Origin of the sequence: Candidatus Liberibacter brunswickensis, from assembly GCF_036858155.1 — a bacterium.
In the GTDB taxonomy this organism is placed as follows: domain Bacteria; phylum Pseudomonadota; class Alphaproteobacteria; order Rhizobiales; family Rhizobiaceae; genus Liberibacter; species Liberibacter brunswickensis.
Genome location: NZ_JAAEJX010000001.1, coordinates 1 through 108,672, shown reverse-complemented (window position 1 = coordinate 108,672; position 108,672 = coordinate 1). Strand labels below are relative to the sequence as shown.

The following is a 108,672-nucleotide window of genomic DNA, read 5'->3' as shown; positions in this document are numbered from 1 at the left end:
ATGCTTCTAAGGTTATTTCTGCTTCAATTAATCCCGAACCCAACAAAACAATGTGCGGAGAATAATTGAAAAAGCCATAATATCAAGGACTTAACGATAAATTAATAATTATTTATTATAATCTCAATTGTTATTTATTAATACAAAATTTTTAAATTTAAACAATTTCTGATTATTACGGAGGCATTGATTTTATCAAATCTTTTCTTTACTATATTATCTAGAATACTATTTTAAAATAAAGTACTTAAAAAAATTATTATAACATGTCAGTCTATTGAAAAGAAGATAGCATTATGACTTTCAAAATAGCAGTTGTTGGTGCAACAGGAAATGTTGGAAGAGAAATGCTCAATATTATATATGAGCGTGGTTTTCCAATTAGTGAAGTTGTAGCATTAGCTTCCGAACGTTCAATTGGTATCAAACTTCCATTTGGGGATAAAAAGATTGAAGTACAGGATGTACAATCCTATGACTTTTCTAGTACAAATATTTGTCTTATGTCAGCAGGACATGCGTTTTCTAAACAAATGTCCCCTAAGATAGCTTCTACAGGTTGTATTGTTATAGATAATTCTTCTGCATGGCGATATGACTCGGATGTTCCACTCATTGTGCCTGAAGTTAATCCTGAGATGATATCCTTGGCGTCTCGTAAAAATATTATAGCAAATCCTAATTGTTCAACAATTCAGCTTGTAGTAGTATTAAAACCTTTGCATGATCTTGCAATAATCAAGCGTGTTGTCGTCTCGACATATCAATCTGTTTCTGGAGCTGGGAGAAAGGGTATAAATGAACTCTTCACTCAAACAGAAGCTGTTCTAGCACAAAAAGAAATCAAAAATCATGTTTTTACCAAAAATATTGCGTTTAATATAATTCCGCACATAGATGTATTTATGGATGATGGTTCTACAAAAGAAGAGTGGAAAGTTTTAGTAGAAACACAAAAAATTTTAGATAAAAACATAAAGGTTAACTGCACAGCTGCCCGTGTTCCTGTATTCATCGGTCATTCCGAATCTGTAAATATAGAATTAGAAAAAAATATTTCTGTAGAGAGTGCAATAAACGCTATTAATAAATCTCCAGGTTGTATAATAATAGACAAGTCAGGCAAAAATGAATATACAACGCCTATTGAGTGCATAGATACAGATATCGTGTTTGTTTCAAGAATTAGAAAAGATCATACTGTTAAAAATGGACTTAATTTATGGATTGTTGCAAATAATCTCCGTAAAGGAGCAGCATTAAATGCTGTGCAAATTGCTGAACTGTTAATACAAAAAGATTGAGACAAACGATAATAATTATCCTTTAGTTTATCTATATATAGGAGAAAGGTTTAGTGATGTATTTTAAAAACACAAAATCAATATTAATACTTTTATTAGCAACAATTTACCCAGTAATTTCCCAAGCAATTTGTTCTTCAGACAATGCTGATAATTTTAACGAATGGATCTCAGTAACACGTGAGCAAGCTTTAAATAAAGGCATTAGTTCAAAAGTCGTCAATGAAGTATTTTCTAGTATACAATATAGAAATGAAACCATTATAGCAGATAGAAAGCAATTTACTGAACCAACTTTAACTTTTGAAGAATACCTTCAAAACATATCTTACTTGGAAATTATTGCAAATGGAAAAATAATGCAAAAAAAGTATGATAAATTTCTCCTAAATATCCAAAGAAAATACGGAGTGCCTGCAGGTGTTTTAATGGCTTTATGGGGATTAGAAAGTAAATTTGGTGAAAAATTAGGTAATGTTCCTATATTTTCAACCCTTGCTACTCTTGCCTATGATTGTCGTCGTTCTAAATTATTTACTAGAGAGTTTTACGCAGCCCTTTCTCTAATGGAGAAGGGTATTATATCCACTAAATCCCTTGGTGCAACTCATGGTGAAATTGGACAATTTCAATTTCTCCCAAGCAATGTCGATAAATTTGCAGTAGACGCAGATAAAGATGGAAGGGCAGATTTAATAAACTCTAAGGTAGATGCAATTGAATCAACTGCAAAATTTTTAAAAGGCAATGGATGGATAAGAGGTAAAGGATATCAACCTAAAGAAGAAAATTTTGAAAAATTAAAAATTTGGAATAATTCTAAAAACTACATAAAAGTTGTTGCATACATTGCATCACAAATTGATGGTCTCAAAATAAAAAATGTTTATGACTAATTATAAATATTTAGAATAATTTTTAAGATCACTAAAGAATCAATTTTTTAGTGATCTAGAAAAAGTTAGGATACTCACTTTTAAAGCCCCTGCTCTTTTTAATGCAATTGCTGCATATTTTGCCGTTGAACCTGTTGTATAAACATCATCTATTAAAATAATTTTTAATCCAGAAACATATTTATAGGCACGTTTAGAGACATTAAAAGCATTACGTAAGTTCTTTTTTCTAGCAGATAAGGATAAATAAATCTACCTGTGGTCTAGTAAATCGATTACGCACTAAAACTCCAGGGATAAATGGTTTTTTTGAATATTTAGAGATAAGTCGTGCAAGCTCTGCTGACTGATTGTAACGTCTATGTATAAGACGAAAATAATGTAATGGAATAGCAACAATTAAGTCAGAATCCATTATTAAATCTTTTCCAGAACGAAAACATCCACTGAGCCATCATAATAGCTAAATCAGTTCTATCATGATACTTTAAAAGACGAACTAAAACACATGACATATCACAATAAACAGTTACAGAACGTATGTTATCTAAAAACACATTATCTTGAAAAAAGTCCAAAAAATCTGTACAAAAATTATTCTTTTTATTTTCTAAGATATTATCGTAAGAAGTGATAAAATAAACTTTTGACCAACAATACGAACATAAACAAAAACGACTATCTATTGTTCTATTACAAATTGGACAAACGACAGAATAAAGGTAATAAAATAATTTTCCAATAATGGATTTTATTATACGTATTGCTATGTACATATGTAAAAACAAAAAAATATTATATAGATACCTGTTTATATATCTAAATAAGATATCTATCAAATAACGAAAAAAATCAGCATAATAATAATTATTTTAAGAATATTAACAAAAACTTTAAAAATCAATCAAAATCCAACAAAAACATCCTTCATAATCACTATAGCAAAAATAAATAAAGTTGACTACGAAACAAAACATCTTATATATTTTATTCAGCAAAGAAACTATTCTTTAGAAGATATAATTAAAAGAATTTAGAATAAAAAAAATTATATATAAAAATCAAGCCCAGGTGGCGGAATCGGTATACGCGCAGGTTTCAGGTACCTGTACCGCAAGGTATAGAGGTTCAAATCCTCTCCTGGGCACCAAAAAAATACTAATTCGTGGTACTATGAATAGTAATTTCATTTTTTAGAAAATTATACTCAGTCATTATCGGTTATCATATTTTTATACTATATCAGCCAGTTAATCTATGAACTACCATACCTATCACCAATACAAAAAAATAAAATACAAACAATAATACTACTGCGCTAATTTTATTGTCATATTTATTATTGTAAATTCATAAAGAAAATTATTTTTTATTTTCTTTAATAAATTTTAAAACATTTTCCGGAGAAGAAATTTCATAAGGATCTGTAGCACAATTATCAGACAATCCTTCTTCTACAAACCAATCTGTTACTACCATATCTTCTACGATAGCGCCATAGCGCCAAGAACGAAAACCAAATCCTACATTGTCTTTGCGTACAAGCATCCCCATTTTACGTGTAAACTCACCAGAACCATCAGGTAATAACTTAACATTCTTAATATCCAAACTCTTACCCCAAGCATTCATAACAAAAGCATCGTTAACAGCAAGGCAGTAAACATCTTCAATTCCGTGAGAAAGCAATTCACTATAAATCTTTTCAAATCCAGGTAGTTGATGGTCAGAACAAGTAGGAGTGAAAGCTCCTGGCAAAGCAAAAATAAATATTTTTTTTCCAGAAAAAAGATCTTTTGTACTTACATCTTGCCATTGGAAAGATTGAGAACCATCTTTTAACGATTTTTTAACACGTGTATTGAAAGTAACTTGAGGTATTTTAAATCTGATCATTATTCACAAACTCCTGTCACTAAGTATACAAACAAAACAACTTTTTTCACTATAAATCAAAAATAAAAATCATACAATGATCATCTTCAAGAATCAAATATTTTTATTTTATTATATGATTTCAACCATATAAATAAACATCTAATAATATTTTCATATAAAAATTTAAAAATTCTAAGATTAATAGAGATGAAAATATTAACTATAAATTGTATTATTTTTGATCTTAATTATAAAGGTATTTGTATTTTAAAAATAATATTTTTTACCATTTAAAAGCAAAACTGTTAAAGATAATAGATTCGTTATACATAATATCTAGAAATAAAATATTCATTCATGTATTAATAGTTTATTACAATTGAAGAACCAATTGTTACGTTGAGAGATTACTATTTAGATTAATAGTAATGTCATTTAAACAATATAAAAATCAAACTAGTATTTTAAAATAGCAGTTCTATACGATGAATCAAAAAATTTTGCTCGCTGAAGACGATAATGATATGCGACGTTTCTTAATAAAATCCTTAGGAAAAGCTGGTTACGAAGTTATCTCCTGTAATAATGGAGCTAGTGCATATGATAAAGTTCGAGAAGAACCTTTCTCCCTCCTTCTAACGGATATTGTCATGCCAGAAATGGATGGTATTGAATTAGCACGTAGAGCAACTGAATTAGATCCAGATTTAAAAGTAATGTTTATTACAGGTTTTGCTGCCGTCGCTTTAAATCCAGATTCTAATGCTCCTAAAAATGCAAAAGTACTTTCCAAGCCATTTCACCTTCGAGATCTTGTTAATGAAGTAAATCGATTGTTAACCACATAAAATTATTTATAAAACTAATAAATAAGTTGACGAAATTTAATTATATGTTTTAGAAAAGATAAATATAGCAATATTGTAAAAAGGGCATGTAGTTCATTGGTAGAACACTACGTTGACATCGTAGGGGTAACAAGTTCGATTCTTGTCATGCCCACCATTATTTTATTATTGAGTAGATTACTTGTTGGTACAATTATCAATATAATTTTTACGTTATACTTCCTGTAAATGAACTTACTTTAGTAAAAAAAATTTAAGGAAATTTTTAAAAAAATATTTTCTAGTTATTAAATTAATTTTATGTTTGGTTGGGGAACTTGGATTCGAACCAAGATTGACGGATTCAGAGTCCGTAGTTCTGCCATTGAACTATTCCCCAATATACAAAAAATTAAACTATTTTAATTTTGAACATATATATAAAATTATAATTTTTTATGATCATAAGTTAGTTAAAAACCTAAATCCTATCTATTGTTTTTGTCAATATATTAATATTAGGGTAATGCCATTATAATATATTTCCTTTGATTATTTTTTTTGTTTTTAAAAAGTTATAATAAAATATAAAAAATATATCTTTAAAAAGATATCTCTTGATAATACAATGACTTTGAAATACAAAGTATAGGAATAAACGAAATTTATGGTCAAATCATCAAGTGATTCTTTTAGACGTCATTTAACTCAAAAAGTAAAGAATAACTCTTGTCAAGAATCTTCACGAAATTGGTTGAATCGTCATATTAATGATCCTTATGTGCAAAAAGCACAATTAGAAGGTTGGCGTGCACGTTCTGCATATAAATTGCTCCAAATTAATGAAAAACATAAAATACTTAAATCAAATAGGCGTGTTGTAGATCTTGGATCTTCTCCAGGAAGTTGGTCTCAAGTAGCTGCAAGTATAACTGGTTCTAATGATAATAATATTCGTGTAGCTGCTATAGATATATTAGAAATGGAAGGAATTATAGGAGTTAAATTTTTTAAATCTGATTTTCTAGATTTAGAATCTTGGGATTTTATACATCAAGCAATAGGTGGAAAGCCTGATCTTGTATTGTCTGACATGGCATATCCGACTATTGGCAATCGTAAAATAGACCATTTACGCACTATGAGTTTATGTGAAGCTGCTGCATTTTTTGCTGTAGAAATGTTGAATCCAGGAGGTGATTTTCTTGTGAAAACATTTCAAGGAGGAACGACCAACGATATACTTTGTCTGCTCAAAAAAAAATTTCAAAAAGTTATCCATATTAAACCAATGGCATCTCGCACAGAATCAGTAGAAATGTTTTTGCTTGCTAAAGGATTGAAAAAATAAAAATTAATTATATTACTAAAATTTATTATACAAATTTAATAGATTATCGAAATTATTGTATATATAAATGCTAATATATTATTTATATGATTATTATTAATCAATACACAATATTTCTTGAAATGTACTTCATAATAAATTGCAATAATAGAAATGACTATTAAAAAATATATTTTAAATGTTTGCAAAAGTACATCATAATATGTGAAAGTTAAATAATAAATTTTATAACTATTTTATAATTACTAGTTATTTAGTTTAAAAATACGTACTTAATAAATTAATGATATAGGTTTTTCCAGAAAGATATTGACCCTGATTTTAAAGAAAGAAATAAATTACTTTTAATGAATGGTTATAATATTTTTTATTAATCTATTACAGCACTATATTAGCTTCTTGATACCATTTACTTGAGAGATAAGAAAAATATTTGGACATATTAATTCTTTATAAAAATATAATAAGCAAGAAACAACATAATTGCTAATTAAAAGAAAATGATAAATCTATTTAAAATTAAATTTCCCGTTATTTTAAATATAGAAAACTCTATTAAAAATCCATAAAAGTCAATATAAAAAAAAGAAATTGACGACCACACTCAATATGGTCGCCAAAATCAAAAAATTAAATACTTTTTACTAAAAAGATTTTTTCAAACCAAGCGATAAATCAAATCCACTTTTTTTATCATTATGTTCATAAGATATGGCTGCTTCTGCTTGAAAATTCCTCTGAATATCATAGGTAGCATTAACACCAGTAGACCAAGAATTCTTGCCTGCATCTCCCGTAAATGAATCAACATCCCAAAAATACTGTGCTCCTGCAGCAACTGTCACATTTCGTATAACATCAACTTTATATCCAGCAAAAACAGAATATTTAGACTTATCATAATAAGAATTAGCACCATTAGCCCAAATAGCACCAAAATCGACAGTACCACGAGGACCAATATGAGAACTAATATTACCGCGTACAGCCACTTTCTTAGTATCTGTATCATAGCCACCGGTAATCGTAGAAGTCATCCTACCAACATTATAAGCAGCCATATAACCAATACCAAAGCCCTGTTTATTATCTTGTTTCTGTAAAAGATCAGCAGACAAACCTGCTTTTAAATGACGAAAAGAATTTATATATGAAAGAGATGTCATTTTATCTAAACCATTATAAGACTTATTATACACAATAGCCTTATAAGCATGATTAATTTCATCTTTCCAAGGTTTATAATGACCTGCCTTTATTCCTCTCATACTTAGATATAATTCATCTAAAGAAAGCTTGACAGATGGAAGATCAAATGCAAGAGAACGAAGATTAGTATTAGCAAATTTCATCACCAAAATATCTGAGGTCTCTACATTCCATTTCATAGAACCAAGAATAGGACCTAACTTAGTAGGATGCATAGAAGATGCTTCAATCTCTCCTCTTAAAGGAAATGTTTGTTTATCATCTGACTTTGCATGTTGCTTGAATACTCTTCCAGAAATAGACCCATTTACTTTCATACAAGGCAACCAAGACTCTAATCTACTATAACCTCCTACACAACGATTATTTACTGACCTAGTGTTACTAACAGACGCAAAAGAATCGCTGTAGGAAACAATCGACAAAACAGCAACCGAACCCAAAAAAAAATTTTTTAATTTCATGATTTATCCTTAACTTATATAATAATCACTAAGATAATATTATCTTCCCAAAATGCTCAATACAGAAAACAAAGAAAAAACCAAAGTAAATCCTGCATCCTACGAAACCTAGTAATGGGCATAAGTAAAAGTTAACTAAAGTACAATAAATAATTTAATTAATTCACATCTTTATTGATTTTTTAAAAATAATATAGTATGCGGAATATTTAATATATAATTATTACTCATTTCTTGCATAATTTAATTTCTAATTTTTATTTGATAATAAATGATAGTAAATAGAACATGATGTTAAAATCCATCATTAAATACGCATGAACAAATAAGAAAATTGCTTGGATCGATAAACCTCAGAATTCAATATAATAAAAAACACGTAGTATTTAATGCAGTAAATGTATAGAATTGCAACAGTCAATTGCGTAATTTTTACACTACTATGCGTTACTAATAATTTAAATAAAAAATACTTAGATTATTAAAACCAATAAATGTATTAAAGAAAAATCACCTAAGAAGAACGCAAAACCGCATTAGTTCTTTTAGAAACATTTTTTATTATACGATCCATCAATGCCTGAACATCATCATCACGAAAAGCTTTTTTCAAAGGCTGAATTAAAACCTCAATCGCAACAGATTTTTTATCTTTTTCTAGTAGTTCTCCTTCAAAAACATCAAAAACCCTAACATCAACTATTACGTTACAATCAACATTTTTAATTACATCAACCAAAATACTAACAGGAGTAGATCGATCTACTATAAAAGAAAAATCACGCTTAACTGGATGCAAAGAAGGAAGATGTAGCATATCCTTAGTATTTGTATGTTTCTTCTGAGAAATTGGTATAGAATCAATATAAACCTCAAAACCACAGATAGGATTAGATAACCCGAAAAAATCCAGAATTTTAGGATGAAATTCTCCAAAATATCCCAATACTGTTTTACCTAATTTAATCATTCCAGAACGACCTGGATGATACCAAGAAGGGGAGACTTTTTCAATATGAACAGAATCGATTGAAACAAAAGGCTCAATTACAGCTAACGCATCCGCTTTAGCATCAAATACATCTACATTTCTAGATCTTTTACCAGATTTTTCAAACCAAAATCTTCCAATCCCTTCAATACAAGCAGTTCCCTTTCTAACACCTACGGCCATACACTTCTGCCCTTCAGGCGTATCATTTTCATAAATATGAGACACCTCAAATATCGCAAGATCTGGAATAGAGCGATCAATATTAGATCTAACTACACTAAATAAACCAGGGAATATAGAGGGACGCATATCAGACATTTCTGTAGAAATAGAATTTAGAATCTCTAAATCAGGATTACCTCCCCCAAAAAGGACTGAACTCTTTTTAGAAATAAAAGACCAAGTAATCATTTCCATCATAGCACGAGAAGCAAGAACTCTCTTAGCATAACTAATTCTAGTATGTTGCAACGGTAAACTTGTTTTTTCCTCCACAGAAGTATAAAGAGGTTCACTTTTTATCCGATCTACACCATAAATTCTCAAAATTTCTTCTACTAAATCAGCTTTTTCTTCTATATCTCTTCGCCAGGAAGGAACAGAAACTATGAACTGGCCATCCTCTTCCTCAATAGAAAAACCTAATTTTTCTAAAATACACAAACTATCTTTGACAGGGACATCTACACCTGAAAGTCGTTTAACTTCGGAATTTACAAACACAATCTTATGCGGTTTATATTCTTCATTCTTTGCGATATAAATACCAGAAGCTACTCCACCACATAAAGAAAGTATTAATGATACAGCATGCTCAATCAGAGGAATCATACCTTGAGGATCAACTCCACGCTCGAAACGATATCTAGAATCAGTATTAATACCTAAAAGCTGCCCAGAACGAGCTATATTAAGTGTATCCCATAAAGCAAATTCAAGTAAAATATCTTTGGTATTATGATCACAAGAAGTGCGCTTTCCACCTATAATCCCAGCGATGGATTCGACATAATCATCTGATGCAATTACCACATTATCAGGAGAAAGATCATACTCTTTATCGTTAATAGTGAGGATCTTTTCTCCTTTACGAGCACGACGAATTGTAATGTCACCAGATAATTTAGAAGCATCAAAAACATGAGACGGATGTCCTCGATCTAAAGAAATGTAATTTGTGATATCAACAACAATATTGATGGAACGCAATCCAGCAGCTTCTAATCTTCGACGCATCCAAATAGGAGAAACAACATCATTGCATATACCCTTAATAAAACACATTGCAAATCCCTGACATAAATTTGGATCATCTAGATCCAATTTAATCTTTAATGGGATAGATCCAAATGTGGAAACGATAGGACTATTAAGATCTTTTAATTTTCCCAAACCAGTAGCAGCCAAATCAAATGCAATACCACGCACACCAGTACAATCAGAACGATTAGGAAGCAACGAAATATCAATAATTGGATCATCAAGGCTCAAATAATCGATTAATTTTCCTCCTATAGGAGCATCGTCAGGCAATTCCATTATACCATCACAATTATTAGAAAGCATCAATTCTTTCTCAGAGCACATCATGCCTATACTTTTTATACCACGAATCTTGCTAACATTAATCTTCATGTTATTTTCTGGAATACAGCTACTAGGAGGAGCCCATACTCCTAATAATCCAACACGAACATTAGGAGCACCACAAACAACTTGAACGGCCTCTTCTCTACCAGCATCTATTTGAAGTATAAAAAGTTTATCTGAATCATCAACACGCTCCACAGATAATATTTTCACTATCGTAAAAGAATATAAAGAAACGCGGTCATCAATTTTTTCAATTTCAAGACCAATAGAAGTTAATTTATTGCATATTGTTTCAAGGTTAGCATCTGTATCAAGATGGTCTTTTAACCAAGACAATGTAAATTTCACAGAAAATTATCCTTATTTTGAGCTAGAAAACAAAGGAGGTATATCAAGAGGATTGAAACCATAATGCTCAATCCATCGTATATCAGATTCAAAAAAATCACGCACATCAGACATACCATATTTGAGCATCGCTATACGCTCAAGACCCATCCCCCAAGCAAATCCTTGATAAATATCCGGATCAATTCCGACACCACGCAAAACTCTAGGATCAACCATACCACATCCTAAAATTTCAAGCCAATTATCCCCTTGACCAAAATTTATTATATTGCCTGAACGACTATACCGAATGTCTACTTCAAAAGAAGGCTCTGTAAAAGGGAAGAAAGAAGGACGAAAAATCATTTCGACCGAATTTACCTCAAAAAAAGCTTTACAAAAAGATTCTAAAACCCAACGGAGATTCGAAATATTAGCAGATTTACTAATCAGCAAACCCTCTAACTGATGAAACATTGGAGAATGAGTAGCATCGGAATCCCTACGATAAGTTTTACCAGGAATAATAACCTTGATCGGCAGCTCTCGAGACTCCATAAGACGTATTTGAACTGGAGAAGTATGCGTACGCAATAATTTATTCTTACCTTCCACAGTTCCTGGCATGAAAAAAGTATCATGCATCTGCCTAGCAGGATGTCCATCTGGAAAGTTCAATGCGGTAAAATTATAGTAGTCAGTCTCAATATCAGACCCCTCTTCTACTGCGAAACCCATATCTCTAAAAATACAAGTTACTTCATCAATAACTTGCGTCAGAGGATGAATCCTTCCTCTATAACACGGAGAAGGGAAAACCGGCAAAGAAACATCAATAGATTGAGACGATATCTGCTCAGAAATTAACCGATTACGTATAATCTCCTTACGAGAAGATATCCTATCAGAAATATCAATTTTCAATTTATTCAGGATAGACCCTTTAGAGCGAATCTGCTCTGAATCTAAATTTTTTAGATTTCTTAAAAGAGAAGATATAGACCCCTTCCTACCCAATGCCGAAACACGAATAGAGTCAAGAGAACCCATATCATTAGCAGATTCGATAGAATCGCAAATACACGACATCAACTTCTTAATATCATTTTCAAAACAATCAGATTTAGTCATCCAACATCACTATAAATTATCAAAGATCAATTACAATAATGGGGAGAATAAACCAAATTATAAAAAATGGAAAGCTAATACGATAAAGCAAAACGTCAACAAAATATTTTCCCCAAAATACTAAGCTGTTTTTAGCAACAAGTCAGGATCGGAGGCAATAACATCTTTCTCAACGCTACTATTTTTATAAAAATAAACGATTTTTTCAAAATATTGTTTTTGATCTATGGCAAGCTCCGAAAGGACCTTACGATTAATTTTAATTCCTGCCTTCTTCAATCCACCAATAAAGTCAGAATATTTTAAATCATACTGGCGAACAGCAGCATTAATACGCTGAATCCATAGAGATCTAAAATCACGTTTTTTAACCCTACGATCACGATAAGCATACTGCCTAGAACGATCTACCGCATCCTTTGCGACACGTATGGTATTCTTGCGACGACCATAGAATCCTTTAGCAAGCTTCAAAACTTTTTTATGTTTAGCGTTAGAAACGACGCCTCTTTTAACACGAGCCATTATCTCATCACCTCAAAAATACTTAACATCTTCCTTGAAAGAACTAAATACCATTAGGAAGATAATTCTTTACAACCTTCTTTGCGTCAGCCGACGCTAAAACCATAACACCACGTGCGTTGCGAATAAACTTATTCGTTTTCTTTATCATCCCATGACGCTTTCCAGCAGCCTGAGCTCTAACTTTTCCGCTAGCAGTAATACTAAAACGCTTCTTAGAAGAAGAATTAGTCTTCATTTTAGGCATTTATCACCTCAACATCAAAACAAAAACATAAAATGCACTAGAACGAACGGCTACAACACCCCCCGAAAATACACAAATTAAGAAAAATAGTCAAGCAAATACAGATAAAATAGACTAAATACACTTCGAAGATAAAATCATAATCATCTGCCGACCTTCTAATTTAGGCTCACAATCAATCCTAGATATATCACCAACATGCTTCTTTATATCTTCTAAAATTTTTATACCTAAATCATGATGCATTATCTCACGGCCACGAAATTTTACAAGAAGCTTAACCTTACAACCATCTCTCAAAAACCCATCTATAGCTTTAATTTTAACTTGCAAATCACGATCATTAATAACAGGACGAATCTTTACTTCCTTTATTCCAGTACTCTTCTGCTTTTTACGCGCATCTGCCGCATTCTTCTGTATAGTATATTTCAACTTCTGCAAGTCAAGTATTTTACATATAGGAGGATTTACCGAAGAATCAACCTCAACTAAATCTAAATCAGCTTCTCTAGCCATCTTCAAAGCCTCAGAAGTGCTAACCTCATTAGCATTCTTACCATCAGACGTTATTAGTTTAATAACCTCAGGATTATGCAATAACACGTCATCGTTAACACGATAATTATCCTTGGAACTTACATCTACTTTGGATGACCTAAATACCTTGCGAATCGCCATATTACCCTTTTAATAAACAAAACTAACCACTAACATGCAGCAACTATATCTTTTAGTCAAGAATATTTTATTACTTTAATACCCAAAACAACGAATAACATACCAATCCAAAAAATGTTTATGATATTATATCAATAATCTTCCCATAAAATATCTTGTAAATTATCAAAACTTGAATTTGGCATAAAATTTGAGAACTATAACTTTTTTCTTTTGCGACAATGATAATCTATTGCTATAAATATAGAATGAAGAAAAAAAGCACTCCCCTATCAAGAATACGTAATTTTTCCATAGTAGCTCATATTGACCATGGAAAATCAACGCTTGCAGATCGATTCATTCAATATTGTAAAGGACTTACCGAACGTGAAATGTCCTCTCAAGTCCTTGATAATATGGATATAGAACGTGAAAGAGGGATAACAATTAAAGCGCAGACAGTTCGCCTCAATTATACGAGCGAAGACAACCAAAATTATCAACTAAATCTAATTGATACTCCAGGTCACGTGGATTTTACATATGAGGTTTCTAGATCTCTTTCGGCATGCGAAGGATCTCTTCTAGTTGTAGATGCAAGTCAAGGAGTAGAAGCGCAGACTCTTGCAAATGTCTACCAAGCTATCGAGAATAATCATGAAATTATAACAGTTCTCAATAAGGCAGATCTTCCATCAGCAGATCCAGATCGTGTAAAAAAACAAATTGAAGAAACAATTGGCATTAGTACAGAAGACGCCCTAATTATCTCAGCAAAAACAGGAGAAGGAATACCATTACTTCTAGAAAAGATTGTGAAAAAATTACCATCTCCTATAAATCCAGAAGGAGTTAATTCTCCACTCAAAGCCTTACTCATCGATAGCTGGTATAATAGCTACCTTGGCGTCATGGTTTTAGTTAGAATTATAAACGGGCAACTAACTAAAGGGCAATCAATAAGATTAATGGGAACCAATGCAAAATACCAAGTAGAACGAATTGGCATTTTAACACCTAAAATGATAGATATCGAAACATTATATCCTGGAGAGATAGGAGTAATGATAGCCTCTATCAAAGAAGTATCACATACACGCGTTGGCGATACCATAACCGACGACAATATGCCGACTTCTTCCGCCTTACCAGGGCTTAAACCAATACAACCTGTTGTTTTTTGTGGAATTTTTCCCGTCGATGCAACACAATTTGAAAATTTAAGAACAGCTATAAATAAGTTAAGACTTAACGATGCATCTTTTTCTTTTGAATTAGAAAATTCCACAGCATTAGGATTTGGCTTTAGATGCGGATTTCTAGGTCTACTCCATCTAGAAATCATTCAAGAAAGATTAGAAAGAGAATTCAACTTAGACCTCATAGGCACTTCTCCATCTGTTATATACCAACTATACATGCGTGATGGCAACATGCTAGAAATAAGCAATCCAACTGATATGCCAGATGCAACTAAAATTGCTGAATTAAGAGAACCTTGGATTAAAGTAACCATCATAACACCAAGCGAATATCTAGGATCTATTCTTAAAATATGCCAAGAAAGACGTGGAATACAAACTGACATGAGTCAAACGGGTAATCGAGCAATCTTAGTATACGAACTTCCCCTCAATGAAGTCATCTTTGATTTTTACGATCGTCTCAAATCAGTTTCAAAAGGATACGCATCTTTCGATTACAATATAATGGACTATAGAGATAGCGATCTAGTAAAACTAACTATCCTGGTAAATAATGAGACAATAGATGCTTTGTCCATATTAGTCCATCGATCTATATCCGAAAAACGTGGGCGCGTAATATGTGAAAAATTAAAAAATCTCATTCCACAACAAATGTTTCAAATAGCAATTCAAGCATCAATAGGAGGCCGTATTATAGCCCGTGAAACAATCAAAGCACGCCGCAAAGATGTAACAGCAAAGTGCTATGGAGGAGATATAACACGTAAACGAAAATTATTAGAGAAACAAAAAGAAGGGAAGAAACGTATGCGTCGTTTTGGAAAAGTAGATATACCCCAAAATGCTTTTATTTCTATTTTAAAAACTAATAACGAATAAATTATACAATTCAAAACATAATAAAATAAAATCATTCGTTGTATTTTATCGAGTAATTAATATCAGATTATACATCAAGGAAGAACAACATACATAGCCTTCTACCAATTAACGATATTTTATCACTCTTTATCAAGTCCGTATAAATTTAATATTCTTAGATCTTCTTGAAATATATAGTTAGTTTTTTCATATCTATCTTTAATCTAATTATTTAAATTTTTAATAGAAAAATTATATCATAAGATAATAGTATAAATGATCCACGAAAAATTTAATATAATGCCAATAAATATATTGAAAGATCTATAATGAATATTATTTTTGACATGAAATTAATTAATAGAAATCGCATAAGGTCTTTTCGACAAAAATGTTTTTCTTCTTATTTTATTTTAGATAGAGTAGCAAAAGAAATATCCTTTAGATTGAATATGATTGATAGAAGATTCGAAAATGCCTTAGAACTACATGGAATAACAGGAATAGTTGGAGATACCTGTACAAAACAAAACAAAATTAATCGTATGATTAGAGCTGAAATATCAACAGAATTCTCTTCTTTAAAAGATGAATTCATAAGTTGTCCTCTTGAAGAAATTTCGTCAATTTCTCAATCCTTTGATTTAATTTTATCTCCTCTGAGTCTACATCTCATAAATGATATTTTAGGAATGATTGTAAAAATAAATCATATATTAAAACCAGGAGGAGTTTTTTTGGCTGCAATTCCCGGAACTGGAACTCTTCTTGAACTTCGAAGAGCATTGTTAAAAGCTGAAACAAAATTAACTGGCGGAGCTAGTCCTCGCATTATTCCATTTATAGATATTAAAAGCACAGGAACACTCATACAGAAAGCAGGATTTATATCCCCTATAATAGATCAAGAAACATATACAGTATACTATAAATCAATGTTTAATCTAATGCATGATCTACGTAAAATGGGGATGTCTAATCCCCTTATACATCGCAACAAAATTCCTCCACATAAATCACTTTTCGAACTTGCTTCCAAAATATACGAAAAAGAAAATTCTGATTCTACGAGAAACGTAACTGCCAGTTTTTCTATTATTTACGTGATTGGATGGAAGCCTATAGGTTCTAAATAAAAAAATATATATTTAAAGAGAAAAGTATTTATAAAATTAAATCAATAAAAATAAGGAAAAAACAATTTAATGTAATAAATAAAAAAGTTATGATTAGCAAAATACCATAACGATTAATACATAATTCATACCTAAAGATCCCCATAAATGGGGATCTTTTATCTTATTACACCTTATTCATTACTAATAATCTTGGTATACTCTTTATTTAAACCAATTACTACATATATCCAAATAAACATCAAACACAAAAATATAACAGTCAAAATAGGTACAATGCTAGAAAACGTTGCTAAAGGACAGATTGTAAATATAGCAAACTGAATCACAGCTCCACCAGATTTAGCAAGCCTACCCCCTATAACATCGACAACAGCCTTACCTTTGGTTCTAAACTCATCATCCAAAGGAATAAAAGCCATTTCCTTAGTAGCATCAAACATTGTATATTTAGTAGCCTTACTCAAAACATTCTGCAACGCACCCAAGAAAACCGCGAATGCAATAGGAGACACATCAATTATGTTTTTCGTTATCGGCAAAAGACTGTTTTCAAATATAAAGAATACAAAAAATCCACCTCCTGTGATCAATATCATTAAAGGAGTTAGTATAGCAGAAGTGAACCATCTAAAATTTTTTAAAATATTACTACCAAGGATCATAAATATAATAGTTACAATACCAGTCCATTGTACAAACTGACCCATAAAATACGCATAATCACTTTGCATTGGATACAATTGCCTAATCTTCGCCTTCCAAGGACCTTCAACTAAATTAATAGTAGTCCCATAACAAATAACTAGTAAAACGATATATCCCAAATACTTAGATTTAAAAGCCATCTTAAGGCTTTCCATTACTGATAAACGTAATTTTTTCTTGATATTACCTCTTTTAGGAGAATAATATTTAGGATCTGTTAAAACATATACATTCATCCATCTGTATATAGCCATAAGTAAACAACTAGAAAATATTAAAGTAAGCATAGAATACAAAATCATACGATCATTTGAAAGACTTGAAAACTTTACTATAACACCACCAGCAAGTATCAATCCTACATTTCCAACCAATCCAAAAGTTGCATAAAAACGAGCTGCTTCTTCAGTTTTGGTAATTCTATTTGCAAATTGCCAAAACATAAGATTAATCATCACAGCACCCCAAAGCTCTGCAAAAACATAAAATAATGCAAAAGACCACTTGCCAGCCAAATAAATAAACCATTTCAAATAAGGAAATGAATTTGCCATCATATAGATTGACTTTGCAGAAGGATGAATAAAATCACGATAAGGATAAAGGATAAAAGCAAAAACTGCAAAAAAAGAAACAAAGAAACAAGTTACTGAATAAAAAATCTTCTCAGAATCTAAAACATTAGATAACTTCATATACAAAACAGTAAAGAGAATAGCAGAAGGAAGTACACACCATAACTTCACAAAACTAATCACTTCTGCTCCCAGATTAGGGATAACTAAAGTATCTTTTAAAGGTCTCAAAGTACTAAAATTAAATAATACAAGAAACATCATAAGGGTCATAGGAATAAATTTCTTGGCTTCGGACATTTTAACAGCACAAAAAATTTTCCATATTTTACACAAAAAAGTTAACATCTTCTGATTACATGCCACAACAAAATCTTTCAAAAAAAGGTTAAAAAAGAATGCTCAAAAAAAGTGAATCACAGTATATTATTAACTAAATAAATTTAATACAAGTACTACTTATTGTATTAAAAACATTTTTTTCATATTTGAACAAATAATTAATAATTACATTCTAACGTTAAAACAATATTGTTTTACAAAAATTGTGGCAAAACTCAAAAAAGACATTAGACAATAAAACTAATTATTGAGATATCAATATAATAAACAAGAATATTATTTTAATTTGCCTAATTAGATGAATAACCTAAATGTACATTCTCAAAAAAAATAATATTAAATTATCATCTTTAAAAGATAATTTTAATAATAATCGATATAAAGAAATCATATATAAACGACGAAATCAAAAAGAAAAACCACCTAATAAAACGAATTTTTATACTCTATATGAGAGAAATGATTTTTTTCTATATAATAATCAACAACACGACTTGAAAAAGAAATTGAAAAATAAACTACTACTATACCAAATAAAAGCCATACGTTACCAGCTGTCCATTTTAAACCTATAGAAACAACCCTATCTTTAAAAGTCATAGGATTAATACTATTTTCGATCACCATCTCTCTCCCTATATGGAATTTTATATTATTTAACCCAATAAAATGTGTATTTCATTAAGGTTAAATACTTCTTAATAAAAAAAGGATAATTATTCGATAATCTAAATTTCATTTATCCCATGTAGAAAATAGTTACGCAAAGCAGGGATAAGGGGTTTGTCCGCTGGCAAAATAGAATAATTTATAATATCTTCAAATGTTACCCATTGTATTTTCTGACCTTCATAAGATTGCGGAATACCTTTAAAATCATGACAAGCAAAAAAGTCATCAAAAGATGAAAACTATCGTATGGATGACTAACAAAAGTAATAGGAACTAAAGAAGACGGGTTGACTACAATAGCTAATTCCTCAAATAACTCCCTCACCAAAGCATCTTCAGGAGTTTCTCCATTTTCAATCTTTCCTCCTGGGAACTCCCAAAAACCTCCATATGATTTATTTTCAGGACGATGAGAAATCAAGAACTTCCCACTTAACTCAAAAACTGTGCATGAAGATACCAACAGTGTTTTTTTTAAATCTACACTCATAAAACTATATTTTCCCTACGGGAATTTAGCAAATTCTAGCATAAAATAAAAAGTATTTTTACTATACAACAGACACACCATCTACATAGCAAAATCTTTCGAACTTTAACTTTGAAAAGTGCTATTAAAATGAACATATTCTTTGCTAAAATCACATGTCCATGCAGTATGAACTCCATTTCCAATCTGAAGATCAACTGTGATCTGAACGTAATCTTTCTGCATTATCAATTCAAGCTCTTCCTGAGGAAAATCAGTGTCTGGCTCACCGTTGTTTGCGATCCTAATATCTCCAAACCAAATAGATAATTTGTCGCGATCTACTAATGCACCAGATTTTCCAACAGCCATAACTATACGACCCCACCATTTAAAAGACCCACTAGCAAAAGCAGTTTTAACTAAAGGAGAATTAGCAATAGATAGAGATACTTTCTTCGCAGATAAAGAATTTTCAGCCCCCTTCACTGTTACTTCAAGAAGCTTTGAAGCCCCTTCTCCATCGCATACTACTTGCAGTGCTAAATCCTTTAAAAGATCAAAAAGAACAGGGCGGAAAAAAGATAAACGACTGTCATTTACATCCGTAATAGGAGAAATATTACCAGAAACAGTACCCGTTGAAAACAACAAAATAGTATCAGAAGTTGAAGTATCACTATCTACTGTAATAGAATTAAAGCTATTCTCTACTCCTTCTGACAAAAGACTTTGCAGCACAAAAGTAGAAATACTAATATCTGTTACAACAAACGCAAGAGTAGTAGCCATATCAGGAGCAATCATCCCTGCCCCTTTAGCAATACCATTAATTGTCACATTGATTCCATCTATATTTAATGTACGCGTAGCAGTTTTAGCATAATTATCTGTTGTAATCATAGATTTAGCAGCATCAAACCAAGCGTCATCAGTAGCATCGTCTAACATTTTACTAAATACGCCATCAAAAACAGAAGAATCTAAAAACTCACCTATTATGCCAGTAGAAGCAATATAAACCTCATTTTCCTTACAAGATATAATATTAGACAAAGATTTAGCAACATAATTAACAGTATATTGACCTCTTTTCCCTGTGAATGCATTAGCAATACCAGAATTAACTACCAATGCCCTCGCAATACCATGTGATAAATTACCTCTACAGAAATCCACTGGTGCTGACGAACAAAGTGAACGAGTAAAAACACCAGCTACAGATGCTGGCATATCAAATACCATCAAAAAAACATCATCACGACCAACATATTTTATACCTAAAGAAGCAGTAGACAACTTCACTCCTTTTATTGGAGGTAGGGTAGGAATAGTACGAGACTGTGACATAAAAGGAAGACAAGTAATAGGCAACACAAAATTTATCCAATCTAATTTATCAAAAACTATATTCTTTTTGATCTATAAAATATCATAAGATGTTAACATAATACTGCAATCTTAGAAATCAAAATAATATATTGGGGAAACCATATACTAACATGTAAAGCTAAAATTATATATATACAAAAAAAAATTACATTATATGGATCCGTTGACATCAAACAATAGATGATTGTATCTAATTGTTTTATTGTCAAAATATTTATACGTAATATATAGAATATTCCTGGGTAACAACAGTACCTTCTTAACTGACGGAGTATTCTTCGAAGAGGAAAACATCTTCATGATCAGTTACATATCAAAGCTGGCAGGCAAGTTATTCACATATTCTAATGAAAAACGCTTGCACCCTTATTATGCAAAAGTTGTTGAAATAAACAACCTTGAAAAAGAAATGTCCCAATTATCAAATGATTCCCTTGCAAACAAAACATTAGAGTTCAAACAACGAATTAGTAATGGGGAAACATTAGAAGATCTATTGGTTCCTGCATTTGCAGTGGTGCGTGAAGTTGCTCGTCGTACTATAAACATGCGTCCCTTTGATGTACAAATTTTAGGAGGAATGATCCTTCACAAAGGTTGTATAGCAGAAATGAAAACCGGGGAAGGAAAAACTTTAGCAGCAGTCCTTCCCACCTATTTGAATGCATTATCTGGACAAGGAGTACATGTAGTAACCGTTAATGATTATCTTGCTCGTAGAGATTCCAATACAATGTCTCCTATCTATGAATTTCTTGGACTTTCAACAGGTGTTGTTATTCACGATCTATCTGAAGATCAGAGACGAAAAGCATATTCATGCGATATAACTTATATCACAAATAACGAACTTGGCTTTGATTACTTACGTGATAACATGCAGTATAAAAGAGAAGATATGGTACAACGTGGACACAATTTTGCTATAATCGACGAAGTAGATTCCATACTAATTGACGAAGCTCGCACTCCTTTAATTATATCGGAACCAGTAGAAGATCAATCTGATTTATATAAAAAAATTGATTCCATTATAACTAACCTGCATCCTTCCGATTATGAAATTGATGAAAAACAACGAACTGTAAACTTCTCTGAAAAAGGATCAGAGAAAATAGAAGAATTATTACACAATGCAGGTCTTATAAAGTCAGGTGGCCTTTATGGTTTTGAGAATGTAGCAATAGTCCATCTCGTCAACAATGCACTTAAAGCGCATACAATATTTTTCAGAGATAGAGATTACATAGTAAAAAACGGTGAAGTTATAATAATTGATGAATTTACAGGGCGTATGATGCTAGGAAGAAGATATTCTGAGGGACAACATCAAGCGTTAGAAGCCAAAGAACGTGTTGATATACAACCTGAAAACCAAACACTTTCTTCCATAACATTTCAAAATTATTTTTTAAAATATAAAAAATTATCAGGAATGACCGGAACAGCGTCAACAGAAGCTGAAGAACTAGCCAATATTTATAATTTAGAAGTTATTGAAGTTCCTACTAATGCTCCAATAATTCGTATTGACGAACATGATGAAATATATAGAACTTCCGAAGAAAAATATGAGGCAATAATTGCGGAAATTATGGATGCTCACAAAAAAGGCCAACCAGTTCTTGTAGGAACTTCTTCAATAGAAAAATCAGAATATCTAGCCAGTCAACTACGAAAACATAAATTTAAAAAATTTCAAATTCTAAATGCGCTCTATCACGAGAAAGAAGCTTATATTATTTCTCAAGCTGGCATTCCTGGCACTATTACTATTGCAACTAATATGGCAGGAAGAGGCACCGATATTCAACTCGGAGGAAATCCTGCTATGCGAATTGAATACGAGCTATCTAATATTACAGACGAAGAGACAAGGAATAAGCGTATCCACATAATTAAACAGGAAGTGAAATCTCTAAAAGAAAAATCTATTAATGCAGGAGGACTTTATGTTATATCCGCAGAGCGCCATGAAAGCAGAAGAATAGACAATCAGTTACGTGGAAGATCGGGACGTCAGGGTGATCCCGGAAGGACAAAATTCTATTTGTCACTTCAAGATGATTTGATGCGTATATTTGGCTCATCTCGCATGGATAGTTTTTTGCAGAAAATAGGATTTAAAAAGGGAGAAGCCATTATTCATCCCTGGATTAATAAAGCAATTGAGCGTGCCCAACAAAAAGTTGAGGCACGTAATTTTGAAACAAGGAAAAATCTACTCAAATATGATGATGTTCTTAATGAGCAGCGTAAAATCATTTTTGAACAACGTCTTGAAATTATAGATGCGAAAAATGTCTTAGAAATTATTGCCGATATGCGTTATGAAACGTTAAATAAAACAATAGAACAATGCATGCCAAAAAACTCATATCCAGAAAAATGGGATATTGAGGAATTAGAAAAAGAAATTTATGAAGTTATTAGAATCCATCTTCCTATATCAGAATGGCGAAATGAAGATGGCATAGATTATAATGAAATGTCTAAAAGGATTATTACAAGAATCGACGAAATCGTAAAATGCCAAGAAAATTCCCTTGGGAAAGAAAAAATGCAAGACATAGGACGTCATATCATTCTATGTACTTTAGATATTTGCTGGCGTGAACATATAACAAGGTTAGAGCATTCGCGATCTATCATAGGATTTCGCGGATATGCACAACGGGATCCGTTGCAAGAATACAGATCAGAAGCATTCGAATTTTTTAATATGCTTCTCAATAATTTACGAAGAGATGTCGTTTCTCAGATAATGCGTATTAATTTGACTAGTATTAACAATGAATCAGAAAATAGCAAAATGCCTTCTTCATATCATATAGCAAATAATACTGAAAATCATATTGCCACGAAAACAAACATGATAAATATCTCTAACATATCAAAAAAAAGAAAGATTAAGCGCAATGATCAATGTCCTTGCGGAAGTGGTAAAAAATATAAACATTGCCATGGATCGTATACTTAATAAAAGTTAATAAGTTATAAGAAATTTATTAAATTATGAAATTCCATTTTAAAATATTTTTTATATAAAACTTAATTGTAAAACTTTGATCATCACTTAATTGCCATAATAATATGATTTGAATAAATAATTATTGCCATGAGAAATAAAACCGTTTTTGTTATCGGAGGAGCTGGGTACATTGGTGCTCATACTTGTCGCCTCCTACATGAAAGAGGATTTTTGCCTATTGTATTAGATAATTTGTCAAGCGGACACGCTGAATTTGTTTTATGGGGGCCATTAGAAAAGGTAGATATCCGCGACCATGAAAATCTTCAAAAAATTTTTGCAAAATACAAACCTAAATCTGTAATACACTTTGCAGGTTTGACTAGCGTCAGTGAATCTATAAAAAACCCAAATTTATTTTATGAGATTAATGTTATGGGTAGTTTTAATCTTATAGCAATCGCATTACAAGCAAATGTAAAAAGGTTTATATTTTCTTCTACTTGTGCAACATATGGCATACCCAAAAACAAAATCATTACAGAAGATACGCCCCAAGAAGCAATAACACCTTACGGCTACACTAAATACGTTGTAGAAAGAGAAATATTAAAGCACAACAAAGTAAATGGATTGCGATCTGTTGTACTGAGATATTTCAATGCATCTGGCGCAACATTCGATAGCGTCATTGGAGAATGGCATAATCCTGAAACTCATATTATTCCATTAGCAATAAAAACAGCAATGGGATATCAAAATGTTTTCAAAATTTTTGGGAAAGATTATTCAACAATTGATGGAACTTGTATACGTGATTACATTCATGTCTTGGATTTAGCTAAAGCACATATAATGGCATTAGAATACTTATTAAATAGAGGAGATAACATAACTCTCAATCTTGGAACTGGAATAGGAAATACAGTTGAAGAAATTATATCTTCTATTAAATCAATTTATAAATGCAATTTTCCTATTTCTTATGGATCAAGACGAATAGGAGATCCCCCTTCTCTCGTAGCAGATAATAAAAAAGCACAAAAAATTTTAGGATGGACTCCACAATACACACTAAATGATATAATAAAATCTTCTTGGAATTGGCATCTAAAACATCCTGAATCACTAAAAAATTAGAATTAATAAAAAAATTAATACTGTTGGCAATTTTATGTTTTTTGCAATATCTTTAAGAATTATCATTTTTAAATTTTAAAATATTTAAAATCATATTATACCAAAACTGAAAAAATGGTTAATAAATATTTTCTTAACTATATATTTAAAACTAATGCCATCAATCATTTTTAGGTTAAAACTTTTTTCATGAATATTAATCACAAGTTATCAAGATAAAAAATAAAAATATTCTCATAGAATATAATCTTCTAATAATGTAGAAGTTATATTAATCTAACTACATCGAACATTATAAAGCTTGACATCCTCTTGATTTTTGAAATAAATGCGTATACCGTTTTGGTTTTAACGGGTATTTTGGTTACGTCCACTAATATTTTTCTTGCAAGAAGACAGAAATTTTTTTAGAAGAGTCCAGATTATTCGTTAATGTATCAAATATATGTGATGAATAAATAAAAATTGGAATAAAAACGCTAAAAAAGGCAATTAAGTATGAATCTCTACGAGCATGTTTTACTCTTGCGACAAGATATCCCGAGTCAACAGATTAAGGATACGATTGAACGTTATCAATCCTTAATTAAAGAAAATGGTGGCGAAGTTCGTCTTGTAAATGAATGGGGAATTAGAACCATTGCTTATCAAATTAAAAAACATCGTAAAGCGTATTATGTCTTAATGAATATTGCCTCTCCTCCTGTCGCCATTCATGAAATGGAAAGAAAAATGCGTATTGACGAAAATGTTTTGCGCTACCTTACTATTTCTGTTGATTCTCACGAAGATTCACCATCTTTAACAATGCATAGACATGACGATAGAAACGATCGATTTTTAAAAGATCGTAGCATTGATCGTAAGCAGAATGTTGCAGAAGAAAAACCTTTATCATAGGAGTTATTAAAATTGGCTGAAGTTGCATCTACCCCCTTGTTACGTAGACATACAAGTCATCGCCGTAAATCTTGTCCTTTTTCTGGGAAAGGATCTCTACGAATTGACTATAAGGATATTAGACTTTTAAATCGCTTTTTATCTCAACGTGGGAAGATAGTTCCCTCTCGTATTTCATCTGTTTCTCATAAAAGACAACGAGAGCTTGCTATAGCAATTAAGAGAGCACGTTATCTTGGATTAATTGCTTACGTAAATATCTAAAAATATGTTGTAAAAATTGATTATTATACTCTCAGATAATAGTATTATATTTTTATAACAAGTGTGTTGTTATTTTAATATGGTTTAAATAGTGTGGTTTATTCTTAATGTATATCATCACATAACAATTAAAGTATAATTATGTATGTTTTAGGAAACGTTTCTTTATATTTCTTATCTGCATTGCAACTTAATTTTTATATATTATTACAAAATGAATTGCATGATTTAATGCTTGATGACACATCGTAATTTATGATAATAAAGTGAAATATTTCTCGCACTAAAACATATGTTATAAGTAAAAAACTTGCGCAAAGGAAAAACTAATGGAAGTAATCCTCCTTCATAATATTACTAATCTTGGATCTATGGGGGAAATAGTCAATGTTAAGAACGGTTATGCACGTAATTATCTATTGCCACAGAAAAAAGCATTGAGAGCTAATGAAAAAAACAAAATACTTTTCGAATCTAAGCGTTCAGATCTAGAAGCGTATAACCTAGAAAAAAAAGTAAAATTCGAAGAAATCGCTAAAATTTTAGAAAAGAAAGATTTTGTTCTAATACGGGCTGCAGGAGAGACAGGTCATCTATATGGATCAGTTTCCAGTCGTGATATAGCTGACTTATTAATTGAAGAAGGTTTCCAGATTAATCGTGGGCAAATTGATTTGAGATCGACAATAAAATCAATCGGAGTACACGATGTGAAGATATTGCTCCATGCTGATGTTTCTACTATAGTAAGAATAAATATAGCTCGTTCTACCGAAGATATAGTAAAACAAGAAAAATCAGTTGAACATGAGGAAGAAATAACAAGCTGATTTTTTACATTTCATATGAATAAACATGGATTTTGTCATTTATGATGAAAATCCACTAGAAATATTGAATTTTTGTTCAAAAGAAAAATATTATATCATACTCTAATGTAAATGTATTTATTAGTAATGGGGATTATTTTTGTTATCTTGAGATTGCTAATAAATAATTTTATTGATGTTCTTTAGTATAAACATTTTAAAAATATTGGAAACTAGGAAATGATTAATAAAGCTAAAGATATCATTTTGTCTGTTCCTAAAGAAGATTACTCTAAGCATCGAGAATCCCCAAATAATATTGAAGCAGAACAAGCTCTTTTAGGAGCTATACTAGTTAATAATGACGCTTTTTATAGAATATCAGACTTCTTAAAACCGTGGCATTTTTTTGAGGTAATTCATCAAAAAATTTTTGAAATAGCAAGTAAATTGATTCATATGGGGAAAACAGCTAATCCCGTTACAATTAAAACTTTTTTATCTACTGAAGATATGTTGGGAGAATTAACAGTACCACAGTATTTAGCCCGTCTAGCTTCTGAAGCAGTTTCAATAATAAATGCCGAGGATTATGGTAAAACAATATACGGGTTAGCGATTCGCCGTACTCTTATTACTATTGGCGAAGAAATGGTAAACTCTGCTTACAAAGCATCTCTTAAAACATCACCTTCAATGCAAATAGAAGAAGCAGAAAGAAAACTATTCGATTTAGCAGAAAATGGTCGATATAATGGAGGATTTCAGACATTTTCTGATGCAATGACATCTGCTATTGATATGGCTGGACAAGCTTTTAATAGAGATGGAAGACTAGCTGGAATTTCTACAGGAATTCAAACACTTGATAAACAAATGGGAGGATTACAACGTTCAGATTTGATAATTATTGCAGGACGTCCAGGTATGGGGAAAACATCACTTGCAACTAATATCGCCTATAATGTTGCAGATGCATATAAAGAAGAACTACAAACAGATGGATCTTATAAAACCATTAATGGTGGAATTGTTGGATTTTATTCTTTGGAAATGTCTTCCGAACAACTAGCAACACGTATAATTTCTGAACAAACAGAAGTTCCATCTTCAAAAATAAGGAGAGGAGAGCTAACACAACCTGACTATGAAAAAATTGTTGCTTGTTCTCAGGTGATGCAAAAATTACCACTATACATAGATCAAACTGGCGGTATTTCTATAAGTCAGTTAGCAACGCGCGCGCGCAGACTGAAACGCCAACGAGGATTAGATCTACTAATTGTAGACTATATACAACTTATGTCTACTTCTAAGAAAATAGAAGAAAATCGTGTTCTAGAAATTACAGGCATTACAATGGCATTAAAAGCTTTAGCAAAAGAGCTAAACATCCCTATTATTGCTCTGTCGCAACTTTCTAGACAAGTAGAAAATCGTGACAACAAGCGTCCTCAATTGTCGGATTTACGTGAATCTGGCTCAATTGAACAGGATGCAGATGTAGTCCTATTCGTCATACGCGATGAATATTATGTAAAGAACAAAGAGCCTACGAATAAAAATGATATCCTTGCTTATACAAAATGGCAAGAAGATCTCAAGAGAGTAAAAGGGATTGCTGATATTATTATAGCAAAACAACGTCATGGACCAACAGGAACAGTTACTCTTGCATTCCAAGCAGAATTTACACGTTTTTCTGCACTTTCAGATTCATCTTATCAAAATAATGAAAATTTTAATCATTCATAAAAAAATTTCACAATCTTCCATAAATACAAAAATTTTCACATGCATTACAATAAATTTTTAAGACTTACAATCGATCTTACAGCCATTAAAAATAATTGGCATAGTATGAATCAACTTTCTCGCAGCGCTAGAACAGCAGCAGTAGTAAAGGACAATGCATATGGGCTTGGTCTTGAAAAAATATCTCTAGCTCTCTACAATGCTGGAGCACAAGATTTTTTTGTAACTGATGCAGAAGAAGGAGCAAAACTACGCTCTTATATTTCAAAAGCAAAAATTTTTATTTTGTATGGAATATATCCAGGAGATGAAAAGACTATACTAGATTCAAATTTAATACCTGTTATTTCTTCTATCAATCAACTGTCTTATTATTTAAAGTTAATGTCTCTTGGATTTAATAATCCTTACGCATTACAAGTAGATACAGGCTTCAATAGATTAGGATTAAATCTACAAGAAGCGTTATATTTTGCACAAAACTATATTAATAAAAGATATAATAATCTATCTCTAATAATGAGTCATCTTGCTTGTGCCGATGATCTTAATTCTAATATGAATTTTTCACAACTAAATAAGTTTAGAACTATTATCGCATACTATAAAGGAATAGAAGCAAGTTTAGCAGCTTCATCTGGAATATTGCTCGGGCAAAATTATCATTTCCAGCTAACTCGTCCTGGTATATCATTATATGGAGGAAATCATATAATAAATACATCACATCCTATGCAAACTGTTGCTACCGCGGAGGCACGTATTATTCTAATACGTAAAGCGCTTGCTGGAGAAGTCATAAGCTATGGAGGACAAAAAAAATTAACACGCAATAGCATAATAGCTGTTGCATCTGTTGGATATGCCGACGGTTATCCCTTAAACCTTTCAAAATTGGATTCAAATAATAAAATATTTGCCTTCCCAGGAGGAGAAGGATTTGTTAAAGGTTATAAAGTTCCTATTTTAGGAAAAATAACAATGGATATGACAATGTTTGATATCACAGATTCTACTGGCATAAAAGTGGGAGATTATATACAGATTTTTGGATCTAATATCAAATTAGATGATGTTGCCATTTCATCTGGAACCACAAATCATGATCTTCTAGTGCGAATCGGAACAAGATATGAGAAATTTTATATATAAAAATTATTCTATATAATATAATTAATATTAATTATTAATATTAAAACTTTGGGGTATTCCAATAAATGGCAAAAATAAGATCTCAATACTTTTGTCAAATCTGTGGTGCAATTCATTCACGTTGGATTGGAAGATGTGATTCATGTAATGAGTGGAATACAATTTCCGAAGATACTTCAAGGAAAGAAAGCTACCCAAAATTTAGTAAAAAGATTGAACAAGGTCAATCCATACCTCTTGTTTTGCTGTCAGAAGAATTAGTAGAAGAAGAATCTCGTATTCATACTCATATTGATGAACTTGATCGTGTCACAGGAGGAGGATTCGTACGCGGTTCAGTAATACTGGTAGGCGGAGATCCAGGAATTGGGAAATCTACCTTACTCATGCAGACAGCAGCAGCTTTAGCATATAAAAAACACCATATTACTTACGTATCCGGTGAAGAAGCAATTGGACAAATTAGATTGCGTGCCCAGAGATTAAATACCATTAACAGTTCCGTCTCTATAGCTATTGAAACCAATGTTGAAGATATCATAGCGACTCTTTTGAAACATAAAAAACCAGATCTTGTTATTATAGACTCTATACAGACTTTGTGGAGTCAAACAGCAGAATCTTCTCCTGGAACAGTTATACAAGTACGTACAAGTGTTCAAGCAATGATTCAATATGCAAAAACGAATAATGTTGCTATGGTATTAGTTGGACATGTTACAAAAGAAGGACAGATCGCAGGACCAAGAGTTATTGAACACATGGTAGATGCAGTATTATATTTTGAAGGTGGTACACGTAGTACACAATATGATTATCGTATATTACGAAGTATAAAAAATCGTTTTGGAGCAACAGATGAAATAGGTGTTTTTGAGATGTCTGATAAAGGACTTCAAGAGGTTTCCGATCCTTCTAAAATATTTTTATCTGATCGAGACTCGAAATATCCAGGAACAGCCGTATTCGCAGGAATAGAAGGAACAAGAGCTATACTAGTAGAAATACAATCTTTGGTTGTTCCTACTTCTCTTGGAATGCCTCGTCGTACTGTAGTTGGCTGGGATTCTTCTCGTTTAGCAATGATTTTAGCCGTATTAGAAGCTCGTTGCAATATTAAATTTGGCAATCATGACGTTCATCTAAACATCGCAGGTGGTTATCGAATATCAGAACCAGCTGCTGATGTTGCAGTTGCAGCCGCATTAATTTCATCTATATTATCCATACCTCTACCTAGTGATTTTATTTATTTTGGAGAAGTAAGTTTATCAGGATCTATAAGATCTGTTGGGCATGTACAACAAAGATTAAAAGAAGCAGAGAAAATAGGATTTTTATCAGGAATTTTACCAGAAAATTCCAAAGAAGATTGCAAAACCACAATTTTTGATTGTCAATACATCAAAAATCTTAGTGATCTTGTCGAAAAAATTACTTCTCTTAAAAAAATAGAAATAAAAACCACGATTAAACCAGGAGTTTAAATTAAAAATGGAGATAACATACTTTGATATTGGTTGCTTTGTATTTATATTAATCTCATCTTTATTGGCAATGGCAAGAGGAATATTTAATGAAATGATCTCTTTGACTAACTGGATTGTTGCCGCTATAACAACCCGTTATCTATATCCAGTACTGTTGGGGAAAATATCAGTATATTTTAGAAGTAAGCAAATAGCAACTATCACAATAATCATGACATTATTCTTAGTAATATTATCTATTGTATCGATTCTATTAAAAATAGTATGCAATCCAATTCATGTTCGATCTGTATTGTTAGATAAGATATTAGGATGTGTTTTTGGAGGAGTGCGTGGAATATTTTTACTTGTAATTACATTTTCATGTTGGAATCTAGTTGTACATGGAAGCAACGAACCTGAATGGATTCAAAAATCTATATCCAAGAAATACTTAAATTATATGGAGAAAAAATTGAAATCAATTATTTAATAAATTAAAAAAATATTAACTTTTAAAAAATTTTTATATATGAATTTTTTCATTTTTAGTATGTATTAAAAATTTTTATTGTACGTTATTACAATGTATACATATCAACAATATACATAATCTAATATATTTTTTTGTATAAAGATATAAATAAAACCTTTAAAATCATTGAATATATAGAAAGAAATAATGAATACTCCTTTGAAATCAATGTGTTCTAATAGAAAAAATTATAATCAGATAAACGATAAATGCGGAGTATTTGGTATACTTGGACATCCAGATGCTGCAACCTTAACTGCTATTGGATTACATGCTCTTCAACATCGCGGACAAGAAGCTGCTGGAATAATATCTTTTAATGGAAGTAAGTTTTACTCTGAAAGACACTTAGGATTAGTTGGAGATCATTTTACAAATCAAGAAACGTTATATTCATTACCAGGTAATATGGCTATTGGACATGTACGATATTCTACAACAGGAGATCAAATAATAAGAAATATACAACCATTGTTTGCTGACCTTCAAGTAGGAGGAATTGCTATAGCACATAATGGTAATTTTACAAATGGTTTATCTTTACGAAAAAAACTAATTTCTAGTGGAGCTATTTTTCAATCCACTTCTGATACAGAAGTTATACTACATCTAATTGCGAAATCTCAAAAAAAAGGATCTTCTAATCGTTTTATTGATTCCTTACAACATGTACATGGCGGATATGCAATGCTCGCTCTAACACGTACAAAATTAATTGCGACACGTGATCCCATAGGAATTAGACCATTAATCATGGGTGAATTACACGGCAAACCTATTTTTTGTTCTGAAACATGCGCTCTTGAAATCACAGGAGCTAAATATATACGAGATGTAGAAAACGGAGAAACCATTGTATGCGAACTTCAAGAAAATAATTCTATCTCCATTAAATCTTATAAAAATCCCTCTAAAAATCCTGAACGCATGTGTATTTTTGAATACGTTTATTTTGCGCGACCTGATTCAATGATCAGTGGTCGTAACATTTATGTATCTCGCCAAAATATGGGAAAAAATCTAGCAACAGAGTCTCCTGTTATTGCTGATATCGTTGTTCCAATTCCAGATGGAGGAGTTCCTGCAGCTATAGGATATGCAAGAGAAAGTGGTATTCCTTTTGAACAAGGAATTATTAGAAATCATTATGTAGGACGTACATTTATTGAACCTGCTCATCATATTCGAGCATTTGGTGTTAAACTAAAACATTCTGCAAATCATACAATTCTCGAAGGGAAACGAGTTGTACTCATTGATGATTCAATAGTTCGGGGAACTACATCCATTAAAATCGTACAAATGATAAGAAATGCAGGTGCTATAGAAGTGCATCTTAGGATAGCCAGTCCAATGGTATTGTACCCTGACTTTTACGGTATAGATATTTCAGATCCTAATACACTCTTAGCTAATAAATATTCTTCTTTACAAGAAATGTGTAACTTTATAGGCGTGGATTCTTTAGGATTTCTATCCGTAGATGGCTTATATAAAGCCATTTGTGGTATACCACGTGATCCACAAAATCCTGCATTTTCTGATCACTGCTTTACAGGCGATTATCCTACTCCCCTAATAGATCAACAATCGCAACATAGTGATAAAGAATTATCTATGATTATTACTACATGATAAGTTTTAAACAAAAAAAAGAATTAGACACTAATATTAATCTCAATAATAGATTAGCACTAGTTACAGGATCATCTAGTGGAATTGGTTATTATACTGCCTTAGAATTAGCAAGATCTAACGCACATGTCATAGCTTGTGGTCGTAATATTAGTCAACTAGAAAAACTAAAAAATAATATAGAAAAAATTAACAAAAAAATAGATATCATGTCATTTGATATAAAAGACAGCAAAGCTATTAAATTAATCAAAACATATATTGCAAAACGTTGGGGAAAATTAGATATTTTGGTAGCTAATGCAGGAATTCTTGGCCCCATTAGTCCTATTTGGCAAATAAAAGAAGAAGAATTCGTAGATATCATGTCAGTTAATGTCATGGCTAATTGGAATCTTATGCGTAATTTTGATCCTTGGCTTAAAAAATCGCATTGTGGTCGAGCTATTATTGTGTCTTCTGGAGCTGCCCACAAGTGTCGTCCATTTTGGGGAGCTTATTCCACTTCTAAAGCATCATTAGAAGCATTAGCACGAACTTGGAGCAAAGAAACATCTAATACTGATTTACGTATAATAAACATAGATCCAGGACCAACACGAACATCAATGAGAGAAAAAGCTATGCCAGAAGAAGATCCAAGAACCATACCACATCCACAAAAGGTTGCAAAAATAATTTCATTATTATGTTCAATGCAAGAAATTGAAACAGGAAAACTATTTTCGATTCCCAAAAACCGTTTCGTAAACTATCCTCTACCAGAATAAAAACAAAAGTAAATTTTTCTATAATACATAGATTTTTGCTTAAAAAATTTATTATATTCCAATATTTAATTATGCTTTCTAAAAAATAAAATTTTAATAGTTTTGTGAAAATTGATCGTATTTTTAATAATTATGATTTTCACAGCTATATTTCTGTAAATTCAGAAGATTTCCTACAACAAGAAAGACCTTTAACAATATCTATAGCGGTAATAACACCAATTAATTTATCATCTGATACAACACCAATCTTTTCCAAATCATTATTAGCTACGATATCAATAATATCTATTAAAGGCATTTTTCGAGTAATTTTATGGATGATATCAGTTTCATCGCATTCCGAATAAACACGCATAATATCACCTGCAACAAGTGCTGTAATAGGATTAAGCTTTTGTATAAATTCCGAAACATAACAATTAACTGGATTTAAAATAATCTCTTGTGGTGTCCCACATTGAATAATACGTCCACTGTCCATAATAGCAATACGATTACCTAAACGAAAAGCCTCATTTATATCATGACTCACAAAAACAATTGTCTTTTTTAACTGTTTTTGTAACGTTAGTAACTCATCTTGAAGACGCATTCTAATCAATGGATCTAAAGATGAGAATGGCTCATCCATAAGTAAAATAGGAGCTCCTGTAGCAAATGCTCTAGCGAAACCTACACGTTGCTTCATCCCTCCCGACAACATGCTAATCTTGCAATTAGCCCATTCAGTCAAATTTACAATTTCAAGATGCTCTGCAACCCTAGATTTTCTTTCTTCATCAGTAATATCAAGAAACTCTAGTCCCAACTCAACATTACGAGCAACGGTTCTCCAAGGTAAAAGAGCAAATTGCTGAAATACCATCGAAACAGTATGCATCCGTAATTTACGCAAAACATTTGCATCTGTATCATATGGATTTACAAATCCATCTTCTGTATCAACTAACACCTCACCTCTGACTACAGGCGCCAATCCATTAATGGAACGCAATAGAGTAGATTTTCCTGCTCCTGAATGACCCATCAATACAAGGATTTCTCCTTTTTTTACTTCAATATTAGCCTTAATAACAGCAGAAACAGAATCATATTCAGAATCTGTAGCATATTTCTTAATGCTATATTTCGATCTCTTCCGATTGTTTTTTGAATGTTCTCCAAAAACAATATCAACATCTCGAATCTTTACTGCACATTCATTCATATCATATCCCTTGGATCTGGAATGCTAAACAAACGGTCTAGTATAATTGCTAGAATAACAATACAAAGACCAGATTCAAAGCCTTTACTTATATCAACCGTATTGAGAGCACGCAATACAGGAACTCCTAATCCATTTGAACCAACTAGTGCAGTAACCACAACCATTGATAAAGAAAGCATAATTGTTTGTGTCAAACCTGCTACAATTTGTGGTATAGCGAATGGGAACTCTACTTTACGAAAAATCTGAAAAGGAGTTGCGCCAAATGCACATGCTGCTTCTTTTAGTATTGGAGGAGTAGAAATAATACCCAATCTAGTTAATCTAACTGGAATTGGAATTGAAAATACAATAGTTGCAACCATTCCAGGAACCATTCCCAAGCCAAAAATAACCAATGCAGGAATAAGATAAACAAACGTTGGAATAGTTTGCATAGAGTCAAGTAGCAATCGTATAACAGAGTAAAATCTTGGATACCAAGCGGCTAAAACCCCAATAGGAACACCTACCATCATAGAAATAGTTGTAGAAACCAATACCAAAGATAGAGTTTCTGTTGTTTCATGCCAATATCCCTGATTAATAATCAACAACAACCCCATAGCAGTACTAATTGAAATAATTATAGAACGCTTTATCAACAATACTAATAAAGATAGAATGACAACGGATACCAAAGGAGGACAGTACTGTAAAATAAATAAAATAAAATTCACAATCTTTAGCAATAAAAATGACAAAATATTGAAAAAACACTCCCAATTATTAGTAAGATATAAAAAAAAGTCTTGTAAATAATCTCCTAAAGGAATGTGCGTTTGGATAATCCGATTCAATTTCTCATCCTATTTATAATATAATAAAATTGTCATGAAATATGATACAATGTAAGACATAATTGAAAAAGTTAATTTTTCATAAATTTTTCTAATTCATAAGAAGGATCTTGTCCATTAAACCTCGTGACGCCTACCAACCAATCCTTAAGAAGATCAGGATTGGCACGAAGAATTTTTCTTCCTACAAATTTAGGATCTTGCCTATCATTTAAAATCAATTTCATCATCTCATTTTCCAAAGCAACAGAAAATTTAATATTTTTGAGCAATCTACCTACATTAGGACAGTTATTCAGATAACCTGAACGCACTACAGTATAAACTGATGCTTTACCAAATCCAGTAATATCTTCACCACCGAGTAAATAATGTATATTAAGATCAAGATTAATAGGATGAGGCTCCCAACTTAAGAAAACTGCAGGAATATTATTCCTTTGATCACGACGAATCTGAGAAAAAGTGGCTTGTTCAGAAGCTTCTATTAGACGAAAATCTTTTAGTGAAAACTTATCATTCTTAATCATATCCAAAATACGCTGATTACCATTGTTCCCAGGATCAATACCATAAATCTTAGCACCAAGTTCTTTTTTATATTTTACTATATCCTGATAGCTTTTTATACCAATTGAAAACCCTGCATCATTTACTGCGAGCATATATTTTGCCCCTTGAAGATTTTCGGATACTATTTGAATAGACTCTTCCTTGAGATATGGATTAATAGAATTCTTATGTGATGGATACCAGTATCCCATAAAGATATCCATGTCTTTATTTTTCAATGATCTAAAAATAACAGGCATTGAAAGCAATTTAATGTTAGCATTATATCCCAATATATCTTCCAAAACAACTGAAGTGATAGCTGTAGTAGCTGCAATATCAGTCCAACCCGTATCTGCAAAACGAACTGACAAACAAGAATCGCTATCTTCAGAATGAACCAATGAAAATGTTGTTAAAAAAAAGCAGATAAATACTAAAAATCTATACATCATCCACTACCTTTCTCCTTGGATTACTTCAATGCTTACAAAAATATAATTTCCTTAACATAAAAAATATTGATAAAATCAATTTTAGGGAAAAAATAGGTGCATTATCAAATCCTATGAATAAAAAGTTAGACAATCTCATAAATCATCACTTAACAGAAATACGACGAATATAATATTCCATATATCTCATACAAGATGAATTATACACTAATACATTTTGATTATGTTTAGTTTATATCTTATGCAAACTATCCACAGAAGACATATATTTTTAAGAATATAACGAATGATACTCTTTCCTTATTACTTGATTTTTAATTATAAATAATACATAAAAAATTATCTTTTTATCGTACATTGAAATTATATGATATCATAGAATTATTTAAACAAACCCGTGTAATACAATAACTATTTTATTATATCACAACATTATATATTATATTATTGAATTCTAAAATACAGAAAAAGATAAAGTCCATTGTAGATGCAAATTACTCAATATACATCAATATATTCCATGTTCATAAATAAAATTTTTCTAGCTATCAACGAAAATAAGTAATAGATATATCTGCGCTAATATGTATATTAGTATATAGTTAATTAATTTTTTTTAATAATTTGTAATATAAATATACAGCATTATTTTTTCCTAATCTTAATAGCAGTAAATCTATAAAGCAGATAATATTCTTCATGAAAGTTGATGACAAAAAAAATGTGATAAAAATGGCGTTATGGGGAATATTAGTATCTATAACCATTACTACATTGAAAATTATCGGATGGTACGTTACTGGATTTGTCTCATTACTGTCCGATGGACTTGAATCAATAATAAATATTATAACAGCAATTATATCATATTTCGCACTCAAGTATGCGTATCGTCCAGCAGATAACAATCATCCTTTTGGACATCAGAAAGCCGAATATATTGCCGCAGTAGTAGAAGGATTACTGATGGCTAATATTGCAATGATGATAATTTATGAAACTTGGAATAATGTATCCAATTTTTCCTATAATGATGTTTCAATCATAGGATTTATTTTGAGCATAATTGCTAACATCATTGGCTTTTTTTGGGGAAAATGGCTTATTTATTATGGAGAAAAAAATTTTTCTACTGCTTTCAAAGCGAATGGACAACATTTTATAGCAGACTTTACAGTATCTGCAGGTGTTATATGTGGATTAATCTTAGTAATTATCACAGAATATACAGTGATAGATTCTATAATAGCTATTTTAATAGCCCTGAACATTTTATATCAAGGATTTAAGGTAATTTCATTTTCTATAAAAAATCTGATGGATGCTGCAGTTAAACCAGAATACTTGGAAAAAATAAAAAAAATTATTTCTCTCAATGCCTCAGGATCAATAGGAATTCATGATTTAAAAATAAGACAAGCTGGAGCAACTTTTTTTATAAATTTTCATCTAGTAGTGGATTCGAATATGACTGTTTTAAAAGCACATAAAATTTGCAATAATATAGAAAAATCATTAGAAGAGAAAATTAGTCAGGCTATTGTAACCATACATATTGAACCTGAAAGTGAAATATCACATGGAATTCATGTAACCATAGGGAAATAAAAACAAATGTCTGAAATAATTGTAGAGGGATTATCTATTCTTGGAGGTAAAAACAAAATTTATAATAATCCACAAGAAGCATTACTAGAAAAAATCCCATCTCATAACAAAAAATTAAGCTACGTTGTAAGATTTACAATACCAGAATTTACTTCACTTTGTCCCGTTACTTCTCAACCAGATTTTGCTCATATGATAATAGATTATATACCAAAAGATTGGTTGATAGAATCAAAATCTCTAAAACTATTTATGGCATCCTTCCGAAATCACCATTCATTTCACGAAGATTGCACTATTTACATTGCACAGAGATTAATGGAAGTTCTTGAACCGAAATGGATGCGCATTGGTGCATATTGGTATCCCCGAGGAGGTATTCCTATTGATATATTTTGGCAAAATTCTGCTCCTCCAGAAGGAATATTCTTGCCCAATCAAGACGTTCCACAATACCGTGGTCGGGGATAAAAAAACACTTTTAAAATATAAAAAGAACATTATCATTCTAAAAACTTCTAATAATTTATTTAGTTAAAGGAGAATAGTCTGTTCTTTTACTAATTTCTTCTTTACGAGATACTCTATCCAAAACAGCATTAATAAACTTTGGCTCATCACCATAAAAAAAATCGTATGCTATACAAACATATTCAGAAATAATAACTTGTACTGGAACAGAATGGCATTCTATTAATTCAAATACACCAGCCCTAAGAATAGAACATAAAATCAAATCTAATCTAGAAAATCTCCATTTATCTGATAGGCAAGAAGAAATCAAAGAATCAATCTGTTCTTTCTTGGCAATCGTACCATAAACGATACTATGGAACCATTCTAAATCAACATTAGAATAAATATTTTCTACACCTGAATCTACATCTGTGCAAAATCTATATGTTTCATATTCTGATATTACTTCCATTGCATCATAACCTACAATATCAATTTGGTACAAAGCTTGTACTGCTGCAAACCTTGCTAGCCCTCTTCGATGAGATAATTTAAATGTTTTTTTATTATCTTGTATCGTCATAAAATCTGTTTAGACAAACTATTTTTTAATTCAATCATTGCAATAACAGAACGAGCTGCTGCTCCTCCTCTATCTATACGAACAGAATGAACACGTTCAATAGCTTGTTCCTTGTTATCTACTGTAACGATTCCATTTCCTATAGGCAAAGAATCTTTTATAGAAAGATCTACGAGACCATTTGTTACTGCATTTGCTATAATATCACAATGAGAAGTCTTTCCCCTAATGACAACACCAAGAACAACAATCCCATGGTATTTCTTACCAAGAGTTACATTACTCATCACCATGCTAATAGCAGACGGTATTTCTAAAACACCTGGAGTTACTATAGAATCCCACTCAATGTTATTATTTTTAAATACATTTACACAACCTTCAAGAAGCATTTCGGAAAGATTTTCATAGAAACGAGCTTCTACAATCAAAACACGAGGCTTTAAAACCACCATCACTGACACTCCAGCCCAAATACTAAAAACAAAAATCCAACTCTTATTTTATAAAATTTAAATCTTAATATCATCTATTAAGAATCAATAGGAGCATATAATCTAGCAAAATGACGTATTATATAATCTACTTCTATATTTATCAAATCACCTACTTTATGCATTTTCCAAGTTGTTTTTTCGATAGTATGGCTAATTAATAAAATATCAAAAAAATTCTCACCTACTAAATTCACCGTCAATGATACTCCATTAAGGCACACAGATCCTTTAACTACTATAAATTTTTTCAAATTACAGGGAATACTAAGACGACAATACATTGAATCACCAATAAAATCTAGAAAAAGAATTTCTGTAATACCATCAATATGACCAGAAACAAGATGTCCATCCAACCTATCATCTAATTTCATAGACTGTTCTAGATTAATAAAAGTACCTATATCCCATGAAGATGTATTTGTAAGACGTTTAGTCTCCTCCCAAATTTCTACTTCATACCAATTATTCACAGAACAATCTTCTGGTATTCGTACAACTGTTAAACAAATACCAGCATGTGCTATAGAACAACCTATCTTCATTTTTGAAGTATCGTAAGATGTCATGATACGCAATCTTATACCTTTTGCGATTGGTATAATTGCTATAATTTTTCCTATGTCGGTTACGATTCCCGTAAACACAAATTGTTCCCTACATACTCAAAACACACATCAAAACCAAAATAATCACGTCGAATACAAAAAAAATTTTTGTTAATATATCCTTCTTCTATAGGAGAAGGAATACCACACTTACCTATAATTTTACGTGATCTATAAAGAATAATAGAATCTACTAATCTAGAATTAATAAAAGAACGAGCTACTATGGCACCACCTTCTACTAATAAAGAAGTAACACCACGATCTGCTAATATAGCTAATAATCTCTCCAAATTACGACAATCACAATAGATAATATCTATATTTTTTTTTTTAAAAGCAAGAGCAAGTACGGGATCATCATTTTCAGTAACAATAATAATAGGAGCTAATAAAGAGGTTTTTATAATTTTAGAATCAAGAGATAGTTTGAAATTTGGATCTAATATAATACGAATAGGAGAACGATCATTCAAACCATTTAGCCTACAAGTTAATTCTGGATCATCAGAAATTACAGTACCTATACCCACGAGAATAGCATCTGACTGAGCTCTCAATAAATGAACCTGATTTATTGAAATAGATCCCGTTATAGGAACAGATCCACACCCCATAATACCAATCATATTATCTTTAGATACAGCAAGTTTAAGTGTTACATGAGAACGATTTTTCACTTGACGAACCAAGTAAGGATTAAGAATCCTTTCCCCTTCTCTTTCCATTACTATGTCAACAACTACACCTTTTTGAATTAACCATTTTATCCCCCTTCCAGATACTCGCACATCAGGATCACAAACACATACAACAACACGTCTCAACCCAGATTCAACAAGCAATTTTGCACAAGGGGGAGTCTGTCCATAATGAGAACAAGGCTCTAAAGTAACATAAGCTGTTGCACCTTTTGACTTTTCTCCCGCCTCTTCAATAGCTTGCACTTCAGCGTGAGGACGTCCTCCAAAAGCAGTTATTCCTCTTCCAACTATAATTTCATCCTTAACAATCAAACAAGCAACGGAAGGATTAGTCGAAGTCAAACCCATATGCCAACGAGAAAACCTTAATGCTGCAGACATAAACCTTGCATCAAGATCAGATATGGACACTACACGTAATCCTATCAATCGAAGATAACAAAATAAAACATGAAAAAAAATTAAAATAATTAACTGCACAAATAATTATTCCTCCAAAAAGATCAAATTATAATTTCAATATAGAGAAATAAAAAAAATTATTACTTTAACGTATAAATAAATTAATCATAAATAGGAAAAAGATTAATAAATTCCCTAACTTTATTAGAAACTGAAAAGTCTAATAAATCATTCTTTTCACTAGATGAAGATCCATCAATAACTTCCGCAATCAATTCAGCTATATATTCAAAATCCTTCTCTTTCAATCCTCTAGTCGTACTAGAAGGGGTACCCAAACGAATACCAGAAGTAACAAATGGACTTTCTGGATCAAATGGAATACTATTTTTATTACAAGTAATAGAAACACGACCAAGAATACTCTCAGCAGTTTTTCCTGTTATGCCTTTCGAACGCAAATCTACCAACATTAAGTGATTATCCGTACCACCAGAAACGATATCAAATCCCAAAGATTGTAGCTTTTTTGCAAAAGCTTGCGAGTTAAGCACAATCTGTTTAGAGTAATTTTTAAATTCAGATCGTAGAGCTTCTCCGAAAGCAACTGCTTTAGCTGCAATAGAATGCATAAACGGCCCTCCTTGCAACCCTGGGAAAATAGCCTTGTTAATTTTTTTAGATAAATCCAAATCATTAGTCATTATTAATCCACCACGCGGACCTCTTAAAGACTTATGAGTTGTTGTAGTTACTACATGACAATGAGGTACAGGAGATGGATGATTCCCTCCCACAACAAGACCAGAAACATGTGATATATCTGCTATAAGATATGCTCCAACAGAATCTGCAATTGAACGAAAATGACCCCAATCCCAAAAACGAGAATAAGCTGTACCACCAGATATAATCAATTTAGGCTTATATTTAACAGCCAATCTCTCAATCTCATTCATATCAAGCAAACCATCTTCTTTTCTCACATTATAAGGAATAGCTTTAAACCACTTTCCAGACATGTTTACCGATGATCCATGAGTTAAATGTCCTCCCGAATCTAAACTCAATCCCATAAAACTATCATAAGGATTCAACAATGCTAAGAAAACTGCTTGATTCATCTGAGAACCAGAATGCGCCTGTACGTTAACGTAATTAACATTAAATAATTTCTTCGCACGTTCAATTGCAATATTTTCAATATCATCAATATACTGACAACCACCGTAATAGCGATTATCAGGATATCCTTCTGCATATTTATTGGTAAGAAGAGATCCTTGAGCCTCTAGAACCGCACGTGAAACTATATTTTCAGATGCAATCAACTGTATCTCGTCACTTTGACGACAAGATTCTTTTCCAATTAAAGTAAAAATCTCGGAATCAGATTCTCTCAAGGATTGATTTACAAAATTATTCTTTTTTATCATAACCATTATATAACTTTCTTATACATAATAAATCTTGCGGATATAGATCAAATACCAGTTCAATAAATACATATTACTTAATCGAAGTTTACCATCTTTAATCTTACTATGCATGATCTTCGTAATGACGTTCTGGAAGAGGAATATATTCTATGTGAACATTATCTAATCCATAAATATCATCCCTAAATTGTATTATTGAATCCTTTGAAGACCATGCAGATATATAAACAAAATGAATTGGAACCTCTTTAGCGAGCTGAATAGGAGTGGTTTTTCGAGTCTTTATAACCTCTTCAATATTATAGCGAGACCAATCAGGATTGTTTTTAAGAAGCCATACATCTAAATCAATGATATTTCTTACACGTACACATCCAGAAGTCTCAAATCTTAAAATATTATTAAACAAAGTAGGCTCGGGAGTATCGTGCATATAAGTATTGTATTGACTATAAAATTCAATCTTAGTTGAGGCCATTGCATTAATCTTACCAGGCTCTTGCCGAAAAATAAAATTAGGAGGATCATCGCTATTCCAATCTACCTCCTCTGAAAAAACCTCTTTTCCCTTATCGTTAATCATATGGATGTTGTTATCCTTCAAATATTGAGGATATTGACGAAGCAACGACATAACATCATTCTTAATAATAGAACGAGGTATAACCCAATAAGGATTAAAAATAATACGATTTATTCTAGAATGCAAAATAGGAGTCTGACGATCTATCCTTCCAACTATAACTTCACTACGAAGTTCTACTTTACCATTTGCCACAGCTTCTAGAGATGCAGCAGGAATATTAACCAATACATAACTAATACCCATATTCTTTTCTAAAAGCTTTTCAATACGCACAAGATTCAGACGCAACTGTCTAATTCTAAAGTCGACAGGAACATTCATAGCACTTATAGTTGAATCATCAACCACTCCACTAGGATGTAATCCATGTCGCATTTGGAAAAGTTTAACTGCAGATTCAACATATGAATCAAATACAGAAGAAAATCCCTTTGAAGAATCTAGATCACCTGAAATTATAAGTCTTTCTCTCAATTTTTGCACTAAAGCAGTAGAAGATCCCAAACGAAGATTATGAACAGCTAATTTTGGCCAACCTCCTCTGCTAAGTATATCTTGATAAAAAGCAATTGCTTTTTCAGTTGTAGCAATGGTTTTTTTGCTGACAATTGCATAATCTGAATCAATCCCCATATCTGAACGAAAAAGAAAATTATCAAAACGATCATCTACAGCGGAATGGTAAGATTCTTTAATCATTTCATCTAATACATTATCATCAGCATTAGCAGGTTGTATTGCAATAAACATTACCATAGGTAGTACTAAATAAACAAAAAGACTACATAAGGCCTTATTTTTTTTAAAACATCCAACCATACTTCTTCCTATACTCAGTTTATATTTAAGAATACTGTGAAAATATCATATATTTTTAATAATCACAAAATAAAATTTCGAATACAATTTTAAATATAAAAAATATTACAATAAGTACTAAGCTAAATTATATTAAACTAAAATAATAGAAATTTAAATAATTATCAGGATAACTTTTAAATTAATTCTTCAAAGACGATATGCAATCTGATCACCCCAAAAACGATTTAAACGCTGTAAGAGTCTATTCATTGCAATAAAATCATCAACTGACAATCCTCCTACTTTATCAATAGACTGTATATGACGTTGATATAGATCAGAAATAGTATTTGCTATTTCTTTTCCTGACTGAGTCAAACTAATACGAATAGACCTCTTATCAATACGGGATCTTTGATGTTTAATGAATCCTATATCTATTAATTTTTTTAAATTATACGATACATTAGAACCTAAATAATATCCTCGTGAACGTAATTCACCCGCAGTTAATTCAAGATCACCAATGTTAAAAAGTAAAAGAGCTTGTACGGCATTAACATCACTACGCCCTTTTCTTTCAAATTCATCTCTTGTAACATCCAAAAGACTTCTGTGTAAGCGCTCAACCAAACGCAAACATTCCACATACAAGAAAGATATATCATTTTTTACAGTATCGTCATTATCTAAGATTATCCTTGATTGTATATTATTTTTCATATATTCCCCCTCTGGTTTTAAAAAAATATAAATCTTGCAACCATACAAAAGGAAAATTTAACACACACTATTCAAGTTCTAATTAAAACTAATCCTTAATTATACGTTAATAATTATATTATTTATAATGTTAACATTAATTATCAATCATAATATCAGAACGATTACATAAATCATATATCAACAATATAGATCATATATCAATAACATAGATTGATCTATGTATCATATCTAGAATGATATAATAAAAAAATTTACCGAAACATCTCTTGAAATAGCAATATCAATAATCAAAATTATTTTATAAACGGACAAATAATAGTAAAAATAGAAAATATATTATTAAAATAAAAATTGAAATTTTATAGGAATAAAATAATCAATAATGCAATAATTATCAAATTTAGCGTTATATTTTTAACTTTTCCCTTTCATGTTTTTGTGATATTGCTTGTCCAAGTAACTTAAGAGGATACGCCTTTGTTTGATATTGATACGACTAGTAATAAAATATTTTGCCATAGAAGAATGAGAAGAAATCGTAAATCTGATTGGATAAGAAAACTTGTTTGCGAAAATCAATTATCTGTCAATGATCTTATATTTCCCATATTTATAACTTCTGGCACAAAAATAATAGAACCAATAAATTCTATGCCAGATGTTTCACGTATGAGCATTGATATTGCAGTAGAAAAAATTAAACAAGTTATTGATCTAGGGATACCAGCTATTACTATATTACCTAACATATCATTAAATTTACGCGATGATATGGGATCAAATATTCTAGACAATAACAATCTTATAAACGAATGTATTCATGCTATCAAAAAAACTATACCTAATATAGGCATAATAACAGATGTTGCATTAGATCCATTTACCACACATGGACATGATGGCATATTACGTAACGGTGAAATTATTAATGATGAAACAGTAGAAATAATCTCAAGCGCAGCAATAATGCAAGCAGATGCAGGAGCTGATATAATATCTCCGTCAGAAATGATGGATGGTCGTGTGGGAGAGATAAGGAAAAAGCTTGATAGCAAAGGACATACTAATGTTGGTATTATGCCCCATGCTATCAAATTTAATTCTTCGTTCTACGGACCATATCGTGATGCAATTTCTACACGAAAACTTTTGAAAGGAGATAAAAAAACTTATTATATTGATCCTGCTAACGCACAGGAGGCAATTCGAGAAGCTTCTATTGATATTCAAGAAAGCGCCGACATGATTTTAGTAAAGCCTGGTTTACCTTATCTAGACATATGTTTTCGTATTAAAGAAAAATTCGGATTGCCTACTTTTGCATATCAAGTATCTGGAGAATATGCTATGATCAAGGCAGCGTCTCTTCAGGGATGGATCAATGAAAAGGATGCCATGATGGAAAGTCTACTTTCATTTAAACGCGCAGGATGCGATGGTATTTTTACTTATTTTGCAATGGAAGCAGCTAATATTCTCAATCATCTTTGAAAATAAGAGTTATTTATTTAAAAAGATTCATTAGTGCATGGCTTAAAAGTGCCTTTTAAAAAATCCATATTATCGAAAAAATTTACAAATCCATCATAACAGCAACTAAATAAAAACTTCAATACGCCACAAAAATATTATTTACTCAAAAATTTTCCTGAACGAGGAAATCCTCTTGGAACAAGAGAACCAGATCCTCCACGTCTACCTATCCATGCTGATAACTCATCTTTAGAACGTTTATAAGAACGTCCCGCACTATCTACCCAAGTAAGACCATCGCACATGTTGAAGAATATAATATCCGAAATAGTACCATCTTTATATGATTGCAAACGTACACCTTTTCCACGAACCATTTCAGGAATATTATTTATTGGAAATATCAATAACTTACGATTTTCTCCTACAACAGCAACATGATCACCTGTAACCTTAACAACTAACTTCATACTATCTTCAGAAGAAACTTTTAAAAATCTTTTGCCTTTACGCGTATTTGAAATGATCTCTGATTCTCTTACTATAAAAGCATTGCCCTTGCTAGAAACGACTAATAATTTACTTGTATAATCATAAACAAATGCCGTAACAATGCCTTGATTGTGATTAAGATCAATCAAAAGTTGTATTGCCTCTCCGTGACCACGTCCACTTAACAAATTACTAGCAGGAATAGTATATGCTTTCCCATCGGTTGATAAAAGCAATATTTTTTCCGTAGTATAGGAATGAAATGCTATTTTTAAACTATCACCTTCTTTGAAATTAAGAGCAGATAAATCGACAGAACGACCTTTTAAAGATCTAATCCAACCTCTTTTAGAAATTACAATTGTTACAGATTCCTTTTCAATCATTGCCTGCTGTAATGTTGCTTTGTCGGTTATTGCAACATCACAAAATGTTGTGCGCCGCCTACCCAAAGCTGTTGATTTAGAAAAAATTTCTTTTACTTCACGAATCTCACAAGATATTTTATCCCATTGCTTTTTCACTGAGTTCAACAACTCATCAATATTTCCCTTCTCAATGAGCAAATTATCTAACTCTGATTTGATTTGATATTCTTCTAATTTACGTAACGAACGCAGTCTCAAATTGAGTATGGCATCTGCCTGATTACCCGTAAGAGAAAAACGAGATATCATTACTGTTTTTGGCTTATCTTCATTTCTAATAATTGCGATAATTTCATCAATATTCAAATATGCAATCAATAAACCTTTTAATATTTCTACCCGACAATCAATTGCTTTCATCCTAAAAGAAGATCTTCGCAAAAGAACCTCTCTACGATGCGATAACCACTCCTTCAAAACACTATCCAGAGACATAACTTGAGGAATGCGACCCATTGAGAGAACATTCATATTCAATGGAAATCGTGTCTCCATATCACTTAACATAAACATTGATTCCATCAACAAATCCGGATCTACCGAACGATTTTTAGGAAATAAAACAATTCGGATATCTTCAGCAGATTCATCACGAATATCATCTAACAAAGGTATTTTTTTGGTTATAATAAGATCAGCAATCTTCTCAATTAATCGAGACTTTTGCACTTGATATGGTATCTCAGTAACAACAATGCACCAAGAACCACGCCCAAGTTCTTCTACACGCCATCTAGCACGTACTCTAAATCCTCCTCGACCTAAACGATAGGATTCTAAAATTCTTTCACGACTTTCAACAACAATACCACCAGTTGGGAAATCAGGTCCTACAATATATTCAAGCAAACCTTCTATCGAAATTTCTGGATCATCAATCAAGGCAAGAGCAGCATCACAAATCTCATGAACATTATGAGAAGGAATAGAAGTAGCCATCCCAACAGCTATACCAGATGAACCATTAGCTAAAAGATTAGGGAATTTTCCTGGAAAAACAATAGGCTCTGAACCTTCTTCATTATATGTATCACGAAAGTCAACAGCATCCTCATCAACTCCTTGCAGAATCAACTCAGCAACTTGAGTCATTCGTGCTTCTGTATAACGATAAGCTGCCGCACTATCGCCATCAATATTACCAAAATTACCTTGACCTCTAATAAGAGGATATCTTTGAACAAAAGATTGAGCGAGACGTACTAACGAATCATATACAGATTGATCTCCATGAGGATGTAACCTACCTATTACTTCACCAACAATACGAGCACTTTTCTTAAAAGCAGCATTGAAATCTAAACCCATTTCACTCATTGCATGAATAATACGCCTATGCACAGGCTTAAAACCATCTCGTAAGTCAGGAATTGCACGCTCTTTAATCGTTGATAAAGCATATGCAAGATACCTTTCTTCTAAAGCAGATTGCAAAGAAATAGATCTAATATTTCCTTCAACTAAAGTATCTGAATCAGATGCGTTATCAGTGCTCATAAAAATCACTCTTCATAGAAAAAGACATCAATTTAATTTCCCAAAATCTTTAAATATCATAAATACTGATTTTGTAATATACAACCGCTTAATCTATATTAAATTATAATATATATGACACTAAATACAAATCCTCATAGTTAAGTATAATAGATAAATGAAAGCCCTCATAATATCAGATAATTTCAAATAATATTCAAAGATAAGAACAATTTTATCAGAAACATAATAAAAAATTAATATTAACCTAAAATTAACAAAGCAGATCAATTACTAAAATTATTATAGCAACTTTCAAATTCCAATCGTATCAATTATTTCTGTTTTCTATATTGATATAATTTCTACTCGATTCACCAATATAAAGCTGCCGAGGACGACCTATCCTTCGAGATGGATCCATTATCATTTCTTTCCACTGTGATATCCAGCCCGCTGTACGAGCAACCGCAAACAATACCGTGAATAAATTTGTTGGAAAACCCAAAGCTCTTAACGTAATTCCAGAGTAAAAATCAACGTTAGGATATAGTTTTCGTTCAATAAAATAATCATCATCAAGAGCAATTTTTTCCAATTCAATAGCAACCTGAGCTATTGGATCATTATAATTACCCGTTGCCTCTAGGACTTCGTACATAGTCTGTCTCATAATTCTACATCTAGGATCATAATTCCTATAAACTCGATGCCCAAAACCCATAATACGAAATGGATCATTTTTATCTTTAGCTCGTCTTATATAATCAGGAATTCGTTCAGGAGAACCTATATCCATCAACATATTAAGTGCCTCTTCGTTAGCTCCACCATGCGCACGCCCTCCAAGACAAGATATCCCAGATGCTATACATGCAAAAGGATCTGCCCCAGAAGAACCCGCTAAACGAACTGTAGAAGTAGAAGCATTCTGTTCATGATCAGCATGCAATATGAATATACGATTCATAGCACGAGATAACAAAGGATTTATATGGTATTCTTCACAAGGGACAGAAAAACACATATGTAAAAAATTTGAAGTATAATCAAAATCATTCTTTGGATAAACGAAAGGTTGACCTATAGAATATTTATAAATCATTGCTGCTATAGTGGATATTTTAGCAATCATACGCAATGATACAGTAGTGCATTGTTCCAAATTTTGAACATCAGATGGGCTATAGTAAAAAGCTGATAATGCACCTACTGCGCTCACCAACATAGCCATAGGATGAGCATTGTTTGGAAAACCTGTAAAAAAGCGAGACATATTTTCATTGAGCAAAGTATGCCTTGAAATTTTATAATTAAAGTCTTTTTGTTGGCTGATATTAGGTAGTTCTCCATACAGCAATAAGTAACATACTTCTAAAAAATCACTCTTTTCTGATAACTGTTCAATTGGATATCCGCGATATAATAATATCCCATTATCACCATCAATAAAAGTTATTTTAGATTCACAAGAAGCTGTAGAAGAAAAAGCAGGATCATAAGTAAAAATACCACTTTTATTAAGAGATGATATATCCAGTACAGAAGGACCGAGACTACCTGCTCTCATAGGAAGATCAATCTCTTTACTTCCTAAATGAAGTTTAGCAATTTTATCCATCATAAATAACTTTCTTTAAATAATCTTTTTCCCAGATAATAAAGATCAATAGGTTAACACGAATCTTATAGTATCCAAATTAACAAGTTATATTTTATCAACAATATCAAATATTCTTCTTTAAAATAGTAAAATATTATTTAAATACTATAAAAATGATATCGTAATAAATCTATATTATATTAAAAACAAATGCTTCAAAAAAATAATATTTTGCACCTTAGTATTAAACATTTAAAATACCTTATACAACTAGAGAAAGAATACGGTCGTCTTTTTCTATTTATTCCTGTTTTCCTCGCATTTGGAGCAATATTCTGGTTCATTTATCCTTCAGCAATACCCGTTCAAGGAATTGTATTTAGTATTCTAATCATGGTGCTAATATCAATCAGAATTAGACATTCGCATCCTAATATAATACTTATAAGTAACTGCTTTCACATACTTTTTAATAGGAATGATGCTAGCAGTTATTGAGACTACACGAAATCCTACTATAATTCTTTCTCAAAAGACTACAACTAAATTACGCGGAACAGTCAAATGGCGTGAACCCTTACAAGATGGAAAATGGTGCTATCTAATTCAAGTTTCTAAAACAGATTATAATCAATCAGAATTATTATTACAAAACGTAATGTTATCCATCACTAAAAAACACAATCCCTTTCCCTCTGGGACAATAATAGAAGGAATTGCAAAGTTATCACCACCATCAGGGCCAGCAATCCCAGGACTTTTTGATTATAGTTTTTTTTATTATTATAAAGGAATTAGTGCAATTGGATACTTTTATTTTACACCTGAAATAGTATTTTTCCCCGAACACAATAATAATTGGAAACAATTTTTATTTAAAATACAATATTTCTTAAATGAGATTAGATCTAATATAGGAACATATATTCGCAGAAAAATTTCAGGAGATGTTGGTGCTCTTGCTGCCGCACTTATAACAGATGAACGTAATGCTATATCTAGAGAAACTCTAGAATATCTTAGAAAGTCTGGTCTATCACATATAATAGCCATTTCTGGAATAAATATGACAATAGCAGCAGGTGTTTTTTTTCTTTGGCATGCGATCAATACTATCTTGTTTTCCAATTATTACAGCAAGTATTTCAATAAAGAAAATTTCAGCTTTGGGCGCCCTTTTAACAGTAACTTTTTATTTTTTGATATCAGGAGCAAGTATCTCTGCTCAAAGAGCTTATATAATGTCAGTTATAACCCTTCTTTCCTACTTATTTGATACATATTTTATGGGGTTGCGCAGTATAGCATTAACAGCTATTTTAATGATTTGTATTTATCCTTCAGAAACAACATCCCCTAGTTTTCAAATGTCTTTTGCAACAACTGCAGCTCTTATGGCAAATGTTATATATGGGGTAAAAGAAATTCTCCTCATCCTTTACTTAAAATTCTTCCAGACAAAGGGATAATTGTAACCGCAATAATACGATTAATAAAGGTTATCTTTCTCACATCACTCGTAGGAAGCGTTTCAGCATCATTTTTTTGATAAAACATTTTAACTGCATACCCTTATATGGATTGATTGCAAATATTCTTGCCATACCAATCTTATCATTTGTAGTTATGCCAGCAGGTATTATAACAATATTATCAATGATTTTTTCATTGGAAGAAAATCCCTTATATGTGATGGCTTAGGGTATTAAAATAATCATTCAAATAGCACATAAAATTTCAATAATCAGCACTGAATTTTGCATAGGAAGAATACCTCAATCTTTATTCGTAACTATAGTAATTGGATTTATATTACTGGTTTTTCTTAAAACAAATATACGCTATATTGGAGTAATAATGATAGGGATTGCAATAACTATACTCCTTATTTATCCTTATAATCATCATCCTGATCTTTTAATATCTGAAGATGGAAAACTAGTTGCATTAGTAAACGGAAGTACTCTTATTTTAAATAATGATAATCCACCAAACTTCATACTTTCCCAATGGAAATCAGCTTTAACAGCTCTACTCCACGAACCTCCCATAAAAACAGAATATATTTCCATAAAGAGTCAATCATCTTTAAAAGAAATCCTTCAACTAATGAATCCTAAAAAATTCCTCTGTCTTAAAAAATTATTTTGTTCCATATACCATAAGAGCGGCCTAGTTATAAGCGTCCTTAAAAGAAAAGATAAAATCCAATTAGCTTGCAAATTATCTGATATTATCATAACTACGATAAAAAATATTAACCCCCAATTATGCAATGTATCATTACTAATTACGCCAGAAATATTACGAAAAAATGGATCATTAGAAATAAAAATAATTCCAACTTTTAATGAAAATGATAAGTTAAAATTTACTATTAAAAAATCAATAGCAAGGAATCTCTTACCATGGACAAAAAACAGGATTTAAAACAATAAAGATATACTCAATCAAATCATTATGTTGCAAACATGACATCAGCAGTTACAAATAAATTTCATCATCCATAAAAATGATTTTATTTTAAAAAATATAAATTTAAGGAATAACTTAAAAATATATTATGCGCTTAGATTCACATAGGGATATTGACGTATTAATCCTACCAATTTTCCCTTAATTTTTATATTATTAAGGTGGAATATACGAGTTTTATATGCAGCATTAGCAGGTTCTAAAGCTATAGAATCACCCTTCTGTCGAAATCTCTTAATAGTGGCAATTTGATCATCGAAAAAAGCCAAAACTACATCTCCTGGATCAGCTGATGTACTACTAAACATAACAACGATATCTCCTCTTAAAATACCAACTCCAACCATAGAATCATCTTTGACTTCAAGAGCATAATGCTCTCCTTTTTGTAACATTGTTGAAGGAACGAGAATATCGTGAAACTTATTTTGTACAGAATCAATTGATACCTCCGCTGCTATACAGCCCATAAAAGGAACACTTACACAACAATAACTCTTTTCCTGTCTATTCGTAATAGGACTTAAATCATGAATAGCAGATCGAGAAGATAATTTCATATTTTCTGGCATTTTAATAATTTGCAGAGCTCGAGCACGTTTTGGAATTCTACGAATAAAACCAGCCTCTTCTAAAGAAATAATAAGACGATATATTCCTGACTTAGATGTAATTCTCAAAGCTTTTTTCATCTCATCAAAAGACGGCGATACACCCTTTGATTCGAAATATTCTCGTATAAAATATAAAAGTTTTTGCTGTTTAAGCGTCAACATTTTTAGGATTTCTCCTCAAACAAAATATCCACAGATGTATTAAAGAAAAAATACAGCAACAATAGTAATAAAAATATAATTAATTTTTTTATTCCCGTCATAATATATAGTCTATAGAAAAAAAGATAGGACCTTTTTAAGGTTATCTTTTAAACAAAGGATTGTATAATATTAATTATAGTCTTTATCCACAGAATACAGAGAAGAATAAACTTGATTGGAATGATATGATACATACTAATTCAGAAATACATCTTAAGTCTGGCAAAACACAAGTCACACTTTCGAATAGAAAACGTCTTGTACTAATTGCTGGGCCATGCCAAATAGAAAGCCATGAACATGCCTTTATGATTGCAGATAAGTTATATGAGATGTGTCAAAATCTAAATCTAGAACTAATTTACAAATCATCATTTGACAAAGCAAACCGTAGTTCAATAAAAGGAAAACGTGGAGTAGGACTTGAAAAAGGAATAGAAATTTTCCTAGATTTGAAAAAAAAATACGGTTTTCCCATAATAACAGACGTTCATAATGAACAACAATGCGAGGCAATAGCAGATAGCGTGGATATCTTACAAATTCCAGCATTTTTATGCCGACAAACTGATTTACTAATAGCAGCAGCTCAAACAGGATTAGTTATCAATGTAAAGAAAGGACAATTTTTATCCCCTTGGGAAATGCAGAATGTTTTACAAAAGCTCAACGCAAATGGAGCAATGAACGTACTTTTTTGCGAACGTGGCACCTCTTTTGGTTACAATAACCTAGTTAATGATATGCGCTCCATACCTATTATGGCATCCATGGGAGTACCTATTATTTTTGATGCCAGTCATTCAGTTCAACAGCCAGGAATAAACGGAAATTGCTCTGGAGGAGAAAGAAAATTCATATCCACTCTTGCAAGATCTGCAGTTGCTGCAGGAATTGCCGGGATTTTTTTAGAAACACATCAAGATCCTGATAATGCACCCTCCGATGGACCAAATATGATTAATATAAATGATCTTCCAGAATTGTTATCTCAATTAATTGCTATCGACAAAATTATAAAATCACTATAAAAACCATAAAAAAAAGATTTATTTAAAAATACAGGTATGAAATTATATAGGGTCAGAAGAAAAAAATATGTTCATTAGCGATATTATTGCTCGAGAGGTTATTGATAGCAGAGGAAACCCAACTATCGAAGTAGATGTTTCCCTTGATGATGGCAGTGCAGGACGTGCTATGGTTCCTTCTGGAGCATCTACGGGCATTCATGAAGCTTTTGAATTACGCGATAAAGAAAAGCGCTATTTTGGGAAAGGAGTACTGAAAGCTGTTGCATCCGTTAACGGCGAGATTCGTACGGCATTGCTAGGATGTGATGCGAGAGATCAAATTCTCGCCGACAAGATAATGATTGATCTTGACGGTACGCCCAATAAATCTCGCCTTGGCGCCAATGCTATCCTCGGAGTATCTCTTGCTATATCAAGGGCTGCAGCACAGACCTCCAACCTCCCTTTATACAAGTATTTAGGAGGATGTGCTGCTCATGTACTGCCCGTCCCTCTAATGAATATTCTAAATGGAGGTATTCATGCTGATAATGATCTTGATTTTCAAGAGTTTATGATTGTTCCTGTAGGCGCAGATAATATACGTGATGCTATACGCATGGGAGCAGAAGTATTTCACACATTTAAAAAAGAATTAAAATCACAAGGACACAGCACTAACGTCGGAGATGAAGGAGGATTATCACCTAATCTTAAAACTAATGTTTCTGCTCTTGATCTAATTACCAATTCTATAGAAAAAGCGGGTTATAGAGCAGGAAAAGATTTGTTTATTGCCCTTGATTGTGCTGCTAGCTCATTTTTTAAAAATGGGAAATACATTTTAAAAGGTGAAAATATAGAATTACAATCAGATGAGATGGTTTCTTATCTTGCCAACCTTGTTGACAGCTATCCCATCTACTCCATAGAAGATGGCATGTCTGAAGATGATTGGCATGGATGGAAAATTCTGACTAAAAAGATGGGATCATACTGTCAGCTGGTAGGAGACGATTTGTTTGTAACTAATCCTGAACGTCTAAGTAAAGGTATAATTGAAGGAGCAGCAAACTCAATACTCATCAAAGCTAATCAAATAGGTTGTGTTTCTGAAACTCTTAATACCATAGAAATAGCACGTATGGCAGGATATCCCAGCATCATATCTCACCGTTCAGGAGAAACAGAGGATAATATAATAGCAGATTTAGCAGTTGCTACTAATTGTAAACAAATCAAGGCTGGGTCTTTGACACGATCGGATAGATTGTCTAAATATAATCAATTAATCCGAATTGAAGAAAACCTTGGTAAACAAGCAAAGTTTGCAGGAAGGTCTATTTTGTTCAGCAATAAAAAAATATAGTCAATATGGATTTGACGTAGATATTTTTTCATGCATCTATAGAAATACTCTCTATAATGAATTTTAATAAAATTACTTTAACATGATAAAAATTTATAAATATGTGGACCAGATATTATAAAAAAAATAAACTTGCTAGAGTAATTTTTCTAGTTACTTCTTTTTGTTTTATAATTTATTTTATTAATCATGCTATAATAGGTGACTATGGTTTGAAGGCTACTAAAGTATTAAAAAAATCTCTCGTTGAACGGAAAGAGTTTCTTACTAATTTACAAGAAGCTCGCTATAAACTAGAATTTAAGGTCAAATTGATGAGAGATGGATCTTTGGAAAAAGATCTCTTGGATGAAAAAGCGCGTTATAATCTTAATTTATCTCGCGGGGATGAAATTATTTTATTCTATTCTAATTTTTAAATGCAAGTTTATTGCTTGTAAAAAAGTGTTTGATTATTGACTGTGTAATAAATAATAGTTTGAACATTATCAATGTTAAGATTGACGTATGTGCAATAAAAAAGACGTGATGTTGGAGATATAAAAATGGCTCTTAATCCATCTTCGTCTGCTAAAGATAAGAAAAATTCTACAGCAGATTGTATAGATATTCCTTTTTTTAAAGGAATTAAAGTCCTTGAATTTGATAAAAAGGAAGAATTATCAGCATATCAATCAATGTTGTTAATTCGTCGATTTGAAGAAAAATCAGGGCAATTATATGGTATGGGACTGATAGGAGGATTTTGCCACCTTTGCATTGGGCAAGAAGCCGTTATCGTCGGGATGAAAATGTCTCTTGCAGAAGGAGATCAAATGATTACCGCATATCGGGATCATGGACATATACTTTCTTGCGGAGTAAACGCATCGACAATAATGGCAGAATTAACTGGTAGACGAGGCGGTATATCAAAAGGAAAAGGTGGTTCCATGCACATGTTTTCTACTGAACATGGATTTTATGGAGGACATGGTATAGTAGGAGCTCAAGTATCTCTTGGAACAGGAATAGCATTCGCAAACAAATATCGTAAATCTGATAAAGTATGTGTTGTTTGTTTTGGAGATGGTGCTGCAAATCAAGGGCAAGTATACGAAAGCTTTAATATAGCTGCTCTTTGGAATTTAAATGTAATTTATGTAATTGAAAACAATCAATATGCCATGGGAACTTCTGTAGCTCGATCATCTGCACAGACTAATTTTTCAAGAAGGGGAATATCATTTAACATTCCAGGGATACAAGTTGACGGAATGGATGTACGAGCTGTTAAAGAAATAATGGACAAATCAGTTGCATATTGTAGAAATAACAAGGGTCCAATTATAGTAGAAATGCTAACATATCGTTATAGAGGACATTCTATGTCTGATCCAGCAAACTACCGTACTCGTGATGAAGTAAATGAAATTCGAGGAAAACATGATCCAATTGAACAAGCACGTGATCGATTACTAAAAAACAAATGGGCTAATGAGGAAGATATAAAATCAATAGAAATTAAGGTACGTAAAATTATAAGTGATAGTGTAGAATTTGCTCAATCTGATAAAGAACCTGATCCCAAAGAACTTTATTCAGATATTACAATTTGATCAGGAGTAAATAGTAAATGCCGATTTTAATAACAATGCCTTCTCTTTCTCCTACGATGACAGAAGGCAATATAGCAAAATGGAAAAAAAATGAAGGAGATGCTGTCAAACAAGGAGATATCCTTTGTGAGGTGGAAACCGACAAAGCAATTATGGAAGTTGAATCTATAGATGAAGGTGTTCTTGGGAAGATATTCTATCCTAATGGTTCACAAAATGTAAAAGTAAATACTCCTATTGCTGCTATTCTTCAAGAAGAAGAAACTTCTTCATACATCGAAAAAATTGTATTAGAAGATAAAAATTATGTCAAATCTACAATATCAGAAAATACAATACATATGTCTAATGAAAAAGAAGATGAAGTTGACAATCAAAAATCACCAAAAAACATTGAAGAATCTTTATTTTCGAATGTTCCAACATCTTCTATGACTGTAAGAGAAGCATTGCGTGATGCTATAGCAGAAGAAATGCGTAGAGATGAAAATGTTTTCATAATGGGAGAAGAAGTAGCAGAATACCAAGGAGCTTATAAGGTAACCCAAGGACTTCTCAAAGAATTTGGATATGAAAGAGTAATAGATACCCCTATTACTGAACACGGTTTTGCAGGTATTGGAATTGGTGCAAGTTTTGCAGGATTAAAACCAATTGTGGAGTTTATGACTTTTAATTTTGCAATGCAAGCAATTGATCAAATTATAAATTCTGCAGCGAAAACTCGATATATGTCTGGTGGTCAAATTAGCACTTCTATCGTATTTCGTGGCCCAAATGGAGCTGCAGCACGAGTTGCAGCACAACATTCTCAGTGTTATGCAGCATGGTATAGCCATATTCCTGGATTAAAAGTTATCATGCCATATACAGCATCTGATGCTAAAGGTCTTCTAAAAGCCGCTATCCGAGACCCTAATCCTGTTATTTTTTTAGAAAATGAGATTCTTTATGGAAGTAGTTTCGAAGTTCCTATGGTAGATGATCTTATAATTCCAATCGGCAAGGCACGTGTTCATCGCCAGGGGAAAGACGCTACTATTGTTTCTTTTGGAATAGGAATGACTTATGCAGTTAAAGCAGTAATTGAATTAGAAAAAATAGGAATAGATGTAGAATTAATTGATCTTCGTACTATCCGCCCAATAGATTGGAAAACAATATTTGAATCAGTAAAAAAAACAGGAAGACTTGTAACTGTTGAAGAAGGATATCCACAATCATCAGTTGGATCTGAAATTGCTAATCAAGTACAAAGAAAAATTTTTGACTATCTTGATGCACCTGTTCTAACAATCGCGGGTAAAGATGTCCCAATGCCATATGCTGCAAATCTTGAAAAACTTGCTCTTCCTAATGTAGAAGAAATCATCGAATCTGTTGAATCTGTTTGTTATAAAAGAAAGGCAAGAGAATAATTATGATACATACAATAACTATGCCTTCACTATCTCCAACTATGAAAACAGGTACATTAAAAAAATGGATGATAAAAAAAGGAGATAAAATATCTCCAGGAGACATACTCTGCGAAATTGAAACAGACAAAGCAATAATGGAATTTGAGTCTATAGAGGAAGGATTAGTGCATGAAATATTAGTTTTAGAAGGCACTGAAAACGTTAAAGTAAATAGCCCTCTATTAAATATTTTAATGGAATCTGAAGAAATTACTCATTCAACTATTGCTAAAGAAAACCTTGTTGAGAAGAAAAAAGAATCTTCTGATACTAATTTGACTATTCCTTTAGAAGAAAACAAGGGAAGAAGTAAAGGTCGTCTCATTTCTTCACCTCTTGCACGTCGACTTGCAAAAGAGCACGGGATCGATTTGTTATCATTATCCGGGTCTGGTCCACATGGACGAATAGTTAAAAATGATATAGAAGCTATCATTTTAAAGAAAGAAAACATTAAATCTTCTCCAATAACACAATCTTTTAAACAAGTTAATGGAAATATTGATGATGAGATTATAAAACTATTTGTTGAAGGTTCCTATGATATTGTCCCGCATGACAACATGCGCAAAACTATTGCTTACCGTCTCCAACAATCAAAACAAACGATCCCTCATTTTTATGTATCTATTGATTGTAATATCGACAATCTTCTCTCATTAAGAGAACAAATTAATACAGTAATACAATCTAACAAAGTTTCTGTAAATGATGTAATTTTAAAGGCTTTTGCACTAGCAATGATAAAAGTGCCAGAAGCCAATGTGTCTTGGACAGAAAATGCATTAATTTATCATAAGAATGTTGATATAAGCATCGCAGTTAGTATTCCAGGAGGAATTGTTACCCCTATTGTTCGTAAGGTAGATCAAAAAAATATAGTCAGTATTTCTATTGAAGTTAAAGAACTCATCCAACGAGCTAAACAACGTAAACTTAAACCAGAAGAATATCAAGGTGGAACAACTTCTGTATCTAATATGGGTATGTTAGGTATAAGTAATTTTTGTGCTGTGATAAATCCACCTCAATCGACAATCCTTGCTATAGGAGCTGGAGAAAAGCAAGTTGTTTTCCAAAATGGAGAAACTAAGGTAGCGACTATGATGAACGCTACTATATCAGCTGATCATCGCTCGATCGATGGAGCTATTGCATCAAAATTATTATCTAAATTTAAAGAATACATAGAAAATCCAGTCTGGATGTTAATGTAGACACTTTTCCTTATTATAATCTTTAAATATGAATATACTGTTCTTGTATCAAATAAAAGGATCCTTCAAATGGAAGAATCGGTATCAAACTTATACGATGTAATTTTAATCGGCTCAGGACCTGGTGGATATGTTGCCGCCATACGCGCAGCACAACTTGGATTTAAAGTCGCAATTGTTGAATATTCAGGATTAGGAGGTATTTGCTTAAACTGGGGCTGTATTCCTACTAAATCCCTTTTACGATCTGCTGAAATTCTTGATAATATTAAAAATGCAAAACATTATGGTTTAAGTATAGAAGGACAAGCAAAACCCAATATCAAAGATATTGTAAAACGTTCTCGTGATGTATCGCATAAATTAAATCGCGGCGTAGAATTTTTAATGCATAAAAATAAAATTGATATTATTTGGGGAAAAGCAGCTTTAAACACTCCATCTGAAATTATTGTTTCTAATCCTTCTCAACCAATAATTCAACCACAACATCCTATACCTAAAAAAGTTTTGGGAGAAGGAACTTATAAAGCAAAACATATTATCATAGCAACAGGAGCTCGTCCACGACATATAGAAGGAATAGATCCTGATGGAAACTCAATCTGGACTTATTTTGATGCATTGAAACCATCTAAAACTCCAAAATCTCTTATTGTCATGGGTTCAGGAGCTATTGGAGTAGAATTTTCTTCTTTTTACAACTCTTTAGGTGTAGAGGTTTCTATTATAGAAGTTAAAAACCGGATTCTCCCTGCAGAAGATTTAGATATTTCTCATTTTGTACAACAATCTCTTCAAAAGAAAGGAATAGATATAATTACTGAATCAAAAATTTCCAGCGTAGAAACAAAAGGAAATACAGTATTTGTACAAATAGAGAAAAAAGATGGATCAATTTCTTCCATGCAAGCAGAACGACTTTTATTGTCAGCTGGCGTACAAGGTAACATAGAAAACATTGGTCTGGAGAAATTAGGAGTTAAAACTAAAAACGGGTGCATTATTGTAGATGACTATGGATGCACTAACATTCACGGTATATATGCAATTGGTGATGTAGCTGGATCCCCAATGTTAGCTCATAAAGCGGAACATGAAGGAATAATATGTGTAGAAAAAATTGCTGGGATAAAAGCAGTTTCTCCACTCAATAAAAGGAAAATACCTGGATGTACCTATTGTAATCCTCAAGTAGCATCCATTGGCCTTACCGAAGAAAAGGCAAGAGAACAAGGTTTAGATATCCGTGTTGGTAAGCATAGTTTTTCTGCTAATGGCAAGGCTATCACACTTGGAGAAGATTCTGGAATAGTAAAGACTATTTTTGACAATAAAACAGGAGAAGTATTAGGAGTTCATATGGTTGGAGCAGAAGTAACCGAACTGATTCAAGGTTTTTCTATTGCAATGAATCTAGAATCTACTGAAGAAGAATTGATGCATACTGTATTTCCTCATCCTACACTCTCAGAAACAATGAAAGAAAGTATTTTAGATGCTTACGAACGTGCCATTCATTCTTAAAAATAAGATCTATAATATTGATTTTTTAGGAAAATATTTTGCAAACATAAAATAACATATTTTGTTTAGGTTTTGTAATTAATGTTTATGTAATTCGTTTTCTATCAAACTCAAGGAAGAAGTTTAATTCTTATCTTATTTTTTAAAAATGGGTTATTATGATGTTTATACTAAAACAAAACAAGTACTTTTATCATAAAGGTAAATCATTTGTTTTTTATACATCTTAAAAACCTTAGTGTTATACTAAATTTATTGGAAAATTCATGGTCACAGTTTTTGATACAATCAATAAAAGGAAACATGCCTTAAATCTTATTCCAAACAAAGAACGATCTCGACATCCTGAAAAAACACACAAACCCGACACAGAAAAAATACAGAAACCTGATTGGATTCGTGTACGTGCGCCAATACCATCACCTGGATATCAAGAAACTTATAAAATACTGAAATCTCGTAACATCACTACAGTTTGCGAAGAAGCAGGATGTCCTAACATCGGAGAATGTTGGAATAAAAATCATGCTACTTTCATGATTATGGGATCAATATGCACGAGATCATGCGCATTTTGCAATGTTGCAACGGGAAAACCACAAGAGTTAGATTCTAAAGAGCCACAAAATATATCTTGGGCTGTAAAATCCATGAAACTATCTCACGTTGTTATTACATCAGTAGATCGTGACGATCTAGAAGATGGCGGAGCACAACACTTTGCAAAAGTTATTCTTGCTATTAGAAAATCCTCCCCTTCTACAACTATTGAAGTTCTTACACCTGATTTTTTACGTAAACCCCATGCTTTAGAAACAGTTGTTGCAGCGAAGCCTGATGTTTTTAATCATAACCTTGAAACAGTATCATCAAATTATCTAACGGTTCGTCCTGGCGCTCGCTACTTTCATTCATTAAGATTATTACAACGCGTCAAAGAATTAAATCCTCTTATTTTTACTAAATCTGGTATCATGTTGGGATTAGGAGAAACAAGGAATGAAGTATTGCAATTAATGGATGATTTGCGTACTGCTGATGTCGATTTTTTAACTATGGGACAATATCTACAACCAACACGAAAACATCATAAAGTAGAGGCTTTTATAACTCCACAAGACTTTAAATCTTATGCGACTATTGCATATAGTAAAGGTTTTTTAATGGTTTCTTCTAGTCCCCTTACTCGCTCTTCTTATCACGCAGGCGATGATTTCTTACGTTTGAAAGAATCTCGTAAAAAATACTTATCATAAACAATAGATCAAAATAAAATGTATAAAAATTTAAGGATTCAATCCTATAAAATAAAATTGTAAAGGATGATTAATTAATATTATGCATTATTTTAAAGATGATCGTATCTTGAATCATAGCTCCAAACAAATGCTTAACTTAGTAAAAGATATAGAGAAATATCCTGAATTTGTACCTCTTTGTAAAGAAATTATTATACATGATCGTTCAAAGGAAGGAAATGATGAGATAATAATTGCAAGCATGCAAGTAAGTTATGCAGGAATACAAAAAAAATTTTTGACACGGGTACGAATTAATCAAATTGAAAATATAATAACAGTTAATCATATTAAAAACATATTTAATTTCTTAGAAAATCATTGGATCTTTGAAGAAATTTGCGAGAATAAGTGCAAAGTACATTTCTCTATAAAATATGAACTCAAAAATAGTCTATTTGATATAATGCTAAAAAAGGTATTTCATAGTTCTTTTTTGTATTTTGCAAAAGCGTTCGAAGATAGAGCTCGTAAAATATACCGCCCCCTTATTCCCAAAGAATAAAATTGCTAGTAATAAAAAATTCGTAAATCAGAAAAGAAAATCAATATTTTTTCGAGGAATAATAATATTGAAATATTCAAAAACACACTAAGAAGATCTACCTATTATATCTAATTATGAAAAAATAAACTGATATATTATATATAAACGCTAAATTATTATATATAGATGAACTTGATGAAGTATGATAAATTGTTTTTATAATGATCTTAGAAATGGAATTTACTTCATGTTGCATTTAAATTGGTTTGATATATTAATTATTGCGTTGCTTTGTATAATATTTGCAATGAACTTCGATTATTTATTGTCTTTAATGTGCAATATAATTAGATATTTGCGTATTAATATATCTAAGGCTTTTTCTGCTATCTATCCTGAAAAAAATACAAAATTTTTTAATCGTAACGCTCAAAAAGTAAAAAGTAAAAAACGAAATATACAAAAAAAGAACAATACAAAAGATCATATAATATAAAATCAAGAAAAATATTATCTCCCCTTCTTTTCGATATAATACCATCCAGGATAGTAACTAAGTATAGTATAATTTAATAATTACTATAAAATACAAGTTTACTTCAATATATAGGATTATATTTTTTCGCAGAAGACACTTCAGTATTTGTTGAAATTTTAAAATATGATTATGATATTTCGAAAATAACTGTTGCCTTCTTTAATCACCTTCTCTATTAACTGTATTAGAGAGTAACTCTGGTATAAAATAGGAAAAAGCACAATTATACGCTGATACTCTTAAACTATCAGATAGTTGACTATTTTGTTGTCGAATTATAGGAAAATATAATGATAGACATACAATGGATTCGCCAAAATCCAGAAGATCTTGATATGGCTTTGAAAAAACGTAATCTCGATCCTAAGTCCAATTGCATTTTATCCCTAGATATACAACATCGCACTCTAATCAAAAAAATTGAAGAAATGAGGGCACTTCGTAATTCTTTTTCCACAAAAATTGGACAAGCTATAGCGCAAGGGAATCTATTACTTGCTGATAATATTAAAAATGAAGCATCAACTATTAAAGAACACCTCCCTTTACTAGAAAAAGAAGAAGTTGAGGTGTATTCTTCACTAAAAAAAATTATTTCATGTATTCCTAATATTCCTTCAGAAGATGTTCCTATCGGGATAAGTTCAAATGAAAATGTCTTGATACGTTCTGTAGGGAAAAAACCAAGCAAGACAAAATTATTTTCAAAAGAACATTTTGAAATTGGCGAAGCACTAGGCTTGATGGATTTTGATCGCGCTTCTAAATTATCAGGATCAAGATTTTGTGTATTAACCAGCCATCTTGCTCGTTTAGAAAGAGCATTAGGTCAATTTATGCTAGATGTACATACTTTAGAGCACAATTATACTGAAGTATCTGCACCTTTATTAGTACGTGATGAAGCAATGTATGGTACGGGACAACTTCCAAAATTTGCAGATGAAATGTTTTGTACAACCAATGGCAAGTGGCTTATTCCAACTTCAGAAGTAAGTCTAACTAATCTCTATTCACATGAAATAATAGAATCTGAAATTCTACCTTTACGTTTTACGGCATTATCACCTTCTTTTAGATCAGAAGCAGGATCTGCTGGTAGAGATACTAGAGGCATGTTAAGACAACATCAGTTTTGGAAATGCGAATTAGTATCTATAACTAAAGAAGAAGATTCCCATCAAGAACATGAACGTATGTTATCTTGCGCAGAAGAAATTCTAAAAAGATTAGATCTACATTATCGAGTAGTATCATTATGTTCTGGAGATCTTGGTTTCAGTTCCTGCAAAACTTATGATATAGAAGTATGGTTGCCTGGACAAAACATTTACCGCGAAATTTCTTCTTGTTCTAATTGTAGAAATTTTCAATCAAGACGAATGAATTCCAGATACCGTGATATAAATAATAAATCTTTAAAATTTCCGCATACACTTAATGGTTCGGGAGTAGCAGTAGGTCGTTGTCTTATTGCAATTTTAGAAAACTACCTTAACGAAGATGATTCAGTTACTATTCCATCTGTTTTGCAACCTTATATGAATAATTTAGAAAGAATAAATAAATAAATAATATATTTTGGAGTAAATAATGAGAATATTATTGACAAATGACGATGGAATAAAATCAGAAGGACTAATAGTTTTAGAGAATATAGCTAGAAGCATATCAGATGATATTTGGATATGTGCTCCTGAAATGGATCAAAGCTGTTTAGCCAATTCCTTAACAATGTCTAGAAGTATAGCATGTCGCAAAATTAGTAATCAAAGATTTGCGGTTCATGGTACACCAGTTGATTGCGTTATTGTAGCCCTTCAAAAAATGAATAATAAAAAACCAGATTTAATATTATCAGGAGTAAATATCGGGACTAATACGTCTAATCATGTAGCATATTCTGGCACATTAGCAGCTGCATTTGAAGGAAGTTTACAAGGCATTCGTTCATTCGCATTAAGCCAAGCCTATACCTATGAAAATATGATTCCTTGGGAAGTATCTAAAATTTATGCACCAAATATTATACGACAATTACTAAACACTAAGGTTTCAAATACCACTGTATTTAATATAAATTTCCCCCGCTGCTCTCCAAAAGAGGTAGAAAAAACATTAGTCACGTCGCAAGAAAAACCATGCTTTGTAATTGATGCAAAACAAGTATCTAAAGATGGTAATATAACTAATTATTGCTTAGAATTTAGGGAGCATACAAAAGATCTATGCAAAAAATCTGACGCTTTCGCCATAGAACACAATATGATTTCAGTAACTCCCATCAAAACAGATCTTACAGACTATAGTTCACAAGATCTTATGTCACTATCTTTGGAAAAGTAATATGCATAATAAAAATATATTTTTTATCTCTTGATATAATAATATTTAGCAAAGATAGATTATACAGTTTAGCAATATTTCTTGAGGTTATTAATAAAGTATCAAAATTATTTTGAAATATAAAAAAATTGTTTTTACCCCCTTATAAATTTTCTTCTAAATAAAGAAATTGATAATTTAGGATAGGGATATTTTGAATGATATCAATTACTGTATTCCTAATTAAATGCAAAACTATAATATGTAATTATTACAATTCAAGAGGAATAAGTATTAAGAGATTATTATACATAGATAGATTATTTATTTATTTTCCATCTCAAACAAATAAAATTTTAATAACTATAATTACTTGTATATTACCTCCAATAGATTGTGATGCAAATATAGAAAATAATTTGATTCCATCTGTCGGTATTATAAATCATAAAAAGATAAGACAAACCAAGAAAAATAAAGAATTACATATTATTAATATTCCTCTACCAAACAAACGATCTTATCCGAAAAATGATATAAATAAAATAATTGACCACATTGCTATTTTAAAAGAAAAATTACTTGTTGATAGAATTAATTTAAAAACAAAAATTCCCTTACTAAATAATTTTGAATCCAATAGTTGCATAGAAGATAAATTTAAGAAAAAAATTTATCCTTTAGGAAAAATCAACCGAGATCCAAACAAAAAGAAAAACACTAATAATATTCGTACTATCAGAGTGAAAAATAAAAAAAACTATATACAATCAAAAACTAGAAAATATTTATGGCCAGTTACAGGAGATACAATTAATTTTAAAAGAAATAATAATGGAATTGATATTATAGTCGATCCTAATACATCAATAAAAGCTGCAGAAGATGGAATTATTACTTATGTAGGAAATGATCTTGTGGAATTAGGAAATATTATTTTAATCCGTCACGATAATTCAATAGTAACTGTCTACAGCAATGTTAACATACCTTATGTTAAAAAAGGACAAAAAGTATCTCGCGGGGATAATATTGGAAGTTCCGGAATAAACGAAAATACAAAAAAACATAAATTCCATTTTGAAGTTAGAAAAAATGCAATAGAAATGAATCCTCTCAACTTCCTTGAAGATAAACCCTACTTGCAAAAAAACAATCAATATTGAAATGATTAAATAATAAAAATTTATGTTGGAAAATAACATATTTGATAGATTTTTCTATATTATAAAGGTAGCAATAAATTAGAATTATTTATATGTATTCTTCTTTTATCAAGATTATGATAACAAGTATTGCATGTTTATTTTTTTCAAGATAATATGTGTTAACTTTTCTAGGAAAATTTAGGCTTTTTTGTGGTTTTTATAGAGCTATTTTATGAATTTTACTGATCTTGGTCTAAGCCAAAAAGTTGTTTGTGCTGTTTTAGATGCAGGATATGTTGAGCCTACTCCTATACAGGTTCAAACTATTCCTTTAGTTCTTCAAAGACACGATGTATGTGGCATAGCGCAAACTGGAACAGGTAAGACAGCATCTTTTGTGTTACCCATGTTGACTATCCTTGAAAAAGGCAGAGCTCGTGCTCGTATGCCTCGTACTTTGATATTAGAACCTACAAGAGAACTTGCTGCGCAAGTTGCAGATAGCTTTAAAAAGTATGGGAAAAATTATAATTTAAATGTTGCCCTTCTAATTGGAGGTATCCCTTTTGATACTCAAAATAAAAAATTAGAAAGAGGTGCGGATGTATTGATATGTACTCCTGGCAGAATACTTGATCATTTTAATAGAGGGAAATTGTTGATGAACAATATTGAAATCCTCGTAATTGATGAAGCAGATAGGATGCTAGATATGGGTTTCATACCCCATATTCAGGATATCAAAAATCTAATACCATTTACCCGTCAGACACTTTTATTTTCAGCAACAATGACGTCAGAATTACAAAAAGTATCTGAAAACTTTTTACAAAATCCTAAACATATTGAAGTTAACACACCTTCTTCAACAGCTGAAACTATAGAGCACTATTTTGTTGCAACTTATGCTCAATATTCTAAAAAATTAGATATTTTACAGGAATTAGTACAATCACAAGATTCAATAAAAAATGCAATAATTTTTTGTAATCAAAAAAAGGATATTGCAAATCTTTGCGATTCATTAGGGAAAAAAGGATTTTCAGTTTGTGCTATTCATGGAAACATGGATCAAAGATCGCGCATGAAAATATTAGAAAATTTTAAAGAAGGATCAATCCAGCTAATGGTTGCTTCTGATCTAGCATCTCGTGGCTTAGACATACCTGATGTCGGACATGTATTTAATTTTGATGTTCCTAATAGAGCTGAAAATTATATTCATAGAATCGGACGTACAGGACGTGCAGGACGCCATGGAAAGGCATTTACACTAGCAACTGAAAAGGATGAGAAATATATTAATGATATTGAAAATCTCATAGATAAAAAAGTAAAGTGGCTTAATGGAGATTTATCTATATTATCTACTCCCAAAAAAAAATTAAATGAAGCAAATCGAAAAAAGAAAAAAACATCTTCTTCCGAGAAGCCGTATGCCAAATCAAAAGAACTTGGTATAACTCCCGAATTAGAGATGAATGACACGGAAAATGACATAAATTCCATAGGATTCAGAGGCAATATGCCCGCTTTCATGCTTCCTAGATCCAAGGAAAATTAAAAGATAAAATCTAGAAACATAAGTATCATCTTATTCCATGTATACATATAATTTTTTAAAAATATTTATTGATATTCTTTGACTATAGTGATCGTTAGGTAGTTTTTTATTTGTTAATACTATATAGATGAGGATCATAATGGTTTTATCAAAAAAAATCGACTTTTATCAAGAGCATAAATCCTTAGGATGTTTGTATAATGCAGAAGAATTAGAACGTATTTTTTATCTTTTTTCCTTGAGATGGCCTTCCCCTAAAGGAGAATTATATTATGTAAATCACTTTACACTAATTATAGCAGTATTATTATCAGCACAATCTACAGATGTTAATGTAAACAAAGCAACAAAAAATCTATTTGAAATAGCCGATACACCTAAAAAAATGCTTGCAGTAGGAGAAAAAAATCTCCAAAATTATATAAAAACTATCGGTATATATCGAAAAAAAGCAGAAAATATAATATCTTTATCTCATATATTAATTAATGAATTTAATAACAAGATACCCCAAACAATAGAAGAGTTAATGAGATTACCAGGAATAGGAAGAAAAGGAGCTAATGTTATTCTCTCTATGGCCTTTGGAATACCTACTATCGGAGTAGATACTCATATATTCCGCATTGCCAATAGAATTGGACTAGCACCTGGGAAAACTCCTAATAAAGTTGAACAATCTTTATTGCGTATTATTCCATTAAAGCATAAATACAATGCACACTACTGGCTTGTTCTACATGGAAGATACGTCTGCAAAGCTCGCAAACCACAATGCAAATCATGCGTAATCTCTAGCATTTGCAAACGAAAATAATCTTTGTTTAAAAAAAAATATTACTATACAATCAAATTATCTACCATAGAGATAAAATCATTAAAAACATTTTGAATAGGATTTAATGATATATCAAAATAGTTTTCATCTCCTAAAAAATCTTCATACAAAACGTTTTTCAACTGTGATTTTTCGGATAAATCAATTTTAGTATGGATACTGGATAATCCTAAAACACGACCTTCTTTAAATCCATACTTAATATAGTGTTGAGTGGCAGAATCCCTATCAGAACCAAATGCATCACGCAGATCATCATAACTTTTAAGATATAAATCTGAATCAAAAGTAATAAAACGACCTTCTTTACAGCCAAAGTTAGAAAAATGATCCTTACCAGCCTGAACAAGATCTGTTGTTGTATTAGCATAAGCATCTATCAAATCTTTATAGGAAGCAATATATTCCAAGGACTTAAAAGCATCAGGAATACGACCTTCTTTAAATCCATATTCAATATAATGTCGAGATGCAGAATCCCTATCAGAACCACATGCCTCACGTAGATCATCATAACTTCCAACATATAAATATGGATCAAATGTAACAAAACGACCTTCTTTACAGCCAAAGTTAGAAAAATGATCCTTACCAGCCTGAACAAGATCTGTTGTTGTATTAGCATAAGCATCTATCAAATCTTTATAGGAAGCAATATATTCCAAGGACTTAAAAGCATAAGGAATACGACCTTCTTTAAATCCATATTCAATATAATGTCGAGATGCAGAATCCCTATCAGAACCAAATGCCTCACGTAAATCATCATAACTTCCAATATATAAATATGGATCAAATGTAATATTTCTTCCTTCTGACAAACCAAAATCATAAAAATGTTTTAGTGATGCATCAAGATCACTTCCTATATATTGTAAGAGATCTTCATGAGAAGCAATATAATCTAAAATAGACCTATTTTGTATACCAATTGAATCAATTTCACGATCAGTAAAATGCAATACTTCAACATCTAGAAGAAAATCTTTTTTATCATTATGCTCATCATAAACAATAATTTTATTGTCAAAACGATAAATTTTATAAACGTCACTTGGGGAATAATAGAAAACTGAATCCAATCCTTTTGAACCATCGAAAAAATCATTCCCATTAGATTGAAACATAGAATTATCAGAACTATTGCCAATGATCACATCATTACCATTACTACCAATAACTGATTCTATAGTAGTATTTTGCGCAATAGTCATATTTTTCTTGTATCCACCAATACTAGACCAAGATTCCACATTAATATTAATATAGTTTTCAACGCCTTCAACTAATCTTAAATCTAATAAATCATTACCACCTGAATCATAAATTGTTTGTATGAAAGGATAATAACCCTGTTTAACATCAATTTTATAAATATCATTTTTCAATGATTCTTGAGGCGCACCATATATTTTTTGAACGGCAACAATATCAGCAACCATTGGAGTAGCACAATAACCAAAAGAGGCATCTGTCGTAATGTTTTCATCCTGACTAAAATATGACATAACTGTAGATAAAAAAGAATCATTTTCATAATCATTATCTTTTCCATAGACTGGATAACCTCCATTATATGAACCTGCATGGACTAATCCTAATGCATGTCCAATTTCATGAAGAGCATTATGCGATAAAATAGTACCTTTATCTGATCCATATTTAAGTACATCTTGTTGATCAAGATTAATTTCCATAAAGTGAATATAGTTATTATAACGAGGATTACAAATATATCCATAATCGGAACTGATAAATTTAATAAAAGAATCATCTGAAGTAGTTTCTTCAAAAGTAATATCTACAACCTTAGACCATTCACCCAACGCCCAAAGAACAACATCTCGTGCATTAGAATTTAATTGGGTTGTATTAAAAGACAATCTATGAGATATCAGCACATCAGGATGATAATTTGTAAAATAATCAGACCAATATTGATTACGTAATAAATGATTTGCTACTTCTTCCGTTGTATAAATAGGTTTTATATTATTCATTTTTACATCCCTATTAATTTTAAATAAATATTTCAAAATAAAAATTTCATTTATAATAGCAATATTCTTAAACGAAATAAATTTGACTATCAATTAAAATTATAAAAATTATGTTATCAAGTAAAAAGTAATTATGATATAAATATAGATTATTTTTACTTATATTTAATTAGCCTAAAGACTAAATAATAATTTAATACATTTAGTTATAAAATATATAATTATATGAAAGAGGATTTTTCATGTACTATTCAAAATATTTTTTGAATTTTAGTAAAATATATTATTCGCTTTTTTTTACTGCTATATTGCCAAGTTTTTTCATAAATATACTTTATTTAACTAATCCTCTATATATGATGCACATATACGATAGCGTCATCGGTTCGCACAGCAAAACTAACCTGATCGCTTTAAGCGTAATAACAATCTTTCTTTATTCACTGTTTTTTTTCTTCGATTTAATACGTTCAAAACTATTAATAGAATCTTCAAAATTAATAGAACAATTTTTTCAACCTTATATTATAACATTAACCAAAAAATATGATATAAATTACACATCTATTATCTCCGTCGTCTCATCTATAGATCGACTCAAGCAATTTATTAAATCACCCGTTTTACCTGCTTTATTTGACATAATATTCACCCCAATATTTATTATATTAAGTTTTTTCATACATCCAATATTAGGATCGTGGGCAATCATAAGCGGTATACTAATCCTTGCTATAGCATTTATATTTCAAGCTAAAAATGAAAAATTGGAACAAAGATCTAAAAAACACCAACACGATGAGATAAATTTTGGAAAAGCGGTAATGTATAATTATGAATATATGTATACCCCTTATACACGTGATTTTTTATTAACATGCTGGAATAAAAAACGTGCTATTTTGCAAGATAATCTATTACTAATCGCAAATAAGCACTGTTTCGGAATATCTTTAATAAAAACACTACGAATGACTTTACAATCCTCAATTCTAGGAATAGGAGCTTGGCTGGTTATTGATCAAAACCTATCAGCTGGTTCTATTATAGCTACTTCTATTATTACTGCCCGAGCAATGGCACCTTTAGAACAAATAATAAATTCAAAAAAATATCTGAAAATTGGATTTGAATCTTTCAAATATCTCGTAAGTTTGAATGATTTTAATACTATTCTCAATTCATCTAATTCTCAAAAGTTAATAAGAATGAAAATACCAAATAGCAATATAACTGCAAAAGACATAACACTAAGCGATAAAAGAAATTCTCATCTTATTTGCCACAATTTATCATTCACTATTCCAGAAGGAAAACATTGTGTAATTGCTGGGCCGAGTGGATGCGGAAAAAGCAATCTATTACTTTGCATGATAGGTTTACGTAAATTGGAAAAAGGAATCATATCATTAGGAGAAGAAAAAATCTCCAATAATTTCATTGAAAATTTCTTTCCACAAGTTAGTTATCTCTCACAAAAATGTCATTTATTCCCAATAAGTATTGTAGAAAATATTACCTTATCTCACGATAAAGATTCATTAAATATTGCAAAAAAAGCAGCAAAAACAATAGGGTGTCACGAAGATATTTTATCCCTTAAAAATGGGTATCAAACCACTTATGTTGATAATGAAATATCATATAACCTTATACAAAAAATTCGTTTATCACGAATCATAGCTAATGATCCTAAAATCATTTTTATGGATGATCCACTAAATCACCTAGATAATATTGCGAAGAACAATTTACATATACTACTTAAAAAATTCAACGAAAACAAAAAAACAATTGTTATGATCTCAAACGATCCAAAGACAATCAGCATATCAGATTTTTTATTTATATTCCATCCTAAACAAGGTTTTCTTTTTGGACCGACACAAGATATTTACAAATTATCAACACCTTCTCATAGTAATATAAAAATTTAAGATGAATAATTTTATTTGGAAAAGCTCTAAAAAAATTAATTTTACTTCTCTCGAAAAAATTACCATATTGTCTACTATTGGAAGTATTGCACTGCTCACATGGTCTTTTATATTTCCTATAGAAATAAATGTTTCCTCTTCTGGAGAGATTTTAAATGATGACGATGTAGTTGAAATTAAATCTCCTTTTTCTGGTATAATCAAAAAATTTCAAGTAAAAGATGGCGAACATATCATGCAAGGAAAACCTCTTCTAACGTTCGAAGATACTGAAATTACAAATCTAATTAATTTGAAAAAAGTGTTTATTGATGACTTGCAATGCCGAGTAGATACTTCAAGAGATGCACTGAACTTTCTACATAAAAAATACAATACTCTTGAAAAATCTTTTGAAACAAGAGACGAACAACTACTATATTTCTTAAGGGATTACCCTTCTACTTGTTATAAATCTTTCAATTATGAAACATCAAATGTATTCAAGTCATTAAAGCTGAAACTAACACGTATAAAAAACATTTATTTGAATTATCTCGATCTAAAAAACAAAGGATCTTTATTAAGTTCGATCTTATTATCTCATCAAAAAGATTTAACAATTATGCAAGAGCTTTTTAAACATAATTCTGTCAGCAAAAATGATTTGAATCAACAAGAAAGAATCTTGTATAAAAGCTTAATTGAATCAACTGAGAATTCCAATGCTCAAGAAAATGCTTTGCGTCATATCAATGAATTAAATGATGAAGCTAATTTAGAATTTGCTACTTATATAAAGGATATTTCTCGTGATTTAGAACAAAATCAACATACTTTAACAGATGAAATATCAAAACTTGATGTTCTTAGAAAAAAAATAGAGCAACAAACAATCCTATCTCCAATTACTGGAACTATTGTATATAATAAAAGCTTTTCTTATAGTAACTATGCACAGCAATCACAACTATTGATGAAAATAGTTCCTCAAAGTAAGCTAACATTCGTAAGAGCAAAAGTTACACCTAAACAAATTCAAAACATCAAAAAAGATCATATAGCTGTTGTACGTTTTCCATATTATACCAATATTCAAGAAAAAAGATTCAAAGCAATTATAGAAAAGATAAGCCCCATTATCTCACATAATAACAGTGATTTACAAACACAAAATTATTATGAAGTTATTTTAAAAATTAATGATCCTGCTTACTTCAATAGTAATATAGAACTACGAAATGGATTCCCTGCTGAAATTATTTTTACAGCAGAACGAACTACTATTGCACAAGAAATAATCCGACCAATTATGAAAAATTGGCCAAAAATATTTGAAAGGTGATAAATTTTAACAAAAATTACTTTTAAAAAGATATATGTTGAGATGGTCTCTTACATAAATGAATATTTTTTTATCATAATAAATTATTTAAGATCAAATAAACAATCTCGGTTATGTTAAAACAATACATTGAAGATATAAAAAAATTATATAGATTTTTTGAATAGATATATGTATGAATTAGCTCTGAGAATATTTATAAACCTTATAATGAAAAATTTTGAGAGAATGATCATGAAGGAAACAATTGAAATTCACGGAGATAATAGACGTCCCCTATATAAGATTCTATACGTTCAAGTAATTATTGCGATTTCCGCTGGCATAGTGCTTGGTCACTTCGCTCCGCAAATAGGAATTCAGATGCAATTATTGGGTGATATATTTATAAAAATAACGAGAATGCTTATAACACCAGTGATATTCATTACTGTTTCCACAGGAATAGCACGCATGCAAGACATGAAAGTAATAAGAAGGATATTCTGGAAATCTTTAGTTCTATTCTTTATATTTTCAATGTTAGCACTGATTATTGGTTTAATCGTTGGTAATATAGCCAAGCCTGGCGTCGGAATGAATGTAGACTTAAAATTACTACACACAGAAAGTATAGCTCATATAAAACAATCTGAATCAAAAAGTTTTGTTGATTTTGTAAAAGATATGATTCCTAACACAGCCATGAGTGCTTTGACTTCTGGGAATATATTGCAAACATTGACTGTTGCTGTGCTTTTCGGAATTTCCCTCTCTCTAGTTGGTGAAAGATCAAATACTATCAAAAAATGTCTTGAAGAGATTAGCTTTCCTATTTTTAAAATGGTCTCTATTATTATGAAAAGTGCTCCTTTAGGAGCTTTTGGAGCTATGTCCTTCACGATAGGAAAATATGGTCTATCCTCACTTCATAATCTTGTTTTTTTAGTAACTTGTTTGTATGCAACATCAGCTTTTTTTATTCTTGTAATATTAGGATTATTAGCAAGATTTTGTAATTTTTCCGTGATCAAACTGATATCCTTCTTAAAAGAAGAAATTCTTTTGGTGTTAAGTACTTCTTCGTCAGAATCTGCTCTTCCCGGATTAATGAAAAAAATGGAAGAAGCTGGTTGTAATCGTTCAATAGTTAGTATGGTCGTCCCTACAGGATATTCTTTTAATCTAGATGGCAGTAATATCTATTTAACATTAGCAATACTATTCATAGCACAGGCTACTAATATTCATATTAATTTAGAAGATCAGATTGCCATACTCTTAATAGCAATGATATCGTCAAAAGGAGCTGCTGGAGTAACAGGATCTGCATTTATAACTCTAGCAGCAACTATAGCTTTAGTTCCATCGTTACCAATTGCCGGAGTAACATTGATATTAGGAGTTGATAGATTTATGTCAGAATGCCGATCAGTAACAAATTTTATTGGTAATGCAGTGATGACAGTTGTTGTAAGCAAGTGGGAAAATAAATTAGATCAAACATTATTTCGTAAATCTATAGGGATTAAATGATTTCCATAAAATAGTTTATATAAAACCGATTTTTTAATCTATATCAGGATCTACCGTAATATAGTATTAGTTCTATCTTTCCAATTGCCGTGGTAACATTGATATTAGAAGTAGATAGGTTTATGTTAGAATGACTATCAGTGATAAATTTTATTGGTAATGCCGTGTTGACAGTTATTGCAAGCAAGTAGAGAAATAAATTTTAGATATAAATCAGCTAATAAATAATAGTATATTATCGAGTGATTTAACAAAATATATTTAAAACGATATTATAATGTAAAATATCATTTTTATAATATAAAAATGTTGGAACGTTGAAATATTCAAAAAAAGTTATAATTTTCTAAAACTATAGTTATGCTAATTCTTATATATTCCAACGTATCAAATTTTTTAGATATTCTATAATAAATGATTATTTTCCATTAAAATAAAATAATTAGATGCACATTCCCCTGTTTTAAGAGGGTGTTGATTCTGATCGGTTTTTCCTATAGTAATTCCGCACCTATTTGTTCATAAATTTCTACTTCTTTTTAACTAATTAATAATCAAATGCCCTTCGTTACTTGACTTAAATAGTTGAGTAATAGTAGAAAATTCAACCTAGTATTTATTTTTATATATTTATTAGAAGAAGGAGAAAATGTGAAATATATAGTATTCATCAGTATTATTTTCTTTGTATTTAACGGGATGGGAGCCCAAATATCTCTAATGCTGATGACAAATTAGGGACTAATAGTTCTAAATTCGAAAAAGACTTCAGATATACCTGAAGTAGTTGTTTTACCTAATCGGGTATTTAAGAACACTTACTATCCTATAGTTTCTATAGGCATAGGGAAAAATTAATTACTAAGAGAAGAAATTTCAGTTGGAGTAGGAATTTGGCTTATAAGAGATGTATATAGTAAGTATTTTCTTCACAGGTAGAACCGAAAAGCTACCACAATAAAAGTGGATGCACAAGCGACTGGGACGATCTCAAGCATTGGGGCTTAGAAAATGAATGTATCGTTTCTTCTATACGATGGTAAATACTTTTATATTGAAACAATATTATCCATTCTACCAGTGCCTAATCAAGGGCTATAGTATCAGGGCGTGGTTTAGAGTACTAAGTTATCCGGTATGGTTGCAAGCCGTGGTTGGTGAGGGATATGATTCTTTATACGGATACGATTCTTTTATATAAAATAAATTTGCTGTATCGTATCAATTCTAACTCCGTATCTTCTTAGATATGCTTTTTACAAACCAAACATAGAAGTTATACTTTCTTGAATAAAAGGAGGTATATTACTCAAAAAAACTTATAAAGTTATTCATTTTTTATACTTTTCTTTCTTTTCTATAGTTATTATATCTGCTAACCAAAAGCCTAGAATACCCTTGGTTATATTTTATTTAAAAAAGATGAATGCAGAAAGGGATCTTTTATCAACTAAGACATTTTTAAAACATCACCAATACAATATTTGGATTAAAAGAACGAAAAGCTGGAATTGAGAAATATGCTCATGGATTTCGTATAACTTTTCTCTGCTATTTTACTAGCAGAAGATGGAGGAATGTCTTATCGTTAAATTACGAGTTCTAATAATAAATTACTATCCTAATCTTTCTTATATTCAAAAACAATTATTTACCTTTTGAGCTTGATAATTCTTTTAAATATATCTTTTCCTATACGGTCACGAAAAACTGAATTTAACATAGCAGAATCATCTGCTTTAAAAAAACTATGAGGACTCGCACATTGTCGTAACAAATTATTTGCTCTTGACTGTTGTGAATCTGGAACTGAAAAGGCGATTGTCATTATTTTTACACCGTGTGATTTAATGTCATTACAAACTTCAATTACCTCATTATCATTATTAAACGAATTTGCCCCATCTGTTAAAAGTATAATATACTTTCTAACATTAATATTATTTTTACTTTCATGTAAATGATCTTCTTGTGAATCAAGTATTAAATCACGTGCACTTTTAATAGCATTATATATATTAGTCCCACTGTTGTAATCAATATTAAAATTATTAACTATACTTTTTTTGAAAGAATCTACACCCCAATCAAATTTACTAATTATATTATTATAATCAAAAAAAATTGATGACATCCTTACTTTATTTTCATGATCATCTAATTTAGTAATAGTATCTATAATACTAGATAATGCATCACGTACAAGATATCTCTTCTGCACTGAATACTCTGCGATATCAACAAGCTTCTTTTTTACAACTGAATTATCATTTTTATAAATGAGTTTATATAATGAACTATCACAAGACATAACACGATCAGAGTCAGTTAAACTTTCATCTTTTGAAAAAACACCAAATTTATTAAGTAATGATTCCGGTATATCTTGATGATCATAGGAATATATTGGAGTACTAAAGCAGTTTGCAATTCTACCATTAGAAAGGCTATAACTGTTCATTGAGGATGATCTATCAACGATAAATTGAAGTGACAATCCCTCTCTTGGCATATCGCGTGTTGAAATCGTCTCTCCTTCAGAAATAGCATTAACTAACCATTGTCTTAAATTAATAGGACTTACATAAAATAGAAAAGGGTTTAATGAAAAATTATAACTCGAAGAAAGAATAATACTATAAGAAGATTTGATAATATTCTTTTTAATACTTACTATCGTATTTTTAATAATACCTTCAATTTCTTCTTCTGTGAAATCATGCTTTAAATTCTCTTTAAAATGCCGTAATAAATATCCCTTTATATTCTCCTTCAATAACTTAAAAGAATTATCAGTACTCAAAAAATTCTTTTTACTTACAGCATCGGCCAATGGAACCGAAGAAGCAAAAATAGCCGAATTAGCAGCTTGTTTTAAAGCACTATTACAATGCAACCAACGAGCTATATCAATTAGCATACCAATTAATATGAATATAATAGGAAAAATCAATGCCGTTATTATAAGAAAGCCTCCTGTATAAGACTTTTTTAACCTTTTAAAATGAAAAATAAAATTTTCACAAAAAACCATAAACTATTCCACAACATCTTCTTTAAAATATATATTTTATATAATTATCTTACTTGGACTATAAAACAAACACTTTAAAAAGGATAGAGACGTTTTAATGTTATGGTAAATAAATTCAATATTAATACAAAAAAATTATTTTAGATTTATACAGATAAATTAAAGAACAGCATATCTTATAAATTATTAGTATAATAAAATATAAAATATTAATCCGAAGAAATATAGAAAATAATCTATAATAATAAAGTAGTATACGTATGTATATTAAAATAACAAAATATATTTGCCGTAATATATAATAATATACTACTGACTATTAAGTCAAAAAAAATTGATTAACCTATTGTAAATAATTTATATAGGAAATTATTTTATAAAATTACTCCAAATTGCTATAAATCTAACATGAGAATATTTGACTAGTATATAAAAAGTAAAAAGAAAAAAATCTATTCAAAAATTTCATTTTTAGAGAACCAATAAGATATTTCCTCTAACGCATTTTTCGAAGAATCAGAACCATGAATGGAATTCTCTCCTATTGAAATACCATACTTATTTCTAATAGTACCTTTCAATGCTTTTTTAGGATCAGTGTCTCCCATAATATCACGGTTTTTAGAAATAGCCAGTTCTCCCTCAAGAACTTGCAAAAAAACTGGTCCCGAAGTCATAATTTGTACTAATTCAAAGAAAAAAGGGCGATCCTTATGAACTATGTAGAATGATTCTGCTTGTTTTTTATTCATCCAACAAAACTTAGCAGCAACTATACGCAATCCATTATTTTCTAAATCTTTAATAATAGATCCTACTAAATTACGCCTTACAGCATCCGGTTTGATAATTGAAAAAGTTTTTTCTATAGCCATATTAATCCTATTCTAAATATCTGCTATCTTTGATTAATCATTCTGATAACACTATTACAAGTTTTACAATAATATCCTCAAAATTTAGATAGGTAAAATACATTACAGTTGTATTTACTGTTCTAAATACAATTTTTTATAGCAAATCAATAATCATAAAAATCTAGTTTATACCCTCTTTTTTTAAGATTAACCCAATTTAAACGTCCCCATTTAATACTTTCGTCATCATCAGAGCACATTACAAAAACCAATTTCTGATAAAGATCTAAATATTCTATATCGAAATGTGCTTTATCAACAAAAAATCTTACAGTAGATGCATTAACATTAGAAGAGTTTACTGTTAGCAAAACCGGCTGTAAACAAGAAAATACCCCTTCATCTCCTACATCTACACCATGAGGAAGAAAGCTGTCTTCTTTAAACATCCATAAAAACTCATTCAATTCATCACGTATGATCTCCGATCTAAATTGGACTGAGATACGATTACCTTCTTGATAATATTTTTGTAACAAATAGGATAAATTTTCCCGCCAATTATTTTTGAATTTATAGAAAAGGAAAACACTCATTTCTCATAGAAAGATCTAATAAACTCGTCTAACAAACGCACTCCAAATCCAGATGCCCAAGATTGATTAATATCTTTAAAATGATTCCCTGTAGCTGTACCAGCAATATCTATATGCGCCCACAATGTCTTATCTACGAATTTTTCCAAAAAATGAGCGGCTACAATAGAACCAGCACCACGACCACCAATATTTTTCATATCAGCAAATTTACTCTCGATGAGTTTACCATATTCCTCATTCATAGGCATACGCCATAGGAGCTCGCCTGAAGATAATCCCGAAGAAACCAATTTTTCAGCTAAATTATCATTATTTGAGAACAATCCAGCATAAATATTTCCTAAAGAAACAACTATAGCACCAGTCAATGTTGCTAAATCAATCATCACACAGGGATTATAATGGGTACGACAATACCATAATGCATCGGCAAGAATAAGTCTCCCTTCTGCATCTGTATTACTAACTTCAATAGTTTGACCAGACATTGATCGCACTATATCACCAGGACGCTGTGCAGAAGCACCTGGCATATTCTCAACCAAAGCTAAAATACCGATGGCATTTACCTTAGCCTTGCGCTCTGCTAACACTCGGAACAATCCAGTAACCGCTGCAGCACCAGCCAAATCACCTTTCATTTCTTCCATACCATTAGAAGGCTTAATAGAAATTCCACCACTATCAAACACAACACCCTTACCTATGAAAGCAAGAGGTTTTTCTTCTTCATTTCCACCATTCCACTTCATCACTGCTAAATATGGAGGACGAATAGATCCTTGAGAAACAGCTAAAAGAGCCTGCATTCCAAGATTATGCATAGCATCCTTATCAAGGATTTCTACTTCAACTCCAAGACTCTCAAGGCTTCTTACTTTTTCACAAAACTCATCTGTACCTAAGACATTTGCTGGCTCATTTACAATGTCTCGAGCTAAATTCACTCCATTAACAACAGATTTAATATCTTCTATAATTTCATTAGATTTCTCAATCACTTGAGTAATAATTGTAACAGAAATATTTTTACCATCAGACTTAATAGAAGACTTGTCTGTATTTTTAGTTTTATATCGATCGAATTTATAAATCTTCAGCATACATCCAAGAACAAAATCCCTAATTTTTGATTCTGATATAGAATATTCAGGGATATCAATAAATATTTCGATATTTTTATCTTCTTCTATGTAAGAGGCCGCATTTCCACCTGTGTTTAACCAAGAAAATAATTTACTGTTAGGATCCCCTACACCAATAACAATTAAACGATCCCATACACAATCAACAGGATCTAAAATATTTAAATACGACTTAGATTCACCTATAAAATTCTTAATAGATGCTGCACGCATTATAGAATTTGGAGAACAGACAAAATGAAGACCTGATATATCGGAAAAACTAGTTTTTAAAAGAATCGCTAGACCTCCTTTTTTAATAGAAGGATTCTTTGCAAATGAAAATTTTATATCCATAATTTTGATCTTACCCTTTTATGTGAATATCCCTTTAGGATCATCATTAATAAAATATAAAAATATAGCTGACAATCATATTTGTATGTAATAAACATTAATGTATACTTCGTAAATATTATGTAATTTAAAAAATAAAAATTCACTACCTTTTGTAATTCACATAAACCATATTTGAGATTAAGATTTTTTTCTTATGAAAATATTTGAAACTTACATATTTCGTCAAATAAGTAGATCATTTTTTGTCGCATGCTTATTCATAATATTTATAGCATGGACAATACAAATATTGAGACATATCAAACTTGTCTCATATGATGTCGAATCTCTAGATACTTTATTTAAAATATCCTACTATCTTGTCCCAACAATCCTACCGATGGCTGTTCCTTTTTGCTTCGCAATGGAAAGCACTAATGTCCTGACTTCCATGAACAGAAATTCAGAACTTTTTATTATTGACAATACAGGAACATCACGTATCAAACTAATAAAGCCAGTTTTAATACTAGCTACCCTATTGAGTGTTTTTCTATTTATATCAGAAAATTCCTTAGAACCAAAATGCCGTATTAGGATTAAAGAACTTAGCGAAAGAGCAAAATTAACTCTAATATTTACATCTTTAGAAGAAAACGAATTCTTCCAGATTGATGATAATTTATATATAAAAATTTCAAAATACAATCCTAATAATACATTAGAAGGTATTTTCGTGGCGGATTTGCGTAATACCAAGCAACAAATCATATACTATGCACAGAATGGATTAATAGATTTAGAGAAAAAATCTATAATACTACAAGACGGCGAAATACATAAAAAATCATCCATTTCAAAAGAAATATCAATCATAAAATTTAAATCTTATAATCTGGAAATACAAAATCCAAATACCTCAAAACACATTGAATTAAACGCACAAGATCAGAATCTATTCTTTCTTTTGAATCCAGACAATAAAAATCATAGCTATAAAGAACAATTACTAGGGACATATCGTTCAGAACTTCACAAAAGATTAACTCAATGGTTTCTTCCAATAATATTTGGATTAATTTCAATATTTTCAGCTGATAAAAGAGGATCTATGCGTCAAAAATTTAAAATACACCCTATATTTATAGCAATGTCTTTTTCTTTTGGATTCTTCGTGGTTTTTTCTTACATTATAAATGGCATTGAAAAAAAATATGGGTTCATTCCTTTACTATATTTTTTCATTTTTTGCACATGCATCATATTCCTTTTTATGATTAAAAAAAAATATACAAAAATATAATACTATTGATGGAATATATTGTTTTTATAACGGAGATTTAATGCTAGGCATTTTATGGAAGTATTTCTTCAAGTACTACTTGAAAAATACTTTATATTTTTTATTAGGTATTAGCACGCTGATTTTCGTTATTGACTTCAACGAAATACACAATCGAATGGGTTCACTGCCCCATTATAATTCGTATTTAGGAGCAATATTAGTCATAACGCGCATACCATTAATAATACAACAAATCATTCCATTTATTACATTAATTGTTAGCATAGTTGTGTTTTTTAGATTAAACAAGACAAATGAATTGGTCGTCGCACGTGCAGTAGGAATTTCAATATGGCAATTGTTAACTCCTTTTATCACTGGATCATTTTTGATAGGAATTTTTACGATATTAGTTATAAGCCCTATTTCTATTTCAGGAGAAAAAATAGGGAATAATATCGTAGAAGAATGGAGAGGTAATAATGAAAAAAAATCAGATATAATACCTTGGATAAACATAAAAAATGCAGACAAAGAAATTTTTATCGGAGCAAAAGAAATAAAACCAGAGAAGAATATACTAAAAAATTTTTTTTTTATTACTATTGATAGAAAAAGCAAAATAATCCATCGTATAGATGCTAATTTAGCTGTCATAAATAACAATAAAATTCATCTCAAACAAGTTACTGAATATAAATATGATACCGTCCCCATTTCTAAAAGAAAAATGATACTAGATATTCCTATAAAAATGGATAGTTTTCAAAAAACATCAGAACAATTTTTACCTATGTCTATTTATAAAATTATAAAAAAAATAAGTTTTTCAAATGAGAATAATATATTCAATAATTATCGTGCGGAAACTGAATTCTATTTTCTCATAACTATACCATTCATGCTTGTCTCAATGACATTGATAGCAGCTTCTGTAACTTTGGAATTTAATCGATCTAATCAACTTCGGAGTATAATAGCATATGGAATATTTTCTGGTGTTATGCTTTACAGTATTATAACACTTATGAAATCGCTTGGGAAAAATGGCACTATCATTCCTTGTGCGGCTGCATTAGTTCCAATTATTTCTACGATATCCCTTAGCATATTAGTTCTTCTTCAAAAAGAGGATGGTTAAAATTGCGATATAATTACAGATGTTTTATTGGCATCACTACTTTCCTAACGTTTAGCATAATTTTAACAAATGTCGAAGGAGAAGTTTTAACGGATAAAAAAATCATTGAGACTATTCCACATCAAAAAAAAGAAAAAAAAAATAATACTAACAATTCAGAACTAGATATATCTTCAGACGAGATTGTTCTTAATTCTGAAAGCAAGACTACAACGGCTATTGGAGACGTGAAAATAAAATACAACGGGTATCATATGTCTGCCCGAAAAATAACACTTGATCATAAAAATCATAGAATTATTGCTAGCGGTAATATTAAGCTTGTTGCACCTAATCAACATAAAATATATGCAGAATATCTTGATGTAACAGATAATTTTGAAAACGGCATCATTAAAAATCTCACTATTGATATGCCTAATAAAACCTATTTGACTGCCTCCAGTGCTAAAGTCATAAACGGACAAAATACTATTTTTGATCAAGGGACATATACAGCCTGTTCTAGTTGTGCCAATCAGAAAAAATCCCCTCTTTTTTGGATGGTAAAATCTAAAAGAATTATCCTCAACAGGCAAACACACACTATAAGATTAGAAAAAATATATTTAGAAATTTTCGAAAATTCCGTAATATATCTTCCATTCATTGAAATTCCAGATGAAACTGTAAAACGCAAAACGGGATTTCTTACACCTGTATTTTCTTCTGGAGCAAATCAAAAATTTGGATTCGGAATACCCTACTATATAGTTATATCTGATAGCTCAGATGCAACTTTTACCATCTCTCCTTATCCTAAAAAAGGCATTCTTAGTGAAATTGAACTGCGCAAATACTTTTATAACGGCAAACATACTTTACATGCTGCTTATATGTACAATGCATTTAACATTAATAAAGATTTTCCAGAACCACGTCACCAAGCAATGATTTCGTCCACTGCAGTATTCCAAATAAATCCTATATGGCATTTTGGATGGAATCTAACAGCACAAACACCTCACCTGATTTCTTCTATATATAACGAAGATCCTCTTTCAGAAAGAATAAAAACCAACGAAGTATATCTAGAAGGGTCTGGAGAAAAACATAAACTTGATGTAAGAGCACTGCACTATTATATCCAGGAACCATTGCACTTACAAGAAAAGAAATTTCCACAAGCTAATATTTATCCTCTAATAGACTATTACTATGTTAATTCTAAAAATTCTAAGGATAACAAGATATCTATCACTGGAAATATCACTGCAATATCTCGCATAAAAGAAGAAAATATTCCAAATACAATACAATACAATCAACAACTATGGATTCCTTACGGTTCAAATAGAAGATTAAGTATAAAAGCAGATTGGAGAAGAAATTTTATAGGGCCTTCTGGAATACTTTTTACACCTCTTGCAAATATAAAAGGTGATTTACACTACCTTTCTTTCGAAAAAGATAATTTCAACCATATAAAAAGAAACGATCAAAATATTATTGCACGAAAAATGCTAACTGCAGGATTGGATATAAGATATCCAATTGTAGCTATTTCCAAAAGATCTCGACACGTTTTAGAGGGTATAGCACAAATGTACGCAGCCACAGATGAAGAATATATCAAAGAAATACCTAATGAAGATTCTCAAAGCCTTGTACTTAGTTCGGCAAATCTATTTTCACAAAATAGATTCTCAGGATTTGATCGAACAGAAGGTGGAACTCGTGCTAATTTAGGAATTCGCTATACAGGTAATTTTAATAATCTATTTACAGTTCATGGAGTAATAGGACAATCGATTCATATTCTTGGGACAAATTCTTTGTCTATCCCTGATTCCATTGGGATAGAACAAAATTCAGGACTTGAAGATAAATTTTCTGATTATGTTGGAGCAATAAAGATATCTCTTCCTTCTAATATAATGTTTTCTACTCAAAATTTGATTAATACAAAAGATTGGTCCATACGACGTACGGATACGAATGTGCAATATACTATGAGTTCATTCTCATCAAATATCAGTTATACACATATCCCTAAACATCCTTTATATAGTTATAATTATACCCGTGACATAATTCAATCTGACATAAGATTTAAAATCAACGATTCTTTTTCTGCAAATGCATCGTTAAAATGGGATATCAATGATCGCGATACGGTACCATATCATTCGCTTGGGTTATCATATCAAAATGACTGCGCCACTTTCAAAATTTATTATAATAACAAATCATCCTCAAAAATAGACGCTTACAAAATTACTGCATCGTTATCACTAAGAACTATTGGAGAAATCAGCACATCTTCTTTATTTGACGAATACTAAGGATATGTATACTCTAAAATATTAGTTAAAATTACAATATTATAAATTAAATACAAGGTACTTAAATGATCTTAAATTTCTATAGTTCATTCAACAGTTTTATTAAGTTGTCCATATCATACTTCATCATATTTATCGCATGTATTACTTGTGTTGTTCCATATAAATCTTGGGCAATGTCTGGTCAAATATACGTTACAGTTAATGGAGAAGCAATTACTGATTTTGATATCTCAAAAAGGATAGCTCTTTTAAAACTTGAAAACATCAATGGAGAAATTGAAAAAATAGCAGCACAAGATCTTATAATAGAAACTTTAAAGAAACAAGAACTAGGGAAACATGGGATAACATTGAATTCATCAGCTATGAATTATTTTTTTGCACAACATGCTATAAATAATAGACTTTCAGAAAAAGATTTTATCAATTTTCTAGAGGAAAAAGGCATTGGTGAAAATCACTTTAAGCAATATCTCGCAGTACAATTAATATGGAACGACTTCATAAAGAAAGAATTCATGTTAAAATATAAAAATCCTGAAGAAGAAATTCTCTCTAATATACAAAAAGCAAAAAACAATCTCACTATTAAAGAATATTTAATAAAATTAATATTATTTTCAATACCTGACAATCAACTACAAAATGAAAAATTCGTCCAAAAAAGAATCAATGAGGCAAAAGAATCCCGATTTAGATTTCCAAAAGATTGTAATAAAATTGAATATTTTGCCTCTAAAATACAAGATGTATCTGTTAGCAAAGCACAATATGTTTTAGAATCTGATTTAAATCCTCAATTACAAAGTATTTTAAGAAAAGAAGAGAATAATACAACAGATCCCTTTGTTACAGAAAGAGGTGTAGAGTATATAGCTATTTGCAATAAAAGAGATTTGAATGGAGAAATTGCTTTGCAAGAATATTTTAAAAATAATATCCTCCCTAAAAAAATTGAAGAAAACGTAGAAGAATATATGCAAAAATTACTTTCAACCGCGAATATACATTACTACCAATAGGCAAAATATTATTCATGGATGAATCTTTTTTTTCTTTACCATTAATCCTTACTCAAGGAGACCCAGCAGGGGTTGGCCCTGATATATCGCTTAAAGCATGGAATAATCGTCAGATAACATCAATTCATCCTTTCATTTATATTGGAGATCCAGATGTTTTAAAAACACGTGCTAAACAGCTTAACCTTGATATCCCTATTTATGAAGCAGATTGTAAAAATGCATTTTCAGTATTTAAAAAAGCATTACCAATTATAAGATCTTCATGTAGATCAAAAGTTATCTCAGGAATACCAAATCCTAAAAATGCACCTAATACAATTGCCAACATTGAAACAGCAGTAAGTCTTACTATGTCAGGCCAAGCTATGGCAATAGTTACTAACCCAATTTCAAAGTACTTGCTATATCAGGAAAACTTTAGATTCCTTGGACATACAGAATTTTTAGCTGAATTAGCAAAGAGGAATACAGGAAATATTTTTAAACCAGTAATGATGTTATCTGGGCCACAATTACGTACCGTACCAGTTACAATTCATATACCAATTGCAGAAATTTGTAATACCCTTTCAACAAAAAAAATCATAGAAACATCTAATACCGTATATAATGCTATGCAACAATATTTTGGGATAAACCATCCTCGTATTGCTATATCAGGCCTAAACCCACATGCAGGAGAAAATGCAACTATTGGAATAGAAGAGGATAATATAATTGCTCCAGCCATTGCACATTTAAGAAATGAGAATAAAAATATTATAGGACCTCTTCCCGCCGATAGCATGTTCCATGATAGTGCACGCAAATTTTATGATGTAGCTGTTTGCATGTATCACGATCAAGCACTTATTCCAATAAAAACTCTTAACTTTAATCAAACAGTCAACATAACACTAGGATTACCATTCATACGTACCTCACCAGATCATGGTACTGCCTTTGATATTGCAGGGAGTTCTCTTGCTACAGAGGAAAGTCTTGTTTTCGCTCTAAAAACAGCTGCACAATTAAAATATCAAAAGAATTTATGCAATGACCATACAAGATAAATATTCTTCATTAAAAAATATTCTTTTCCATCATAACATTGTTCCTAACAAAAAAATGGGACAAAATTTTCTTTTTGACCGGAATATTCTGAAAAAAATTGCAACAACATCTGGTTCATTACATGGAATTATTGTCATAGAAATTGGAGCAGGACCTGGCAATTTAACCCAAATTCTCTTAACATTAGGAGCAAAAAAGGTTATAGTTATAGAAAAAGATCCACAGTTTTTTCCAATTTTAGACAACATATCTTTACAATATCCTAATCGTTTGGAAATCATAAAAGAAGATGCACTACAAATAGAGTTCAAATATTTTTTTAACATATCCTATCCTACTCGCATAATTGCAAATCTTCCGTATAATATTGGAACAAGATTATTATTTAACTGGATTACAACTGATACCTGGCCTTCTTTTTGGGAATCACTGACTCTTCTTTTTCAAAAAGAAGTAGGAAAACGTATAACAGCTTCTCAAAACACTACTCATTATGGAAGACTAAGCGTTCTTACCAATTGGAGAACAAAAACTAAAATGGTATTTGATATTCCACCTCATGTTTTTTTCCCTTCCCCTAAAGTAATTTCGACAGTTGTTCACTTTACTCCCCGATTAAATCCTATTCATTGTTGTCTAGAATCTCTCAAAAAAATTACGCAAGAATCTTTTGGGAAAAGACGTAAAATGCTAAGGCAAAGTCTAAAAAAATTAGGAGGAGAAGATTTATTGAAACAAGCAGGGATAGAATCCAATCTCCGAGCAGAAAATATTTCAATAGAAGATTTTTGCCGTCTTGCAAATATATTTGCCAATAAATAACAATACTATTACAATAGAAAATAATAAAAAAAACATCTTACTTATTTACTTTGCAAATACCAAAAAAATTGTATAATCAAAATATGTTGCATCTAAAACACTACATTCCATGAAGATTAGAAGACTTTCTGAAAGAATCATCAACCAAATATCTGCTGGTGAAATTATTGAAAGACCCGCTGTTGCTGTTAAAGAGTTAATAGAAAATTCTCTTGATGCGGAATCCAGTCAAATTGAAATAGTCATTGCAGGAGGAGGAAAATCATTTTTTCAAATTACTGATAATGGTTTTGGAATAACGGCAGAAGAAATTCCAATGGCAGTAAGACGTCATTGTACTTCAAAGATATTAGATGATTTTTCCAATATTCAAACATTTGGTTTTAGAGGTGAAGCATTACCTTCAATAGGAGCTGTATCTCATCTTACTTTAATGAGTCGTACATCTGAAAATGACATTGGTGCACAAATTACCGTTTCTGGAGAAACAATATCTTCCGTTCGTCCAGTAGCTATGAATCCAGGTACTATTGTAGAAGTAAGAGACCTTTTTTTTACAATACCAGCAAGATTAAATTTTTTAAAAAGAGAACAAATAGAAACTAATTTAATAATTAATGTAATCAAACGCATGGCTATTGCTTATCCGAAAATAAGCTTCACATTCTCAACGATCAAGAATAATCGTTATAAAATTAATTTTCAATCCACCAATGGTGATCTTTCCAAGCGTATTTCTCAAGTTATTGGAGAAGACTTTATCAATAATGCAGTTGAAATTGACGAAATATCACATGAAATTACTCTACAAGGATATATAGGAATTCCTACTTTCAATAGAGGAAATACAAGTCAATTATATATTTTCGTCAATGGTAGAATAGTTCAAGATAAATTTATACTTTCAACGATTCGAGCGGCTTACTCTGAAACTATACCATTAGGAAGATATCCAGTAGTCGTTCTTTTATTAAAAATTAATCCAAGACAAATAGACGTCAACGTACACCCCGCAAAACATGACATACGTTTTCGAAATCCTACTGTAGTACGTGATTTTATTATTAAAAGCATTCAAAAAGCAATTAATAAAAAAAGAATATCGACTTCTTCTATTCTCTCCAAAAAGATGATTGATTCATTCCATCAAAATAATTTAGAAAAAATTAATCTTTATAAAAGTGGGAATATATTATCTAGAAACGATCAAGAGAAACTTCCTCTTCAAAAAAAACATCTATCTATAGAAAATTTATTACCTAAAGATAATAGTACATATTTTGAAGATAATGATGACTATATTGAAAATACCGAGAAATCGGACTATCAACTCGGAGTAGCATGTGCACAAATTCATCAAAACTATATTATTGCTCAAACATATGATGGGTTAGTTATTGTAGATCAACATGCTGCACACGAAAGGCTGGTTTTTGAAAAAATACGCAAAGATTTTAATAATAATAAAATTACTTCACAAACATTATTAATTCCAGAAATCATAGATCTTCTTGAAGAAGAATGTGCTCTAATCATAGAACATCATGAAAATCTACGCCGATTAGGAATTACAGTAGAACAATTTGGATCTAATTCCATTATTGTCCGTGAAATTCCTTCAATTCTATCCAGAGACAATATATCAAAAATCCTTCGAGATATTGTCGACGAAATTATAGACAGCAATACTACATATAATCTAATAGATAAAATAGAAAAAATACTTGCAACTATGGCTTGTTATGGTTCTATTAGATCAGGTAGAAAAATGCAATTGACTGAAATGAATCAACTATTGAGAGAAATGGAAAAAAGTGCAAATAGCAGTCAGTGTAATCACGGACGTCCTACTTTCATTAAATTAAAATTATCTGACATAGAAAAATTATTTGGACGTTAAAAAACAACATGTACAACATATTATTATAAAAAAGAACTTTGGCAAAATGAACAATAAAATTTATCATAATGGAAATGAAGCCCTAGTAAAATATAAAGATGGAATATTTGAAATTATAAGTCCTGGAACATATGTCACATGCGCTATCACAAAAGAACGTATTCCTCTAGATAAACTCTGTTATTGGAGTGTTGATAGACAAGTACCTTATGCTAACGCAGAAGCATCTTTGGAAGCTGAAAAAATTTCGGGAGTAATTATTTATTAAAAAACACTATTTTTTATTATTCTTATAAAAAGAGACAAAGGTTTTTTCAACTAAATCTATAATATTATCTGGATCTTCAAAAATAATATCAACTTCAATGACTATAATTTTAGCTAAAAGTTCTTTAGCTATGCCAATACGATTATGTAAACGAATTGCATCTTTCGAAGTTGTTACCAAAATTAAATTATAACGTTTAGATTGATCAATAAGATATTCTATCTTCTTGTTACTAAGATGTGAATGATCTCCAAAAGAATAACATTTATCAATGGAAGCACCTAATTTTCTAACAGTAATAAAAAATTTTTCCGTATCAGAAATACCAGAAAAAGCAAGAACTTTTTTCCCAGACAAGTCAAATTGCAATCGAGGTTTTAACTTAGCAAAATAAACTGGTTTATTCTTAATACAAGAAACTAAATCTTTTTTATCGCCAACATAAAGAATAGCATCAACATACAAAAGCTGTCTTGATAATGGAACTCTTAAAGGGCCTGCTGGGAATACTAATCCATTTCCTAATCCACGATAGCAATTCACTACTATCAAGGAAAAATCTGCTTGTAAATCGGCAGAATGGAAACCATCATCCATAATGATAATATCCACTCCTTCTTGAACTAGCATTTGAACCCCTACTTTTCGATCAATTGTAACAACAGTGACTGCCAATTGAGCAAGCAATAGAGGCTCATCTCCAACATCATAAGCACAATGTTTTTCCAAATTAACGATAAGTGATTTTATAGATTTTCTACCATAGCCACGTGATAAAAATCCTGGTTTGAGGTTTTTATCAATAATAGTTTTCGCGATAGCTAATGCAGTTGGTGTTTTACCTGTTCCTCCCATTACAAAACCACCAATACAAATAATAGGGATTGGAGCACGCCAACGCTGACCATTTTTCATTAATCTAGATGAAATAAAAGAATAAATAAAAGATATAGGATAAAGTAATAACGAACGAAAACCTCTTGGTTTCCACCAAAACAATGGAGTTTTTATCATATACCACAGTCCATTAAATACCATGAGTAAATCACATAAATTTTAATAACTTACGAGAATTGTAAAATACAAAATTCATTTATCAAAAAATATACGTTATTTTATAAATAAAGATGTTTTAAACAATAAATGATTTTGAAAAACAAGAGGATTAATATAGGAATCTAATGAACGTAACGTAATTTTAAGAGGTCCTTGCATTTTTTTAACTTCGTTCATAGCATTGTTAATCATTTCATATCGTACTTGTGCTTCAGAAAGTAACATATCTACCTTATGAGCTAATGATTCAATTGTTTCTACTATACAAACGGCATTAGCAAAAACCATTTTTTGATAAATATCTCGAAAATTTTCTACATTCGAACCACATAGAACAGCACAACCAAGAATAATAGCTTCCAGAGGATTCTGCCCTCCACTAGCACAAAAAGAACGACCTACGAAAGCAATTTCTGTCATACGCAAATAAAGAGACATTTCACCAATAGTATCTCCTAAAAATATGTCAGTATCTGCATTCAAAGTATCTCCATGAGAACGACGCGCTACTTTTAATCCTTTAGCTATAAATCTTTTTTCTATCTCATCACAACGCTTAGGATGACGTGGAACAATAATAGTTAAAATATCTTTACGACATTTTATAAAATTATGAACATATACAGCTACATCTTCTTCACCCTCAAAAGTTGAAATTGCTGCCCAAGTATGCCGTTTTGCGATTGCTTTTTTATACAAAGAAAGAGATTCTTGGTCATATGGCAGAGATTCCGCATCTATCTTAAGGTTACCTGATACAACCAGTTTTTTCGCCCCTAACTCTTGATAACGTCTGAAATCACATTCAGATTGTGTAATTACCAAAGAAAATTTACTGAAAATACTTTTAGCAAAAGAATAAAAATAATTCCAACGTTTAAAAGAACGATAAGACATACGTGCATTAACAAGAATTTGAGGAATACGTCTCTTTGTTAATTCAAAAACCGTTAATGGCCATATTTCTGATTCAGATAATATCATACAATCTGGCTTCCAATGCTGTAAAAAACGAGAAATAGCAGATTGTATATCAAATGGAGCATATTGATGAATAGCTTCTTTTCCTAAATACTTTTGAGCTATTTTAGAAGAAGTAATAGTTCTAGTTGTTAACAATACATTAATATTACGATTTCGTATTACACGAATAAGTCCAATCAACGCTATGGTCTCTCCAACACTAACGGCATGAAACCAAACAAGATTCCCCATAGGACGTAAAACAGTTGTATAACCTAATTTTTCTAAATTTCTTCCTCGTTTCCCTCTACGGAATAAATTATACAAATAGAAGAAAACCGAGATAAAAGGCATAAATAGAATTCCACCCCAGCGATATATTGACAAAAATATATAACTTAAAATAACAGCCAATCAGATAAATCCTTTGCATATCAATAGTTATTGTATAATAGCAAAATGAAAAATAATTTCAGAAATATCTCCGAATAAATTTTATCTATTATTTTTCTAGTTCACAAACAGGAAAACTAGTGATATCTACTACGAAATATCGCATTAATGCATTATCAACCGTTTGTTGAGATTTTTCTTTCCAAGCATCATAAGCACTATAATAATCTGGGAATATACCAACTACATCTATATTATAAGGATCACTAATTTTTTTCTGTTTTATATCCTCTAATTCTCCTCCAAATACCAAATACAAAACCTGTTCTTTCTGAATATTGATATTCATCATAATTCCTTTATAAAAATTAAAATTTTTTTTACTTTACAAAAACATATATGTTTAAATATCATATCTTATAAAGTTAATAGATGATTCTTAAAAGATGTAAAATGCCATTTAGTAGAAGCAAATAATACATCGTGACTTACTTGATAATTATTATAAGTTAATAATTTTCCATTTGCATCAACTATCATGCCTCCAGCACATTCAATTAACAAATCAACAGCAGCAAGATCCCAATCATTTGAATTTCGATTAACAATAACTACATCTACATCTCCATTTGCAACCATTGCTAAACGCAAACACAACGATGGAATAGAAGGTTTTCTCTGAAAGTATACATGAGATTCTAATCCTTTTAATGAACAGTCATTTGCCATAACCATTAAAACATCACCTGCCTTAGTAGAAGAAACAGACATTTTCTTTCCATTAAAAGTTGATTTAGTCCCAATAGATACAAAAAACTCTTGGCCAAGAGCTGCTGCATGAATAACTCCCACTACAGGACGACCACGATGCACAACAGCAACACTAATACACCATTCTTTTCTATCTTCAATAAATGCCCTAGTTCCATCAATAGGATCAACTACAAAAAGTGTTTCATAATTCAAACGCTTTAGATCATCATCTGTTTCTTCAGACATCCATCCGTAAGAAGGACGTAAAGGCATTAAAAAAGATTCAAGATAATTATTTACAGCAATATCAGCTTCACATACTGGAGAATTCCCTCCATTCTTCCACCAAACATTAGGAGAACGAAGAAAATGCTGCATAGCAACAACACTAGCCCCCTGAACAGCAGATCTGACTATATCAAGATCACTTTTCCATTGATCCATAAAAAATATATCCACAAAATACAATACCAATACGATATTATAACAAATTAATTTTACCAAATTACTAAGTAATAAAACTTAATCGACAAACATCTTTAATATTTTAATAAAATCACATAGGATTATAAGAGTAAAAATGTATTGTTGTATCACCATATATACGTTTTTGAAGAAAATAGAATGAAGATCCAAAAGATAGAACAACTCCAACATGTTCCTCTATAATTACTAAAGAATCAGGATCCAACCATTTTTCCTTGTCTATTATATCTAAAGCATGTTGAGCTAATCCTTCGCCATAAGGAGGATCTAAATATAATAACCTAAAAGGTTTTATATGTCCGATTTTTCCTAAATTCAAAACATCCCGAAAAAAAATACTACAACTATTTTCTACACCTAATAGCTCAGAATTCCTACGAATTAACCTTATACTTTCAGGATTATTATCAACAAATAAAACGTAATCACAGCCTCGAGACAAAGCTTCGAAACCTACGGAACCTGTTCCTGCAAATATATCTAGCATACGCGAAGAATACAAAAAAGAAGGATAAACATGTTTTAAAATATCAAAAACAGATTTTTTAGTCCTACTATCGCTAGGACGAATAGATCTGTTTTTAGGAGTATACAATAATCTTCTTTGAAATTTACCTCCGACAATTCGCATTTCACTAACTTTTATTATCTAAAAATTACTATTAAAAATGATTCACTTACTTTTTTATGTTTTTTTAAAAAAAAGATTAAAATAAATTTCTTTCATTTATATCTTTTTACTTCTCCTATGCAAAAGACTTTTTTTAGGAGATCTAATATTACGAGAAGATCGACGATGAGTAACTGCTTTTTGATCAAAATCATTAGCAGTAGTATGAACACCTTTTGACATCCATACATTAGAAGAAAGATTTCTTCTTTTTATAGGAGTAAAAAGTTTCTTCTTCTTAATAAACACATTTTTAAAATCATTATTTTTTTCTATTATTTTAATATCACAAGAATCTTTTATATTAGGGTAATTATTAATAAGTTCATCATGAGCATAAACAGGAGCGTCTAAATTAACTCTTGCATCTTTTAAAAGGTTAGGCCCTAATTGTTCACATAATACTTTTTTAGAAACTTCTCTTGTATCTCCTTCCGATAAATCTCCTAATTGAAATGGACCATACGAAATACGAATCAAACGATTTACTTTCCAATTAAAAAACTCAAAAATCTTTTTGATTTCCCTATTTTTACCTTCACGCAAACTTACTGTTAGCCAAGAATTAGAACCCTTTTGAGAATCAATTTCTAGCTGCATATCTCTATAAAAAACACCTTGAATAACTATACCATTTTTTAATAAATCGATCTTATTTTGGTCTATTGGTCCATACACACGAACTCGATAAACACGCAACCACTGCGTTGAAGGTAATTCAAGAATACGAGAAAGACCACCATCATTTGTAAGAAGAAGAAGACCTTCTGTATTGATGTCAAGACGACCAACAGAAATAACCCTAGGAGAAATACTAGGTAAATTATCAAATACAGTAGAACGACTATCTGGATCTGCATGAGTAGTCACTAATCCTGCAGGTTTATGATATAGCCATAAACGTGTTCTTTCTGCTTTTCTTAGAGGAATACCATCAATCTCTATAGTATCAGTAGGAATCACATTTACTGCAGCCCTTTCCAGTAAAACACCATTTAGTTTTACTCTTTTTTGCACAATCATCCGCTCTACTTCACGTCGAGAAGCAACACCAGCTCGAGCGACAACTTTCGATACTCTTTCAGGTATAAAATCTTTTTGTACAATCTGATCATCTTTCAAGAATAGATCCTCCTATCTATTTTTCTATTCTATATTAGCATACTTTACAGTATAATTCATTTAATATGTAAATTATAAATTGAAATCACCATGAATAAAAAAAATATTTTTATGTCATTTGCTCTAGAAGAAGCAAAAAAAGCTGCTTTGCGTAACGAAATTCCCGTAGGTGCAGTCGCTGTAATAAACAATAAAATCATTGGAAGCGCAGGAAATAGAAACCGTGAACTTAAAGATGTTACTGCTCATGCAGAAATATTAGCTATCCGCATGGGATGCCAAGCATTGTCAAAAGAGACTTTACCAGAAGTTGATTTATACGTAACATTAGAACCCTGTACAATGTGTGCCGCCGCTATTTCTTTTGCACGAATCCGTAGACTTTATTATGGAGCTTCTAATCCAAAAGGAGGAGGTATAGAACATGGATCCCAATTTTATACGCTTGTGACATGCCATCATAGACCGGAAATATATCCAGGAATCTCCGAACAACACAGCAAACAAATCATTCAAGATTTTTTTAAAGGAAAACGCTCTGTAACTTACTAGCAATTGCTAGAAAACAAAAAAAATATCACTAACACAAACCATAATTGACTTATTGATCAAAAAAATGAAATATGATCAGAATCAGAGATTTTCATATATAAAAGCCATTAAACAATCAAAAAACCTTAAAAATTTATTTTTACAGGATTTACAATGAAACTTTTAGCACTAATTTCAATATTAAAACTATATAAAAAATAATCACAATACAGTTGAATGTAATGTTCAAAAATTATTAACTTATATTATACTGATAAAGATAGCATAGATAATAATAATGAGAGAAATTCTTACTAACTATCGAAGGATACATAACAGTATGAAGCAGGAAAAATCTTCAAGTGAGCGAAATATTATAAATGTAATTCAAAGTTTTCAAAAAGGAGAAATAGTTATCATTATGGACGAAAATAATCGCGAGGATGAAGCTGATTTAGTGCTTTCTGCGATGCATTGTACATCCGAAAAAATGGCATTTATTATTCGCCATACTTGTGGGATTGTTTGCACACCCATGTCTTCTCAAAATGCACACAGACTTGGATTACATCCAATGGTCTTAGAAAATGAATCTATCCACAAAACTGCTTTCACAGTCTCCGTTGATTCTAAACATGGAATTACTACTGGAATATCTGCATATGATAGAACGTATACTGTTAAAAACCTTGCTAATCCAAAAAGCACTTCGGATAATTTTGTCCGACCAGGACATATCTTTCCACTAATATCTCAAGATGGAGGAGTACTAGTCCGCCCTGGTCACACAGAAGCATCTATAGATCTATGTAAAATATCAGGATTACCTCAAATATCGGTTATTTGCGAATTAGTAAACGATGATGGAACAATCAAAAAAGGTAAGCAAGTAGATGAATTCGCAAAAAAACACAACTTAAAAATCATTTCTGTTAGAGATATAATTACTTGGCATAAAAATAATTAATATGAACTATATACTTAATGTATCTTATAAAAAAAATTGTATATAATAAAAAATCCATACTTCTAGCACTCAAATATATTTCATGAATTACACTAATTGAATAAAAATATCAAAATAATATTCATCTCCACAAGTTAAGAACATATTAAAATATACCCTAACTAAAAATCAGTAATATCAATCAAATGGATTATATCTATCAAAATTAAATGATCGCAATAAAGATAATTTGCCAATGAATATAATTACATTAAGTTGATACATATATAAATTAAATTATAAATTGAAAAAAATTGTAACTTGTAATTAAATCAACAACATACTACAAAAAATCATCTTAATCTAGACAAACATACAAGCTCTATTGTCTTCATATCTATAATATGATCAATCATCAAAACTGAGAATAAAACAAAAAGATAAGTTAAAGATTCCAAAAAAAGTTTTTTTGTAAATATAATACCTTTATCACCTTTATATAAAAATGTACGCCATGCCAATAAAATAAAATTATATCCTAAAAAAAGTACTATGATACCATATGTAATACTTGCAAAACCAAGTATTGTTGGAAACAACCCGCAGATAGCAGTAAAAATTGTATATACTAGAATATGAATTTTGGTTGTTCTTTCTGTAGCAACATTTGGCAACATAGGAATAGAAGCAATTTGATAATCACTTTTACATAGCAATGCTAATGACCAAAAATGAGGTGGAGTCCAAAGAAAAATTATTAAAAACATAACTAATGACGCTATCGATATATCACCTGTTACAGAAGACCATCCAATTATTGGAGGCATAGCACCTGCTATGCCTCCAATGACAATATTTTGTGGAGTAAGACGTTTAAGCCAAATAGTATATATAAAAACGTAGCAAAAAATAGATAAAAAAAGCAATAAAGCTGATAACCAATTGATAACTAATCCCATTATCATAATTGAGAAAAATGCTAAGAAAACACCAAAAACAAAAGCTTCCCAAGGAGCAATTCTCCCCATTGGAATAGGACGCGAGGAAGTACGCGCCATCATTTTATCAATGTCCGCATCATAGTACATATTAAGGACACCAGAAGCACCTGCTCCCATGGCTATAGAGAAAACACTAAAAATACTTTTTAATAAACTTATATGTCCAGGAGCCAAAATTATTCCAACACACGCAGTATATATAGCCAAAGACATAACACGAGGCTTAAGAAGAACAATAAATAAATTAAATCTAAACCCTTGAAAAAGCATCAACTTATCCTTTAAACTTTATAGGGTTAGTAATAAAATTACCATTTATATTTACTGTTTTATATCATATTATAAAACTATAGCTACAACCACCATAGTAAATAAAAGTTCCAGGATAAAAACTTTTTTATTGTCAAAACAAAAATTAATCAAAAGTCCGTATCAATTTGTATTATTACAATTTCATGAAACTATCTCATTGATAATAAGACTTTTCGCGAAAGAAAAAACACAATGTAAATACCACTAATTCTGTATGGTAATAAAAAACCACGTATTAAAAAATGTAACCTTTACAGTAAATGCATTTATTTAAGAACTTTACCTTATTTATTTTAAAAAATAAATTATGCTAAAAATATCTTTTTATATAACACACAAAACCATATTTCTTTATTGGTAGGAATAAAAACTATTCATAACAACTATAAAGCATTTAATTTATTCAACGAATAAAACAAAATCTACTCCTCTACCTTCTTCACAAAAACCTGACGTCCACGGTACGAACCAGTTTTCATATCCACATGGTGTGGACGGCGGAGCTCTCCTGATTTTTTATCCTCTACATAAGAAGGAGGAACCAAGAAATCAGCAGAACGACGCATCCCACGCTTTGAAGGACTAGTTTTTCTTTTAGGAACAGCCATATCAAATAATACCTTCTATTATAAAATTTTAAAACTCTACTAACACAGATACAGTAAAATACATTACCATGATGAACAACCATGTATAAGCTTCATGAATATCACAGTACAATCATACTTCTCAAAACAGTTAGATATATATAAGAACGGTTACATGATATCTCAATAATTATAATTGCGCAATTTAAAAAAACAAAATATATTGAACTTTCATTACAATATATTTACCACAATATTATCTAACTAAAACGAACAAATATAAAATACTATCGGATTTGCATTATTTTATGATTTATTTTCATATTTTAGCTAAATGGCTATTAATAAAGATTAGATACCAAGATAGTTTTACTGGTATATTATTAGTCGTCACAACTATCATAACCATGATATTTGCGAATCTATCATTTTCTTCTGCATATTACTGTAATGCTTTAGAATACAAAGTTTCATCCCTTACTATAAAACATTGGATTAATGATATCCTAATGATATTTTACTTCTTCATGATTGGATTAGATCTAAAAAACGAACTTTTTCATGGAGAATTATCAAGTTGGAAAAAACGTTCTCTCCCTTTATTGGGAGCTATAGGAGGGATAATATTTCCATCTTGTATATACATAATTATTAATTACCGTACAGGAACATCCCTAAAAGGATGGGCTATTCCTACAGCAACAGATATCGCATTTACATTAGGAATTTTATCATGGATAGGATCAAATATTTCTCCTGCTCTCAAGGTGTTTTTCATAGCCTTAACTACAATAGATGATTTCTTTGCTATTATAATTATGGCACTCTTTTATACTCAAAATCTAGATTTTTACGCGTTACAAGCCGCAATAGCTCTTATTTTATCTATTTCTTTATTAAAACGTTATAGAGTTACTAACCTCATTTTATATGGATTTCTAGGATTTTTTCTATGGTATTCAATTTTTAAATCAGGAATACACACAACAGTATTTGGGGTTATTTTTGCCCTCTTAATCCCCGATATAAAGGAATATCAGAAAAGAAGTAAATTATTATTCTACTTACTTGGAGAAGGACTAAAATATTGGGTTATTCCCATTATATTGCCAACATTTGTATTCGCAAACACCGGCTTAACCATATCTAATATATCCTCTACCGATATATTAGATCCCATAATATGGGGAGTAATGCTAGGACTATTCCTTGGAAAACAAATCGGAGTTTTTTTATTTTCTTTTGCCACAATCAAAATCGGATGGGGAAATCTCCCTACAAATGCCAACTGGCATTCACTATACGGAGGATCTATTCTATGCGGAATAGGATTCACAATGAGCTTATTTTTAACATCTCAAGCTTTCCCAAATATCGATGCATTACAAGAAAAAGCAAAAATAGGAATAATATTATCTTCTATAATATCAGTGATATTATCTTATTTGATATTCAAAACTCCCTGGAGAAATAAAACAAAAAATACTTGATCACTATTAAAGTGATAATAATTATACTTACTAAGCAAATGCACGCTCTACTACAAAAGTACCAGGTCTGCTATTAGATCCTTCTCTGAATAGCTTTGTTAACAATATTTTTTTGACATCAACTATCATCCCCGGAGATCCACAAATCATCACTCGATCGGTATCAGGATTTAACTGAGGAACACCCAAATTATTATAGAATTCTCCTGATAATATTTGATTAGTAATACGACCTTTGTATACATAATCTTCCTGAGTAACCGTTTTATAATATTTAAGTTTCTGACCAACGAACTCCTTTAAAATATCATTTTGAAATATTTCATTCACCACATCTATCCCATATTGCAATTCAGAAACCTTACGACATGTTTGAGCAACTATAACTTCATCAAATTTTTCATATGTTTCAGGATCACGAATAATACTCATAAAGGGAGCAATGCCCGTTCCAGTAGACAATAAATACAATCTTCTGCCAGGGACTAACGAATTTAAAACCAAAGTACCAGTCGACTTTTTATGCAACAAAACAATATCTCCAGGTTGAATATTTTGAAGATGCTTTGTTAATGCCCCATTTTCCACCTTTATAGAAAAAAAATCCAACTTATCATCCCAGCAAGGACTTGCAATAGAATAAGCCCTAGATACCCGCTTGCCATTTATCATAAGACCAAGCATCACAAATTCACCAGATAGAAAACGGAAACTCTTTGAACGACTTATAGAGAAAAAAAACAACCTATCCGTATAATGCTTTACCGATATAACAGTTTCACGGTATACACTATCTATAGGTTTAGAAGAAATATCACACATTTTTAAACGTCCAATTCTACACCTTAAATCCTGAATTTAACATATCAAATATTTCGAAAAATAGAAGAGGAAAATACATATCACTAAAACATCAAATAAAGGAAAATTACTTTTAAAATTTGTGATCCCTATTCTCAAAAATATATTTTTGTGATATATATCTATATTTACACTTTTAAAATTCCTATTTTGAACAATAAATATTTCTAGTTAACAAGATATAATTATAAATAATTTACATATGATTTTAACATAGCATCATGTATCTTAAATCGAATAAGTAATATTAAAACAATCATCTTAGGCGTAGAGCAGCTTAGCAACGCACTTGACTAAGGTCACAGATGGTCCTCTGGCTCGATTCCAGTAGATCCAGCTATAATATATTTCTATTAGCATAATTATGCCGTAAAATCAATGATTTAGATACGCCCTAACCCTAGAATCTACAATAGTAAAGAACATTGATTCTACGTTGTTTTATTTTATGATGCCCGCACCTTTTTGACTATAATTTTCGATCTTTTTTTTAAACTAATTAATTATATCTTGATCTAAACAAATCGTATTCTTGATTTTTTAACTTATTTTATAATAATAATATGTGTGCAGTTGATTTTCTCACTTAATTAAAACATCATGAACTACTCAACAATTCAGAAGGAGATTGGTAATGAAACCTGAATCTAAATATTCAGAAGAGAGAAAACCTCCATTTTCTTGCATTGCTGTATCTAATTTCTTTGTTAATAAAGGTTATAAATGCTAATCGGCTCTCCAACATTTAAAATTACAAAAACTAGTGTATTTCACACATTGCAATATTGTTTTAGACAAAAAACGTGCTTATTTTGATGACCTCCCCCAAGCATGGGGGAAAGGACCAGTGTTTGCGGGTCTTTATCATAGATTTAAAGTATTTTGGAAATGCTGATATTAAAGTGCCTATAGATTTGGCATTTCAACTTTTTCCAATCATAAAAGATGATTACGTAATTAATGAAATGGAGTATATTTGGGAAAAATATCAATACCATTCAGCTGATCAATTAAGTGATATAACACATCAACCTGAGAGAGCATGGAAGAAATGCTATGACCCTGACAATCCATTGAACAATAAGACTATAACCGTTGAAGATATTTTGTCATCTGAAAATAGGTATTAAGATTATGGATGAAAATAATAATAAAGGGGAAGTATCTAGCAGATCTAGCAACATGTTTCGACAAGAAGCCAACGTAGTAGAGCTACGACAGAAAAAAGCAAAAGCAGATAGTTTGGAAGATGAGAACATTATGCGTTTTAGCTATAATGATAGATCTTTTAAGTTTGCTGTATGCTGGATCATCGTAATAATCCTATTTTTAATTACTCAGATTATAAACGTGGATTGGTTTTTGAAAGTTAGCGATGTTAAATTTGGGTCTATTATGGTATCTTTTTCTTCAACAGTTATTGGCTGTTGGTATTTAGTCGGAAAAGGATTGTTTAGTGCCCAAGACAAAAGTGAATAAAAGTTATATAACAATATTACATCGTAAAACCATATACTTAAATATACCTACCCCCGCTTTAAGGGGGTGTTGATTCTAGGCTGTTTTTCCTATAGTAACTCCGCACCTTTTTAGTCACTCTAACCCTGCAATAACAATTCAGCTTCAACTTCCCTTCTCACAATCAATCCTTTTAACTTCTTACCTCCTGAATACACCCATCGTTTACATTCAATAGATGCGTTTTGCCAATCTAACTCATCAACATATTTTCTGAAAGTACTATTACGATAATTGCCAATAGTCCAAAGACCAGCAGGACATCAATAGGCTTTTAAGCATAAACCTTCAAAGTGTTTAATTAGAGATATTAAAACTGGTGGAATATTCATATACACAACCTTTTTAACTAAATTAGTAATTAAATGATTGACTTAAATAAGCGAAATGAGCTATGCAGACAATTCTAAAGTTGAATTTTGTATATTAAAGATTGTAATAGAGCATGCATTCTTTGTTGTATGTATGAGAGTTGTAGGATGGTTAAGCAACTTAATAACGCCAAACAACAAAAAAGAGATGAGTTTTATACTTCTGAATTCGACATAAATCAAGAATTAAAGCATTATTATAATCATTTTAAAGACAAAGTTGTTTATTGTAATTGCGACGATCCATTGGTAAGTAATTTCTATCGCGTTTTCTCTCTTAAGTTTGAAAAGTTAGGTTTAAAAAGGCTCATAACCACTTGTTATAAGCATAGCAATGTTGACCTTTTTAACCAAGGGGAAGACGAGCAAGCGGTATGTTGAGACTACCAAGGAGATGGTTCTCCAAAAACAAAGCCATTACAAAGTGATGGTGATTTTAGAAGTCAAGAGTGTATTAATCTGCTTAAAAAAGCAGATATAGTTGTAACAAATCCTCCTTTTTCTTTGTTCCGCCAATATATTGCACAGTTACTCAAATACGACAAGAAATTTCTGATTATGGGAGATCAAAACGCCCTAACATATAAAGAAGTATTTCCATTCATTAAAGAGCACAAATTGTGGACTGGGGTAACCAATGGAGGAACTAAATGGTTTGAAGTTCCAATGGATTATGACATAAAGACTAAAAGCCGTATAAAAGAAAAAGATGGGAAAAAATACTTTAGTAAAGGCAGTATTTACTGGTTTACGAATTTAGATATTTCTAAACGGTATGAAGGTATAGTTTTATATAAAACATACGACAAAGATAGATACCCATTTTATGATAATTTTAAGGCTATTAATGTTGATAAATGTTTAGATATACCAAAAGATTACGATGGCTATATGGGTGTACCTATTACCTTTTTCGACAAATACAATCCCAAGCAATTTGAAATAATTGATCTAGATATTAATCTACTTAAGAAACTTACTGGTAAACCAAGTCGTTTTTACATTGGTGGGAAAATGAAATATGCTCGTGTTGTAATCAAAAATAAGAAAACGGTGTCATCAAATGGATGTAAAGCTTAAAGAAAATGTTACTATCGCAGATCTAGTCAATGAATATACTGATAACATGGAAGAAGGCGTTCTTGGCTACGGGAAAACATTAAATATAAGACCACCATATCAACGTGAATTTATTTATAACCTTGATCAACGTGAGGCAGTTATAGATACTGTTTTAAATGGTTTTCCTCTTAATACGATGTATTGGATAAAAAACAAAGGAAAAAACACATTTGAGCTTATCGACGGACAACAACGTACCATTTCAATTTGTCAATATGTAAATGACGATTTCTCTTGTAGATCCCTTTATTTTACAAATCAACAAGAGGATAAAAAAAAACAGATTTTAGAGTATAAATTAATGGTTTATACGTGTGAGGGAACAGATTCCGAAAGGCTAGCATGGTTCAAGACAATCAATATAGCAGGAGAAAAACTTACGAATCAAGAATTGCGTAATGCGATTTATTCTGGAAGTTGGGTAACGAATGCAAAACTTTATTTTAGTAAAATAAACTGTCCGGCTCAATACTATAAACGTTATTTAACTGGCTCATCTATTCGCCAAGATTATCTGGAGAGAGCAATACGCTGGGCTAGTAAAGGCAACATTGAAGATTATATGGGATTACATCAGCATGAAGAGAGCGCATCATCTTTGTGGGATTATTTTGAGAAGGTCATGGGCTGGGTAAAAAGTACATTTACTAAATATAGAAAAGAAATGAAAGGTGTTGATTGGGGGGAGTTATATCACGATTTTAACGATCAAACATTTAACCCAAAAGAGATAGAGGAGGAAATCGAAAAACTCTTTTTGGATGATGATGTAACAAACAAGAAGGGAATTTACCCATATGTCTTAACTCGAAACACAAAATATTTAAATATTCGTTCTTTTACAAAAAGTCAAAAAAGTCAAGTTTACGCAAAACAAGGACAAGTTTGTAATAAATGCAAAAAAGAATTTGATCAAGACGATATGGAAGCAGATCACATCAAGCCTTGGTGTGCAGGTGGATCTACTTCTATCGATAACTGTCAAATGCTTTGTAAAAAATGCAATAGGGAGAAGTCTGGAAAATAATTTTATTAATCTAACCCCGCCTCTTCTGAACTATTTTATCAGTATACCAGAAACCTAGTAAACAAGCGATAATCTCTTATTCAAAGGGGATTAATATTGAAAGGGGGCTCTTCAAATATGCC

At 30.9% G+C, this 108,672-nt stretch carries 94 protein-coding genes, 3 tRNA genes and 3 pseudogenes; 58 read left to right on the top strand and 42 right to left on the bottom strand.

Going from position 1 to position 108,672, the window contains the following annotated elements; translation table 11 throughout:
• Positions 1-296 precede the first annotated feature (296 nt).
• Both GY664_RS00495 and GY664_RS00490 read left to right on the top strand, forming a co-directional pair.
• Positions 297-1,304, top strand: a complete 1,008-nt coding sequence (locus GY664_RS00495; protein ID WP_333947505.1) for an aspartate-semialdehyde dehydrogenase — start codon at positions 297-299, stop codon at positions 1,302-1,304.
• 56 nt (positions 1,305-1,360) lie between these two features.
• Positions 1,361-2,200 carry a lytic murein transglycosylase gene (locus GY664_RS00490; RefSeq protein WP_333947504.1) on the top strand — a complete coding sequence of 280 codons (840 nt, stop codon included), beginning with the start codon at positions 1,361-1,363 and terminating at the stop codon, positions 2,198-2,200.
• A gap of 229 nt (positions 2,201-2,429) precedes the next feature.
• Here the strand turns inward: GY664_RS00490 and GY664_RS00485 are convergent, their stop codons facing one another.
• Both GY664_RS00485 and GY664_RS00480 read right to left on the bottom strand, forming a co-directional pair.
• The gene (locus GY664_RS00485; RefSeq protein ID WP_333947503.1) at positions 2,430-2,615 is read right to left on the bottom strand and encodes a ComF family protein; all 186 of its coding nucleotides are present in this window, start codon (positions 2,613-2,615) and stop codon (positions 2,430-2,432) included.
• Positions 2,605-2,976 carry a hypothetical protein gene (locus tag GY664_RS00480; protein ID WP_333947502.1) on the bottom strand — a complete coding sequence of 124 codons (372 nt, stop codon included), beginning with the start codon at positions 2,974-2,976 and terminating at the stop codon, positions 2,605-2,607. The genes GY664_RS00485 and GY664_RS00480 overlap by 11 nt, the downstream gene beginning before the upstream one ends.
• 289 nt (positions 2,977-3,265) lie before the next feature.
• On the opposite strand from GY664_RS00480, the gene GY664_RS00475 reads away from it, so the two are divergent.
• Positions 3,266-3,350, top strand: a tRNA-Leu gene (locus tag GY664_RS00475).
• Between the two features lie 212 nt (positions 3,351-3,562).
• Here the strand turns inward: GY664_RS00475 and GY664_RS00470 are convergent.
• Complete coding sequence (locus tag GY664_RS00470; RefSeq protein ID WP_333947501.1) at positions 3,563-4,096, bottom strand: peroxiredoxin; 534 nt, start codon at positions 4,094-4,096, stop codon at positions 3,563-3,565.
• A gap of 467 nt (positions 4,097-4,563) precedes the next feature.
• On the opposite strand from GY664_RS00470, the gene cpdR reads away from it, so the two are divergent.
• Positions 4,564-4,926, top strand: coding sequence for a cell cycle two-component system response regulator CpdR (cpdR, locus tag GY664_RS00465; protein WP_333947500.1), 363 nt, complete (start codon positions 4,564-4,566; stop codon positions 4,924-4,926).
• Between the two features lie 82 nt (positions 4,927-5,008).
• Positions 5,009-5,083, top strand: a tRNA-Val gene (locus tag GY664_RS00460).
• A 148-nt stretch (positions 5,084-5,231) separates the two neighbouring features.
• Here the strand turns inward: GY664_RS00460 and GY664_RS00455 are convergent.
• Positions 5,232-5,305, bottom strand: a tRNA-Gln gene (locus tag GY664_RS00455).
• A 267-nt stretch (positions 5,306-5,572) separates the two neighbouring features.
• On the opposite strand from GY664_RS00455, the gene GY664_RS00450 reads away from it, so the two are divergent.
• A complete protein-coding gene (locus tag GY664_RS00450) occupies positions 5,573-6,256 on the top strand; it encodes an RlmE family RNA methyltransferase (RefSeq protein WP_333947499.1) in 684 nt (227 codons plus the stop codon).
• A 644-nt stretch (positions 6,257-6,900) separates the two neighbouring features.
• On the opposite strand, the gene GY664_RS00445 is transcribed toward GY664_RS00450, so the two are convergent.
• From GY664_RS00445 to infC, 6 genes are all read right to left on the bottom strand, one after another.
• On the bottom strand, positions 6,901-7,929 hold the full coding sequence (locus GY664_RS00445) for a porin (protein ID WP_333947498.1): 1,029 nt from the start codon (positions 7,927-7,929) through the stop codon (positions 6,901-6,903).
• 514 nt (positions 7,930-8,443) lie between these two features.
• Entirely contained in the window at positions 8,444-10,864 is a 2,421-nt protein-coding gene (gene pheT / locus GY664_RS00440; RefSeq protein ID WP_333947497.1) for a phenylalanine--tRNA ligase subunit beta, read from the bottom strand.
• A gap of 12 nt (positions 10,865-10,876) precedes the next feature.
• Complete coding sequence (pheS, locus tag GY664_RS00435; protein ID WP_333947507.1) at positions 10,877-11,935, bottom strand: phenylalanine--tRNA ligase subunit alpha; 1,059 nt, start codon at positions 11,933-11,935, stop codon at positions 10,877-10,879.
• Between the two features lie 162 nt (positions 11,936-12,097).
• Complete coding sequence (gene rplT, locus GY664_RS00430; protein ID WP_333947496.1) at positions 12,098-12,502, bottom strand: 50S ribosomal protein L20; 405 nt, start codon at positions 12,500-12,502, stop codon at positions 12,098-12,100.
• 43 nt (positions 12,503-12,545) lie between these two features.
• Positions 12,546-12,749, bottom strand: coding sequence for a 50S ribosomal protein L35 (gene rpmI / locus GY664_RS00425; RefSeq protein ID WP_333947495.1), 204 nt, complete (start codon positions 12,747-12,749; stop codon positions 12,546-12,548).
• Between the two features lie 114 nt (positions 12,750-12,863).
• Entirely contained in the window at positions 12,864-13,430 is a 567-nt protein-coding gene (infC, locus tag GY664_RS00420; protein ID WP_333947494.1) for a translation initiation factor IF-3, read from the bottom strand.
• A gap of 248 nt (positions 13,431-13,678) precedes the next feature.
• On the opposite strand from infC, the gene lepA reads away from it, so the two are divergent.
• The gene (gene lepA / locus GY664_RS00415) at positions 13,679-15,499 is read left to right on the top strand and encodes a translation elongation factor 4 (RefSeq protein WP_333947493.1); all 1,821 of its coding nucleotides are present in this window, start codon (positions 13,679-13,681) and stop codon (positions 15,497-15,499) included.
• Positions 15,500-15,810: 311 nt separating this feature from the next.
• Complete coding sequence (locus tag GY664_RS00410; protein ID WP_333947492.1) at positions 15,811-16,617, top strand: methyltransferase domain-containing protein; 807 nt, start codon at positions 15,811-15,813, stop codon at positions 16,615-16,617.
• A 173-nt stretch (positions 16,618-16,790) separates the two neighbouring features.
• Here GY664_RS00410 and GY664_RS00405 read toward each other — a convergent pair whose 3' ends face one another.
• The 4 genes from GY664_RS00405 to argJ all read right to left on the bottom strand — a co-directional run bounded on the left by GY664_RS00405 (position 16,791) and on the right by argJ (position 20,733).
• Positions 16,791-18,266, bottom strand: coding sequence for an Npt1/Npt2 family nucleotide transporter (locus tag GY664_RS00405; RefSeq protein ID WP_333947491.1), 1,476 nt, complete (start codon positions 18,264-18,266; stop codon positions 16,791-16,793).
• A gap of 399 nt (positions 18,267-18,665) precedes the next feature.
• Positions 18,666-18,869: a hypothetical protein gene (locus GY664_RS00400; RefSeq protein ID WP_333947490.1), complete on the bottom strand. Its 204-nt coding sequence runs from the start codon at positions 18,867-18,869 to the stop codon at positions 18,666-18,668.
• Between the two features lie 199 nt (positions 18,870-19,068).
• Entirely contained in the window at positions 19,069-19,404 is a 336-nt protein-coding gene (locus tag GY664_RS00395) for a (deoxy)nucleoside triphosphate pyrophosphohydrolase (RefSeq protein WP_333947489.1), read from the bottom strand.
• Between the two features lie 105 nt (positions 19,405-19,509).
• Entirely contained in the window at positions 19,510-20,733 is a 1,224-nt protein-coding gene (argJ, locus tag GY664_RS00390) for a bifunctional glutamate N-acetyltransferase/amino-acid acetyltransferase ArgJ (RefSeq protein WP_333947506.1), read from the bottom strand.
• A gap of 340 nt (positions 20,734-21,073) precedes the next feature.
• Between argJ and secA the strand changes: the two genes are divergently transcribed.
• The 11 genes from secA (at position 21,074) to GY664_RS00335 (ending at position 34,175) form a co-directional block, all read left to right on the top strand.
• The gene (gene secA, locus GY664_RS00385; RefSeq protein ID WP_333947488.1) at positions 21,074-23,755 is read left to right on the top strand and encodes a preprotein translocase subunit SecA; all 2,682 of its coding nucleotides are present in this window, start codon (positions 21,074-21,076) and stop codon (positions 23,753-23,755) included.
• A 138-nt stretch (positions 23,756-23,893) separates the two neighbouring features.
• Positions 23,894-24,886, top strand: a complete 993-nt coding sequence (gene galE / locus GY664_RS00380; protein WP_333947487.1) for a UDP-glucose 4-epimerase GalE — start codon at positions 23,894-23,896, stop codon at positions 24,884-24,886.
• Between the two features lie 498 nt (positions 24,887-25,384).
• A complete protein-coding gene (gene rpsF / locus GY664_RS00375) occupies positions 25,385-25,786 on the top strand; it encodes a 30S ribosomal protein S6 (RefSeq protein ID WP_333947486.1) in 402 nt (133 codons plus the stop codon).
• A gap of 12 nt (positions 25,787-25,798) precedes the next feature.
• Positions 25,799-26,050, top strand: coding sequence for a 30S ribosomal protein S18 (gene rpsR, locus GY664_RS00370; protein WP_333947485.1), 252 nt, complete (start codon positions 25,799-25,801; stop codon positions 26,048-26,050).
• A 329-nt stretch (positions 26,051-26,379) separates the two neighbouring features.
• Positions 26,380-26,880, top strand: coding sequence for a 50S ribosomal protein L9 (rplI, locus tag GY664_RS00365; protein ID WP_333947484.1), 501 nt, complete (start codon positions 26,380-26,382; stop codon positions 26,878-26,880).
• 219 nt (positions 26,881-27,099) lie between these two features.
• Entirely contained in the window at positions 27,100-28,614 is a 1,515-nt protein-coding gene (locus tag GY664_RS00360; protein WP_333947483.1) for a replicative DNA helicase, read from the top strand.
• 39 nt (positions 28,615-28,653) lie between these two features.
• Positions 28,654-29,766, top strand: a complete 1,113-nt coding sequence (gene alr / locus GY664_RS00355) for an alanine racemase (protein WP_333947482.1) — start codon at positions 28,654-28,656, stop codon at positions 29,764-29,766.
• A gap of 65 nt (positions 29,767-29,831) precedes the next feature.
• Positions 29,832-31,253, top strand: a complete 1,422-nt coding sequence (radA, locus tag GY664_RS00350) for a DNA repair protein RadA (RefSeq protein WP_333947481.1) — start codon at positions 29,832-29,834, stop codon at positions 31,251-31,253.
• 7 nt (positions 31,254-31,260) lie between these two features.
• Positions 31,261-31,728 (top strand): CvpA family protein, encoded by a 468-nt coding sequence (locus tag GY664_RS00345; protein WP_333947480.1) that lies wholly within the window; start codon positions 31,261-31,263, stop codon positions 31,726-31,728.
• A 189-nt stretch (positions 31,729-31,917) separates the two neighbouring features.
• Complete coding sequence (gene purF, locus GY664_RS00340; protein WP_333947479.1) at positions 31,918-33,405, top strand: amidophosphoribosyltransferase; 1,488 nt, start codon at positions 31,918-31,920, stop codon at positions 33,403-33,405.
• Positions 33,402-34,175 carry an SDR family NAD(P)-dependent oxidoreductase gene (locus GY664_RS00335; RefSeq protein ID WP_333947478.1) on the top strand — a complete coding sequence of 258 codons (774 nt, stop codon included), beginning with the start codon at positions 33,402-33,404 and terminating at the stop codon, positions 34,173-34,175. The genes purF and GY664_RS00335 overlap by 4 nt, the downstream gene beginning before the upstream one ends.
• A gap of 145 nt (positions 34,176-34,320) precedes the next feature.
• Here GY664_RS00335 and GY664_RS00330 read toward each other — a convergent pair whose 3' ends face one another.
• The 3 genes from GY664_RS00330 to GY664_RS00320 all read right to left on the bottom strand — a co-directional run bounded on the left by GY664_RS00330 (position 34,321) and on the right by GY664_RS00320 (position 37,234).
• On the bottom strand, positions 34,321-35,385 hold the full coding sequence (locus tag GY664_RS00330; RefSeq protein WP_333947477.1) for an ATP-binding cassette domain-containing protein: 1,065 nt from the start codon (positions 35,383-35,385) through the stop codon (positions 34,321-34,323).
• Complete coding sequence (locus GY664_RS00325; RefSeq protein ID WP_333947476.1) at positions 35,382-36,227, bottom strand: ABC transporter permease subunit; 846 nt, start codon at positions 36,225-36,227, stop codon at positions 35,382-35,384. The genes GY664_RS00330 and GY664_RS00325 overlap by 4 nt, the downstream gene beginning before the upstream one ends.
• 71 nt (positions 36,228-36,298) lie before the next feature.
• A complete protein-coding gene (locus tag GY664_RS00320) occupies positions 36,299-37,234 on the bottom strand; it encodes a glycine betaine ABC transporter substrate-binding protein (protein WP_333947475.1) in 936 nt (311 codons plus the stop codon).
• Positions 37,235-37,933: 699 nt separating this feature from the next.
• Here GY664_RS00320 and GY664_RS00315 point away from each other — a divergent pair.
• Positions 37,934-38,842 carry a cation diffusion facilitator family transporter gene (locus GY664_RS00315; protein ID WP_333947474.1) on the top strand — a complete coding sequence of 303 codons (909 nt, stop codon included), beginning with the start codon at positions 37,934-37,936 and terminating at the stop codon, positions 38,840-38,842.
• Positions 38,843-38,848: 6 nt separating this feature from the next.
• A complete protein-coding gene (queF, locus tag GY664_RS00310; protein ID WP_333947473.1) occupies positions 38,849-39,313 on the top strand; it encodes a preQ(1) synthase in 465 nt (154 codons plus the stop codon).
• A gap of 55 nt (positions 39,314-39,368) precedes the next feature.
• Here the strand turns inward: queF and nusB are convergent, their stop codons facing one another.
• The 7 genes from nusB to ldtR all read right to left on the bottom strand — a co-directional run bounded on the left by nusB (position 39,369) and on the right by ldtR (position 45,641).
• Complete coding sequence (nusB, locus tag GY664_RS00305) at positions 39,369-39,881, bottom strand: transcription antitermination factor NusB (RefSeq protein ID WP_333947472.1); 513 nt, start codon at positions 39,879-39,881, stop codon at positions 39,369-39,371.
• Positions 39,878-40,336, bottom strand: coding sequence for a 6,7-dimethyl-8-ribityllumazine synthase (gene ribH, locus GY664_RS00300; RefSeq protein WP_333947471.1), 459 nt, complete (start codon positions 40,334-40,336; stop codon positions 39,878-39,880). The genes nusB and ribH overlap by 4 nt, the downstream gene beginning before the upstream one ends.
• A gap of 77 nt (positions 40,337-40,413) precedes the next feature.
• A complete protein-coding gene (locus tag GY664_RS00295) occupies positions 40,414-41,025 on the bottom strand; it encodes a riboflavin synthase (RefSeq protein ID WP_333947470.1) in 612 nt (203 codons plus the stop codon).
• Positions 41,007-42,101 carry a bifunctional diaminohydroxyphosphoribosylaminopyrimidine deaminase/5-amino-6-(5-phosphoribosylamino)uracil reductase RibD gene (gene ribD, locus GY664_RS00290; RefSeq protein ID WP_408612112.1) on the bottom strand — a complete coding sequence of 365 codons (1,095 nt, stop codon included), beginning with the start codon at positions 42,099-42,101 and terminating at the stop codon, positions 41,007-41,009. Before ribD ends, GY664_RS00295 begins: the two co-directional genes overlap by 19 nt.
• Before the next feature lie 152 nt (positions 42,102-42,253).
• Complete coding sequence (gene glyA, locus GY664_RS00285; RefSeq protein WP_333947468.1) at positions 42,254-43,534, bottom strand: serine hydroxymethyltransferase; 1,281 nt, start codon at positions 43,532-43,534, stop codon at positions 42,254-42,256.
• A 100-nt stretch (positions 43,535-43,634) separates the two neighbouring features.
• The gene (locus tag GY664_RS00280; protein WP_333947467.1) at positions 43,635-44,936 is read right to left on the bottom strand and encodes a L,D-transpeptidase family protein; all 1,302 of its coding nucleotides are present in this window, start codon (positions 44,934-44,936) and stop codon (positions 43,635-43,637) included.
• Between the two features lie 189 nt (positions 44,937-45,125).
• Entirely contained in the window at positions 45,126-45,641 is a 516-nt protein-coding gene (gene ldtR, locus GY664_RS00275; protein ID WP_333947466.1) for a transcriptional regulator LdtR, read from the bottom strand.
• 480 nt (positions 45,642-46,121) lie between these two features.
• On the opposite strand from ldtR, the gene hemB reads away from it, so the two are divergent.
• Positions 46,122-47,135 carry a porphobilinogen synthase gene (gene hemB, locus GY664_RS00270; protein WP_333947465.1) on the top strand — a complete coding sequence of 338 codons (1,014 nt, stop codon included), beginning with the start codon at positions 46,122-46,124 and terminating at the stop codon, positions 47,133-47,135.
• Positions 47,136-47,272: 137 nt separating this feature from the next.
• Here the strand turns inward: hemB and parC are convergent, their stop codons facing one another.
• Positions 47,273-49,534 (bottom strand): DNA topoisomerase IV subunit A, encoded by a 2,262-nt coding sequence (gene parC, locus GY664_RS00265; RefSeq protein ID WP_333947464.1) that lies wholly within the window; start codon positions 49,532-49,534, stop codon positions 47,273-47,275.
• 310 nt (positions 49,535-49,844) lie between these two features.
• Complete coding sequence (locus tag GY664_RS00260) at positions 49,845-51,137, bottom strand: citrate synthase (RefSeq protein ID WP_333947463.1); 1,293 nt, start codon at positions 51,135-51,137, stop codon at positions 49,845-49,847.
• Positions 51,138-51,597: 460 nt separating this feature from the next.
• Between GY664_RS00260 and GY664_RS00255 the strand changes: the two genes are divergently transcribed.
• The 4 genes from GY664_RS00255 (at position 51,598) to GY664_RS00240 (ending at position 53,546) form a co-directional block, all read left to right on the top strand.
• On the top strand, positions 51,598-52,392 hold the full coding sequence (locus GY664_RS00255; protein WP_333947462.1) for a ComEC/Rec2 family competence protein: 795 nt from the start codon (positions 51,598-51,600) through the stop codon (positions 52,390-52,392).
• The gene (locus tag GY664_RS00250; RefSeq protein ID WP_333947461.1) at positions 52,283-52,585 is read left to right on the top strand and encodes a ComEC/Rec2 family competence protein; all 303 of its coding nucleotides are present in this window, start codon (positions 52,283-52,285) and stop codon (positions 52,583-52,585) included. The genes GY664_RS00255 and GY664_RS00250 overlap by 110 nt, the downstream gene beginning before the upstream one ends.
• A 76-nt stretch (positions 52,586-52,661) precedes the next feature.
• On the top strand, positions 52,662-52,817 hold the full coding sequence (locus tag GY664_RS00245) for a ComEC/Rec2 family competence protein (protein WP_333947460.1): 156 nt from the start codon (positions 52,662-52,664) through the stop codon (positions 52,815-52,817).
• Between the two features lie 156 nt (positions 52,818-52,973).
• On the top strand, positions 52,974-53,546 hold the full coding sequence (locus tag GY664_RS00240; protein ID WP_333947459.1) for a hypothetical protein: 573 nt from the start codon (positions 52,974-52,976) through the stop codon (positions 53,544-53,546).
• A 131-nt stretch (positions 53,547-53,677) separates the two neighbouring features.
• On the opposite strand, the gene lexA is transcribed toward GY664_RS00240, so the two are convergent.
• Positions 53,678-54,367 (bottom strand): transcriptional repressor LexA, encoded by a 690-nt coding sequence (gene lexA, locus GY664_RS00235; protein WP_333947458.1) that lies wholly within the window; start codon positions 54,365-54,367, stop codon positions 53,678-53,680.
• A gap of 227 nt (positions 54,368-54,594) precedes the next feature.
• On the opposite strand from lexA, the gene kdsA reads away from it, so the two are divergent.
• The 14 genes from kdsA (at position 54,595) to nth (ending at position 70,770) form a co-directional block, all read left to right on the top strand.
• Positions 54,595-55,440: a 3-deoxy-8-phosphooctulonate synthase gene (gene kdsA, locus GY664_RS00230; protein WP_333947457.1), complete on the top strand. Its 846-nt coding sequence runs from the start codon at positions 54,595-54,597 to the stop codon at positions 55,438-55,440.
• Positions 55,441-55,507: 67 nt separating this feature from the next.
• Complete coding sequence (gene eno / locus GY664_RS00225) at positions 55,508-56,791, top strand: phosphopyruvate hydratase (RefSeq protein WP_333947456.1); 1,284 nt, start codon at positions 55,508-55,510, stop codon at positions 56,789-56,791.
• A 101-nt stretch (positions 56,792-56,892) separates the two neighbouring features.
• Complete coding sequence (locus GY664_RS00220; RefSeq protein ID WP_333947455.1) at positions 56,893-57,210, top strand: FtsB family cell division protein; 318 nt, start codon at positions 56,893-56,895, stop codon at positions 57,208-57,210.
• 126 nt (positions 57,211-57,336) lie between these two features.
• Positions 57,337-58,389, top strand: a complete 1,053-nt coding sequence (gene pdhA / locus GY664_RS00215) for a pyruvate dehydrogenase (acetyl-transferring) E1 component subunit alpha (RefSeq protein WP_333947454.1) — start codon at positions 57,337-57,339, stop codon at positions 58,387-58,389.
• Between the two features lie 17 nt (positions 58,390-58,406).
• Positions 58,407-59,807, top strand: a complete 1,401-nt coding sequence (locus GY664_RS00210; RefSeq protein ID WP_333947453.1) for a pyruvate dehydrogenase complex E1 component subunit beta — start codon at positions 58,407-58,409, stop codon at positions 59,805-59,807.
• Positions 59,808-59,809: 2 nt separating this feature from the next.
• On the top strand, positions 59,810-61,066 hold the full coding sequence (locus GY664_RS00205) for a pyruvate dehydrogenase complex dihydrolipoamide acetyltransferase (protein ID WP_333947452.1): 1,257 nt from the start codon (positions 59,810-59,812) through the stop codon (positions 61,064-61,066).
• Between the two features lie 69 nt (positions 61,067-61,135).
• Positions 61,136-62,593 carry a dihydrolipoyl dehydrogenase gene (gene lpdA / locus GY664_RS00200; protein ID WP_333947451.1) on the top strand — a complete coding sequence of 486 codons (1,458 nt, stop codon included), beginning with the start codon at positions 61,136-61,138 and terminating at the stop codon, positions 62,591-62,593.
• 266 nt (positions 62,594-62,859) lie between these two features.
• A complete protein-coding gene (lipA, locus tag GY664_RS00195) occupies positions 62,860-63,849 on the top strand; it encodes a lipoyl synthase (RefSeq protein ID WP_333947450.1) in 990 nt (329 codons plus the stop codon).
• Between the two features lie 82 nt (positions 63,850-63,931).
• The gene (locus GY664_RS00190) at positions 63,932-64,396 is read left to right on the top strand and encodes a type II toxin-antitoxin system RatA family toxin (protein WP_333947449.1); all 465 of its coding nucleotides are present in this window, start codon (positions 63,932-63,934) and stop codon (positions 64,394-64,396) included.
• Between the two features lie 810 nt (positions 64,397-65,206).
• Positions 65,207-66,487, top strand: coding sequence for a serine--tRNA ligase (gene serS, locus GY664_RS00185; RefSeq protein WP_333947448.1), 1,281 nt, complete (start codon positions 65,207-65,209; stop codon positions 66,485-66,487).
• Between the two features lie 22 nt (positions 66,488-66,509).
• Positions 66,510-67,262: a 5'/3'-nucleotidase SurE gene (gene surE, locus GY664_RS00180; protein ID WP_333947447.1), complete on the top strand. Its 753-nt coding sequence runs from the start codon at positions 66,510-66,512 to the stop codon at positions 67,260-67,262.
• A 197-nt stretch (positions 67,263-67,459) separates the two neighbouring features.
• The gene (locus GY664_RS00175) at positions 67,460-68,407 is read left to right on the top strand and encodes a murein hydrolase activator EnvC family protein (protein ID WP_333947446.1); all 948 of its coding nucleotides are present in this window, start codon (positions 67,460-67,462) and stop codon (positions 68,405-68,407) included.
• Positions 68,408-68,621: 214 nt separating this feature from the next.
• Positions 68,622-69,953: a DEAD/DEAH box helicase gene (locus GY664_RS00170; RefSeq protein ID WP_333947445.1), complete on the top strand. Its 1,332-nt coding sequence runs from the start codon at positions 68,622-68,624 to the stop codon at positions 69,951-69,953.
• Positions 69,954-70,092: 139 nt separating this feature from the next.
• Positions 70,093-70,770, top strand: coding sequence for an endonuclease III (gene nth, locus GY664_RS00165; protein WP_333947444.1), 678 nt, complete (start codon positions 70,093-70,095; stop codon positions 70,768-70,770).
• Positions 70,771-70,793: 23 nt separating this feature from the next.
• Here nth and GY664_RS00160 read toward each other — a convergent pair whose 3' ends face one another.
• A complete protein-coding gene (locus GY664_RS00160; protein ID WP_333947443.1) occupies positions 70,794-72,791 on the bottom strand; it encodes a M10 family metallopeptidase C-terminal domain-containing protein in 1,998 nt (665 codons plus the stop codon).
• A 356-nt stretch (positions 72,792-73,147) separates the two neighbouring features.
• On the opposite strand from GY664_RS00160, the gene GY664_RS00155 reads away from it, so the two are divergent.
• From GY664_RS00155 to dctA, 3 genes are all read left to right on the top strand, one after another.
• Positions 73,148-74,728 carry an ATP-binding cassette domain-containing protein gene (locus GY664_RS00155; protein WP_333947442.1) on the top strand — a complete coding sequence of 527 codons (1,581 nt, stop codon included), beginning with the start codon at positions 73,148-73,150 and terminating at the stop codon, positions 74,726-74,728.
• A 1-nt stretch (position 74,729) separates the two neighbouring features.
• Complete coding sequence (locus GY664_RS00150) at positions 74,730-76,052, top strand: HlyD family secretion protein (protein ID WP_333947441.1); 1,323 nt, start codon at positions 74,730-74,732, stop codon at positions 76,050-76,052.
• A 234-nt stretch (positions 76,053-76,286) separates the two neighbouring features.
• Positions 76,287-77,567: a C4-dicarboxylate transporter DctA gene (gene dctA, locus GY664_RS00145; RefSeq protein WP_333947440.1), complete on the top strand. Its 1,281-nt coding sequence runs from the start codon at positions 76,287-76,289 to the stop codon at positions 77,565-77,567.
• A 1,651-nt stretch (positions 77,568-79,218) separates the two neighbouring features.
• On the opposite strand, the gene GY664_RS00140 is transcribed toward dctA, so the two are convergent.
• From GY664_RS00140 to GY664_RS00125, 4 genes are all read right to left on the bottom strand, one after another.
• On the bottom strand, positions 79,219-80,601 hold the full coding sequence (locus GY664_RS00140) for a VWA domain-containing protein (protein WP_333947439.1): 1,383 nt from the start codon (positions 80,599-80,601) through the stop codon (positions 79,219-79,221).
• Positions 80,602-81,053: 452 nt separating this feature from the next.
• The gene (gene ndk, locus GY664_RS00135) at positions 81,054-81,476 is read right to left on the bottom strand and encodes a nucleoside-diphosphate kinase (protein WP_333947438.1); all 423 of its coding nucleotides are present in this window, start codon (positions 81,474-81,476) and stop codon (positions 81,054-81,056) included.
• A gap of 146 nt (positions 81,477-81,622) precedes the next feature.
• Complete coding sequence (locus GY664_RS00130) at positions 81,623-81,997, bottom strand: DNA polymerase III subunit chi (RefSeq protein ID WP_333947437.1); 375 nt, start codon at positions 81,995-81,997, stop codon at positions 81,623-81,625.
• A gap of 53 nt (positions 81,998-82,050) precedes the next feature.
• Positions 82,051-83,538: a leucyl aminopeptidase gene (locus tag GY664_RS00125; RefSeq protein WP_333947436.1), complete on the bottom strand. Its 1,488-nt coding sequence runs from the start codon at positions 83,536-83,538 to the stop codon at positions 82,051-82,053.
• Between the two features lie 196 nt (positions 83,539-83,734).
• Here GY664_RS00125 and GY664_RS00120 point away from each other — a divergent pair, with 196 nt between their 5' ends.
• The 8 genes from GY664_RS00120 to GY664_RS00085 all read left to right on the top strand — a co-directional run bounded on the left by GY664_RS00120 (position 83,735) and on the right by GY664_RS00085 (position 93,341).
• On the top strand, positions 83,735-84,823 hold the full coding sequence (locus tag GY664_RS00120; protein ID WP_333947435.1) for an LptF/LptG family permease: 1,089 nt from the start codon (positions 83,735-83,737) through the stop codon (positions 84,821-84,823).
• Between the two features lie 40 nt (positions 84,824-84,863).
• The gene (locus tag GY664_RS00115; RefSeq protein ID WP_333947434.1) at positions 84,864-85,946 is read left to right on the top strand and encodes an LptF/LptG family permease; all 1,083 of its coding nucleotides are present in this window, start codon (positions 84,864-84,866) and stop codon (positions 85,944-85,946) included.
• 2 nt (positions 85,947-85,948) lie between these two features.
• Positions 85,949-88,270 (top strand): LPS-assembly protein LptD, encoded by a 2,322-nt coding sequence (locus GY664_RS00110; protein WP_333947433.1) that lies wholly within the window; start codon positions 85,949-85,951, stop codon positions 88,268-88,270.
• A gap of 65 nt (positions 88,271-88,335) precedes the next feature.
• Positions 88,336-89,295: a peptidylprolyl isomerase gene (locus GY664_RS00105; RefSeq protein ID WP_333947432.1), complete on the top strand. Its 960-nt coding sequence runs from the start codon at positions 88,336-88,338 to the stop codon at positions 89,293-89,295.
• Positions 89,296-89,309: 14 nt separating this feature from the next.
• On the top strand, positions 89,310-90,350 hold the full coding sequence (pdxA, locus tag GY664_RS00100) for a 4-hydroxythreonine-4-phosphate dehydrogenase PdxA (protein ID WP_333947431.1): 1,041 nt from the start codon (positions 89,310-89,312) through the stop codon (positions 90,348-90,350).
• Positions 90,334-91,173: a 16S rRNA (adenine(1518)-N(6)/adenine(1519)-N(6))-dimethyltransferase RsmA gene (rsmA, locus tag GY664_RS00095; protein ID WP_333947430.1), complete on the top strand. Its 840-nt coding sequence runs from the start codon at positions 90,334-90,336 to the stop codon at positions 91,171-91,173. Before pdxA ends, rsmA begins: the two co-directional genes overlap by 17 nt.
• A gap of 109 nt (positions 91,174-91,282) precedes the next feature.
• The gene (gene mutL / locus GY664_RS00090) at positions 91,283-93,073 is read left to right on the top strand and encodes a DNA mismatch repair endonuclease MutL (protein ID WP_333947429.1); all 1,791 of its coding nucleotides are present in this window, start codon (positions 91,283-91,285) and stop codon (positions 93,071-93,073) included.
• Between the two features lie 46 nt (positions 93,074-93,119).
• The gene (locus GY664_RS00085; RefSeq protein WP_333947428.1) at positions 93,120-93,341 is read left to right on the top strand and encodes a DUF2093 domain-containing protein; all 222 of its coding nucleotides are present in this window, start codon (positions 93,120-93,122) and stop codon (positions 93,339-93,341) included.
• Between the two features lie 6 nt (positions 93,342-93,347).
• On the opposite strand, the gene lpxK is transcribed toward GY664_RS00085, so the two are convergent.
• The 6 genes and pseudogenes from lpxK to GY664_RS00055 all read right to left on the bottom strand — a co-directional run.
• On the bottom strand, positions 93,348-94,355 hold the full coding sequence (lpxK, locus tag GY664_RS00080; RefSeq protein WP_333947427.1) for a tetraacyldisaccharide 4'-kinase: 1,008 nt from the start codon (positions 94,353-94,355) through the stop codon (positions 93,348-93,350).
• A gap of 96 nt (positions 94,356-94,451) precedes the next feature.
• Positions 94,452-95,714 (bottom strand): 3-deoxy-D-manno-octulosonic acid transferase, encoded by a 1,263-nt coding sequence (locus GY664_RS00075; protein ID WP_333947426.1) that lies wholly within the window; start codon positions 95,712-95,714, stop codon positions 94,452-94,454.
• 148 nt (positions 95,715-95,862) lie between these two features.
• Positions 95,863-96,102 (bottom strand): DUF4170 domain-containing protein, encoded by a 240-nt coding sequence (locus tag GY664_RS00070; protein ID WP_408612110.1) that lies wholly within the window; start codon positions 96,100-96,102, stop codon positions 95,863-95,865.
• A gap of 68 nt (positions 96,103-96,170) precedes the next feature.
• Positions 96,171-96,950 (bottom strand): 3'(2'),5'-bisphosphate nucleotidase CysQ, encoded by a 780-nt coding sequence (locus tag GY664_RS00065; RefSeq protein WP_333947424.1) that lies wholly within the window; start codon positions 96,948-96,950, stop codon positions 96,171-96,173.
• A 112-nt stretch (positions 96,951-97,062) separates the two neighbouring features.
• Entirely contained in the window at positions 97,063-97,623 is a 561-nt protein-coding gene (gene rsmD, locus GY664_RS00060; protein WP_333947423.1) for a 16S rRNA (guanine(966)-N(2))-methyltransferase RsmD, read from the bottom strand.
• Positions 97,624-97,998: 375 nt separating this feature from the next.
• Positions 97,999-98,748 (bottom strand): annotated as a pseudogene (locus GY664_RS00055) (pseudouridine synthase); the annotation flags it as partial.
• 126 nt (positions 98,749-98,874) lie between these two features.
• Between GY664_RS00055 and GY664_RS00050 the strand changes: the two are divergent.
• Together GY664_RS00050 and ribB are read left to right on the top strand one after the other, a co-directional pair.
• Positions 98,875-99,336, top strand: coding sequence for a nucleoside deaminase (locus GY664_RS00050; protein ID WP_333947422.1), 462 nt, complete (start codon positions 98,875-98,877; stop codon positions 99,334-99,336).
• Positions 99,337-99,655: 319 nt separating this feature from the next.
• A pseudogene (gene ribB, locus GY664_RS00045) lies at positions 99,656-100,273 on the top strand (3,4-dihydroxy-2-butanone-4-phosphate synthase); the annotation flags it as partial.
• Positions 100,274-100,614: 341 nt separating this feature from the next.
• Here the strand turns inward: ribB and GY664_RS00040 are convergent.
• Positions 100,615-101,532, bottom strand: coding sequence for a heme o synthase (locus tag GY664_RS00040; RefSeq protein ID WP_333947420.1), 918 nt, complete (start codon positions 101,530-101,532; stop codon positions 100,615-100,617).
• A 464-nt stretch (positions 101,533-101,996) separates the two neighbouring features.
• Positions 101,997-102,182, bottom strand: a complete 186-nt coding sequence (rpmF, locus tag GY664_RS00035) for a 50S ribosomal protein L32 (protein WP_333947419.1) — start codon at positions 102,180-102,182, stop codon at positions 101,997-101,999.
• A gap of 287 nt (positions 102,183-102,469) precedes the next feature.
• Here rpmF and nhaA point away from each other — a divergent pair, with 287 nt between their 5' ends.
• The gene (gene nhaA, locus GY664_RS00030; RefSeq protein WP_333947418.1) at positions 102,470-103,651 is read left to right on the top strand and encodes a Na+/H+ antiporter NhaA; all 1,182 of its coding nucleotides are present in this window, start codon (positions 102,470-102,472) and stop codon (positions 103,649-103,651) included.
• A 30-nt stretch (positions 103,652-103,681) separates the two neighbouring features.
• On the opposite strand, the gene GY664_RS00025 is transcribed toward nhaA, so the two are convergent.
• Positions 103,682-104,473, bottom strand: coding sequence for a ferredoxin--NADP reductase (locus tag GY664_RS00025; protein WP_333947417.1), 792 nt, complete (start codon positions 104,471-104,473; stop codon positions 103,682-103,684).
• Between the two features lie 890 nt (positions 104,474-105,363).
• Between GY664_RS00025 and GY664_RS00020 the strand changes: the two genes are divergently transcribed.
• Both GY664_RS00020 and GY664_RS00015 read left to right on the top strand, forming a co-directional pair.
• Complete coding sequence (locus tag GY664_RS00020; RefSeq protein WP_333947416.1) at positions 105,364-105,642, top strand: Panacea domain-containing protein; 279 nt, start codon at positions 105,364-105,366, stop codon at positions 105,640-105,642.
• 4 nt (positions 105,643-105,646) lie between these two features.
• Positions 105,647-105,991, top strand: a complete 345-nt coding sequence (locus GY664_RS00015) for a hypothetical protein (RefSeq protein WP_333947415.1) — start codon at positions 105,647-105,649, stop codon at positions 105,989-105,991.
• 119 nt (positions 105,992-106,110) lie between these two features.
• Here the strand turns inward: GY664_RS00015 and GY664_RS05060 are convergent, their stop codons facing one another.
• Positions 106,111-106,272 (bottom strand): glycoside hydrolase family protein, encoded by a 162-nt coding sequence (locus tag GY664_RS05060; RefSeq protein ID WP_408612111.1) that lies wholly within the window; start codon positions 106,270-106,272, stop codon positions 106,111-106,113.
• A gap of 219 nt (positions 106,273-106,491) precedes the next feature.
• Here GY664_RS05060 and GY664_RS00010 point away from each other — a divergent pair.
• A pseudogene (locus GY664_RS00010) lies at positions 106,492-107,481 on the top strand (adenine-specific methyltransferase EcoRI family protein).
• Positions 107,465-108,550: an HNH endonuclease family protein gene (locus GY664_RS00005; RefSeq protein WP_333947414.1), complete on the top strand. Its 1,086-nt coding sequence runs from the start codon at positions 107,465-107,467 to the stop codon at positions 108,548-108,550. Before GY664_RS00010 ends, GY664_RS00005 begins: the two are co-directional and overlap by 17 nt.
• The last annotated feature ends 122 nt before the right edge of the window (positions 108,551-108,672 follow it).

What these genes read in the sequence shown, in the direction of transcription:
- GY664_RS00190 (WP_333947449.1), top strand. Translation starts at nt 63,932, where the DNA reads ATGCATTATTTTAAAGATGATCGTATCTTGAATCATAGCTCCAAACAA.
- ldtR (WP_333947466.1), bottom strand. Translation starts at nt 45,641, where the DNA reads ATGAAAAATAATATACAATCAAGGATAATCTTAGATAATGACGATACT.
- GY664_RS00335 (WP_333947478.1), top strand. Translation starts at nt 33,402, where the DNA reads ATGATAAGTTTTAAACAAAAAAAAGAATTAGACACTAATATTAATCTC.
- GY664_RS00470 (WP_333947501.1), bottom strand. Translation starts at nt 4,096, where the DNA reads ATGATCAGATTTAAAATACCTCAAGTTACTTTCAATACACGTGTTAAA.
- rplI (WP_333947484.1), top strand. Translation starts at nt 26,380, where the DNA reads ATGGAAGTAATCCTCCTTCATAATATTACTAATCTTGGATCTATGGGG.
- GY664_RS00490 (WP_333947504.1), top strand. Translation starts at nt 1,361, where the DNA reads ATGTATTTTAAAAACACAAAATCAATATTAATACTTTTATTAGCAACA.
- GY664_RS00280 (WP_333947467.1), bottom strand. Translation starts at nt 44,936, where the DNA reads ATGGTTGGATGTTTTAAAAAAAATAAGGCCTTATGTAGTCTTTTTGTT.
- GY664_RS00480 (WP_333947502.1), bottom strand. Translation starts at nt 2,976, where the DNA reads ATGTACATAGCAATACGTATAATAAAATCCATTATTGGAAAATTATTT.
- ndk (WP_333947438.1), bottom strand. Translation starts at nt 81,476, where the DNA reads ATGGCTATAGAAAAAACTTTTTCAATTATCAAACCGGATGCTGTAAGG.
- GY664_RS00085 (WP_333947428.1), top strand. Translation starts at nt 93,120, where the DNA reads ATGAACAATAAAATTTATCATAATGGAAATGAAGCCCTAGTAAAATAT.
- glyA (WP_333947468.1), bottom strand. Translation starts at nt 43,534, where the DNA reads ATGGTTATGATAAAAAAGAATAATTTTGTAAATCAATCCTTGAGAGAA.
- GY664_RS00360 (WP_333947483.1), top strand. Translation starts at nt 27,100, where the DNA reads ATGATTAATAAAGCTAAAGATATCATTTTGTCTGTTCCTAAAGAAGAT.
- galE (WP_333947487.1), top strand. Translation starts at nt 23,894, where the DNA reads ATGAGAAATAAAACCGTTTTTGTTATCGGAGGAGCTGGGTACATTGGT.
- GY664_RS00495 (WP_333947505.1), top strand. Translation starts at nt 297, where the DNA reads ATGACTTTCAAAATAGCAGTTGTTGGTGCAACAGGAAATGTTGGAAGA.
- lpdA (WP_333947451.1), top strand. Translation starts at nt 61,136, where the DNA reads ATGGAAGAATCGGTATCAAACTTATACGATGTAATTTTAATCGGCTCA.
- rsmA (WP_333947430.1), top strand. Translation starts at nt 90,334, where the DNA reads ATGACCATACAAGATAAATATTCTTCATTAAAAAATATTCTTTTCCAT.
- lipA (WP_333947450.1), top strand. Translation starts at nt 62,860, where the DNA reads ATGGTCACAGTTTTTGATACAATCAATAAAAGGAAACATGCCTTAAAT.
- surE (WP_333947447.1), top strand. Translation starts at nt 66,510, where the DNA reads ATGAGAATATTATTGACAAATGACGATGGAATAAAATCAGAAGGACTA.
- ribH (WP_333947471.1), bottom strand. Translation starts at nt 40,336, where the DNA reads ATGGTGGTTTTAAAGCCTCGTGTTTTGATTGTAGAAGCTCGTTTCTAT.
- lexA (WP_333947458.1), bottom strand. Translation starts at nt 54,367, where the DNA reads ATGTTGACGCTTAAACAGCAAAAACTTTTATATTTTATACGAGAATAT.
- GY664_RS00450 (WP_333947499.1), top strand. Translation starts at nt 5,573, where the DNA reads ATGGTCAAATCATCAAGTGATTCTTTTAGACGTCATTTAACTCAAAAA.
- purF (WP_333947479.1), top strand. Translation starts at nt 31,918, where the DNA reads ATGAATACTCCTTTGAAATCAATGTGTTCTAATAGAAAAAATTATAAT.
- nhaA (WP_333947418.1), top strand. Translation starts at nt 102,470, where the DNA reads ATGATTTATTTTCATATTTTAGCTAAATGGCTATTAATAAAGATTAGA.
- rpmI (WP_333947495.1), bottom strand. Translation starts at nt 12,749, where the DNA reads ATGCCTAAAATGAAGACTAATTCTTCTTCTAAGAAGCGTTTTAGTATT.
- GY664_RS00210 (WP_333947453.1), top strand. Translation starts at nt 58,407, where the DNA reads ATGCCGATTTTAATAACAATGCCTTCTCTTTCTCCTACGATGACAGAA.
- pdhA (WP_333947454.1), top strand. Translation starts at nt 57,337, where the DNA reads ATGGCTCTTAATCCATCTTCGTCTGCTAAAGATAAGAAAAATTCTACA.
- GY664_RS00205 (WP_333947452.1), top strand. Translation starts at nt 59,810, where the DNA reads ATGATACATACAATAACTATGCCTTCACTATCTCCAACTATGAAAACA.
- GY664_RS00330 (WP_333947477.1), bottom strand. Translation starts at nt 35,385, where the DNA reads ATGAATGAATGTGCAGTAAAGATTCGAGATGTTGATATTGTTTTTGGA.
- queF (WP_333947473.1), top strand. Translation starts at nt 38,849, where the DNA reads ATGTCTGAAATAATTGTAGAGGGATTATCTATTCTTGGAGGTAAAAAC.
- rplT (WP_333947496.1), bottom strand. Translation starts at nt 12,502, where the DNA reads ATGGCTCGTGTTAAAAGAGGCGTCGTTTCTAACGCTAAACATAAAAAA.
- GY664_RS00125 (WP_333947436.1), bottom strand. Translation starts at nt 83,538, where the DNA reads ATGGATATAAAATTTTCATTTGCAAAGAATCCTTCTATTAAAAAAGGA.
- rpsF (WP_333947486.1), top strand. Translation starts at nt 25,385, where the DNA reads ATGAATCTCTACGAGCATGTTTTACTCTTGCGACAAGATATCCCGAGT.
- parC (WP_333947464.1), bottom strand. Translation starts at nt 49,534, where the DNA reads ATGAGCACTGATAACGCATCTGATTCAGATACTTTAGTTGAAGGAAAT.
- GY664_RS00445 (WP_333947498.1), bottom strand. Translation starts at nt 7,929, where the DNA reads ATGAAATTAAAAAATTTTTTTTTGGGTTCGGTTGCTGTTTTGTCGATT.
- GY664_RS00115 (WP_333947434.1), top strand. Translation starts at nt 84,864, where the DNA reads ATGCTAGGCATTTTATGGAAGTATTTCTTCAAGTACTACTTGAAAAAT.
- rpmF (WP_333947419.1), bottom strand. Translation starts at nt 102,182, where the DNA reads ATGGCTGTTCCTAAAAGAAAAACTAGTCCTTCAAAGCGTGGGATGCGT.
- mutL (WP_333947429.1), top strand. Translation starts at nt 91,283, where the DNA reads ATGAAGATTAGAAGACTTTCTGAAAGAATCATCAACCAAATATCTGCT.
- GY664_RS00025 (WP_333947417.1), bottom strand. Translation starts at nt 104,473, where the DNA reads ATGTGTGATATTTCTTCTAAACCTATAGATAGTGTATACCGTGAAACT.
- nusB (WP_333947472.1), bottom strand. Translation starts at nt 39,881, where the DNA reads ATGACGATACAAGATAATAAAAAAACATTTAAATTATCTCATCGAAGA.
- GY664_RS00260 (WP_333947463.1), bottom strand. Translation starts at nt 51,137, where the DNA reads ATGATGGATAAAATTGCTAAACTTCATTTAGGAAGTAAAGAGATTGAT.
- GY664_RS00175 (WP_333947446.1), top strand. Translation starts at nt 67,460, where the DNA reads ATGATATCAATTACTGTATTCCTAATTAAATGCAAAACTATAATATGT.
- GY664_RS00315 (WP_333947474.1), top strand. Translation starts at nt 37,934, where the DNA reads ATGAAAGTTGATGACAAAAAAAATGTGATAAAAATGGCGTTATGGGGA.
- GY664_RS00065 (WP_333947424.1), bottom strand. Translation starts at nt 96,950, where the DNA reads ATGGATCAATGGAAAAGTGATCTTGATATAGTCAGATCTGCTGTTCAG.
- GY664_RS00410 (WP_333947492.1), top strand. Translation starts at nt 15,811, where the DNA reads ATGAATATTATTTTTGACATGAAATTAATTAATAGAAATCGCATAAGG.
- rsmD (WP_333947423.1), bottom strand. Translation starts at nt 97,623, where the DNA reads ATGCGAATTGTCGGAGGTAAATTTCAAAGAAGATTATTGTATACTCCT.
- GY664_RS00345 (WP_333947480.1), top strand. Translation starts at nt 31,261, where the DNA reads ATGGAGATAACATACTTTGATATTGGTTGCTTTGTATTTATATTAATC.
- alr (WP_333947482.1), top strand. Translation starts at nt 28,654, where the DNA reads ATGCATTACAATAAATTTTTAAGACTTACAATCGATCTTACAGCCATT.
- GY664_RS00070 (WP_408612110.1), bottom strand. Translation starts at nt 96,102, where the DNA reads ATGAATATCAATATTCAGAAAGAACAGGTTTTGTATTTGGTATTTGGA.
- GY664_RS00395 (WP_333947489.1), bottom strand. Translation starts at nt 19,404, where the DNA reads ATGAGTGTAGATTTAAAAAAAACACTGTTGGTATCTTCATGCACAGTT.
- pheS (WP_333947507.1), bottom strand. Translation starts at nt 11,935, where the DNA reads ATGTCGTGTATTTGCGATTCTATCGAATCTGCTAATGATATGGGTTCT.
- GY664_RS00050 (WP_333947422.1), top strand. Translation starts at nt 98,875, where the DNA reads ATGAATAAAAAAAATATTTTTATGTCATTTGCTCTAGAAGAAGCAAAA.
- radA (WP_333947481.1), top strand. Translation starts at nt 29,832, where the DNA reads ATGGCAAAAATAAGATCTCAATACTTTTGTCAAATCTGTGGTGCAATT.
- cpdR (WP_333947500.1), top strand. Translation starts at nt 4,564, where the DNA reads ATGAATCAAAAAATTTTGCTCGCTGAAGACGATAATGATATGCGACGT.
- infC (WP_333947494.1), bottom strand. Translation starts at nt 13,430, where the DNA reads ATGGCGATTCGCAAGGTATTTAGGTCATCCAAAGTAGATGTAAGTTCC.
- pdxA (WP_333947431.1), top strand. Translation starts at nt 89,310, where the DNA reads ATGGATGAATCTTTTTTTTCTTTACCATTAATCCTTACTCAAGGAGAC.
- GY664_RS00155 (WP_333947442.1), top strand. Translation starts at nt 73,148, where the DNA reads ATGATGCACATATACGATAGCGTCATCGGTTCGCACAGCAAAACTAAC.
- GY664_RS00255 (WP_333947462.1), top strand. Translation starts at nt 51,598, where the DNA reads ATGCTAGCAGTTATTGAGACTACACGAAATCCTACTATAATTCTTTCT.
- GY664_RS00075 (WP_333947426.1), bottom strand. Translation starts at nt 95,714, where the DNA reads ATGCCTTTTATCTCGGTTTTCTTCTATTTGTATAATTTATTCCGTAGA.
- GY664_RS00015 (WP_333947415.1), top strand. Translation starts at nt 105,647, where the DNA reads ATGGATGAAAATAATAATAAAGGGGAAGTATCTAGCAGATCTAGCAAC.
- GY664_RS00040 (WP_333947420.1), bottom strand. Translation starts at nt 101,532, where the DNA reads ATGCTTTTTCAAGGGTTTAGATTTAATTTATTTATTGTTCTTCTTAAG.
- GY664_RS00400 (WP_333947490.1), bottom strand. Translation starts at nt 18,869, where the DNA reads ATGGTGATCGAAAATAGTATTAATCCTATGACTTTTAAAGATAGGGTT.
- lpxK (WP_333947427.1), bottom strand. Translation starts at nt 94,355, where the DNA reads ATGATAAAAACTCCATTGTTTTGGTGGAAACCAAGAGGTTTTCGTTCG.
- eno (WP_333947456.1), top strand. Translation starts at nt 55,508, where the DNA reads ATGTTCATTAGCGATATTATTGCTCGAGAGGTTATTGATAGCAGAGGA.
- GY664_RS00105 (WP_333947432.1), top strand. Translation starts at nt 88,336, where the DNA reads ATGATCTTAAATTTCTATAGTTCATTCAACAGTTTTATTAAGTTGTCC.
- kdsA (WP_333947457.1), top strand. Translation starts at nt 54,595, where the DNA reads ATGATACATACTAATTCAGAAATACATCTTAAGTCTGGCAAAACACAA.
- GY664_RS00140 (WP_333947439.1), bottom strand. Translation starts at nt 80,601, where the DNA reads ATGGTTTTTTGTGAAAATTTTATTTTTCATTTTAAAAGGTTAAAAAAG.
- secA (WP_333947488.1), top strand. Translation starts at nt 21,074, where the DNA reads ATGATCAGTTACATATCAAAGCTGGCAGGCAAGTTATTCACATATTCT.
- dctA (WP_333947440.1), top strand. Translation starts at nt 76,287, where the DNA reads ATGAAGGAAACAATTGAAATTCACGGAGATAATAGACGTCCCCTATAT.
- GY664_RS00005 (WP_333947414.1), top strand. Translation starts at nt 107,465, where the DNA reads ATGGATGTAAAGCTTAAAGAAAATGTTACTATCGCAGATCTAGTCAAT.
- GY664_RS00120 (WP_333947435.1), top strand. Translation starts at nt 83,735, where the DNA reads ATGAAAATATTTGAAACTTACATATTTCGTCAAATAAGTAGATCATTT.
- GY664_RS00160 (WP_333947443.1), bottom strand. Translation starts at nt 72,791, where the DNA reads ATGAATAATATAAAACCTATTTATACAACGGAAGAAGTAGCAAATCAT.
- GY664_RS00170 (WP_333947445.1), top strand. Translation starts at nt 68,622, where the DNA reads ATGAATTTTACTGATCTTGGTCTAAGCCAAAAAGTTGTTTGTGCTGTT.
- GY664_RS00240 (WP_333947459.1), top strand. Translation starts at nt 52,974, where the DNA reads ATGATAGGGATTGCAATAACTATACTCCTTATTTATCCTTATAATCAT.
- serS (WP_333947448.1), top strand. Translation starts at nt 65,207, where the DNA reads ATGATAGACATACAATGGATTCGCCAAAATCCAGAAGATCTTGATATG.
- argJ (WP_333947506.1), bottom strand. Translation starts at nt 20,733, where the DNA reads ATGTCACAGTCTCGTACTATTCCTACCCTACCTCCAATAAAAGGAGTG.
- lepA (WP_333947493.1), top strand. Translation starts at nt 13,679, where the DNA reads ATGAAGAAAAAAAGCACTCCCCTATCAAGAATACGTAATTTTTCCATA.
- GY664_RS00150 (WP_333947441.1), top strand. Translation starts at nt 74,730, where the DNA reads ATGAATAATTTTATTTGGAAAAGCTCTAAAAAAATTAATTTTACTTCT.
- GY664_RS00485 (WP_333947503.1), bottom strand. Translation starts at nt 2,615, where the DNA reads ATGGATTCTGACTTAATTGTTGCTATTCCATTACATTATTTTCGTCTT.
- GY664_RS00220 (WP_333947455.1), top strand. Translation starts at nt 56,893, where the DNA reads ATGTGGACCAGATATTATAAAAAAAATAAACTTGCTAGAGTAATTTTT.
- nth (WP_333947444.1), top strand. Translation starts at nt 70,093, where the DNA reads ATGGTTTTATCAAAAAAAATCGACTTTTATCAAGAGCATAAATCCTTA.
- GY664_RS00320 (WP_333947475.1), bottom strand. Translation starts at nt 37,234, where the DNA reads ATGATGTATAGATTTTTAGTATTTATCTGCTTTTTTTTAACAACATTT.